The organism is Streptomyces ureilyticus, assembly GCF_011045025.1.
Lineage (GTDB): Bacteria > Actinomycetota > Actinomycetes > Streptomycetales > Streptomycetaceae > Streptomyces > Streptomyces ureilyticus.
Genome location: NZ_JAAKZX010000005.1, coordinates 1 through 115,343, shown reverse-complemented (window position 1 = coordinate 115,343; position 115,343 = coordinate 1). Strand labels below are relative to the sequence as shown.

90 protein-coding genes and 3 pseudogenes (1 of these 93 running past the window's edge) are annotated in these 115,343 nt (G+C 70.0%); 41 read left to right on the top strand and 52 right to left on the bottom strand.

Features of this window, described 5'->3' with window-relative positions:
- A protein-coding gene (locus G6048_RS02900) for a methyltransferase domain-containing protein (RefSeq protein WP_328825656.1) crosses the window boundary here: on the top strand, positions 1 to 603 show its 3' portion. Its footprint begins 249 nt before the window's first position; only the last 603 of its 852 coding nucleotides appear in the window; its start codon lies beyond the left edge, outside the window; its stop codon occupies positions 601 to 603.
- A 144-nt stretch (positions 604 to 747) separates the two neighbouring features.
- Here the strand turns inward: G6048_RS02900 and G6048_RS02895 are convergent, their stop codons facing one another.
- From G6048_RS02895 to G6048_RS02875, 5 genes are all read right to left on the bottom strand, one after another.
- Complete coding sequence (locus G6048_RS02895) at positions 748 to 1,605, bottom strand: MerR family transcriptional regulator (protein WP_165337803.1); 858 nt, start codon at positions 1,603 to 1,605, stop codon at positions 748 to 750.
- 262 nt (positions 1,606 to 1,867) lie between these two features.
- Positions 1,868 to 2,668 (bottom strand): ABC transporter permease, encoded by an 801-nt coding sequence (locus G6048_RS02890; protein WP_165337802.1) that lies wholly within the window; start codon positions 2,666 to 2,668, stop codon positions 1,868 to 1,870.
- Complete coding sequence (locus tag G6048_RS02885) at positions 2,665 to 3,480, bottom strand: ABC transporter ATP-binding protein (RefSeq protein ID WP_165337801.1); 816 nt, start codon at positions 3,478 to 3,480, stop codon at positions 2,665 to 2,667. The genes G6048_RS02890 and G6048_RS02885 overlap by 4 nt, the downstream gene beginning before the upstream one ends.
- Positions 3,473 to 4,306: an ABC transporter permease gene (locus tag G6048_RS02880; RefSeq protein WP_165337800.1), complete on the bottom strand. Its 834-nt coding sequence runs from the start codon at positions 4,304 to 4,306 to the stop codon at positions 3,473 to 3,475. The genes G6048_RS02885 and G6048_RS02880 overlap by 8 nt, the downstream gene beginning before the upstream one ends.
- Positions 4,303 to 5,349 (bottom strand): ABC transporter substrate-binding protein, encoded by a 1,047-nt coding sequence (locus tag G6048_RS02875; protein WP_206341087.1) that lies wholly within the window; start codon positions 5,347 to 5,349, stop codon positions 4,303 to 4,305. Before G6048_RS02875 ends, G6048_RS02880 begins: the two co-directional genes overlap by 4 nt.
- Before the next feature lie 193 nt (positions 5,350 to 5,542).
- Here G6048_RS02875 and G6048_RS02870 point away from each other — a divergent pair, with 193 nt between their 5' ends.
- Both G6048_RS02870 and G6048_RS02865 read left to right on the top strand, forming a co-directional pair.
- Positions 5,543 to 6,601, top strand: a complete 1,059-nt coding sequence (locus G6048_RS02870; RefSeq protein WP_328825655.1) for a LacI family DNA-binding transcriptional regulator — start codon at positions 5,543 to 5,545, stop codon at positions 6,599 to 6,601.
- Between the two features lie 56 nt (positions 6,602 to 6,657).
- Entirely contained in the window at positions 6,658 to 7,713 is a 1,056-nt protein-coding gene (locus tag G6048_RS02865; protein ID WP_165337798.1) for an amidohydrolase family protein, read from the top strand.
- Between the two features lie 81 nt (positions 7,714 to 7,794).
- On the opposite strand, the gene G6048_RS02860 is transcribed toward G6048_RS02865, so the two are convergent.
- The 3 genes from G6048_RS02860 to G6048_RS02850 form a co-directional block, all read right to left on the bottom strand.
- Positions 7,795 to 8,940: an RNA polymerase sigma factor gene (locus G6048_RS02860; RefSeq protein ID WP_165337817.1), complete on the bottom strand. Its 1,146-nt coding sequence runs from the start codon at positions 8,938 to 8,940 to the stop codon at positions 7,795 to 7,797.
- A gap of 14 nt (positions 8,941 to 8,954) precedes the next feature.
- Complete coding sequence (locus G6048_RS02855) at positions 8,955 to 9,368, bottom strand: YciI family protein (RefSeq protein WP_165337797.1); 414 nt, start codon at positions 9,366 to 9,368, stop codon at positions 8,955 to 8,957.
- A 177-nt stretch (positions 9,369 to 9,545) separates the two neighbouring features.
- Positions 9,546 to 10,811 (bottom strand): MFS transporter, encoded by a 1,266-nt coding sequence (locus tag G6048_RS02850; RefSeq protein ID WP_165337796.1) that lies wholly within the window; start codon positions 10,809 to 10,811, stop codon positions 9,546 to 9,548.
- A gap of 133 nt (positions 10,812 to 10,944) precedes the next feature.
- Here G6048_RS02850 and G6048_RS02845 point away from each other — a divergent pair, with 133 nt between their 5' ends.
- Positions 10,945 to 11,922, top strand: coding sequence for a GlxA family transcriptional regulator (locus G6048_RS02845; protein ID WP_328825654.1), 978 nt, complete (start codon positions 10,945 to 10,947; stop codon positions 11,920 to 11,922).
- Between the two features lie 76 nt (positions 11,923 to 11,998).
- Here the strand turns inward: G6048_RS02845 and G6048_RS02840 are convergent, their stop codons facing one another.
- From G6048_RS02840 to G6048_RS02810, 7 genes are all read right to left on the bottom strand, one after another.
- Complete coding sequence (locus G6048_RS02840) at positions 11,999 to 12,520, bottom strand: NUDIX domain-containing protein (protein ID WP_206341086.1); 522 nt, start codon at positions 12,518 to 12,520, stop codon at positions 11,999 to 12,001.
- A gap of 120 nt (positions 12,521 to 12,640) precedes the next feature.
- Positions 12,641 to 13,078 carry a VOC family protein gene (locus tag G6048_RS02835; protein ID WP_165337794.1) on the bottom strand — a complete coding sequence of 146 codons (438 nt, stop codon included), beginning with the start codon at positions 13,076 to 13,078 and terminating at the stop codon, positions 12,641 to 12,643.
- 167 nt (positions 13,079 to 13,245) lie between these two features.
- Positions 13,246 to 13,470, bottom strand: coding sequence for a translation initiation factor IF-1 (gene infA, locus G6048_RS02830; RefSeq protein ID WP_093909198.1), 225 nt, complete (start codon positions 13,468 to 13,470; stop codon positions 13,246 to 13,248).
- Positions 13,467 to 14,258, bottom strand: a complete 792-nt coding sequence (locus tag G6048_RS02825; protein WP_165337793.1) for a GNAT family N-acetyltransferase — start codon at positions 14,256 to 14,258, stop codon at positions 13,467 to 13,469. The genes infA and G6048_RS02825 overlap by 4 nt, the downstream gene beginning before the upstream one ends.
- Before the next feature lie 539 nt (positions 14,259 to 14,797).
- Positions 14,798 to 16,021 carry a sensor histidine kinase gene (locus G6048_RS02820; RefSeq protein ID WP_235989430.1) on the bottom strand — a complete coding sequence of 408 codons (1,224 nt, stop codon included), beginning with the start codon at positions 16,019 to 16,021 and terminating at the stop codon, positions 14,798 to 14,800.
- A 299-nt stretch (positions 16,022 to 16,320) separates the two neighbouring features.
- On the bottom strand, positions 16,321 to 17,736 hold the full coding sequence (locus G6048_RS02815) for an FG-GAP repeat domain-containing protein (RefSeq protein ID WP_165337792.1): 1,416 nt from the start codon (positions 17,734 to 17,736) through the stop codon (positions 16,321 to 16,323).
- A 237-nt stretch (positions 17,737 to 17,973) separates the two neighbouring features.
- Positions 17,974 to 18,234, bottom strand: a complete 261-nt coding sequence (locus G6048_RS02810) for a hypothetical protein (protein ID WP_165337791.1) — start codon at positions 18,232 to 18,234, stop codon at positions 17,974 to 17,976.
- 163 nt (positions 18,235 to 18,397) lie between these two features.
- On the opposite strand from G6048_RS02810, the pseudogene G6048_RS02805 reads away from it, so the two are divergent.
- The 3 genes and pseudogenes from G6048_RS02805 to G6048_RS02795 form a co-directional block, all read left to right on the top strand.
- Positions 18,398 to 18,813, top strand: a pseudogene (locus G6048_RS02805) (3-hydroxyacyl-CoA dehydrogenase family protein); the annotation flags it as partial.
- A gap of 376 nt (positions 18,814 to 19,189) precedes the next feature.
- Positions 19,190 to 20,128: a hypothetical protein gene (locus tag G6048_RS02800; RefSeq protein WP_165337790.1), complete on the top strand. Its 939-nt coding sequence runs from the start codon at positions 19,190 to 19,192 to the stop codon at positions 20,126 to 20,128.
- Positions 20,129 to 20,293: 165 nt separating this feature from the next.
- Entirely contained in the window at positions 20,294 to 20,725 is a 432-nt protein-coding gene (locus tag G6048_RS02795; protein ID WP_328825657.1) for a transposase family protein, read from the top strand.
- A 25-nt stretch (positions 20,726 to 20,750) separates the two neighbouring features.
- On the opposite strand, the gene G6048_RS51280 is transcribed toward G6048_RS02795, so the two are convergent.
- Positions 20,751 to 21,092: a hypothetical protein gene (locus G6048_RS51280; RefSeq protein ID WP_328825653.1), complete on the bottom strand. Its 342-nt coding sequence runs from the start codon at positions 21,090 to 21,092 to the stop codon at positions 20,751 to 20,753.
- 13 nt (positions 21,093 to 21,105) lie between these two features.
- Between G6048_RS51280 and G6048_RS51275 the strand changes: the two genes are divergently transcribed.
- Positions 21,106 to 21,369, top strand: coding sequence for a substrate-binding domain-containing protein (locus tag G6048_RS51275; RefSeq protein WP_328825652.1), 264 nt, complete (start codon positions 21,106 to 21,108; stop codon positions 21,367 to 21,369).
- Between the two features lie 121 nt (positions 21,370 to 21,490).
- Here G6048_RS51275 and G6048_RS02780 read toward each other — a convergent pair whose 3' ends face one another.
- The gene (locus tag G6048_RS02780) at positions 21,491 to 23,041 is read right to left on the bottom strand and encodes a dolichyl-phosphate-mannose--protein mannosyltransferase (RefSeq protein ID WP_235989433.1); all 1,551 of its coding nucleotides are present in this window, start codon (positions 23,039 to 23,041) and stop codon (positions 21,491 to 21,493) included.
- A 298-nt stretch (positions 23,042 to 23,339) separates the two neighbouring features.
- On the opposite strand from G6048_RS02780, the gene G6048_RS02775 reads away from it, so the two are divergent.
- Positions 23,340 to 23,597 (top strand): hypothetical protein, encoded by a 258-nt coding sequence (locus G6048_RS02775; RefSeq protein WP_165337786.1) that lies wholly within the window; start codon positions 23,340 to 23,342, stop codon positions 23,595 to 23,597.
- A 232-nt stretch (positions 23,598 to 23,829) separates the two neighbouring features.
- On the opposite strand, the gene G6048_RS02770 is transcribed toward G6048_RS02775, so the two are convergent.
- From G6048_RS02770 to G6048_RS02750, 5 genes are all read right to left on the bottom strand, one after another.
- Positions 23,830 to 24,336, bottom strand: a complete 507-nt coding sequence (locus G6048_RS02770; protein WP_165337785.1) for a SigE family RNA polymerase sigma factor — start codon at positions 24,334 to 24,336, stop codon at positions 23,830 to 23,832.
- A gap of 533 nt (positions 24,337 to 24,869) precedes the next feature.
- Positions 24,870 to 25,736: a sugar phosphate isomerase/epimerase family protein gene (locus G6048_RS02765; protein WP_165337784.1), complete on the bottom strand. Its 867-nt coding sequence runs from the start codon at positions 25,734 to 25,736 to the stop codon at positions 24,870 to 24,872.
- Positions 25,733 to 26,755, bottom strand: a complete 1,023-nt coding sequence (locus G6048_RS02760; RefSeq protein ID WP_165337783.1) for a Gfo/Idh/MocA family protein — start codon at positions 26,753 to 26,755, stop codon at positions 25,733 to 25,735. Before G6048_RS02760 ends, G6048_RS02765 begins: the two co-directional genes overlap by 4 nt.
- Positions 26,756 to 26,817: 62 nt before the next feature.
- Positions 26,818 to 28,251: a sugar porter family MFS transporter gene (locus G6048_RS02755; RefSeq protein ID WP_165337782.1), complete on the bottom strand. Its 1,434-nt coding sequence runs from the start codon at positions 28,249 to 28,251 to the stop codon at positions 26,818 to 26,820.
- A 9-nt stretch (positions 28,252 to 28,260) separates the two neighbouring features.
- On the bottom strand, positions 28,261 to 29,214 hold the full coding sequence (locus G6048_RS02750) for a TIM barrel protein (RefSeq protein ID WP_165337781.1): 954 nt from the start codon (positions 29,212 to 29,214) through the stop codon (positions 28,261 to 28,263).
- Between the two features lie 222 nt (positions 29,215 to 29,436).
- Between G6048_RS02750 and G6048_RS02745 the strand changes: the two genes are divergently transcribed.
- The gene (locus G6048_RS02745; RefSeq protein ID WP_165337813.1) at positions 29,437 to 30,438 is read left to right on the top strand and encodes a LacI family DNA-binding transcriptional regulator; all 1,002 of its coding nucleotides are present in this window, start codon (positions 29,437 to 29,439) and stop codon (positions 30,436 to 30,438) included.
- Between the two features lie 101 nt (positions 30,439 to 30,539).
- On the opposite strand, the gene G6048_RS02740 is transcribed toward G6048_RS02745, so the two are convergent.
- Positions 30,540 to 31,544, bottom strand: coding sequence for a sugar ABC transporter substrate-binding protein (locus G6048_RS02740; protein ID WP_165337780.1), 1,005 nt, complete (start codon positions 31,542 to 31,544; stop codon positions 30,540 to 30,542).
- Between the two features lie 454 nt (positions 31,545 to 31,998).
- On the opposite strand from G6048_RS02740, the gene G6048_RS02735 reads away from it, so the two are divergent.
- Positions 31,999 to 32,412: a DUF6069 family protein gene (locus G6048_RS02735; RefSeq protein ID WP_165337779.1), complete on the top strand. Its 414-nt coding sequence runs from the start codon at positions 31,999 to 32,001 to the stop codon at positions 32,410 to 32,412.
- 116 nt (positions 32,413 to 32,528) lie between these two features.
- Here G6048_RS02735 and G6048_RS02730 read toward each other — a convergent pair whose 3' ends face one another.
- The 7 genes from G6048_RS02730 to G6048_RS02700 all read right to left on the bottom strand — a co-directional run bounded on the left by G6048_RS02730 (position 32,529) and on the right by G6048_RS02700 (position 39,646).
- Positions 32,529 to 33,281, bottom strand: coding sequence for an SDR family oxidoreductase (locus tag G6048_RS02730; RefSeq protein ID WP_165337778.1), 753 nt, complete (start codon positions 33,279 to 33,281; stop codon positions 32,529 to 32,531).
- Positions 33,278 to 34,249, bottom strand: a complete 972-nt coding sequence (locus tag G6048_RS02725) for a fumarylacetoacetate hydrolase family protein (protein ID WP_165337777.1) — start codon at positions 34,247 to 34,249, stop codon at positions 33,278 to 33,280. The genes G6048_RS02730 and G6048_RS02725 overlap by 4 nt, the downstream gene beginning before the upstream one ends.
- A gap of 106 nt (positions 34,250 to 34,355) precedes the next feature.
- Positions 34,356 to 35,294 carry a VOC family protein gene (locus G6048_RS02720; protein ID WP_165337776.1) on the bottom strand — a complete coding sequence of 313 codons (939 nt, stop codon included), beginning with the start codon at positions 35,292 to 35,294 and terminating at the stop codon, positions 34,356 to 34,358.
- Positions 35,295 to 35,306: 12 nt separating this feature from the next.
- Entirely contained in the window at positions 35,307 to 36,332 is a 1,026-nt protein-coding gene (locus G6048_RS02715; RefSeq protein ID WP_165337775.1) for an amidohydrolase family protein, read from the bottom strand.
- Positions 36,329 to 37,492, bottom strand: coding sequence for an FAD-dependent oxidoreductase (locus G6048_RS02710; RefSeq protein WP_165337774.1), 1,164 nt, complete (start codon positions 37,490 to 37,492; stop codon positions 36,329 to 36,331). The genes G6048_RS02715 and G6048_RS02710 overlap by 4 nt, the downstream gene beginning before the upstream one ends.
- A gap of 205 nt (positions 37,493 to 37,697) precedes the next feature.
- The gene (locus G6048_RS02705) at positions 37,698 to 38,669 is read right to left on the bottom strand and encodes a cyclase family protein (protein ID WP_165337773.1); all 972 of its coding nucleotides are present in this window, start codon (positions 38,667 to 38,669) and stop codon (positions 37,698 to 37,700) included.
- Positions 38,666 to 39,646 (bottom strand): fumarylacetoacetate hydrolase family protein, encoded by a 981-nt coding sequence (locus G6048_RS02700; RefSeq protein ID WP_206341083.1) that lies wholly within the window; start codon positions 39,644 to 39,646, stop codon positions 38,666 to 38,668. Before G6048_RS02700 ends, G6048_RS02705 begins: the two co-directional genes overlap by 4 nt.
- A gap of 122 nt (positions 39,647 to 39,768) precedes the next feature.
- Here G6048_RS02700 and G6048_RS02695 point away from each other — a divergent pair, with 122 nt between their 5' ends.
- Positions 39,769 to 40,734, top strand: coding sequence for a LysR family transcriptional regulator (locus tag G6048_RS02695; protein WP_328825651.1), 966 nt, complete (start codon positions 39,769 to 39,771; stop codon positions 40,732 to 40,734).
- Between the two features lie 144 nt (positions 40,735 to 40,878).
- Here the strand turns inward: G6048_RS02695 and G6048_RS02690 are convergent, their stop codons facing one another.
- The 3 genes from G6048_RS02690 to G6048_RS02680 form a co-directional block, all read right to left on the bottom strand.
- Positions 40,879 to 42,144, bottom strand: coding sequence for an MFS transporter (locus G6048_RS02690; protein ID WP_165337770.1), 1,266 nt, complete (start codon positions 42,142 to 42,144; stop codon positions 40,879 to 40,881).
- A gap of 226 nt (positions 42,145 to 42,370) precedes the next feature.
- Positions 42,371 to 43,516, bottom strand: a complete 1,146-nt coding sequence (locus tag G6048_RS02685; protein ID WP_165337769.1) for a Glu/Leu/Phe/Val family dehydrogenase — start codon at positions 43,514 to 43,516, stop codon at positions 42,371 to 42,373.
- Positions 43,517 to 43,547: 31 nt separating this feature from the next.
- A complete protein-coding gene (locus tag G6048_RS02680; RefSeq protein WP_165337768.1) occupies positions 43,548 to 46,451 on the bottom strand; it encodes an FAD-binding and (Fe-S)-binding domain-containing protein in 2,904 nt (967 codons plus the stop codon).
- Positions 46,452 to 46,636: 185 nt separating this feature from the next.
- On the opposite strand from G6048_RS02680, the gene G6048_RS02675 reads away from it, so the two are divergent.
- Positions 46,637 to 47,572: a LysR family transcriptional regulator gene (locus G6048_RS02675; protein WP_165337767.1), complete on the top strand. Its 936-nt coding sequence runs from the start codon at positions 46,637 to 46,639 to the stop codon at positions 47,570 to 47,572.
- A 91-nt stretch (positions 47,573 to 47,663) separates the two neighbouring features.
- On the opposite strand, the gene G6048_RS02670 is transcribed toward G6048_RS02675, so the two are convergent.
- Positions 47,664 to 48,584, bottom strand: coding sequence for a LysR family transcriptional regulator (locus G6048_RS02670; protein WP_165337766.1), 921 nt, complete (start codon positions 48,582 to 48,584; stop codon positions 47,664 to 47,666).
- Between the two features lie 187 nt (positions 48,585 to 48,771).
- On the opposite strand from G6048_RS02670, the gene G6048_RS02665 reads away from it, so the two are divergent.
- The 6 genes from G6048_RS02665 to G6048_RS02640 all read left to right on the top strand — a co-directional run bounded on the left by G6048_RS02665 (position 48,772) and on the right by G6048_RS02640 (position 55,673).
- On the top strand, positions 48,772 to 49,944 hold the full coding sequence (locus G6048_RS02665) for an NAD(P)/FAD-dependent oxidoreductase (RefSeq protein ID WP_165337765.1): 1,173 nt from the start codon (positions 48,772 to 48,774) through the stop codon (positions 49,942 to 49,944).
- A 61-nt stretch (positions 49,945 to 50,005) separates the two neighbouring features.
- Positions 50,006 to 51,397 (top strand): 2-oxoadipate dioxygenase/decarboxylase, encoded by a 1,392-nt coding sequence (gene hglS / locus G6048_RS02660; RefSeq protein WP_165337812.1) that lies wholly within the window; start codon positions 50,006 to 50,008, stop codon positions 51,395 to 51,397.
- 11 nt (positions 51,398 to 51,408) lie between these two features.
- Positions 51,409 to 52,938, top strand: coding sequence for an L-piperidine-6-carboxylate dehydrogenase (gene amaB / locus G6048_RS02655; protein ID WP_165337764.1), 1,530 nt, complete (start codon positions 51,409 to 51,411; stop codon positions 52,936 to 52,938).
- A 135-nt stretch (positions 52,939 to 53,073) separates the two neighbouring features.
- Positions 53,074 to 53,751: an NUDIX domain-containing protein gene (locus G6048_RS02650; protein WP_165337763.1), complete on the top strand. Its 678-nt coding sequence runs from the start codon at positions 53,074 to 53,076 to the stop codon at positions 53,749 to 53,751.
- A gap of 69 nt (positions 53,752 to 53,820) precedes the next feature.
- Positions 53,821 to 54,804, top strand: coding sequence for an aldo/keto reductase (locus tag G6048_RS02645; protein WP_165337762.1), 984 nt, complete (start codon positions 53,821 to 53,823; stop codon positions 54,802 to 54,804).
- Positions 54,805 to 54,863: 59 nt separating this feature from the next.
- Positions 54,864 to 55,673, top strand: a complete 810-nt coding sequence (locus G6048_RS02640; RefSeq protein WP_165337761.1) for a DUF427 domain-containing protein — start codon at positions 54,864 to 54,866, stop codon at positions 55,671 to 55,673.
- A 24-nt stretch (positions 55,674 to 55,697) separates the two neighbouring features.
- Here the strand turns inward: G6048_RS02640 and G6048_RS02635 are convergent, their stop codons facing one another.
- The gene (locus G6048_RS02635; RefSeq protein WP_165337760.1) at positions 55,698 to 56,444 is read right to left on the bottom strand and encodes a TetR/AcrR family transcriptional regulator; all 747 of its coding nucleotides are present in this window, start codon (positions 56,442 to 56,444) and stop codon (positions 55,698 to 55,700) included.
- A 198-nt stretch (positions 56,445 to 56,642) separates the two neighbouring features.
- Between G6048_RS02635 and G6048_RS02630 the strand changes: the two genes are divergently transcribed.
- Genes G6048_RS02630 through G6048_RS02605 form a run of 6 tightly spaced genes read left to right on the top strand, consistent with a single transcriptional unit; the run spans position 56,643 to position 65,688 of the window.
- Positions 56,643 to 58,568, top strand: a complete 1,926-nt coding sequence (locus G6048_RS02630; RefSeq protein ID WP_165337759.1) for a DegT/DnrJ/EryC1/StrS family aminotransferase — start codon at positions 56,643 to 56,645, stop codon at positions 58,566 to 58,568.
- Positions 58,568 to 59,593 (top strand): LCP family protein, encoded by a 1,026-nt coding sequence (locus tag G6048_RS02625; protein WP_165337758.1) that lies wholly within the window; start codon positions 58,568 to 58,570, stop codon positions 59,591 to 59,593. The genes G6048_RS02630 and G6048_RS02625 overlap by 1 nt, the downstream gene beginning before the upstream one ends.
- Before the next feature lie 8 nt (positions 59,594 to 59,601).
- On the top strand, positions 59,602 to 62,430 hold the full coding sequence (locus G6048_RS49160; RefSeq protein ID WP_165337757.1) for a polysaccharide biosynthesis C-terminal domain-containing protein: 2,829 nt from the start codon (positions 59,602 to 59,604) through the stop codon (positions 62,428 to 62,430).
- Positions 62,427 to 63,449 carry a glycosyltransferase family 2 protein gene (locus G6048_RS02615; RefSeq protein WP_165337756.1) on the top strand — a complete coding sequence of 341 codons (1,023 nt, stop codon included), beginning with the start codon at positions 62,427 to 62,429 and terminating at the stop codon, positions 63,447 to 63,449. The genes G6048_RS49160 and G6048_RS02615 overlap by 4 nt, the downstream gene beginning before the upstream one ends.
- Positions 63,446 to 64,441: an NAD-dependent epimerase/dehydratase family protein gene (locus tag G6048_RS02610; RefSeq protein ID WP_165337755.1), complete on the top strand. Its 996-nt coding sequence runs from the start codon at positions 63,446 to 63,448 to the stop codon at positions 64,439 to 64,441. Before G6048_RS02615 ends, G6048_RS02610 begins: the two co-directional genes overlap by 4 nt.
- Positions 64,438 to 65,688 carry a nucleotide sugar dehydrogenase gene (locus G6048_RS02605; RefSeq protein ID WP_165337754.1) on the top strand — a complete coding sequence of 417 codons (1,251 nt, stop codon included), beginning with the start codon at positions 64,438 to 64,440 and terminating at the stop codon, positions 65,686 to 65,688. Before G6048_RS02610 ends, G6048_RS02605 begins: the two co-directional genes overlap by 4 nt.
- 78 nt (positions 65,689 to 65,766) lie before the next feature.
- Here G6048_RS02605 and G6048_RS02600 read toward each other — a convergent pair whose 3' ends face one another.
- Genes G6048_RS02600 through G6048_RS02590 form a run of 3 tightly spaced genes read right to left on the bottom strand, consistent with a single transcriptional unit; the run spans position 65,767 to position 69,372 of the window.
- Positions 65,767 to 66,579, bottom strand: a complete 813-nt coding sequence (locus G6048_RS02600) for a 2OG-Fe(II) oxygenase (RefSeq protein WP_165337753.1) — start codon at positions 66,577 to 66,579, stop codon at positions 65,767 to 65,769.
- Complete coding sequence (locus tag G6048_RS02595; RefSeq protein ID WP_165337752.1) at positions 66,572 to 67,939, bottom strand: O-antigen ligase family protein; 1,368 nt, start codon at positions 67,937 to 67,939, stop codon at positions 66,572 to 66,574. Before G6048_RS02595 ends, G6048_RS02600 begins: the two co-directional genes overlap by 8 nt.
- A gap of 17 nt (positions 67,940 to 67,956) precedes the next feature.
- Complete coding sequence (locus G6048_RS02590; protein WP_165337751.1) at positions 67,957 to 69,372, bottom strand: polysaccharide biosynthesis tyrosine autokinase; 1,416 nt, start codon at positions 69,370 to 69,372, stop codon at positions 67,957 to 67,959.
- A 112-nt stretch (positions 69,373 to 69,484) separates the two neighbouring features.
- Here G6048_RS02590 and G6048_RS02585 point away from each other — a divergent pair, with 112 nt between their 5' ends.
- From G6048_RS02585 to G6048_RS02575, 3 genes are read left to right on the top strand one after another with little or no spacing between them, the layout of a single operon-like run.
- Positions 69,485 to 70,549, top strand: coding sequence for a glycosyltransferase family 4 protein (locus G6048_RS02585; RefSeq protein ID WP_165337750.1), 1,065 nt, complete (start codon positions 69,485 to 69,487; stop codon positions 70,547 to 70,549).
- Entirely contained in the window at positions 70,546 to 71,289 is a 744-nt protein-coding gene (locus G6048_RS02580) for a sugar transferase (RefSeq protein WP_165337749.1), read from the top strand. The genes G6048_RS02585 and G6048_RS02580 overlap by 4 nt, the downstream gene beginning before the upstream one ends.
- 5 nt (positions 71,290 to 71,294) lie before the next feature.
- Positions 71,295 to 72,242, top strand: a complete 948-nt coding sequence (locus G6048_RS02575; RefSeq protein ID WP_165337748.1) for an NAD-dependent epimerase/dehydratase family protein — start codon at positions 71,295 to 71,297, stop codon at positions 72,240 to 72,242.
- Positions 72,243 to 72,295: 53 nt separating this feature from the next.
- Here the strand turns inward: G6048_RS02575 and G6048_RS02570 are convergent, their stop codons facing one another.
- Complete coding sequence (locus G6048_RS02570) at positions 72,296 to 73,336, bottom strand: hypothetical protein (RefSeq protein WP_165337747.1); 1,041 nt, start codon at positions 73,334 to 73,336, stop codon at positions 72,296 to 72,298.
- A gap of 281 nt (positions 73,337 to 73,617) precedes the next feature.
- A complete protein-coding gene (locus G6048_RS02565; protein WP_165337746.1) occupies positions 73,618 to 74,577 on the bottom strand; it encodes a class I SAM-dependent methyltransferase in 960 nt (319 codons plus the stop codon).
- A 102-nt stretch (positions 74,578 to 74,679) separates the two neighbouring features.
- Here G6048_RS02565 and G6048_RS02560 point away from each other — a divergent pair, with 102 nt between their 5' ends.
- The 6 genes from G6048_RS02560 to rfbD are packed head-to-tail and all read left to right on the top strand — an operon-like array spanning position 74,680 to position 81,337.
- Positions 74,680 to 75,999, top strand: coding sequence for a glycosyltransferase family 4 protein (locus tag G6048_RS02560; RefSeq protein WP_165337745.1), 1,320 nt, complete (start codon positions 74,680 to 74,682; stop codon positions 75,997 to 75,999).
- Positions 76,000 to 76,030: 31 nt separating this feature from the next.
- Positions 76,031 to 77,356: a UDP-glucose dehydrogenase family protein gene (locus G6048_RS02555; protein WP_165337744.1), complete on the top strand. Its 1,326-nt coding sequence runs from the start codon at positions 76,031 to 76,033 to the stop codon at positions 77,354 to 77,356.
- Positions 77,357 to 77,372: 16 nt separating this feature from the next.
- Complete coding sequence (locus tag G6048_RS02550; RefSeq protein ID WP_165337743.1) at positions 77,373 to 78,350, top strand: UDP-glucuronic acid decarboxylase family protein; 978 nt, start codon at positions 77,373 to 77,375, stop codon at positions 78,348 to 78,350.
- Positions 78,351 to 78,375: 25 nt separating this feature from the next.
- Positions 78,376 to 79,443, top strand: coding sequence for a glucose-1-phosphate thymidylyltransferase (locus G6048_RS02545; protein WP_165337742.1), 1,068 nt, complete (start codon positions 78,376 to 78,378; stop codon positions 79,441 to 79,443).
- The gene (gene rfbB / locus G6048_RS02540) at positions 79,440 to 80,435 is read left to right on the top strand and encodes a dTDP-glucose 4,6-dehydratase (protein ID WP_206341081.1); all 996 of its coding nucleotides are present in this window, start codon (positions 79,440 to 79,442) and stop codon (positions 80,433 to 80,435) included. The genes G6048_RS02545 and rfbB overlap by 4 nt, the downstream gene beginning before the upstream one ends.
- Positions 80,432 to 81,337 (top strand): dTDP-4-dehydrorhamnose reductase, encoded by a 906-nt coding sequence (gene rfbD / locus G6048_RS02535; protein ID WP_165337741.1) that lies wholly within the window; start codon positions 80,432 to 80,434, stop codon positions 81,335 to 81,337. The genes rfbB and rfbD overlap by 4 nt, the downstream gene beginning before the upstream one ends.
- Here rfbD and rfbC read toward each other — a convergent pair.
- A complete protein-coding gene (gene rfbC, locus G6048_RS02530; protein ID WP_165337740.1) occupies positions 81,265 to 81,888 on the bottom strand; it encodes a dTDP-4-dehydrorhamnose 3,5-epimerase in 624 nt (207 codons plus the stop codon). The genes rfbD and rfbC overlap by 73 nt on opposite strands.
- A gap of 85 nt (positions 81,889 to 81,973) precedes the next feature.
- Positions 81,974 to 83,167 (bottom strand): non-hydrolyzing UDP-N-acetylglucosamine 2-epimerase, encoded by a 1,194-nt coding sequence (wecB, locus tag G6048_RS02525; RefSeq protein ID WP_165337739.1) that lies wholly within the window; start codon positions 83,165 to 83,167, stop codon positions 81,974 to 81,976.
- 511 nt (positions 83,168 to 83,678) lie between these two features.
- On the opposite strand from wecB, the gene G6048_RS02520 reads away from it, so the two are divergent.
- The gene (locus tag G6048_RS02520; protein ID WP_165337738.1) at positions 83,679 to 88,109 is read left to right on the top strand and encodes an aminotransferase class I/II-fold pyridoxal phosphate-dependent enzyme; all 4,431 of its coding nucleotides are present in this window, start codon (positions 83,679 to 83,681) and stop codon (positions 88,107 to 88,109) included.
- Positions 88,100 to 88,879 carry a class I SAM-dependent methyltransferase gene (locus tag G6048_RS02515; RefSeq protein ID WP_165337737.1) on the top strand — a complete coding sequence of 260 codons (780 nt, stop codon included), beginning with the start codon at positions 88,100 to 88,102 and terminating at the stop codon, positions 88,877 to 88,879. Before G6048_RS02520 ends, G6048_RS02515 begins: the two co-directional genes overlap by 10 nt.
- 1 nt (position 88,880) lies before the next feature.
- Here G6048_RS02515 and G6048_RS52195 read toward each other — a convergent pair.
- The 4 genes and pseudogenes from G6048_RS52195 to G6048_RS02500 all read right to left on the bottom strand — a co-directional run.
- Positions 88,881 to 89,035: pseudogene (locus G6048_RS52195) on the bottom strand (IS701 family transposase); the annotation flags it as partial.
- Positions 89,036 to 89,045: 10 nt separating this feature from the next.
- Entirely contained in the window at positions 89,046 to 89,849 is an 804-nt protein-coding gene (locus G6048_RS02510; protein WP_206341080.1) for a leucyl/phenylalanyl-tRNA--protein transferase, read from the bottom strand.
- On the bottom strand, positions 89,840 to 93,118 hold the full coding sequence (locus tag G6048_RS02505) for an amino acid adenylation domain-containing protein (RefSeq protein WP_165337736.1): 3,279 nt from the start codon (positions 93,116 to 93,118) through the stop codon (positions 89,840 to 89,842). The genes G6048_RS02510 and G6048_RS02505 overlap by 10 nt, the downstream gene beginning before the upstream one ends.
- A gap of 71 nt (positions 93,119 to 93,189) precedes the next feature.
- A complete protein-coding gene (locus G6048_RS02500) occupies positions 93,190 to 96,447 on the bottom strand; it encodes an EAL domain-containing protein (RefSeq protein ID WP_165337735.1) in 3,258 nt (1,085 codons plus the stop codon).
- 309 nt (positions 96,448 to 96,756) lie between these two features.
- Between G6048_RS02500 and G6048_RS02495 the strand changes: the two genes are divergently transcribed.
- Positions 96,757 to 97,947, top strand: coding sequence for an MFS transporter (locus G6048_RS02495; RefSeq protein ID WP_165337734.1), 1,191 nt, complete (start codon positions 96,757 to 96,759; stop codon positions 97,945 to 97,947).
- A 128-nt stretch (positions 97,948 to 98,075) separates the two neighbouring features.
- Here G6048_RS02495 and G6048_RS02490 read toward each other — a convergent pair whose 3' ends face one another.
- Positions 98,076 to 99,161, bottom strand: coding sequence for a glycosyltransferase (locus G6048_RS02490; RefSeq protein ID WP_165337733.1), 1,086 nt, complete (start codon positions 99,159 to 99,161; stop codon positions 98,076 to 98,078).
- A 441-nt stretch (positions 99,162 to 99,602) separates the two neighbouring features.
- On the opposite strand from G6048_RS02490, the gene G6048_RS02485 reads away from it, so the two are divergent.
- A complete protein-coding gene (locus G6048_RS02485; protein ID WP_165337732.1) occupies positions 99,603 to 101,405 on the top strand; it encodes a glycoside hydrolase family 15 protein in 1,803 nt (600 codons plus the stop codon).
- Positions 101,406 to 101,429: 24 nt separating this feature from the next.
- Here the strand turns inward: G6048_RS02485 and G6048_RS02480 are convergent, their stop codons facing one another.
- Entirely contained in the window at positions 101,430 to 102,209 is a 780-nt protein-coding gene (locus G6048_RS02480; RefSeq protein ID WP_165337731.1) for an NAD(P)H-dependent oxidoreductase, read from the bottom strand.
- Positions 102,210 to 102,346: 137 nt separating this feature from the next.
- Here G6048_RS02480 and G6048_RS02475 point away from each other — a divergent pair, with 137 nt between their 5' ends.
- Positions 102,347 to 103,195: a helix-turn-helix transcriptional regulator gene (locus tag G6048_RS02475; protein ID WP_165337730.1), complete on the top strand. Its 849-nt coding sequence runs from the start codon at positions 102,347 to 102,349 to the stop codon at positions 103,193 to 103,195.
- Position 103,196: 1 nt separating this feature from the next.
- On the opposite strand, the gene G6048_RS49155 is transcribed toward G6048_RS02475, so the two are convergent.
- The 3 genes from G6048_RS49155 to G6048_RS02460 all read right to left on the bottom strand — a co-directional run bounded on the left by G6048_RS49155 (position 103,197) and on the right by G6048_RS02460 (position 113,399).
- Positions 103,197 to 103,565, bottom strand: coding sequence for a hypothetical protein (locus tag G6048_RS49155; RefSeq protein WP_235989429.1), 369 nt, complete (start codon positions 103,563 to 103,565; stop codon positions 103,197 to 103,199).
- Between the two features lie 79 nt (positions 103,566 to 103,644).
- The gene (locus tag G6048_RS02465; RefSeq protein ID WP_165337729.1) at positions 103,645 to 105,159 is read right to left on the bottom strand and encodes a tryptophan 7-halogenase; all 1,515 of its coding nucleotides are present in this window, start codon (positions 105,157 to 105,159) and stop codon (positions 103,645 to 103,647) included.
- A gap of 26 nt (positions 105,160 to 105,185) precedes the next feature.
- Positions 105,186 to 113,399 carry a type I polyketide synthase gene (locus tag G6048_RS02460; protein WP_165337728.1) on the bottom strand — a complete coding sequence of 2,738 codons (8,214 nt, stop codon included), beginning with the start codon at positions 113,397 to 113,399 and terminating at the stop codon, positions 105,186 to 105,188.
- 117 nt (positions 113,400 to 113,516) lie between these two features.
- On the opposite strand from G6048_RS02460, the gene G6048_RS02455 reads away from it, so the two are divergent.
- Together G6048_RS02455 and G6048_RS02450 are read left to right on the top strand one after the other, a co-directional pair.
- Positions 113,517 to 113,975, top strand: a complete 459-nt coding sequence (locus G6048_RS02455; RefSeq protein WP_165337727.1) for an RrF2 family transcriptional regulator — start codon at positions 113,517 to 113,519, stop codon at positions 113,973 to 113,975.
- A gap of 33 nt (positions 113,976 to 114,008) precedes the next feature.
- Positions 114,009 to 114,284, top strand: a pseudogene (locus tag G6048_RS02450) (glycosyl hydrolase family 65 protein); the annotation flags it as partial.
- A 253-nt stretch (positions 114,285 to 114,537) separates the two neighbouring features.
- Here G6048_RS02450 and G6048_RS02445 read toward each other — a convergent pair.
- Positions 114,538 to 115,317, bottom strand: a complete 780-nt coding sequence (locus tag G6048_RS02445; protein ID WP_165337725.1) for a pyrimidine reductase family protein — start codon at positions 115,315 to 115,317, stop codon at positions 114,538 to 114,540.
- Between the last annotated feature and the right edge of the window lie 26 nt (positions 115,318 to 115,343).

Below are 115,343 nucleotides of genomic sequence, written 5' to 3'. Positions count from 1 at the left end.
GTCGGGGCCCGCCTGGCGGCCGACGCCGTGTCTGAGCGGGCCACGGTTGTGGACGTGGGGTGCGGCACGGGCTACTACCTGGCCGGCGTACTCGACCAGTTGCCCGGCGCCCGTGGTCTGGGCCTGGACACATCGGTACGCGCGCTGCGCTCGGCAGCCCGAGCCCATGAACGAGCCGCTGCGGTGGCCTGGGACGTCTTCCGTCCCTTCCCGCTGGCCGACGGGGTGGCCGATGTCGTGCTGGACGTGTTCGCCCCGCGCAACCCGGCCGAGTTCCACCGGGTGCTGCGCCCGACCGGACGGTTGATCGTGATCCGTCCCACCGGGCTGCACCTGGCCGAGCTGCGCGGCAGGTTGCCTGCGATGGTCACGATCGACCCGGCCAAGGAACAGCGCCTGCACCGGACGCTGGGCCCTTTCTTCGAGGCCGCCGTCACCGAACAGGTGGAATACCCCGCGACCCTGACCAGGCTGGATGCCCTGGACCTGGTAGCGATGACGCCGAGTGCACACCACGTGAGCCGTGCAGACCTGAACGATGACGGCCTCCTGCCCGATCAGGTCACCGTCTCCGTGCTGGCCACCGCCTACCAGCCTCGGTGACCACGAGCGGGCGCAGGCGCCTGCCGACCGACGAGCAGCGAGCCTCCGACAACCTGAAAATCGCTGGTCGTGGGTGCGGCCGGGCCGGGTCGGCCTACCCGGTGCGGCGCTGGTTGTCGGGCTCGCCGCGAGCGCCGATGCCAGTCAGCAGGTCCGTGGGGTGTCGCCTTCCTGATCGGCCGAGTGAAGCAGTTCGATGACACGTTCCTCGTACCGGACGCGGGCCGGGGAGAAGTCGTACGGCATCTTGCCGATGGCCTCCATCGCGCTCATCCTCGCCTCGCCTTCCTCCTCGCCGGCGTGCTCGTCCTCCTGGTCCAGGAGGCCGTCGAGGGCCTCGTCCAGGCCGGATCTGTCGATGGCGGCTCCCAAGGCGGTCTCGTGAGCACACCGCTGGGCAGCCAGGTCTTCGATGCGGGGGTCGTCGGGGGACATGGTGTCGTCCAAGGCCGCCTCGGCCTCGGCCAGGCGGTCTTCCTCGGCCCGCAGCTCGGGGTGGGTGGCCAGGACGATGAACCGGTTGGCCTGGACGGCGGCGCCCAGGGAGCCGAAGATACGCTCCGTGACCAGAAGGGTATCGAGATCGGCCGGACGCAGGGCCTCGGGCATCAGATCATGCAGGCGGCCACTGACCAGCGGTGAGAGCAGGCCCAGGGGGCTGCCCACCTCGCGGAGGCGGTGCACGGCGGCCCGCTGGGCTTCGATGGCGGCCGCCTTGGAGACGAGGGACTCCTCCAGCCGGGCCAGGGACTGTTCGATGCCGGTGGCGCCCTCAAAGCCGGCCCGGATCTCGTCCAGGGAGATACCCGCATCAGCCATCTTGCGGATCCACAGCAGGCGGATCATGTCGTCGTATCCGTAGTGGCGGCGATCGTCGCTGCCGCGTTCCGGTTCGGCGAGGAGCCCGATGGCGTGGTAGTGGCGGATGGCGCGGGGTGTGGTCCCGGCGAACGCGGCGGCATCGCCGATCTTGACCCGGCGGGGAATCGCAGGAAGGGGCATGCGCGGGAACCTCTCAATCTCGTGCTCGCCGCCTACTCGACCACATGCCGCTACGGCACATGCAAACCCCGCTGCCGTAGGCGCGCTTCGTGCTCCCGCACCATCAAGCGTCGTACGGATGGCGAGCGGGCCGGGCGCCGGACTGGACGAGACGCCCCTCCCGCTGGCCGAGCGCATGTACAGGCACCAGGCCGACCGCTCCTGACCCGGACATCCGGACCGATTCTCCGGAGGTTGCCGCTTCGTCTGGTCTGCGGCGCTGTCACTCCCGCGCAGTCCGCGGGAGCCAGCCGTTGACGCGGCGGTCGGCCCATTGGACGAGGCCGACCGCGGCGAGGGCCACCAGGACGACGGCGAGCAGTACGGCCAGGACGGTCTCGCTGTCGAAGCGGCCGCCTGCCTGGGTGAGGACCCGGCCGAGGCCGACGACGGCGATGAACATCTCGCCGTTGATCATTCCAGTGACCGCGCGGCCGACGCCGAGCCGGATGCCGGCCATGGCCAGCGGCAGGGCGGCGGGGACGACGACCTTGAGCAGGAGTTGCCGCTCGCTCGCCCCGTACAGGTGGGCCATCTCGGTGAGGTGCTCGGGGACCGCTCGTACGGCGGAAGCGGTGCTGATCACGATGATGAAGAGCGAGTACATGACCACGACGGCCACGATGGAAGCCCTGCCCGGGCCGAACAGCGAGAAGAAGACCGGGGCGAACACCAGGGACGGAGCCGTCAGCAGTGCGTACATATAGACGCCGAGCGCGGCGTCCACCGGGCGGTAACGACCCATCAGCACGCCGAGTGTCAGCCCCAGGACCAGGGAGATCGCGAACCCGAGGACGAGGTTGGTGAGGCTGGAGGCCAGGCTGCTGAGGATCAGCCCGTCCACCGTCATCTCCCACAGCCGGGCGACGACGGCGCCGGCCGGCGGGAGGAAGGCGGCGTCGGCGGACCGCGCGACCACCTCCCAGACCATCGCCCCGGCCAGCAGCCCGACCAGCGGCGGAGGCACCGCGACGCGCGCATTCCTTCGTATGCTCGTGCGGGCCGCGGGGGCCGTGGCGGTCATCCGGTCACCTCCTGGGCGGCCGCGGCGCGGGCTGCTGTGCGGTGGTCGGGGTGCATGGTGCGCAGACTCTGCCAGAGCCGCGAGGTGATCGCGGTGAACTCGGGCGACTGCTCCAGGCCCCCGACATCGGCGGAGCGGGGCCGTGGGATGCCGATGGGGACGATCTCGGCGATCCGGCCGGGGCGCGGGCTCATGAGGACCACCCGGTCCCCGAGAAGTACGGCCTCCTCCATGCTGTGGGTGATGAAGACGACCGTCAGCCGCCGGCGTTCCCAGATGGACAGCAACTCCTCCTGGAGGATGCGCCGGGTCTGCTCGTCGAGAGCTCCGAACGGCTCGTCCATCAGCAGGACGTTCGGCTCCACGGCCAGCGCTCGGGCCAGACCGACGCGCTGCTGCATGCCGCCGGACAGTTCGCCGGGCAGCCGCGACTCGAAGCCGCCGAGTCCGATCAGTTCGATCAGCTCGCGGGCCTTAGCATGGCGGGCCGCGCGGCTCTCCCCCCGGAGTTCGAGACCGAAGGCGACGTTGTCCAGCACCGTGGCCCAGGGCAGCAGCGCGAAGTTCTGGAAGACCATGGCCCGGTCGGGACCTGGGCGGCGTACGGGCTCTCCGTCGACGACGATGTCGCCCTCGTCCCAGTCGATGAGTCCGGCGATCGCGCGCAACAGGGTGGTCTTGCCGCATCCGCTCGGGCCCAGGACGGTGAGGAACTCGTTGTCCCCGACCGTGAGGTTGACGTCCTTGAGGGCATGGACCTCGCTGCCCTCCCGCCCGGTGAAGGTCTTGGTGACGCCTCGGATCTCAATCACGTGTGCTCCTTGAGGAGTTCCTGGGGGCCGCCCACGGAGTGGCTTTGCGCTCGACCCAGCGGGCGGCGGCGATCAGCGCGAGGGCCTCGGCGAGAATGATGACGATGGTGGCGTACAGCTTGGGCGCCTCGAAGAGGGCGCGGTACTCGAGGATGAGGCCGCCGAACCCGACCGACACCATGAGCAGTTCGACGATGACCATGCCGGTGACGGCACGGCCGAGTGCGAGCCGGACGCCGGTCATGATGGCGGGCAGGGCGCCGGGTATGAGGATGCGCCGCCAGATCTGAGCTTCCGACGCCCCGTAGGTGCGGCTCATTTCGATGAGCGAGGCGTCGATCTGTCGTATGCCGGCACGGGCGTTGACGATCACCATGACGACCGAGAAGAGAGTCACCAGGATCACCCGCGACAGCAGCCCGAATCCCACCGACATCACGAGGAGTGGGATGACGGCGGCCATCGGCGTCACGAGCAGAATGCTGAGGTAGATGTCGGTGTAGCGCTCGACGGTGCGGAAGCGCCCCAGCAGCAGGCCGGCCGGTACGCCGAGTACGACGGACGCGAGGAAGCCGAGGACCAGCGCCTGGTTGCTCAGCCAGAGCGCCTTCCACAACTCGGCCTCGCCGAGCAGTTCGACGGTCGCCACCGCCGTGTCGGAGAAGGGCGGCAGCAGGATGCCGCCCCAGTACCGCCCGTACACCTCCCAGGCGGTCGCGAACACGGCGAAGGTGAGGAGTTGGTAGAGGAGGGTGCCGTGAACTGCCTTACGCAGCAGGCTGGTTGCGGGGCGGCGCGTCGCAGCGGAGACACCGGAAGCGGTCATGAGCCTTCTCCCCGTTCCTGTGCGGCCGGTTCCTGCGCGACCGGTTCCTGTGCGGCCGCCGCGCGGTCGATGAAGCTGAGATCCGCCACGTCCTCGGCCGGCATGCGCTTGACGATTCCCGCGTCCGAGAAGAAGTCGACCGTCCGCTGGACGCTCCGCGGAGTCAGCCCCGCGGCATTGAACAGCCCGGCCTCCACGTACCGCCGACTGGTGACCTTCGCCGTCGCGTCGTCATAGGCGTCCGGCAGGTACTTCTTCAGCAGGGACACGAGGTAGCCGGGGTCCGCGTTGATCTTCCGGTGTTCGGCCACGAGCGCGTCGATGAACGCCTGGCTGGGCTTGCGGTGTTCGCCGAGATAGTCCTCGTTCGCGTACACGGTCTGCGGGTGCAGCCCGGGAAAGACCTCCTTGAAGTCCACCAGCCGGTGCAGTCCCTTGCCTCCGCCGGCCCGTTCCAGGGTGACGGCGTCGGTCACTTCGAGGGCGGTCGCGTCGATCTGGCCGGACAGCAGGGCCTGCGCGCGGGCGTCGGAGCCGCCGATGGTCAGGTATTCGGGTTCGGAGCCGGCACGGCAGTCCTCGCTGACCCACTGCCGGACCATCGCCGTCGCGACGGAGCCCTCGCTGAAGATCCCGAAGGGGCGGCCGTCCAAGTGGTCGCAGCTGTCGCGGTTCTGGGCGCCATAGACCGCCCATTGGTTGCCGATGGCATCGGCGACGATCCGGATCGGCGCACCCTTGGACATCGCGATCAGCGCCGGGCTCGTCGCCTCCGCCGAGAACTGGTAGTCGCCGCGGACGAGGCCCTCGATGGCGAGTTCCGGCTCGGCGGCCTCCTCCACCTTGACATCGAATCCCTGCTCACGGACCGCGTCGACGGCCGCGAGCAAGGGAACCGCGGCGATGTCCGGCTCGATCAGCGCCACCGTGAAGGAGTTGTCGCTGCCGCCGCCGGAACATCCGGCCAGCAGCAGGGTGGCGGAAACGATGACGCCTAACGCCCTCAGGCGTTTCAGGCGGCGCCGGGAAGCAGGCGTTTTCACTGAGCGACTCGACAAGGGGTCGCTCCTCTCTGCGAGATGCCGCCGAGGCCTTGTGTTGTCGCCGGGACGGCGTGCGATACTGGTTATGCAATCGATTGCGCTTACGTGTGCACAATCATGTGTGGGCCAGAACGAACCCGTCAACCCCGCGCCAAGAGAATCCGCCCGCCGACGACGAGAGAGGCAGCAACCGGTGACCGCATCAGAGGGCAAGGCATCCGGCCGCGCGCAAGGCGCCAAACGCCGCCCGACCATGGCCGATGTGGCGCGCGAGGCGGGCGTGAACGCCTCGACGGTTTCCCGCGCCATGGACGAGCGGCACCCCTTCTCACGCAGCGCCACGGCCGCCCGGATCAAGGAGGTCGCGCAGCGTATCGGGTACTCGCCCAATCCCGCGGCGGCCAGCCTGCGCCGACAGAGCACCCGCACGATCGGCGTGGTCGTCTCACGGCTCTCGGACGGGGTGATGGCGATCCTGTACGAGGAGATCGCCGAAGCCTGCCGGGACCACGGGCTGCATGCCCTCGTCGCGATCACCCACGACGAACCGGCAGCCGAAGCGGTCCAGGGAAGGCTGCTCCTTGACCGGATGGTGGACGGGCTGGTGCTCGCCACGGCCCGGCTGGACTCGGAGAGCGACCTCGTGCGCGAACTGGCCGCGCGGGACATCCCGTACGCCCTGGCGCTGCGGACCGACGGCCGCGGCCCGGCCTCTGTCGGCGACGACAAGCTGGGCGGGTATCTGGCCGCTCGTCACCTGATCGACCTGGGACACCGGCGGATCGCCTTGATCGCCGGCCCGCCCTACGCCTCCAACCCCGTTGGCAGGATGGAGGGTTACCGCACAGCCCTGCGGGAGGCGGGGATCGCGGTGGACGAACGCCTCGTCCGGCCCTCGGAGTTCTCCATGGAGAGCGGCGAACAGGTCGCGACCGAGCTGCTGTCCGCCATGCCCGCCGGGGAGCGCCCGACGGCCGTGATGACCGTGAACGACAACACCGCGGTCGGTGTGATGGCGGCCGCCAGACGGCTCGGGATCAGCATTCCGGGCGAGCTCTCGCTCGTCGGCTACAACGACACCCCGCTCGCCGCGCGCCTGCCGATTCCGTTGACCAGTGTCCGCGTGCCGCTGCGCGAGATCGGACGTGGCGCGGTCGACATCCTGCTGCGGTCCATCGAGGGCAAGCCCACGGCCTCCGCTGTCTACGCGCCCACCCTCATCCCACGCGAGTCGTCGACGTCCGCTCCATGAACGCCCGGCCGCCATCCACTACTTGGAGAGGAACAGCGTTGCTCGAGACACCCGAAATGTCAGAGGCTCTTGAGAAAATCGACGCCTTCTGCCATGTGCTTCCCCGCGACTACGCCGAGCGCCTGTTCGCGCTCGACGGCGTCCCCGCCGTGGCCAACCTGCGTAAGCGCATCATGAACATCCCCGCGCTGGTCGACCTGGACGTACGCTTCCGGCAGGTGGACGAGTTCGCCGGCTACCGCCAGATCATCAACCTGGCGGCCCCGCCCGTGGAGGACTTCGGCAGTCCGGCGCTGTCCGCCGAGTACGCGCGCATCGGCAACGACGGCCTGGCCTCGCTCGTCGACAAGCACCCAGACCGCTTCGTCGGCTTCTGCGCGGCGGTAGCGCTCAACGACGTCGACGCCGCCGTCACGGAACTCGACCGTGCCGTCGGTGAGTTGGGGGCGATCGGCGTCCAGATATACACGCACGTCAACGGTCACCCCTTGGACGAGCAGCGCTTCGAACCATTCTGGGAACGCGCCGCCGAACTCGACCTCCTCGTCCAGGTCCACCCCTGCCGCAACTCCTCCTGGCCCGACTACCCCGCCGAGGAACGCTCCCGGTACGAGATCTGGTGGACCTTCGGCTGGGAGTACGACCTGTCCGCTTTCATGGCCCGCATCGTCTTCGGCGGCGTACTCGAACGCCATCCCGACCTCAAGCTCCTCATCCACCACGGCGGCAGCATGATCCCGCACTTCTCCGGCCGCGTCGGCCCCGGCTGGGACCAGCTCGGCTCCCGCACCCCCGACCACCAGCGCGAGGACGTCACCGGCTATCCGCTCTCCAAGCGCCCGCTGGACTACTTCAAGATGTTCTACGCCGACACCGCGCTCTTCGGCGCCCCGCACGCCCTGCGCTGCGCCCTGGAGTTCTTCGGCCCGGACCGTGTGCTGTTCGGCTCCGACTCGCCGTACGACCCCGAGAAGGGCCCCGGGTACATCCGCTCGGGGATCGCCGACCTGGCGGCCATGGACCTCACCGAAGCGGAGCGCGCCGCTGTCTTCTCCGGCAACGTACGCAGACTGACCGGATCCAGGCTTCCTGCACCGGCCGCCACCCGGTGAGCTGCCGTCGCACAGCGCCGCCCACACCCGGAACCAGCACGTCGACTGGCCCCGCCGACTGGAGAAGATCCGGCGCGAACTTCAGCCGCGTAGGCGGGCGTTGAGTCGCGCGGCGTGGCGTGTCAGGTGGGCGGCTTCGGCGAGGTTGGTTGCCTTGTGGGCCGCCTCGGCGTACAGACGGGCCGCCGTGGTCAGGTCGCCGTCGCGTTCGTGGAGGTAGGCCGCTACCGCGGTGTGGCGGGGCAGGGAGTCGTCCAGCGTTGCGAGGGCGGCCAGGCCGGCGCGCGGGCCGTCCGCTTCCCCTACGGCGACCGCGCGGTTGAGGCGGACGACCGGGTTGTCGGTCAGCCGTGCGAGCTCGTCGTACCACTCGACGATCTGGACCCAGTCGGTTTCCTCGGCGGTGGGCGCGTCCGCGTGGAGGGCGGCGATGGCGGCCTGGGCCTGGAACTCGCCCAGCCGGTCGCGGGCGAGGGCCGCCTGAAGGATCTCGACTCCCTCGGCGATCAGCTTGGTGTCCCACTGGCCGCGGTCCTGTTCGGCGAGCGGTACGAGGCTGCCGTCGGGCGCGGTCCGGGCGGCGCGCCGGGCGTGGTGGATCAGCATGAGGGCGAGCAGCCCGGCCACCTCCGGGTGGTCGATCGCGGCGGCGAGCTGCCGGGTGAGCCGGATGGCCTCGGCGGCGAGGTCGACATCGCCGGAGTAGCCCTCGTTGAAGACCAGGTAGAGGACGCGCAGCACGGTGGCGACGTCGCCGGGCTGGTCGAACCGTATGCCGGCCACGGTGCGCTTGGCCCGGCTGATGCGCTGCGCCATGGTCGCTTCGGGTACGAGGTAGGCCTCGGCGATCTGGCGGGTCGTGAGCCCGCCGACGGCGCGCAGCGTGAGCGCGACGGCGGAAGAGGGCGTCAGTGAGGGGTGGGCGCAGAGGAAGTAGAGCTGGAGGGTGTCGTCCAGGGTGGGCGCGGTGCCGGGCGTCGGTTCCTCCTCTACGAGGTCCTCACGCCGGCGGCGGGCGGTGTCCGCCCGCCTCGCGTCGAGGAACTTGCGCCAGGCCACCGTGACCAGCCAGCCCTTCGCGTCCCGCGGGGGGTCGGCCGGCCACACGCGCACCGCCTCGACAAGCGCGTCCTGCACGGCGTCCTCGGCCGCCGCGAAGTCGGCTCCGCGGCGGACGAGGATGGCGAGCACACTCGGGGTGAGGCTCCTCAGCAGGGCCTCGTCCATCTCAGTGGTCACTCTCAGTGGCACTCCGTGATGGTGGGCGACGCGCTCAGGAACGGGCGCAGCTCCAGCCACTCGTGGATCGGCTTCCCGCCCGCCCCGGGAGCGGCCGACAGCTCCCCGGCCAGCTCGACGGCACGCTCGTAGCTGTCGACGTCGATCACCATCCAGCCGGCGATCAGGTCCTTGGTCTCCGCGAACGGGCCGTCGGTGACCGGCGGGCGCCCCTCACCGTCGTACCGGACCCACGTCCCCTCGGGGGCGAGCGCCTGACCGTCGACGAACTCGCCGGTCTTCTCCAGCCGGGCCGCGAAGTCGTTCATGTACTGCACGTGGGCCGAGATCTCCTCGGGTGTCCACTGCTCCATGGGCACGTCGTTGACCGCCGCCGGAGCGCCTTTGTAGTGCTTGAGCAGCAGGTACTTGGCCATGATGATTCTCCTCGATGCTGTTGCGACCCATTGTGGTCGCGTTCACAGCAGGGACGGAGCCGGTCACGCGTTCTCGACATCGCCGGCCAAGTTTTTTTCGGCTCTTGTAGCGGAGCCTGGGTGAGAGCCCTGACCGGGGCCAAGGACGCAGGACGTGGTTCAGGAGACCTGGCCGCGCTACGAGGCCACCACTCGCTTCCCCCGCCCGGGCCGAGAACCGTTCCGGGACTGGTCCGTACCGGAACTCGGGCCAGGCCGTGAGCCGGGGCGTACGAGGAGTGTGGTGGCCGCCACCGCGGCCGTGACCAGGAAGGCAGAGCGCAGTCCGTGGCTGTCCGCGAGGGCGCCGAGTGTGGCGGGGCCGGTGATGGTGCCCAGACCCACGAAGAGGATGGTCGCGGTGAAGCCGGTGGAGGGCTGCTCGGGGAAGGTGTAGTAGCTCCAGACCGCGAGCAGCGCCGAACCTGCCATGAAGCACGGCCCGTACAGCACCGCGGAGGCGGCCACGGCGGGGAGCGAGCCCGGGGCGAGGCCGAGCAGGGCGACGGCGACGGCGAGGCCGGTGAACAGCCAGACGTGCGTGCGGCGCAGACCGTAGCGGGTGATGGCATGACCGGTCAGCGCACCCGCCGTACCGGCCAGCCCCATCAGAGTCCAGAACACCGGCGCGGTGGCCGAGCCGGAGCCGGTCGCGCCGGCGATCGCCTCGATGGCGTACGCCCAGTACACGGCGCCCACCAGCCCGTACGACACGGCCGTGAGGTAGAGGGGGATGGCGCGGCGGCGCAGGAACCAGCCCCGGCCAGGCCCGGATCGGGCTCGGCCGCCCTCGCTCCGCTCGCGTGCGCCATACGACGCCGCGCGGTGCGGACCGCCGGGCAGCACCAGCGCGTTGTACACCGTGGCAGCCAGCGCCGCCACGGCGAAGACCAACCACGCGTGCCGCCAGTGGGAGTGACGGAGGAACAGGGCGAGCGGTCCCGCGACGACGACGCCGAAGGCGGTACCGGTGGCGATCACCGCCATGACGCGCTCGCGACGGCTGCGCGGGATCACGCGGTCCACCACGTCGGAGTACGGGGCCCAGACCCAGCCGGAACTCATGCCCGCCAGCACCAAGCCCGTCGTGAGGACGGCTGGATCGCGGGCGACCGTGACCAGGCCCATGCCCACGGTCGCGCAGACCCCGCCCGTGATCACCATGGAGCGCGGGCCGAACCGCGCGACCAGCGTGCCGACCAGGAGCAGGGCCACCACGAAGCCGACGTAGCTCGCGCTGCCGATCAGACCGACCGTCCCGACGGACAGGTTGAACTCCCGGCGGAACTCGGGGAGATAGAGGCCGTAGCCGTAGCGAGCGAAGCCGAATGTCACGCCGATGGCACTGAGTCCGGCGAGACCGACGTGCCACTCAGGGCGACGCATGATGCGTGTCATAGTCATGCTTCAAGCCTGTGACCTGGGACGACACTAAACCAGTGGCGGAAACGTCAGGAAGCACTAGATTTACGTCATGGGCAAGGACACGCACGCCGTGAGCACTGGAAGGTCCGCCAAGAACTCAGGCAGGAGTGAAGTGCCCCAAGCGCCGATACGCGTCGTGGTCACGCTTCTGGAAGAGACCTCCCTGTTCGAACTCTCGGTGCCCTGCGCCGTGTTCGCCGAGGGCTACGAGCTGACGCTGTGCAGCACCACGCCGGGCGGCATCCAGCGGGCGCCCGGCGGGCTGCACCTGACCGCCGAGCGAGGCGTGGACGCGATGCGGGAGGCCGACCTCGTCGTCGTACCGGCGTGCGTGATGGACAGCGCGTACGAGCCGCCCGAGGAACTGCTCGACGAGCTGCGCGGCGCGCACGCCAGAGGGGCCCGGGTGGCATCGCTGTGTTCCGGTGCGTTCGTGCTCGCCGCAGCCGGACTGCTGGACGGACGCGAGGCCGCCACACACTGGATGTACGCGGACGAACTGCGCCGCCGCCACCCCCGCGTACGCGTCAACGAGCGGGCCCTGTACGTCGACGACGGCTCCATCCTCACCAGTGCGGGCACCGCGGCCGCCATCGATCTGTGCCTGCACATCGTGCGCCACGACTACGGTTCGGCGGCGGCGGCCGAGGTCGGCCGCCGTATGGTGGTCGCCCCGCACCGGGAGGGCGACCAGTCGCAGTACGCACCGGCCCGCGCGCCCCGCGTGCGGACATCGGAGCAGGGACTCGCCCCGGTCCTGGACTGGGCCCTGGACCGACTCCAACAGCCGCTGTCCGTCGGAGAGTTGGCCTCACGCGCCGGGATGAGCACCCGTACCTTCGAGCGGTACTTCGCGCGTGAGGTCGGTACCACTCCGCTGCGCTGGCTTAACCAGCAGCGGCTGGCGCGCGCTCGCGAGCTGCTGGAGACCACCGACCTCCCGGTGGACACCGTCGCCCAACGCAGCGGCCTGGGCAGCGGCGACGGCCTCCGCCAGCACTTCCACCGCGCGCTCGGCACCACTCCGGCCGCCTATCGCCGCGCCTTCCGCATGCCGCGCGGCTCGGCGACCTCCACTCGGCCGACGTAGGTGTGCGTGCGGGCGTACGCCGTGCAGCCCAGGCTGGACCCAGCCGGACGCCCGTACTGCCTCTGGAAGCTCCAAGTCACCGGGCGGAGACGTCGCGAAGCCATCGCGCATGCTGACGGATGCGCGGTGGATCCTGCGGGAAGCAGCCGTCCCAGTCCTCGTCCAGGGACGTCCACGCCGCCGGCTGTCCGTCCTCTGCGGCCAAGGGCGTTCCAGCATCCACGATCGCGGCATACGACAGCCCAAGAGTTGGCGGCCATTCCGGATGGTAGGAGCGAACTGTCGCCGCGGCAGGTGCCGGCAGCAGCTCCGTGTCAATGCCGGTCTCTTCGAAGAGCTCGCGGCGTGCGCCCTCCCGAGGTGTTTCACCCTGCTCAACCTGCCCGCCGGGCGGAACCCACCCCCTCCACCGGTGATGAACCAGCAGCACCCGCTCGAGCTTCTCATCGAAGACCCACACCTCTGTGGCAAGAGGCCCCACAAGCCCGTGGCGGGGCGCGGTCAGCCACTGGCCGGCGCCATCGAACTCCACTCTCGCCAGCCGGACATCGACGGCTGCCGCCTCCACCACTTGTTGCTCGAACGAGTTCCGAATCATCGGGACAACATAGAGCGACGCACTGACATCGGGATCGCGACGAACTGCCGTGGAAGGCCCCTGACCAGCCACGAAGTCATCGTCGAGAGCATCGCCGCGACCACTTGACCCGATCAGCCGTCAGTTCTTCTTCAGCTCCTCGGCGAGCATCACAAGGATGCCGCTGGGACCGCGGACGTACGTGAGCTTGTAGATGTCCTCATAGGTCGCCACACCGCGAAGCGGACGGCATCCGTGCTTTGCTGCTGCCTCAAGGGCTTTGTCGATGTCATCGACTGAGAAGGCGACGCGATGCATGCCAATCTCGTTGGGAAGAGTGGGCTTCGACTCGATCGCTTCGGGGTGGATGTACTCGAAGAGCTCAAGGCGACCCTGGCCGTCTGGCGTCTGGAGCATCGCGATGTTGGCGTGATTGCCGTCCAGGCCGACGGCGGTGTCGGTCCACTCACCACTGACAGTGTCACGGCCGAGGACCGTGAGGCCGAGGTCGGTGAAAAAGGAGATCGCTGCCTCGAGGTCGCGAACGGCGATGCCGACGTTCTCAAGTTTGATGGCCATGCGTTGCATGCTATCGAGCCGAGCCGGGTCGATCGGGTGCGTCCGGCCGGCTGGAGCGGTGGCCGCCGCGGCCGTGTGAGCCATCGTCGGGACCCCGGTCACGGAAAGGCCGGAAAAGCCGTGACCGGGGCCCCAGGATCAGCTACCGCGGAAGGTGCTGACCGCCGCTAGTTCCGGTACCGGAACACGATCCGGCCGCGCGTCAGGTCGTACGGCGGGAGCTCCACCAGCACCCGGTCTTCCAGCACGATCTTGATGTAGTTCTTGCGGATCTTCCCGCTGATGTGCGCGAGCACCTGGTGGCCGTTCTCGAGCTCCACGGTGAACATGGCGCTGCGCAGGCACTCGACGACCTTGCCCTCGACTTCGATGACGTTCTTGTTCTTCGTCATCGCACCAGCTCCAGGTTGCTGCTCATCGGCCGGGCGCCGATGCCCTCGAACAGCGCCGAGGCCGCTTGGTTGGTCTCGTGGACTTCGGTCCAGGCCGCGGCGGACCCGGAGCGGTGCAGTGTTCCCAGCGCGTGGGCCAGCAGCGCCCGCGCGATGCCGCGGCGCTGGTGGCCGGCCCGGACCGCGACCAGCCCGATGCGCGGCCGCTTCACTCTCACCACCCGGATCAGACCCAGGTAGCGGTCCGGCGCCGCGGCCACCGCGTACGTCGACGGGTCGACGATGGTGTCGCCTTCAGGGCGGGGTATGACCTCCGCGGGCATCGACTGCCACCCGACGGTCGCCTCGACTTCGTCACGGATCGCGCGGTCCACCGACCGCAGCAGACTCTCGTCCGCCTGACCGGCGGGCACGATCGTCACGCCCGAAGGCGGCAGGACTGCGTCGAGCCCTGTGACCTGCGGGTCGGTCGGCACGGCGTACTCCCACTCGCGGCGCCGGACCGTGAACCCCGCCCGCCGCCAGCGCCCCGTCAGCTCGACGTCGGCTTCGTCGACCACCGTGTACATCGGTGTCGGCAATTGTGCCAGCATCGCCTCGGCGAGCCGGTCGAAGGGGGCGTCGTGCCAGGCGTCGATGCTGACGAACAAGCGTCCGTCGGGCCGGTGCTGCGCATGCCCGCGGCCGACCACCAGGTCGTCATCCAGTGCGTGCCATTGCCTGTCCGCGACGCGCGTGATCATCACCGCGTTCTCGCTCAGGCCAGATGGGAAAGGCTTCGTGTTCATCGGCGTCTCCTCCCAGGAGTGCCTAGATCTCAGGCGCTCCTGGCGACACCGAACGTCAGCCGCCGGACCGTGACGGGTTGAGGGAGCACCCACGGGTAACTGTGTTCACGGTGCTCACCTCCCTACGACGACTTCACGGTCCAACGCGAAAGTAGCAGTGGGGCGCCGCCTCGCTCCATTCCTTTTCTACGAGCTCGTAACGCGATCATGATCCGGTCTTCTCGAGGCGTCTCCAGCAGAGGAGGCTGCAAGCCAACGAGAGGAAGGAGTCGTGGAGTTCGACGCGTCGTTCCCCGCGGACCGCGAGGCACTTCACCCTGGCAACTGACCGCAGCTCTATGGGGGTTCTTCCACCTCCGCGGCTCCTGCACGGCCAGGCACCAGCAGAAACATCCCTCCTGACCAACCGTCACTGACACGCTCCCTGACGCAAAGCCGCCAGATCGCAGTCAGGTACCGGTGCAGAAGGCATCCCCTTCCGGTCCAGCGAGAACGCTCTGGTGGCCACGCGTTGCACGCGAGCCGCGAGCCTCTGGCGGTCATTGAAGAGGGGCGTCGCCCCTGACCGTCTGGATCGCCTCGTCCGCGGGGGTCCGCGGGAGAGTGATGGTGACGACGGCGCCGCCCTTGGGCGGGTTGTGCCAGCTCAGGCGGGCCCCGATCACTCCGGCCTGTCCGGTGGCGATGGCCAGGCCCAGGCCGAGGCCGCCGTTGCCGCCGGTGCGGAACCGCTGAGGGCCGTGGGCGATCAGTTCGGGCGGGAAGCCGGGGCCGTGGTCGCGGACCCGTAGTTCGGGGCCGTCGACCTCCACCACCACCGGCTCCGCGCCGTGCCGCAGCGCGTTGGTGACCAGGTTGGTGAGGACACGATCGAGGCGACGCGGGTCGGTCTCCCGCACGGTGTCGTGGATGACCTCCACTGCCACCGCCGCCTGCGGCCGGTCGGCCTGCACGCCCGCGACCACGCGCCGGGCGAGCGCGGCGAGTTCGACCTCCCGCGGCTCGGCACGCTCGCCCCCGTTGTCGATACGGGCCACCTCCAGGACGTCCTCCATCAGATCCCGCAGCCGTACGGCGCGTTCGCGGACCATCTCGGTCGGCCGGTCGTCCCCCGGGAGCAGACTCGACGCGGTCAGCAGTCCTGCGATCGGGGTGCGCAGCTCGTGCGCGATGTTCGCCGTCACGGCGCGTTCGGTCTCGATCCGGGCGGCGAGGGCCTGCGCCATCGCATTGACGGCTGCGGAGAGCTGGGCGATCTCGTCCCGCCCGCGCTGGGGCAGTCGGGCGTCCAGCTCCCCGTCCTTGATCCGGTCGGCCTGGCGGGTGGACCGCCGGAGCCGGCGGGCCATCGAGGCCGCGAGTCCCAAGCCCACGATGCTCGCGCCGAGCGCGCCGACGACGGCAGCGCTCCGGGTGGCGTGTTCCAGGTCCTCGAAAAGGGTCTGGGGAAAATGGCGGCGGAAGGCCAGCAGTTGGCCGTCTTCACCGGGGCCCGCGGCCCAGACGGTGGTTCCCGACGCGTCCGCTTCCAGATAGGTGACCGACCTGGCTCCTCCGGGTCCAACGGCGCGCCGAAGGTCCTCCGGCACCTTCACCGGGTCGACTTCGAGACCGGCCGTGACCCGGCCCTCGGAGACCCGGTAGTGCCGTGCGGCCTCCTGGTACTCGGCGAGGACGCTGTCACGGCGGTCGCCCTGGACGATCCCGGGAACGAACGTGCCGGTCAGCGTTGCCGACACCGCGGCCGTCGCGGCGATCGTCATCCCGATCTTGAAACGCAGGCCGATCCTCAGGCCCCGTAAACGTGTGCCCACACGCATACCCCCACGTGCCCTCCGCATCGGCATCAGCTTGAACCGCTCGCAGGACCGTACGAGGCCCGCGGAGCGAGCCCAACGCAGACGGCGCAGACGGCGCAGGCCGGCACGGCAGTAGGAAACTCCATGCGCTTCACCCTCACACCCCGCGCCATTCCGACTCCAGCGGGACGGAACGACCGTTGCCCAATTGTCGATCAACGGAACGCGGCGAGCCCGGCCGACCGGGCGCGAGCAGTTGCCCGTCAGCCCCGGCCGAGGTCCTTGATCTTGATGAAGCGGCGGTCCGTCGTCGATGGGCCGTCCTGCGTTCCGCGCAGAATCCAATAACCGCCGTCCCTGAGCGGCTTGGAGACGCCGACCGTCCCGATCAGCAGCTCATCGCGCCCGTCGGTGTCGAGGTCGGCGATGTGCAGGTCCCAGCCAAAGTGGTCGTCGTACCCCCCTGGGAGGCGGTCGAGGCCGATCGCGGATCGGTCGATCGTGATGTCGCGGGATGTACGGGATGCGCTGAGGCCGTTCTTGCCACCGAGCAGCACCGCCACCCCGGAGGCCTTGCCCAGGGAATAGGCCGCGATGTCGTCGCGACCGTCGCCGTTGCTGTCGCCGACTGCGACGGCGACCCCCATCCGCAGCCCGAGCCCGCCGGAGCCGGGCCTGCCCTGGCCCGGTCCCTTGTCGCTGCCGTAGACGGCGACGGGCTCATCGTCGTCGTGCCGGGCGAGGATGTCGTCGCGGCCGTCGCCGTCGAAGTCCCCGGCGGCGACAGGGGTGGCGCCGCCGGTGATGCCGGGTACGTCTCCGGCGGGCTTCAGCCCCTTGGCCGTACCCCGGTAGAACGCGGCGTCGAGGACGTCGTCCGGCATGTCCTCCTCGAAGCGCACGTCCTCCTCGTCGTACTCGGCCTTGGTCACCAGATCGTCCTGGCCGTCGCCGTCGAAGTCACCGACGACGGTGTCGGCTATGGACGCCCAGCCACCGTGGCCCACGTCGAGGGTCGAGGTGGTGCGGGGCGCGCCGCCGTCGCGGTTCAGCGGGCCGTGCAGGACGGTGGCGTGCTGCGGCTTCATGTCGTACCCGTCGCCCGGCTCGGCGAGGGTCAGCAGGTCGAGGGCGCCGTCGCCGTCGAAGTCCCCTGCGGCAGTGGCCGGCAGGACGTTGGCGGGCAGCTTGGTGGCGCCCGCGGGGCCGTCGGGGCCGCCCCAGATGACGTGCTGCTCGGACGTCATCTTCTCGCCGCGCAACACCGCATTGTGCACAACGACATCGGCGTGGCCGTCGTCGTCCAAGTCCCCGGTGAACTGCGTCGATTGGTCGTCGGCGAACGGAAATGGGGTGAGCGCGGGATCGGGCTTGACGTAGCGGCCCGTGAGGCGGGCGGCCGAGCCCGGCTTCGTACCGCCGGGTGCAGCGAAGACAACAAATCGGTTGTTATGCCACCCGCCCCCGGCCTTCGGCTCCATGTCCCAGTTGTTGACGGCCAAGTCGGCGTACCCGTCGCCGTTGAAGTCGTCCCGCTGGGCCCGGTCACCGTCCCGTTCGACGGGGGACGGGGACGGTGGCGCGGACGTGTCGTTGCCGCCCGAACAGCCCGTGAGTAGCAGGGCGGCCACGCCGAGAATGGCCGGGATGGTGGCAGGACGGTGGGGAGGTGGATACATGCGGTAAAAGCCTGCACGGCGCGACTTACGGGCCGGTAACGGCCGTGTCCTGATCGCGGCTCAATCGAGATGAGCGTTCAGTTGGCACGTCGCGCCAGGTGTAGCGCTCAGTCAGATGTTGCGGGCCCGCCAGCTTGCTCTACAACTTGCCTTACGAGTTGCCCTATTAGCGTGCTGTCCCGTCTCGCGGGAGCGCCCAAGATCCCCAGCAGGTCCCGCGTTCCCATTGAGATCGTTTCATCTTGAACTCGCAGGTCGCGGTACTGGTGTGAGCCCGTGATGCGCGCCGCCGATGTCGGCCAGACGCTGGTCGTGGCGCAGGACGGCCAGCACGACGATCGCCTGCGTGCCCGGAGCGGCCTTGCGCCAGCGCGTGCCCAGCTGCTTGCCGCGCCGGCGTATCAGTCCGCCGACGAGATCGATGGTCCGCTTCGACACAGGAAGCCGGACCTGGTAGACAACACCGGGAGAGCCTTCGGCGGGCGGCTGTTTCTTCACACGAACGCCAACTCCCGCTGGGACCCCGTGTTACGGCCGAAACCGGCCGCTCTGCCCAATTGGCGATCAACGCGGCAGGTACCGTCCCGAGCCCGTCCGGGCCAGCTGGCCCCGGTCGGACAGCTTGCGCAACTGGCCATGGACCGGCTCGACCTTTGCCGGGATCGTGCCGTCTCTCCTGACGGACCCTCAAACTCGGTCCGGAGCCGAGGACTTCGTCACTCAGGTCCTGGGCAAGCAGGTGATCCACTCGCAGGACCGGGCCGGCTTCGTGGTGAACGCCCTGCTGGTGCCCTACCTGCTCTCCGCTGTCAGGATGCTGGAGTCCGGCTTCGCCTCCGCGGAGGACATCCTCACCGGCATGGTCCTCGGCTGCGCCACCCCATGGGTCCCTTGAGCCTGGCCGACCTGATCGGCCTCGACACGCTCACAGCGATCGCCGAAGCGATGTACGCCGAGTTCAAGGATCCGCTGCACGCCGCGCCGCCCCTGCTACTGCGCATGGTGGAAGCCGGGCTGCTGGGCCGTAAGTCGGGGCGCGGCTTCCACGATTACGCGCCCGTCCTCACCGCTCCCTGAGGACAGAGCTCCTCCGGCAAGGCTCCGAAAGGGCGACCGAACCCGGGATATTTGACTCTGTTGGCGGCGCTCCCAGTTCATGAGACTGCTCCCAGAAAGCACACCTCGGGTCCAACGGCCCCATACGAGGGGGCATTTCGGATGGCCACAGCCAGATCCCGCCCCTGAATGCCAAGGACCTCTCCAGGTGACACGAGTCAACGCGGCTGTCCGCATCGCGGAGCCGGAGCCGGGAGCCGGATCCGTCCGCTCCCCTCATGCCTGGGGCAGCCGCACCCTCATCGTCACATTCCGCCCCGGCCAGACATATACGAGCCATCAACGTCCTTCCCCCCCAAACTCCACGGCACCACACGGTGCCCCGTAAGGAAGCCGAATGAGCACACTTGCAGCCTCCCCTGCCCAGCCGGTCCCATCGCACCGCCGACGACGCAACCGAACCCTCCTGCTGGTCACCATCGGCATCACCGCGTTGGCGGTCCTCGCTTACGTGCTGATCAGGCCCGACTCCGCGAAGGCCGCCGGAGAGGACCTGGAGTACGTCGTGAACGCAGACGGCACGAGCGTCGCCTTCTTCGACCAACTCAACGACTTCGAGGTCCAGATGGACCTCACCGCCCTCAAGCAGGAGACCGGCACAGCGGAAAGGGCCGACGTCGAAGCGGCGTTCGCCGAAGCCAACAAGGTGTCCCAGGAGGTCACCGGCTGGAACCTGGAGAAGGACATCCCGAAGATGAAGACGGAGGCCAAGCGGTTCCGCGACGAGATCGCCGGCGCGGACTTCGGGAACGTTCCCGAAGAAAACAGGCTCAAGGACATGACCGTCGCGCTGTTCGAGAACAGCAAGAGCAACCTCGGGGCGGAGTGCCGCGACCGCTGCCTTGCCTCCCCGATCGGCACCGTGGTGGCCCGAACCGTGTTCCTGGGCGGCGTCGCGACAATCGGCGCCCTCACCCTGTCGGCTACCGGCGTCGTCGGACTCCCCGCCGCCGGGATCATGGTGGGCATCGTTATGGGCGTCAACCTGATGATCCTGGCCACGGAGCTCTTCGACCGCCAGCGGGCCAACGCCGATGCCGCCCAGCAGGCCGCGGTGCGACAGCAGGCCAACCACGCCCTGGTCCAGATGATGACCCTCGGCCGGACCGCCGTGGAGCAGGCCGTCGAGCAGGCCGGCGGCGACCGCAACCGAGTCAACGTCCAGGCAGAGCGCACCGCGAGGTCTGCGTTTGCCCGCCAGAACGGCGGTGACCCCCAGCCCGAACCCGACCAGGCGTTCATCGACCAGATGGACATGATCCTCGACCAGGTCTGACAGGCCCGCGGACCACTGGAGTCCCGCCTCCGTGCCGGCGACCGGCACGGAGGCGGGGCCCTGTCCATTCATGAGTAAACGGGCACACACCCGTCGTCGAGCGGGCTACAGCCTCCCGCCCCGCGGAACCGTCCACCGCATCATCCAGGAGCTCCGCACTCCGAAATACGGGCACATTCGGTCATGAACTGCATGACGACGAACCTGGCCAGTAGGGACAATCCCCTTGTCTGGATCTCCTCCGCCCGTCCTGGCCGGGCCGGCGAGGTCACCGCCGCCCGCCACGACCACATCACCGGGCATCTGCGCGAGGCCGGCCTCGGCTCCCTGGCCGACCTTGGCTTCGTCGGCCTCGACGACGACCCCGACGATACTCCGGTCATCATCACCGGCCGCAAGGCGACCCGCTCCCACCGCCTCACCGACGCCGAGAAGGAGGCGAACTGGCTGGTCAGCCGCGAACGCGCCGCCGTCGAGCACGGCTTCGCGAACCTGAAGACCTGGCGCATCCTGACCAAGGTCCGCATGAACGCCCATCACGCCACCACGCTGCTGCGGGCCCTGCTCGTCCCGGTGAACTGCGAAGTCCAGCGGTGACAGACGATCGTCCAATGCCTCGAAGTTAGGGGCTTGAGGTTGCCGTCAAGGCCTCCGGGAGGGTGATCTTGTAGGTGCTGGGGGCGGTGCGGGTCAAGCGGCCGGCGCGGGTCCAGTAACCGAGTTGTGTGTTCAGGCTGTTGAAGGGTTTCCGGCCGGTGATGCCGAGTGCGTGAGCGATCTCCTTGGCCTGCCAGGTGCGGTGGGCGGCGGCGGCCATGATCTGCGAGACCTGTGTCCAGCGGTCCTGTTTCCCTGGTGCTCGTGTCCGGGGCGGTGCGAGGGTCGGTGGCTGGACGGACAGGGTGAGGGCGGTGATCGGGGTGCTGGCGAGGGGTCGGCCGTCGTGGTTCCTGAGCCTGCGCACCGTCCAGATCGAGGTGCCCGAACGGATCTCCGTCCTCGGCTTCGACGACCAACTGATGGCCGAGTGGCTCGACCTGTCCACCGTGGCCCAGTCCCCCTCCGACATGGGCCGTATCGCCGCTGAACTGGCCCTGGAACTCATCAACGACTCCGACGCGGACCTCAGCCGGCACATCGTCCTGCCCACACACCTGATCCCACGAGGAACCACGGCCCCGCCGCCCGCCCCTCCGGGCGAACGGGAGGGCAACAGTCCTGCCGAAGGCCGAAACGCCTGAGCTTCGCAGCAGGCCCGAGGAACTCAAGGCGGCTTCGATCCGGCGAGGCGCGGCCGCGGGCCTGTCGTACGTTCCGGGTGAGCCACGGTGCGACACCGGTGGGAGAACGTGAGGACGGAGTTCAGATCCAGGTGTCGAGCCACATTCGGGTGTGCCAGCTGGGATACGGAATCGTCAGGCCCGTGTAGATCGGGAAGAAGTAGATGAAGTTCCAGGCGATGAGCAGGACAAGCGCGCCTGCGGTCACCGCACCTTGTGTGCGGCGCTTGTGAGTTACTCCCGGCGGCCCCAGCAGGGCCCCCAGCATCATCGTCACGGCCAGGCACAGGTACGGCACGAAGACGACGGCGTAGAAGGAGAAGATCGTTCGGTCCTGGTACAGGAACCAGGGAAGATAACCCGCGCCCACGGCACACAGAACGGCACCGGCGCGCCAGTCTCGGCGCAGCGCCCACCGGAAGAGCAGATACACGAGGGCGGAGCAGGCCGACCACCACAGCAACGGCGTGCCCAGGGCGAGGATCGTCTGCGAGCAGTCGGCCGTCGTGCGGCAACCGTCTTCCCCGGGTTTCGGCGACTCGTAGTGGAACAGCACGGGACGGCCGAGGACCAGCCAACTCCAGGGATCTGACTCGTACTTGTGCGGAGTGTGCAGTCCCACGTTGAACTGGTAGACGCTGTACTCGTAGTGCCACAGGCTGCGGAGTGGTGCCGGGATCCATGACCAGGTGCCGCCGCGGCCGTCCGCCCAGTGCCGCCCGTAGCCGTCGTCGGACAGGAACCAGCCGGTCCACGTCGTCAGATACGTCACTACAGCGACCGGAACGAGGGACAGTACCGACCAGCCGAGGTCCTCGCGCAGCACCGCACGATACGGGTGGCGTGCCCCTGCGATACGGCGGGCGCCGACGTCCCACAGCAGGGTCAGGATGATGAAGAAGGCCAGGAAATACAGGCCGTTCCATTTGGTGGAGGCCGCCAGTCCCAGGAAGAAGCCGGCTGTGAGGCGCCATGGACGCGCTCCCGTCCCGGTGCGGTCGCCGGTGTCCCGGTCCGGACGTACGTGACCGTCCTCAGCCACCGGTAAGGCTGCCGCGAGCCGGGCCCGCGCCCGGTCCCGGTCGATGAGCAGGCATCCGAACGCCGCCAGGACGAAGAACATGACGACGAGGTCGAGCAGGGCGGTGCGGCTCATCACGTAGTGCAGGCCGTCTACCGCCATCAGCGTGCCGGCCAGGCAGCCCAGCACCGTCGACCGGAACAGGCGGCGGCCTGTCCGGCACAGCATCAGCACCGACAGCGTGCCCAGGACCGCCGTCATGAAGCGCCAGCCGAACGGGTTGAGGCCGAACATCCACTCGCCGACGGCGATCCCCCACTTGCCCGTCGGCGGGTGCGCGATGAAGGACCCGGTGTCGGCGAGCGGGATCACCTGGGGGTCGGCCAGGATCTGCGGGTCGGCGATCTTGCGGTCCGGCCAGGTGCCCTCGTAGCCGAGCCGCAGCAGGGCCCAGGCGTCCTTGGCGTAGTAGGTCTCGTCGAAGACGAAGTCGTGCGGGCTGCCCAGACGCCAAAAGCGCGGCAGCCCGGCAAGGAGCGCCACCAGCAGCGGCCCGCCCCACCCCGACCAGCGCGCCAGCCGGCCCGCCGCTGCCGGGGACAGACCGAGCATGCGCCACAGCCGTGACCCGGGCTCGGGAAACGGCACTCCCAGGCGGTCGCGCACGGACGTACACGGCCGCTCGACGTACCCGAAGCGGCGCAGGCGCCGCTCCCAGGAGGTCGGCCGGCAATCCGCCGCCTTCCGCGGCACGTCGGCAAACGCGGGCGCGTTCTCACGGATCACGTGGCCAGCTTTCAACTCGTCGAGCGCGGGCGGGGGATCAGCTGCCCGGCGGTCGGTGGTCGTCACGCCGGCTCAGAAAGCCCCGCCCATCGGGACCGTGTACATCTGGCCGAGGCGCTACCTGGTGGTTGAGGTTCGTGTCGGCATCGGGACCGGCTCGGAGGTTGGGGGGCGGTACGGCATCGGCGCCGGCCTGGTAGTTGACGTGCAGGTCGGCATCGGCACCCCCTTGGCCGTGGAGGCGGGGCGGGCCGTCGACGGCATCGGCACCGGCCCGGTGGCTGACGTGCAGGTCGGCGTCGGCACCCCCTTGGCGGTGGAGGCCGGGTGGGCCGTCGACGACGTCGGGACCGACTCGGCAGAGGTGACGGGGCGGGGCTGAGGGGCGGCAGGCCCGCCCTGCGCGAAAGAGCTCGGCAGGATCACCAGTCCGACTCCAAGTCCGGCAACGGTCAGCACGGATCCGGTGGCCATCCAGGCCGCGCGGGCCCGCCGTCGGGCACGAACGCCGGCCTGCAGCCGGTATCGGTGCCGCTCCTCATAGGGCGCGTCCTCTTGGCTGTCACGCATCATCCGCGCCAGCTCCTGCTCGAAGTGATCCATGGCTCCCTTCTTCACTCCACCGGCTCGACAGCCTCAGCCAGAAGCTGCCGCAACCGTGCAACGCCGCGTGCCGTCAGCGAACGGGCGGTACCCACCGGACACCCCAGCACCTCCGCTACGTGCCGCTCGGGCAGGTCCTGGTAGTAGCGCAGCACCACCGCGGCCCGCTGCCGCGCCGGCAACAACGCCAGCACGGCCTCCAGCCGAGTCCGTTCATCCACGGCGGCGGTCTCATCCCCCACCTCGGGCGGATCGGGCAACTGGTCCACGGGGTGCTCGCCCCACCAGCGACGCCGAGCCGAGCGAGCCGCAGCACGGGCCAGGACCTTGCGCACATATGCCTCAGGCGCCTGCTCGCCCACCTTCGGCCAGGCAAACCACAGCTTGACCAGCGCCTCCTGCAGCAGATCCTCGGCCCGGTGCCGGTCTCCACCGGTGAGCAGCCGCGCCAGATGAAGCAACACCGACCACCGAGCCGCCACGAACCGGTCGAACTCATCGGCCCGCAACTGCCCCATCAGCGTTGTCCCTTACCCCCGCACGCCCCTACACCTTCAATAAAGGCACTGACCTCCGCCCCGCTATGCACCCCCGGCATGTGGTCTGGCTCACACATGCCCACTCTGCCGGTTCCCACGACGCGACTTGCCCGCTCACCCTCCCCCTGCGCGGCCGTCGGAGCCTGACTGGCACCGGCTCAGACGCCGGTCTGCCCCGCCTCGCCACGCCTGCCTTCACGCCCGTACGACTTCTCCCTCACCGCGGGCGACGCGGACGGCTGCCGTGCCACCGACCTCGTCGCCAGGCCCCACGGGGACGGCGAGCAGGAAGTAGAACGGTCTGGCAGCGACGAGGGTTGCAGCCCTTCCCTTTCGTGCACCTTCTGTCCACTCCGCAGCTCCCCTGCAGCGGATGCCGCGAGGTGTGGTCTCTGCCATGAGCGGCCTCGTCGAGGACTGCCTCCCGAGCGCTCTGCATACCGCGGTTTACGAGGTACGCAGAGCGCTCCACCGGAAGGTGGGAAGGCGACGCTCTGTCCGCCGGGCCCGTCTCAGCCCGCCAGCTCCTTCGTGATGCGGTCCAGCATGAACGCCGAGGAATCGCGGGCCCGTTCCTCCCAGGCGAAGACACACGACGTGGCGACTCCGTCGAAGTTCAGTTCGCGCAGGGTGCCGAAGAAGGTGTCCCAGTCGACCTCCCCCTGGCCGATGTCCAGGTGCTGGTGGATACGGGCCGGGGTGCCGGGCGGGTTGAGGATGTAGCGCAGGCCGCTGGAGCCCTTGTGGTTGAAGGAGTCCGCGATGTGTACGTGCTGCAGTTTGTCGCCCGCGTAACGCATCATCGCCGCGATGTCGGCGGTCGGATCCGCCCCCGAGAGGTGGAAGGTGTGCGGGGCGCAGTAAAGGTAGTTCACCCAGGGCTTGTTGATCGCGCGGACCAGGTTGACCGCGGGGGTGTTCTCCTCGCAGAAGTCGTCCGGGTGGGCCTCCAGGTTCAGAGCGATGCCTTCGCGCTCGAACACCGGCAGCAGTTCGTCCAGCGAGCGCCAGAAGGCGGACTCGCTCTCGGCGGCGCGCTCCGGGCGGCCGTTGAACTCCGAGTTCATCAGCGGACATTCGAGGTCCGCGGTGATCTCGATCATCCGCTTCCAGTAGCGTACGGCGGTCTGCCGCTCGGTCTCGTCGGGCGAGGACCATTTGTAGAGCGGCAGTACCGAGGACAACTGGACGCCGTGCGTGCGCAGGGACTTCTTGAAGGAGGCGACGCGCTCGTCGTCCGCCCGCGGGTGCAGGAAGAACGGCATGAAGTCGTCGCGCGGGGACAACTCGATGTACTCATAGCCGAGTTCGGCAACCGTGCGCACCATGTCGTCGATCGACAGATGGCGGAACATATAGGGGTCGAGCGCGATTTTCACGCGGCACCTCCGTAGAACGCGGGGCGGGGCTTCATGTCGGCGGAGACGACGGTGCCGTCGGACTCCAGGGAGCGGACGGCGGCGTCGGTGATGACGGTGGCGGCGTAGCCGTCCCAGGCGGACGGGCCGGTGGGCTCGGCACCCGCCGCGACCGAGGCGATCCACTCGCGGAACTCGGTGTCGAAGGCCTCGGCGAAGCGGTCCTTCCAGTCCTGCATGACGGCTGTGGCGTGCCCGGCCGCCGCGGCGCGGACGCCCACGGCGGCCGGGTCGGGCAGCCGGACCAGTCCGTCCTCGCCGACGACCTCGCACTGGATGTCGTAGCCGTACTGGCAGTTGACGAAGACCTCGAGGTCGATACGCACCCCGTGCACCGTCTCGAAGATCATCATCTGCGGGTCCTTGAGGTGCGCGAACCGCTTGCTCGTGGCGCGCGGAGTGACCACCTGGGCGGAGACGATCTCGTCGTCGAGCAGCCAGCGCAGTACGTCGATCTCGTGGACGGCGGTGTCCTGTGCCGCCATCGCGGAGTGGTACGCGTCGGGCACCGTCGGGTTGCGGTGGGCGCAGTGCACCATCAGCGGGGCGCCGAGGGAGCCGGCCGCGAGGACCTCCTTCATCTGGCGGTAGCCGGGGTCGAAGCGGCGCATGAAGCCGACCTGGACCAGGCGGCTGCCGTGGGCGCGCTCGGCCTCGACGATGCGCAGACAGTCCTCGGCGGTCGTCGCGAGGGGCTTCTCGCAGAACACGGGCTTGCCGGCCGCGATCGCGTTCAGCACGTGCTCGGCGTGCGTAGGGCCCCAGGAGGTGACGAGGACGGCGTCCACGTCGGGGGAGTTGATCAGCTCGGCGCCGTCCGGCAGCGCGGCGGCGCCGACGGTGGCGGCGACCTCGGCGGCGCGGGCGGCGTCGAGGTCGGTCACCGCGGTGACGGTGGCCCCGGTGACCGCCTCGGTGAGGCGCCGGATGTGGTCCTGGCCGATCATTCCGGTGCCGATGACACCTACACGTACGGTCATGGCCGTATCCCTTCGAAGGGTTTACGGGGCCGGGGTGCAGGACCGGCCCACGGGGGAGGAGGTCAGGAGTAGCGGGCCTTGAGCTCCGCTTCCAGCGTCTCGAGCGTGCGGCCCTTTGTCTCGGGGACGTAGAGCTTCACGAAAGCCAGCGAGAACAGGCCCGCCAGCACGAAGAGGAAGAAGGTGTTGGAGATCCCGATCCCGTCGACCAGCGAAGGGAAGACCAGGCCGATCACGAAGTTGGTCAGCCACAGCACCACGGCCGCGACCCCCATCCCGAAGCCGCGCATCCGCATTGGGAAGATCTCCGACAGCATCAGCCAGGTGACCGGAGAGATCGCGCCCTGCTGGAAGGCCAGGAAGGTGACGGTCATGGCGAGCACGGCGTACGCGCGGCCGTCACCGGAGGGCAGCGCCAGGGAGAAGACGCCGATCAGCAACAGCGCCGCGGTCGTGCCCATCTGACCCGCCATCAGCATCGGGCGGCGCGCCACCCGGCCCAGCAGCCAGATGCCGACGAAGGTCGCCAGGACCGAGATCACACCGTTGGCGATGTTCGCGGTGAGCGCGCTGTCGGCGGTGAAGCCGGCGTCGGTGAGGATCTGCGTGCCGTAATACATGATCGTGTTCACGCCGGTGATCTGCTGCACGATGGCGATGCCGAAGCCGACGAACATCAGCTTGCGCACCCAGGGCGTGCTCTTCATGTCCTGCCAGCCGCCGAGCTTCTCCTGCTCGTCCTTCACGGCGAGCGCGGAAACCTCCGCCAGCTCGGCCTCGGCCCGCTGCTGGGACCGGACCTGCTTGAGCACGTCCAGGGCCTCGTTGAAGCGGCTCTGGGAGGCCAGCCAGCGCGGGCTCTCGGGCATTACCAGCATGCCGAACCACAGCACGACGGCGGGGATGGTCGCGATGACCAGCATCCAGCGCCAGACGCCGCCGGACTCGCCGCCCACCCGGGCGATGATCGCGTTGGAGGTGAAGGCGAGCAACTGCCCGCTGACGATCATGAGTTCGTTACGGGTGACCAGGGCGCCGCGCCGCTCGGCGGGCGAGACCTCCGCGAGGTAGACCGGTACGGTCACCGAGGCGCCGCCGACCGCGAGGCCGAGGACGAAGCGGGCCACGACCATGATCGCTGTGTTCGGGGCGAGGGTGCAGCCGAGCGCGCCGATGAAGAACAGCACGGCGAGGGTGAGGATGGTGCGGCGCCGGCCGCGCCCGTCCGACAGGCGGCCGCCGGTGACGGCGCCGAGCGCGGCACCGAGGAGCAGCGAGCTGGTGACCATGCCCTCGGTGAACGGGGTCAGGCCGAGGTCCTCGGTCATGTACGGCAGGGCGCCGTTGATGACTCCGGTGTCGTAACCGAAGAGCAGTCCGCCGAAGGTGGCGATGAGCGTGATGACCCGCAGCCGCCGCTTGACGGTGGGCGGGGCGTCGTCCGGGACGGCGGTGGCGGGAGCGGGGGTCTGGGTGGTGTCCTTACTGACGTCCATGGTCACCCCTTACTTGGCGTCGCGGGCGGGGCGACGGGTACCCGCCAGTCCGCAGCCGGCCAGGTACGCCCGCGTACTCACCGCGATGGGCAGCGGCACCTCGGGAGCGCACGGGTACAGGTCTTGCTCGACGATCACGAACAACTCGGCGTCCAGCTCGGCGAGTTCGGCGACCACGTCGTCCGGCTTCGGCACCCCGGCCGGAGGCGACACGCACACCCCGCGTTTGACGGCCTCGCCAAACGAGAGGTTCTCGGCGGCCACTTGGGCGAGGATCTCCGGGTCCATCTGCTTGATGTGGACGTAGCCGACCCGCTCCCCGAACCGGCGGATCAGGTCGAGGTTGTCCCCGCCGCCGTAGGCCACGTGCCCGGTGTCCAGGCAGAGGTTGGTGTAGCGGGAGTCGGACTCGTTCAGCAGCCGCTCGATCTCCGGCTGCGTCTGGATGTGGCTGTCCGCGTGCGGGTGGATGACCAGGCGTACGTCGTACTCGTTGAGGAGCAGCTTCCCGAGCCGGTCGGCGGCCCGGCCGAAGCCCGCCCACAGCTCGGCGGTCAGCTCGGGCGACTCGGTGAAGCCGCCGGTCTTCTCGTCCCGGTACATCGGCGGGATGAAGACGAGGTGGTGGGCACCCGTGGCGGCGGTCAGCGCGGCCACCTGCCGGACATGGGCGAGCATGTCGTCCCAGGCCTCAGGGCGGTGCAGCGCGCCGAAGGCGGTGCCGCCGGAGACCTTCAGGCCGCGTACGGCCAGCTCCTCGGCCAGTACGGCTGGTTCGGTGGGGAGATAGCCGTACGGGCCCAGCTCCAGCCACTCGTAACCGGCCGCGGCCAGCTCGTCGAGGAAGCGCGTGTACGGGACCTGGCGCTCGTCCTCGGGAAACCAGACGCCCCAGGAATCGGGGGCCGAGCCGAGACACAGGTTGCCCACCACGGTGCGGAGGGGGGACGGCGTCGTTGCCATAGTGCACGTCCTTCGAAGAGGGGACGGGTGGGTGCTCCGGGAGTTGCCAGCAGGAAGACTCGACTGACGCGCTCTACTAGCGCGCGCTAGTGCGAGTACGATGACCCCTGTCCAAATGTCATGTCAATAGCTTGTTGCTGGGAGATTTCACGGCTGCCCGTAAGGTGGGCGCGTCGAAGGGTGGGTCAACAGGTGAGTGCGTCGGGCAAGCAGCGGCCCACGATGGTGGACGTCGCCGAGAAGGCGGGCGTGTCCAGGGCGCTCGTCTCGATCATCTTCCGCGACCAGCCGGGGGCGAGCCAGGAGACGCGCGAGCGCGTACTGCGCGTCGCCGACGAGATCGGCTACCGCCCCGACAACGCGGCGCGGCTGCTGGCCCGTGGCCGCAGCCGCACACTCGGCGTGATGTTCACCGTCCACCAGACCTTCCAGGCCGACCTCGTCGAGGGCATCTATCCCGAGGCCGAGCGGCTCGGTTACGAGGTGCTGCTCTCCGCCACCAGCCAGGGCAGGAGCGAGGTGAAAGCCGTCGAGGCCCTGCTCAGCCATCGCTGCGAGGCGGTGATCCTGCTGGGCCCGGACATGGAAGCCGCGGACCTCGACGCCCTCGGCCACCGTACGGTCGCCGTGTCGGTCGGCCGCCGGGTGCCCCAGACCCGCGTCGACAGCGTGCACACCGCCGAGGGCAAGGGCGTACGGCAGGCCATGGATCACCTCGTCGAACTGGGGCACCGCCGGATCGTGCACATCGACGGCGGCCGTGGCCCCGGCTCGGCCGAGCGGCGCCGCGCCTACCGCGCCGCGATGCGCCGCCACGGCCTGCAGCCCGAGCTGCGGGTGATCCCCGGTGACCACACCGAGGAGTCCGGCATCGAGACCGGCCGCCTGCTGCTGGCGGAACGCGATCGCGGACTGCCGCTGCCCACGGCGGTCCTCGCCGGAAACGACCGGTGCGCGATGGGCCTGTTGATGGCTCTGACGCGAGCCGGTGTCGAGGTCCCCGGTGACCTGTCCGTCGTCGGCTACGACGACAGCCACCTGTCCCATCTGATGCCGATCGGGCTGACCACCGTTCGCCAGGACTCGCTCCTTATGGCCGAGTACGCGGTCCGGTTCGCCGTGGAACGCCTGGAGGACGGGGAGTTGGAGCCGCGCGAGGCGGTCCTGGACCCGAAATTGGTGGTGCGGGGAACGAGCGGGCCGGCCCCGGAGGGGCCGGCCTGAAAGCTCGGTGAGGGTCGAGGGCTGCGACCGGGTTGTCCTTAGCGTGTGCCCTTTAGCGAGGGTGTTTTAGCGTGTGCCCTTTTCGGCTTGGCGTGGGCCTTTTAGCGTGTGCCCCTTTCGGCGAACTTGGCGACGGCGTCGACGTTCTCCTCGGTGACGAAGGCCGGGCCGGTCAGGACCGGTGCGGTGCCGCCGCCGCTGAAGTTTCCGTTGTTCTTGTAGAGCCAGAGGCCGTCCACGGCGAGGTAACCCTGCAGGTAGGGCTGCTGGTCGACGGCGAACTGAACGTTGCCCTCCTTGACCGCGTTCACCAGGTCCTTGTTGAGGTCGAAGGTGGCGACCTTGGCCTTGCTGCCCGCGTCGGCCACGGACTGGACGGCGGTCAGCGCGAACGGGGCGCCGAGCGTGACGACCTCGTCGATGGACGAATTCTGCTTGAGCTTGGCGGTGATCGTCGACTTGACGGACGGCATGTCGGCGCCGTTGACGTAGAGGGTCTCAGTCTTGCCCTCGAACGCCTTCTTCAAGCCCGCGCAGCGTGCTTCCAGGGCGACATGGCCCTGTTCCTGGACCACACAGACCGCGTTCTTCGCACCGATCTCGTTGAGGCGCTCGCCGAAGGCCTGGCCTGCGATGTTCTCGTCCTGCCCGAAGTACTCGAGCATGCCGAGCTCTTTCCAGTTGTCCAGGCCGGAGTTGAAGCCGACCACCGGGATGCCCGCCTTCTCCGCCTTGGCCACCACATCCTTCATGGCGTCCGGCTTGGCCGCGGTGAGCGCGATGCCGTCGACCTTCTGGTCGATCGCGTTCTGCACCAGGTTGGCCTGGTCGGCGGCGTTGGGGCTGCTGGAGTAGACGAGCTTGACATTGTCCTTGGCGGCGGCGGCCTGGGCGCCCTTGCGGATGAGGTCCCAGAAGGTGTCGCCGGGGGCGGCGTGGGTGATCATGGCCACGGTCATCTTCGGGGTGCTCGCCTTGCCCGCCGCGGCCTCCGCGCCGCCTTCCTCCGACTCCTTGCCACCGGAGTTGCTGGAGCAGCCGGCGGCGAGCAGGGTGCCGATGAGGACGGTGGCGGCGAGAGCCGCGGTTCGGTGGTGTCTGTGCATGTCCCTTGCACCTCACTGTGCGGTCGGGGAGTGGATACGGGAATCGGGGAGTGGAGGAGTGGATACGGGAAGCAGAGGCCTGCCTCGACGCGCTTCAGGAACCCCGGATCGAAGTGCTTCAGGGGCTCCAGAGCGCAGCACGCCCGGCCCAGGACGCGGGTGTGTCGTGGGAGAGGGCTCGAGCGGCGGCGGAACCGTTGTCGGTTGTCCGTGGCGGTCTCATGGGTGCGACCACCTCGCCTTTCGTCACTAGAGCGCAACATTAGCGCGCTCTAGTGCTTGGTAACTATGGGGCCGACCCCTGGTGCTGTCAACAGGTTTGTCCGGATGTCCCGACAGAGGTCGGTAGGAGGAATTTCCCGGTGGTCTTGAAGTTTCAACCACCTTCCGGGAGGCTTTGGTTTGAAATTGAAACACCCTCTCGGAGCTCTTCCCGTCCCTCCCTGGAGTTGCCTTGTCCGTTACCTCTGAAGTAGCCGCCGTCCGCCGTGGACCGCTCGTCGTGGCCGGAGGTGTGCTCGCCGCCATCGTCGTGGCCTCGCTGGCCGACGCGGTGCTTGCTCTCCTCGCCCTGGCCGTGGGTGCGCCCGACGACTTCCAGCCGCTGATGCCGGGCTCGTACATCTTCCTGACAACGGTCGGGGTGGTGGCCGGAGCCATCGGCTGGGCCATCATCCGCAAGGTGTCGAAGGCCCCCGAAGCGCTGATGCGATGGCTGGTGCCAACCGTCGTCGCGATCTCCTTCGTGCCCGACTTCCTGCTCTTCGGTGAAGGCGGAGTGGCCGGCGTCGTGGCGCTGCTGCTGATGCACGTCGTGGTGGCGGTGGTCGCGGTGTTCGCCTACCGCAAGGTGATGCCCCTGTCGTAGAGCACTGTCGAAGAGCACGCGCAAGGCGTCGGGCGGGCAGGAGCTGCGGCCACCTACCCGCCCAACTCGTCCATTACTTACGCGACTTGCACGTGTCTGCCGTACGTTGCTGCTGTTCAGCTGCCCTGACGCAGGGCGTCCGAGATCGACTTGGCGGCGCCATGCGCGGTGAGGCCGCCGTCGACAGGGATCTCGGCGCCGGTGATGAACGCCGAGTCGTCGGAGAGGAGGAAGGTGACGAGCGGGGTGATGTCGTCGACGGTTCCGGTGCGGCCGAGCGGCGTCTCGCGCAGGTTCGCCTCGCGGAACGCGGGTGGGGCGGAGGCCGTCATCGCGGTCTCGATGAAGCCCGGGTGGATGGTGTTCACGCGGATGCCGCGCGGCCCCAGTTCCATGGCGGCGGTCTTCGACAGGCCGCGCAGCGCCCACTTGCTGGAGGTGTACGCGACCGGGTAGTGGGCGGTCAGCGCCGCCGTCGAACCGACGTTCACGATCGACGCGCCCGCGCCCATCAGCGGCACCAGGTGCTGGATGCCGAGGAGCGGGCCGGTGACGTTGACCGCGTGGACGCGGGCCATGTCCTCGGGCCGTACCTCGTCGATCCGGGCCCTCCACGTGACGCCCGCGTTGTTGACCAGGCCGTGCACCTGCCCGTACGACTCCTTGAGCTCGGCGGCGAGATCGGCCCAGTCCTGCTCGCTGGTGACGTCGAGGCGGCGGCAGCCGGGTGCCTCGGTCGCGTCGGTGGCGATCACCCGGGCGCCCTCGAGGGCCAGTGCCTCCGCCTCCGCGGCACCCTGGCCGCCGGCCGCACCGGTGACGACCACGACCTTGCCGAGCAGCCGCAGGGAACGGACGTCGGACGTCACGGTCGCTCCCGGGGACGGCGCCGGGCGACCGGAACGGGCAGCGGCTCCGGGCCCGTCACCACGGTGTTGGAGACGCAGCCGAGGCCCTCGACGGTCAGCGTGACCGTATCGCCCGGCTTCAGCGGCGGCGGGTCCTGCCTGCCGCGTACGCCCCACAGCTCGGCGAGGCAACCGCCGTTGCCGCAGGTGCCCGAGCCGAGCACGTCGCCCGGGCGGACGACCGTGCCCCGCGAGGCGTACGCGACCATCCCCTCAAAGGTCCAGCTCATGTTGGACAGCAGGTCCTTGCCGACCACCTCGCCGTTGACCTCGGCCGTCAGCGCCAGCCGCAGGAAACCGTCCGCGTCGCGGTACTTCTCCAACTCGTCGGCGGTGACCAGGTACGGGCCCAGGGTGGTGGCCGTGTCCTTGCCCTTGCACGGGCCGAGGCCGACCTGCATCTCGCGGTACTGCAGGTCGCGAGCCGACCAGTCGTTGAAGACCGTGTAGCCGATGATGTGGTCGCGGGCCTGCTCGGGAGAAAGATCCCGCCCCTCCCGGCCGATGACGGCGGCGACCTCCAGCTCGAAGTCGAGGACTTCGCTGCCCGGCGGCACCGGGACGTCGTCGTGGGCGCCGATGACGGCGTACGGGTTGGTGAAGTAGAACGTCGGGGCGTCGTACCAGGCTTCGGGCACCCCGGCGACGCCGTCCACGGACCGCCGTACGCCTTCGACGTGCTCTTCGAAGGTGACGAAGTCCCGCACGGTGGGCGGCTGTAGCGGTGGCAGCAGCCGCACCTCGGACACATGAGGGCCCGGCGGGACGTCGAGCGTGGCGGCGCCGGCGCGCAGCAGCGCGTCGAGTCCGTCGCCGGAGCGGATCAGCTCCGTGAGCGAGCGCGTCCCGGGAACCGGGTGGAGGGTGCCGTCCTCCTCCACGACGGCGACCCGGCGCTGGTGTCGATGTTCATAGGTGGCGAAACGCATGCACGGCTCCAGGCTCCGACGGTTTTCGAAAGCGGTGGAAAGCGGGGACGCGGTGAGAGAGTCAGGCGGTTGACAGGGCCACCGCGCCCCCGGGCTCCGAGGGGGATCAGACCGGCGGGGCGACGAAGCAGCCGCGGTCGACGTCGTTGAAGGACTCCTTGGCGATCAGTTCGTTCATGGGGTTGGCGGTGCCCCACTGGTCGGTCACCTCGGGCTGGGAGAAGTCGTAGACGTGGGGGTGCCAGGTGTCCTCGTCCAGCAGCTCCAGCTCCGTCGTGTACTCGACGGTGTTGCCGTGCGGGTCGAGGAAGTAGGTGAAGGTGTTGTCGCCCGCCAAGTGCCGGCCAGGGCCCCAGATCTTCTTGAACCCGGCCCGGATCACGCGGCCGGAGCCGCGCATGTACTCGTCCAGGCCGCGCATCTCGAACGAGACGTGGTGCAGGGAGGTGTGCGGGCCCTTGGCGATGGCCATGGAGTGGTGCTGGTTGCTGATCCGCATGAAGTGCATGACGTCACCGACGTACGGCGAGCTCAGTGTGTCGGAGTGGCGGAAGCCGAGGTGACGCTCGTACCACTCACGGGTCTTGTCGAGGTCCGGCGAGTTGAGGACGACGTGCGACAGCTTGACCGGGATGGCCTCCTTCTCCTCGATCTTGCGGTGCTGCCGTACGTCCACATCGGTGGACACTTCGATGGGGCGGCCGTCGATGTCGAAGAAGCGGAAGCCGTAGCCGCCTCCAGGCGTGTCGATCTTGCCCGGCTGGGAGATCAACTGCACGCCACCCGCGAGGAGTTGCTCGGCGAGGGTGTCCACGTCCTCTGGGGAGCCGGCGCCGTACGAGACCAGGTCGAGGCGCTTCTCGTCAGCCTTGCGCAGCCGTACGACGTACTGTTCGGGGCTGCCCTCGGCGGCGAGGAAGGAGATCCCGGAGTCCTCGGCGACCTTGGTCAGGCCCCAGACGCCGGCGTAGAAGTCGAGCTGCTTGTCGTAGTCGGGCACGGCGAGGTCGACGTGCCGGAGATGGGTGAGCAGGCGGTTGCTCATGGGGGTTCCTCCTCAGGCGAGGTTGAGCAGGGCGGCGGCGTTTGTGCCGCGGATGGCGTGGAAGTCGGCGTCGGGTAGGTCCGCGGCGCGCAGCGCGCCCAGCGGGTCCTCGGTGCCCATGTCGAAGGGGAAGTCGGAGCCGAGCAGGACCCGGTCCGGGCCTGCGGCGCGTATCAACTCCCGCAGTACGTACGGGTCGTGGACGAGGGAGTCGAAGTACAGCCGCTTCAGATAGCTGCTCGGCGGGTGGGCGCAGTCCCGGGCGTCGGGGCGGGCCCGCCAGGCGTGGTCGGAGCGGCCGATGTGGGTGGGGAGGTAGCCGCCGCCGTGCGCCGCGATCAGCTTCAGGCCCGGATGGCGGTCCAGGACGCCGGAGAAGATCAGGTGGGAGAGGGCGACGGCGTTCTCGGTGGGCTGGCCGACCGTGTTGGACAGGTACCACTGGTCAAGGCGCTCGTCGAGCGTGCAGCCGAACGGGTGCAGGAAGACCAGGGCGCCGGTCTCCTCCGCGCGGGTCCAGAAGGGCGCGAGCCGCGGGTCGGAGAGTTCCACTGCCCGTGTCCCGCCCGGCCCCGGCGCGTGCGAGGAGATCTCCACGCCCTTCAGTCCCTCGTCCAGGGCGTGGTCGAGCAAAGCGCTCGCGAGGTGGGGGTGCTGGAGCGGGATCAGCCCGAGGCCGTGCAGCCGGTCGGGGGCCTTGGCGCAGTGCGCGGCGGTGCCCTCGTTGGCCAGCCGGCATACCCGCTCGGCCAGTTGGGGCTCGGCCCAGTAGTGGTAGTGGGACGGAGAGGGGCTCACCAGCTGCATGTCCACGCCGGCCGCGTCCATGGCCGCCAGGCGCGCGGCCACGTCCGTCAGTCTCGGCACGCGCGCGCCCACCATGGGACCGTTCACGGCGAGGGCCGCCGGCCCGTTGCGGCGGGCGTCGAGAGCGCGGGCCGCGGCGAGGCCGTTGTGACTGACGACAGTCTCCTCGACCTCCGGGAGCAGCAGGTGGGCGTGGACGTCGATCGTCGGAGTCGACGGGGGCCGGGTCACGGGAGTTCCTTCAGCGCGCTCAGGGTGCGGCCGATCAGCCCGGGTACGTCCGCGTCGCGCACGCCGTCGAGCAGCCACTGGGCGAGTTGGACGGAGGCGTCGACGACCATGCGTACACGGGGCAGCCGTCTGGCGTGGTAGTCGGTGAGGAGCTTCTCGTCCCAGGAGTCCCGGCCGGTCAGCAGGTCGGCGAGGACCTGGGCGTCCTCCAGGGCCATCGCGGCGCCCTGGGCGAAGGTGGGCGGGCAGGCGTGGGCGGCGTCCCCGATGAGCACGACCCGGCCGCGGTGCCACGGGCCCTCCACCAGATGCCGGTCGAACCACGTGTAGTTGACGGCCTTCGGGTCGGTGAACGCGGCGCGGAGCTCTTCCCACACGCCGCCGTAGCCCTCGCTGAGCGCCCGCATCTCGTCGGCGTACGCGTCCGGGTCCAGCGAGGCCCGGTCGCGGGCCGGTTCGACGAGGTACGTGTAGACCGTGTCCTCGCTGGTCGGGCAGTACCCGGCGATGAAGCAGCGGCCGCCGTAGATCATCTCGGTGCGGCGGACACCGGCCGGGCGGGGTGCGGGGGCACGCCAGATGCCCATGCCGTTGGGCTGGGGTTCGTCGGTGATGCCGATCATGGAGCGGGTGGCGGAGTGCAGCCCGTCGGCGCCGACCACCAGGTCGTACCGCCGGCGCGTGCCGTCCGAGAAGGTCACGTCCACGCCCTCGCCGTCCTGCTGGAAGGCGGTGGCCGTGGTGCCCAGGCGGACGTCGACGCCCGAGGCGCGCACCTGGTCGATGAGGAGCTGCTGGAGTCTGGGGCGCTGCATGCCGATGTGGGCGGGCAGGTCGTCGCCGCCGGTGCGGAGTTCGTCGTGGGCGTGCAGCACGGTGCCGTCGGGGGCGAGGACCGCGAGGCCGTCGGCGGCGTAACCGTCCTTCTCGATCCCTTGGAGGACTCCGACCTCGCGCAGCACGCGCAGTGCGTTGCCCTGAAGGGTGATTCCGGAGCCGGCGGCGGCCTTCCAGTCGGGGCTCGCCTCGACGAGGTCGACGGCGATCCCGGCCCGGCGCAGCAGGACGGTCAGGGCGTTTCCGGAGGTGCCTCCGCCGATGACCAGGACGATGGGGGCGCCCCCAGCCGGAGGCTGGGGGAAGGTGAAGCTGTCAGCCATGTCGGGGATACCTCCCGGGGTTGGGCCGCGCGGCTTCGGGCGGCCGGGGGTGGGGCTGTCGCCCGCCGAGCGCTCCGCTGAGAGTGCGGTACGAAAGCTGCGGGCTGTCTGTGGCTGGTCGCGCAGTCCCGGCGCCCCTTCGGGGCGCCGGGTACAGCGCCGGACCTCGGCGGTCCGCTCGATGCGGGCCCGGCGACTGCGCGGGCTACTTGACGGCCATGGGATTGACCGGGGAGCCGACGGCGCCGGTGATGGGCAGGGGAGCGGCGGTGAGCCAGAACTCGTACACGCCGTCGTCGGCGCAGTCCGCGGCGAGGGCGTCGAGGTCCCACATCTCGCCGATCAGCAGGCCCATGTTGGGGATGACGACCTGGTGCAGCGGCTGGAAGGCGTTGTCGAACTCGTTCGGCCGTACCTCGAACCCCCACGTGTCGGTGGCGATCGCGGCGATCTCGGTACGGTGCAGCCAGCCGGCGGTGGTGAACGACAGGCCGGGCGCGGGGCCGCCCGCGTAGTCGCCCCAGCCCTCCCGCCGGGCGCGGGCGAGGCGCCCGGTGCGGACGAGCACGATGTCGCCGCGGCCGACGCTCACGCCGTGGGCCTCGGCGGTCGCGGTCAGGTGATCCGCAGTGATCGCGAAACCGTCGGGCAGCTCCGGTTCACCGTCGTCGTCGCCGATGGCCCGGGCCACATCCAGCAGGACGCCGCGACCGGCCACGTACGGGGCCATGTGCTCGATCCCGGTGACCAGGTCGCCGGCGGAGGTGACGACCTTCTCGGCGTCGCGTCCGTTCCACGCCTTGCCGTGGTCGAAGATGTGCCCGAGCCCGTCCCACTGGGTGGAGCACTGCAGCGGCATCGCGATCACGTCGTCCGCGCCGCCGATACCGTGCGGGAAGCCCTGATTGCCGAGGACGGCGTCGGTGCCGGTGTCGAGCATGGTGTGCACCGGGTTGGTCCGCCGGCGCCAGCCCTTCTGCGGGCCGTTCATGTCGAACCGCTGCGACAGCGAGAAGCTCACGCCCCGGCGCACCAGCGCCGCGCCTTCGCGCCGCTTGGCCTCGTCGAGGAAGTTCAGCGTGCCGAGCACGTCGTCCTCACCCCAACGCCCCCAGTTCGAGCACGCCTTGGCGGCCTCGGCGATCGCGCCCTCCGGGTCGTGGCGGTCCAGGCTCACGACTTCTCCTCCACACAGCGGGTGCGCTGCACACCCAGACCGGTGATCGAACCCTCCATGACGTCGCCGTCGCGCAGCAGCCGCCCCCAGTGGATGCCATTGCCGGCCGGGGACCCCGTCAACACCAGGTCGCCGGGCAGGAGTTGGGCCGACTGCGAGATGTACGACACCAGCCGCGCGACGCCGAAGAGCATGTCCTTGGTGGACTCGTCCTGCATGGTCTCGCCGTTCAGCTTCAGCGTGACCCGCAGGTCACCCGGGTCGGCGATGGACTCTGCGGGCACGATCCAGGGCCCGAGCGGGGTGAAGCCCGGGGCGTTCTTGCAGCGCAGCCAGTCGGTGCCGATGGCGGGCATGTCCCGGCGGAAGACGGTGGCGCGGTCGGTGAGGTCATTGGCGATCGTGTAGCCGGCGACGTACTCCAGGGCCTCCTCGACGGAGACCCGGTAGGCGGGCCTGGCGATGACGGCCGCCAACTCCAGCTCCCAGTCCGGCTTCTTCGCCCAGGAGGGGAGGACGACATCGTCGTACGGACCGGCGACGGTGCTGGGCAGGCCGATGAACACGTACGGCAGGTCCTCGGCGGCCCGCCGGTCCATGATCGCGGCGATCTCGGCGCGGGCCTCCTCGACGGTGCGCGGGTCGTCGGGGGAGCGGTGGGCGACCTCGAGGTCGATCACGTGCTGGCGGTAGTTGGCGCCGGACTGGAAGATCTGGCGGGGCTCCAGCGGGGCGTGCACACGCAGGCCGTCCAGCGGCCGCCAGTCGAGCGTGTCGTCGTCCGCCAGGGAGTGCAGGACGGGGAGGGTCTCCTCCCACCGTTCCAGTACGGCTCGCAGTCCGGAAGGTGCCCAGTCCAGGGCTCCGCCCAGATCGAGTACCCGTTCCCTGGCCAGGAGACCGGGGAACGGCACTCCGTCTGCAGCGGAGAACGTGCCGAGCGCGAACGGGCCGGCAGGTTGCGCGAGCATTGCCATCAAATTTCCTCCCTGCTGGGTTGCGGTCTACTGTGACCCCCATCGGCCAATCGCGGAAATCAATCCTGTGGATGTGCTCAATCCACGCCGTGGATGGCTCTCAGTCGCATAGGCGGTGCCCGGTGAACCTGTCCCGACTCGACCTCAACCTGGTCCTCGCCCTGCGCGCGCTGCTGGAGGAGCGCAACGTCACCCGGGCCGGCGAGCGCGTCGGACTGAGCCAGCCCGCGATGAGCGCGGCGCTGTCCCGGCTGCGCCGCCACTTCGACGACGAACTGCTCGCCCGCACGGGCAACAGCTACGAGCTGACACCGCTCGGTGTGGCCCTGCGGGACCGCAGCGCCACCGCGTGCGACCTGCTGGAGCGCGTCTTCTCCAGCCAGGCCGACTTCGAACCGGCCGTGGAGACCCGGGAGTTCACCCTGCTCGCCGCCGACTACGGCGCGGCCGTGTTCGGCGCCGCGCTCGCCCGTGCCCTGCACCAGGAGGCACCCAGTATCCGGCTCACCTTCCAGCACCCGGCACCCTCCGTCGAGGAGAACACCGCCGCCCTGCTGAGCACGGTCGACGGACTGCTGATGCCGCACGGCGTCATCGACGGCTTCCCCTACGTCGACCTCCACCAGGACCGCTGGCTGTGCATGGTCGCCGACGACCACCCCGAGATCGGCGGCGAACTCACCCTCGACCACCTTGCCCGCCTGCCCTGGGCCGTCTACCAGCGCCCCTACGACGCCCCGGCCGCCCGCCAGCTCAGCATGCTCGGCATCAGCCCCCGGGTGGAGGTGTCCGTGCAGACCTTCCAGCTGCTGCCCCACATGGTCGAAGGCACCCGCCGTATCGCGATGATCCAGGAGCGCCTGGCCCGTAAGGCGGTCCGCTCCGCCGCCGTACGGGTCCTGCCCTGCCCCTTCGAAGCCGTACCGGTGCAGGAGGCGATGTGGTGGCACCCGGTGCACACCCAGGACGCGGCCCACATCTGGCTGCGGCAGAAGGCGACGGAGGTGGGCGCGACGCTGAAGGGCCACGGCCCCGACGATGGCGTGTCCGTCGTACAGGGTGCGGGGCGGGCGCCGGGCCTGCTCTGATCCCGGCCCGGAAACCCGCCAGGTGTTCGGCACATGTGGGCCTCGCCGCCGCCCGGTGCGTCCGGTACGACGGCGAGGCCGACATGCGATGCGGGACGGGGGCCGGGGCATCGTCGTCGGGCCCGGCCCGCCGGCTCCGCGGCCTCAGGCCGGCTGCTTCGGCAGCGGCCGGGGATGCGCGGCGCCCGCGCGGCGCAGGGCACCCCACAGCCCCGCCGCGACCACCGCGGCAGCCACACCGAGCAGGCCCACCGCCCCCGCGAGACCGCCGACCGCAGGCTCCAGGGCGAGCAGCACCAGCGGACAGACGAACGCACCGCCGAAGAAGGCCGACGTCCACAGCCCCGTACCGCGGCCGCGGTCCTCGAACGCCAGGCGGGACATGGCGCTGGTGAGGAGGGCGGGCAGCAGCATGCCCGTGCCCAGACAGTTGACCACCGCCCCGACGACCAGCAGGGGGGCGCTGTCGGCGAGGAACATCACCCCGAAACCGGCGCCACAGACCGCGAAGACCGCGGGCAGCGTCACGTCCGGGGAGCGCTTCAGCCGGGCGAACACGAGCGCTCCGGCCACGGTGGCGGCACTCGCGATCGCCGTGGCCAGACCGATGACGCCGGGGTCCTCCACACCGAGGTCGTCGAGCAGGTACGCCATCTCCACCGGGACCGTGTAAAAGACCATCGCTCCGAAGAAGGTGAGGGCGCAGATCCCCGCCAGCGGCCGCCAGGGGAACGGACGACCGGTCATGACCACGGCCGGGGCCTCGTGGGTGGCCGCGCGGGCCGCCGGGTTGGGCAGAGCGGCGACCATCAGCGGGGCGATCACCAGGCTCACGGCGTAGATCCAGAAGGGCACGCGCCAGCCCGCCGCGCCGACGGCGCCGCCGACCACGAAGAAGGCGGTGGCCGACGCGGAGGTGCACACGGCCTGCAGCGCCAGGTACTTCACCCGCTGCCGGCCGCTGTAGTAGTCGCCGATCAGTGTGGTGCAGCAGGTCATGATGGCGGCCTCGGCGACACCGACCAGGGCGCGGCTGGCGATGATCGCGCCCAGCGAGTCCAGCCAGAGCGGCGCCGTTCCGAACACGGCGTACAGGACGGTCGCCACGATCAGCAGGCGCTTGCGGCCGAGCCGGTCCACGATCACCCCGGCGAACGGGGCCAGCAGTGCCAGCGACAGCGCCGGAACGGTCAAGGCGAGGGGCACCAACGCCTTCGCCCCCGGCGTCGAGGCGAAGTGCTCCTGCATCCTCGGCAGCACCGGGGCGATCAGCACCGCCCCCAGGACCGGCAGACAGCTGCCCGCCATCAGCAAGATCAGGCGCAGCAGATGAGCCGGGCCCGAGGTGGCGACGGGTGACGGAGCGGTGTCGTCCACCGCGGCGGGGGACGGTGGCACGGGAGCGGGCATGGCGACTCCAGGGGACTGTGTACGGGAGCGATCATGCCCTCACGGGCGCCGACGACGACGCACGGCATGCCGCGGAACACCGGGGAAGGCCACACACCGGGCGCTGATCCGGACAGCGGTGTGCGGGTGGCACGACTATGGGCCGTACGTCACCCCGCCGCCATCCTCCGCACGATCCGAATCCCGTATCCGCGTCATCCACGCCATCGATAGGCGACGAACCGGCTCACGAACGAAGCCGCCCCTTGCTCCGCATAGCGGCCCGGACGCGCTCCTCCGCCAGCCCACGCCCCGCGATGTGCGGAGTGGTCGCGCGCCGCCCGGCTTCTTCGAGGACGGTGACGGCGTTGGCGCGCAGGCGCTTGGAGATCGTCTCGAAGATGGTGGGGGTCTCGGGCCGGAACCCGGAGTAGCGGGCGTCCATGGCGAAGGCGGCGGCCACGACGCCGCCGGCGTTGGCGACGAAGTCGGGCAGGACGGCGATCCCGCGTTCGGCGAGGACGGCCTGGGCCTGCGGTGAAGTGGGGAGGTTGGCGCCCTCCACCACCAGCTTGGCCTTGATCTGGTGGGCGGCCTTCTCGTCGATGACGTCCTGGAGAGCGGCCGGTACGAGGATGTCGCAGTCGACGGTGAGTTCCTGGCCGGGCGGGATGACGACGCCCTGGGTGTGGCGGGTGACGAAGTCGTCGCCGTACGCGTCGTGGGCCGCCCGTAGCGCGGGAACGTCAAGGCCGGTGGGCTCGTGGAGGGCTCCCCGCGCGGTCGACACGGCGACGACGCTGGCGCCGAGCTCGGCGAACCGTACGGCTGCGGCGCGGCCCACCGCTCCGAAGCCCTGGAGCGCCACGCGGGCGCCGCTCAGCGGCAGTTGGAGATGCTGGGCGGCGGCGTCCGCGGCTTCGGCGACTCCGAATCCGGTGACACCGAGCTGGTCGTAGGCGACTCCGCCGAGGTGGTCCGGGGTGCCGACCGCCGCGCCGCGGTCGCCGAGTTCGTCCTGGACGATGGCCGCGTCGTCCTCGGTCAGGCCCATGTCGAGGCCCATGACGTACTCGCGGGGCACCTCGTTGGCGAGCGCGCGGGCGAAGGCGCGCAGGATCGCCTCCTTGTCGGGGGAGGCCGGGTCCGCGACGATGCCGGCCTTGGCGCCGCCGTAGAACAGGTCGACTCCGGCCCACTTCCACGTCATGACACGGGCCAGCCGGGCGATCTCCTCCACGGAGACGTTCGGGCTCATCCGCGTGCCGCCCTTGCCGACACCGCGGGCGGTGTTGTCGATGACCAGCACGCCCTTCATTCCGGTACGGCGATGGGAGACGACGACGATCTTCTCGGGGCCCCAGTCGTCGACGAGGGAGAGTGCGTCAGTCACGGTGCGGGTTCCTTGTCTGGAGAGAAGCGACCTAACGCTGCGCGCGCAGGGCGCGTGCGATCAGCTCGGCGAGATGCGTACCGCTGCGTTCCGTCTGCTGGGCGATCTGCGTCCGGCAGCTGAAGCCGTCCGCCAGGACGACGGTGTCCGGGCCGGCCGCCCGTACCGCCGGCAGCAGAACCTGCTCACCGGCCGCCACGGAGACGTCGTAATGGCCGCGCTCGAAGCCGAAGTTGCCCGCCAGCCCGCAACAGCCGGAGTTCAGCACGGTGTTGTCGACGCCCATGGCTTCCAGCAGTGCGCTGTCGGCGCTGAAGCCGCTGGTGGCGTGCTGGTGGCAGTGGGTCTGGCTGATGGAGGCGGCGTCGATCCGTGGCGGCTGCCAGCCCTCGGTGTGGTGGAGGAGGAGTTCGGCGAGGGTGAGGGTGCGGGTGGACCGGGCGAGGGCCTGCGCGTCGGGGGCGCCGTGGAGGAGTTCGGGCAGGTCGGTTCTGAGCGCCGCGGTACAGCTCGGCTCCAGGCCCACGACCGGCACGCCTTCGCGGGTCGCCGGGGCGAGCGCGGTGGCGGTGCGGCGGGCGATACGGCGGGCCATGCCCAGTTGGCCGGTGGTGATCCAGGTCAGCCCGCAGCACTGGGTGCCGTCCGGGACCTGGACCCGGTATCCGGCGTGTTCCAGAACCGCCACGCCGGCCATGAGGACTTCGGGCGTGAAGTGGTTGTTGAAGGAGTCCACCCAGAGCATGACCGGGCCGCGGTCTCCGTCGCCTTCGGGAGCACGCGTACGGAACCAGCTCAGAAAGGTCCGATCGGCGAAGCGCGGCACCTCGCGTTCGGCGGCGATACCGCCCAGCCGCTTGATGACCGGTGCGAGGCGGGACGCGGTGAGCCCGTTGACGACCCGGGGCATACGAGCGGCCAGGCGGGACAGCAGCGGCAGCCAGCCCATGGAGTAGTGGGACGCGGGCCGCAGGCGTCGTCGGTAGTGGTGGTGCAGGAACTCGGACTTGTACGTGGCCATGTCGACCTCCACCGGGCAGTCGACGCTGCATCCCTTGCACGACAGGCACAGGTCGAGCGCGTCGCGCACCTCGGCGGACCGCCAGCCGTCCGTGATGACCTCGCCCTGGGTCATCTCGTACAGCAGGCGGGCCCGGCCCCGGGTGGAGTCCTTCTCGTCGCGGGTGACGCGGTAGCTGGGGCACATGACATCGCCGCGCGGGGTGGCGCTGCGGCACTTTCCGACGCCGACGCAGCGACGGGTGGCCTTGGCGAAGTCGCCGTCGTCGGCGGGGAAGGGGAAGACGGTGGTCAGGGGGAGAGGGGTGCGGTGCGGGCTGACCCGGAGGTTGTCGTCGAGGGGCAGGGGGGCGACGATCATTCCGGGGTTGAGGCCGTTGTCGGGATCCCAGACGCCCTTGAACTGCTCGAACAGGGTGATGACTTCGGGTCCGTACATCAACGGCAGCAGCTCGGAGCGCGCCTGGCCGTCACCGTGTTCGCCCGAGAGGGAGCCGCCGTGGGCGGCGACGAGTTCGGCGGCGTCGGTGACGAAGGCGCGGAAGACGGCGGTGCCGTGCTCGGTGGTGAAGTCGAAGTCGATGCGCACGTGCAGGCAGCCCTCACCGAAGTGCCCGTAGACGGCGCCCTGGAGGTCGTGGCGGTCGAGTAGGTCGATGAACTGCCGTAGGTAGGAGCCGAGTTGGGCGGGTGGCACGGCGGCGTCCTCCCAGCCAGGCCAGGCTTCTGCCCCGTCGGGGGTACGCGTGGCCAGACCGGCTCCGTCTTCCCGGATCCGCCACAGTTGCCGGGCGCGTACGGGACCGGTGACGACCTCGTGGCCGGTGAACCCGGCGGCCCGGGCGGCGGCTGCGGTGAACTCCTGGGCCAGCTTGGGGAGTTCGTCCTCCTGCCCGCCGAACTCGGCGAACAGCCACGCCTGCGCGCGCGGCAAGGTGTCGATCGTCCTACGGGTCTCGGCGCGGGTGACGATGTCGGTCAGCGCCTGGTCGAGCCCTTCCAGCGCCAGCAGTTGGTGCTCGAGGAGGGCGGGTACCGCGTCGGCCGCGGCGCAGGCGTCCTGGTAGCCGAGTACGACAAGTGCCCGTTTCGGAGGGGGAGTTACGAGGAGGACTGTGGCCGAGAGGACGACCGCGAGGGTGCCTTCGCTGCCGACCAGGGCGCGGGCGAGGTTGAACCGCCGCTCCGGCAGCAGGTGTTCGAGTGCGTAACCCGAGACCTGCCGGGGGAACCGGCCCAACTCGGTGCGCAGGGTTGCCATGTTGCGCTCGGCCAGCCGGTGCAGGGCCGCGATGAGCCGGCCGCGTTCGCCCCCGGCGGCGATGGCTTCGTCGATCTCCGCCTGCGTCATCTCGCCGAGTCGCAGCACCGTCCCGCGGTAGGTGACCACTTCGAGTTCGAGTACGTTCTCCGCGGTGCGTCCCCAGGCGACCGAGTGCGAGCCGCACGCGTTGTTGCCGATCATGCCGCCGAGCGTGCAGCGGCTGTGCGTCGAGGGATCCGCGCCGAAGAGCAGACCGTGTTCGCCGGCGGCCCGTTGCAGCTCGTCCAGGACGATGCCGGGCTGCACGGTCGCCGTACGCGCGATGGGATCCAGCGCGAGCAGACGGTTGAAGTAACGCGAGAAGTCCAGAACCACACCGGAACCGACGGCCTGCCCCGAGGTGCTGGTGCCCGCACCGCGCGAGGTGATCGGCACGCCGAGGCGGCGGCACACGGCGAGCGCGTTGAGCACATGCCGGCGCTCGCGGGGGAAGACCACGGCCAGCGGAATCCGGCGGTAGTTGGAGGCGTCGGCCGAGTACTGCGCCCGGCGCCCGGCATCACCCTGCACCTCCCCGCAGTCGCCCTCGGCGAGCGCCTCGGTCACGGCCGCCGCGTCGAGACGCCCCGGGCCCTGCACTGTCGCCGTCACTGCGGTGGCTCCCTCATGCTCAGGTTGGTTCATCCTCAGATGGTCACGCTCGACCGCGCCCCCGTCACGATCTGCGTACACCTGCCCACCCCGCAAGACCCAGCAGCGCGAGAGTAATGACGGTGCAGGACAAGCGTTGCTTACGCTGGCCCCGGCAGTCGTCCTTGATGCCGACGGGAGGAATCTTGCTCAAGCCACAGCATCTGCTCACCTTGCGGGCCGTCGTACGCACCGGCTCCTTCGTCATCGCGGCCCGCGACCTCGGCTACACCGCCTCCGCGATCTCGCAGCAGATCTCAGCCCTGGAGAAGGAGACAGGCCTCGTCCTCTTCGAGCGGGAGGCGCACGGCATCCGGGCCACCGCGGCCGCACACCGGCTGGTCGACCTCAGCGTCCCCGTGCTGGCCGCCATGGACGACCTCGGCCACCAGGTGCACGAGCTCGCCACCGGCGCCACGGGCAGACTGAGGCTGGGCAGCTTCCCCACCGCCGGCGTCAGGCTCGTACCGGCGGCCCTGTCGGCCCTGACCGCGACTCACCCGCGAGCCCAGATCCAGCTCGAGGAGGGCGAGCCGGACGAACTCGTCGACGCGCTCAACGACGGCGATCTCGATGTGGCGCTCGTGTACGAGTACGGCCTCAGCCCCCGTCAGTGGCCGGGCGGAATGGCCCGCCATCACCTCGTACGCGAGGATCTCGTCCTGCTCAGGCCCCGTGGCAGCGGCCTGAGTTCACGCCTGGCCGGGCTATCGCGTACTCGCTGGATCACCAGTAGGGAGGGAACGGCCGGTGCCCTCTCGCTCACCCGGCTGTGTGCGGCGGCCGGTTTCGAGGCCGTGGTCGCCTTTCGCAGCAACAACTACGACGTCGTACGGGAGTTGGTCTCCGCCGGCCTCGGAGTGGCGATCGTGCCGGGCCTCGGCCACTCGCCCGGTGACCCGCCCGGCGACGCGGTGGAGGCGACCCGTCTCGCCCAGCGCTCGGCCTTCCGCCGCGTGCTGGCCCTGCACCGCAGCGAGAACAGCAACCCGCTGCTCGGCACGATGATCCACTCGCTGCGCGGGGCAGTACCGGTGGGGGAGCCGTACGTACATCCGGCGCAGGACGAACAGACGGCGTAGGGCTCACGGCGGGCCCGGCCGGCCCGGTGTCCGTGGCTTGGCCGGGCCCCGCCGCAGTGCGGCCTGCTTACGCCGTGACCGGCACCGCTGCTTACGCCTCAACCGCTCCGGACGGCAGCCGATCCGCCGAGGCTCGCAGCACATCGACCAGGGCGGCCACCGTCGGCCGGTGCTCGGCGAAGGACCGGAACACCACCACGATGTGACGCTCCATCACCTCCTCCAGCTCCAGCACATCGATACGGGACGGACGCAGCCGCAGCATCAGATCCGTCACCACATTCACCCCGACACCGGCCTCGACCAGGGCGAGAGTGGCGGCCGTGTCCGTCACCTCGTGCAGCACCTGCGGTTCGAAACCGGCCCGGCGGCAGGCGGTGAGCACGGCCCGGCCGTAGTAGCTGCCGACCGACGGCAGGATCCATCCCCGTTCCCTGGTGTCGGCGAGGGAGATCCTCCGCCGCCCCGGCATGGCCTCGGCGGGAACCGCGAGCGAGAAGCGCTCCCGGGACAGCTCCGTCACCCGCAGGGACGGATCGCGCGGGATGGGCACGTCCGGGTAGTCCAGGCCCAGCGCCAGGTCCACCGCTCCGCCGGCGACGGCGTCGTACACCTCGTCCACGTCCATGTCCCGGCTGCGCACGGTCACGCCCGGATGTCTCGCGCGTATCTGCTGCAGGGCGGGCGGCAGGATCTCGGCGGCGGCCGTCGCGAAGAGCCCGATCCGCAGTGTCCCGGAGACCTCGTTGCGGGTGCGTTCCAGCGCTTCGACGGCCTCGGCCTCCGTGGTGAGGATGCGTTCGGCGTGCAGGGCCAACGTCGCCCCGGCGTCGGTGAGTTCGACGCGGCGTCCCACCCGCCGCAGCAATTGCATGCCGGTGGCCTTCTCCAGCGCGGCGATCTGCTGCGAGACCCCGCCGGGGGTGTAGCCCAGGGCCTCGGCAACCGCGGTGATGGTGCCGCGCCTGGTCAGTTCCACCAGCGAACGCAGCTGTGCACTCGTCCAGTCCATTCAGGGATCGTAAAAGATCAGAAGCATTAACCGTTGATAGACGTCAACGGTTGGGTTGCTGCACGATGACGCACAGCACAGATGGCAGAAAGCCGCTCGGCACCCCCGTATTGACGACCCCGACGCCCGCGGGACGGACAACCCGTCCAGGTTCCGCAGGGCGGCTCATGGATGGGAGCGTGGCCCGTTGTCCTCCTCCGCTTTCCGCACCGTTCCGACCTCCGCCGATGTGGTGATCATCGGGGGCGGCGTGATGGGTGCGAGCATCGCGTTCCACCTCGCCGAGGCCGGCGTGCGCGACATCGTCGTCGTCGAACGCGACGACCTCGGCCGCGGTAGCTCGGGCAAGCCGATCGGCGGCATCCGCGCCCAGTTCTCCGACCCCCTCAACATCGAACTGGGCAACCGCAGCCTGCGCGCCTATCAGGAATTCCCCCACCGCCCGGGCGCCGACATCAAGCTCGACACCGTCGGCTACCTCTTCCTCCTCACCAGCGAACAGCAGGCCGCCGCCTTCGAGACCAGCGTCGCCATCCAGAACGGCCTGGGCGTGCCGAGCCGCATGATCGGCCCCGAGGAAGCGCAGAAGCTGTGCCCCTACGTCAGCACTGACGGCCTCGTGGTCGCCGCGTACTCGCCCGCCGACGGGCACTGCCGCCCCGGCCTGGTCGTCAACGGATACGCGCAGGCCGCCGCCCGCGCCGGCGTCACCATCGCCACGCACACCGCGGTCACCGGCCTCGACACGGCCGGGGACCAGGTCGTCGGCGTACGTACCAGCCAGGGCCGCATCGCCTGCGGCACCGTCGTCTGCGCGGCAGGAGCCTGGTCGGGGCGGATCGGCGCCATGGCCGGCGTCCATCTCCCGGTCCGGCCCGTACGGCGGCAGTTGGCGTTCACCGAACCGCTCACGCCGCCCGCGCCCCGTATCCCGTTCACCATCGACTTCTCGTCCTCGGCCTACTTCCACAACAGCGACGACGGCCTGCTGTTCGGCCTGGCCGACCCCGGCGAGAAGGACGGCTTCGACACCACCTGGACCCCGGAATGGCTTGAGCTGTTCCGCACTGTCGCCCGCGAACGGGCCCCCGCACTGGCCGACATGAGAACCGTCGACGGCTGGGCAGGCCTGTACGAGATCACACCCGACCACAACGCACTGATCGGCCGCTCCGGTGAACTGTCCAACTTCCTTTACGTAGCCGGGTTTTCGGGCCACGGATTCCTCCAGGCGCCCGCTGTCGGCGAGGTCGTACGCGACCTGTACCTGGAGCGCGAGCCGTTCACCGACATCTCCCCGCTCAGCGCCGACCGGTTCCGCCACGGCGCCGAGATCCGCCCCGAAGCGCACGTGGTGTGAACCCCGAGTGGTGTGAATCCGGAGCGGTGTGAATTCCGATCGAAAGGCCCGGACCATGTCAATGATCAGTCAGTGGCAGCTGCGAGCCGCATTCGCGGCGCGACTGTCGCAGATGTACGGCCAGGAGGTTCCCGCCTACACCACGCTCGTGGACGTCTCCCGCGAGGTCAACGAGGACGTCCTGCGCGAGCAGGGGGCCGACGCTGAACGCCTGGGCTCCATCAGTCGCGTGACCGCCGAACGGCACGGCGCCATCAGGGTCGGAACACCACTGGAACTCCAACAAGTGGCCCGCATCTTCGGCGCTTTGGGCATGCACCCCGTCGGCTTCTACGATCTGCGCGAGGCCGCCGCCAGCGCCGTACCCGTCATCTCCACCGCCTTCCGCCCGGTCGACGGCGAGGAGTTGGCACGTAACCCCTTCCGGGTGTTCACCTCCATGCTCACCCCGGCCGACCCCCGCTTCTTCGACGCCGACCTGCGCTCACGTCTGGAAGCCTTCCTCGCCCGCCGCGAACTGTTCCCGCCCGAGCTGCTCACCCTGGCCGACCGCGCGGCGGCCGAGCGCGAACTGCCCGAGGACGACGCCGAGCGACTCCTCCAACTAGCCGTGCAAGCCTTCGAGTTGTCGCCGGAGCCGGTCGACAAGGCGTGGTACGAGACCCTGGAGCGGATCTCGGCCGTCGCCGCCGACATCGGCGGCGTACGCAGCACCCACATCAACCACCTCACCCCGCGCGTCCTCGACATCGACGACCTCTACCGCCGTATGACGGACCGCGGCATCGAGATGATCGACACCATCCAGGGCCCGCCGGCCTGGAAGGGCCCCGACGTCCTGCTGCGCCAGACCTCCTTCCGCGCCCTCGCCGAACCCCGCGCGATGCGCGCCCCCGACGGCACCGTCACCAGCGGCGCCCTCCGCGTCCGCTTCGGCGAGGTAGAGGCCCGCGGCATCGCCCTCACCCGCGAGGGCCGCGCCCTCTACGACGAACTCCTCGCCCAGATCGACGAACAGGCGTCCGCGAAGCCGGGCGAAGCGCGCAGCGACATCGCCCGCGCGCTGTGGGAACGCCACATGCCCGGCACCGAACAGGAGCTCGCCGCCGATGAGTTGGCCTACTTCACCTACCAGCTCGCCGACGACCGCCCTCGGGACGGCAGCAAGCCGCCTGCAGGCATCAGCGAGTTGGTGCGGCAGGGCTGGGCGCACGCCGAACCCATCGTCTACGAGGACTTCCTGCCCCGCTCCGCCGCCGGCATCTTCCAGTCCAACCTGAGCGGCGAGGGCACCCGCAACAACGACCAAGAGGGCACCGCCTACGACGCGGCTTGGCTCTCCGGCGCCATCGAACGCGACGTACTGGACCCGTACGCCCTGTACGCCCAGCAGCAGAACGCCTCCCTGGCGCAGGTCAGCGAGCAGCTAGGCCTCACCCCCTCTTCCCTCTGAACAGGAGCGTCATGACCAGCACCACCCTGCCCACCACGGACGACCTGCGCGCCCGCGCCCGTACGGCCCTGGACCACATCGGGGCCGCCGTCCCCGAGGGCAGCGACTTCCAGGCGCGTACGCCCATCACCGGCGAGAACCTCTTCGGCCTGACGGCCGCCACCGACGCCGACACCGAAGCGGCGATCGCGGCAAGCCGTACGGCCTTCCTGACCTGGCGCACCACGCCGGCGCCGCGCCGCGGTGAACTCGTCCGCCGCCTTGGCGAGTTGCTGCGCGCGCACAAGAGCGACCTGGCCGACCTCGTCACCATCGAAGCGGGCAAGATCCGCTCCGAAGCACTCGGCGAGATCCAGGAAATGATCGACATCTGCGACTTCGCGGTCGGCCTGTCCCGCCAGCTGTACGGCCGCACGATCGCCTCCGAACGCCCCGGCCACCGCCTCGCCGAGACCTGGCACCCTCTCGGCGTCGTCGGCGTCATCTCCGCCTTCAACTTCCCCGCCGCCGTGTGGTCCTGGAACACCGCGGTCGCCCTGGTCTGCGGCGACACCGTGATCTGGAAGCCCTCGGAACTCACCCCGCTGATCTCCCTGGCCTGCGACAGGCTGCTGGACCGGGCCGCTGAGGAGGTCGGCGCCCCCCGCGACGTACACCGTCTGCTGCTCGGCGACCGCACCGTCGGCGAGAAGCTCGTGGACGACGCCCGGGTCGCGCTCGTCAGCGCCACCGGCTCCACCCGCATGGGCCGCGAGGTCGGTCCCCGGGTCGCGGCCCGTTTCGGCCGCAGTCTGCTGGAACTCGGCGGCAACAACGCCACGATCGTCGCCCCGTCCGCCGACCTGGACCTCGCCATCCAGGGCATAGTCTTCGCCGCGGCGGGCACGGCCGGCCAGCGCTGCACGACGCTGCGGCGCCTGATCGTCCACCGGGACATCGCCGACGCTGTCGTCGAGCGTCTGACCGCCGCGTACCGGAAGCTCCCGATCGGCGACCCGTTCGACGAGACGACGCTGGTCGGCCCGCTCATCACGACGGCGGCGCTTGACGCCATGAACGATGCCCTGGCGCGTGTCCAGGCCCAGGGCGGCAAGATCCTGGCGGGCGGCAACCGGCGTCTGACCGAGGCGGCGCCATCAGCCGCGTACACAGAGCCGGCTCTCGTCCGTGTCGACGAACAGACCGACGTCGTACGGGAGGAGACGTTCGCCCCGATCCTGTACGTGCTGACGTACGACACGCTCGACGAGGCGATCGCGCTGCACAACGACGTTCCCCAAGGGCTGTCGTCCAGCATCTTCACGCGGGATCAGCAGGAGGCGGAGATCTTCCTGTCCGCGGCCGGGTCCGACTGCGGGATCGCGAACGTCAATATCGGCACCTCGGGAGCGGAGATCGGGGGCGCCTTCGGGGGCGAGAAGGACACTGGCGGGGGGCGCGAGTCGGGGTCCGATGCGTGGAAGGCGTACATGCGGTCGGCGACGAACACGATCAACTACTCCACTGAGCTGGCGCTTGCGCAGGGGGTTAGCTTTCTCTGACGGGGCCGGGGACTGTGTGTTGGCGAGTCGCCGGTGGGCGGGGACGCCCTCCCACCCACCGGCGGCAGGAGAAGTGATAAAAGCAGGCATGAGCAACTTGCATGTCCTTCGTCCCCGCCGCCGGAACCGTGCCCGATGACCGCCGGCATAGACACCCCGGACCGCCGCGGCCGCACTGAACTCGACCAGACCGGCCGCGACCTCACCGGCAACCCCCGGGTCAAGGTCCGAGACGTGAAACTCCTGTCCAGCCACTGGTACGTCGAACGCACCACAACCTTCGACTTCCAGCACGCCGACGGCACCTGGACCACCCAGGAACGCGAAACGCACGACCGCGGCAACGGCGCCACGATGCTCCTGTACGACGCCGAACGCGAAACCGTCCTGCTCACCCGCCAGTTCCGCTTCCCGGTCTACGTCAACGGCCACCCCGACGGCATGCTGATCGAAACCCCGGGCGGCTTGCTCGACGACGAGGACGAACACCCGGAACTGGCCGTACGCCGCGAGGTCGTGGAGGAGACCGGCCACACCATCGGCGAGATCCAACACGTATTCGACGTCTACATGAGCCCCGGCTCGGTCACCGAACGCGTCAGCTTCTACGCCGCTGCCTACGACCCCTCGACCCACACGCACGAAGGCGGCGGCCTGGACGAGGAGGGTGAGGACATCGAAATCCTCGAACTACCCTTCCGCCGGGCCCTGGAGATGATCCGAACCGGCGAGATCGCCGACGCGAAGACCATCATGCTGCTGCAGTGGGCGGCGCTGGAGGGACCGTTCGCCGACCGGCCCGAAAGCCCTTGACTTGAAGTGCGCTTCAAGCTGAAGACTCCCGTTTGAGCCGGACCCACCGGCCGAACGGGAGGAACCACCGTGAAGTACCGCACGATCGGCACCGACCCGGCCACCCGCCGTGAGGTGAGCGTGTTCGCGCTCGGCGCGATGCTCTTCGGCTCGCGGACGGACGAGAAGACCTCCTTCGCCCTCCTCGACCGCTATGTCGAGGCCGGCGGCACCTTCATCGACACGTCCGACAACTACGCCTTCTGGGAGGACGGCGGCCAGGGCGGCCAGAGCGAGGAACTGCTCGGCCGCTGGCGGCGCAGCCGCGGCATCGGCGACGAGATCGTCATCGCCACCAAGCTCGGCGCCCGCCCGCTCGCTCCCGGCACCAGCTACGTCGACAACCCGGAGGGCCTGTCGGCGAAGGTGATCCGCGAGTCCGCCGAGCGCAGCCGCGAGCGTCTCGGCGTGGCGAAGCTGGACCTGCTGTACGCCCACATCGACGATCCGACTGTGCCCCAGCAGGAGACCGTCGACGGCTTCGCGGCCCTTGTCGCAGAGGGCACGGTCGGCCTCCTCGGCGTAAGCAACCAGGCCACCTGGCGCGTGGACCGCGCCCGCACCCTGGCCACCGCGGCAGGGCTCCCCGGCTACGAGGTGCTCCAGTACGAGCACAGCTACCTGCGGCCCCGGACCGACCTACCCAGCGGCCTCTTCCCTGACGGCAGCCTCGGCGCGGTTGGCCCCGACATGCTCGGCTACCTGCAGGCCGAGCCCCACCTGACCCTGGTCGCCTACTCACCCCTGCTGAAGGGCGCCTACGTCCGCCCGGACAGGCTCCAGCCGGACTACGACCACCCGGGCACCCCCGCCCGGTTCACTGCCCTGCAAGAAGTCGCCCGCGAGACCGGCGCGACCGTCAACCAGGTGGTCCTCGCCTGGCTGCTGGGCGGTGAGCTTCCGGTTATCCCGCTCGTCGGGGCCTCGTCGGTGGTGCAACTGGAGGAGAACCTGGCCGCCGTCGATCTGGAACTGACACCGGAGCAGCGGGCCCGGCTGGACGCGGCATACTGAATCGGCCGCCATCAGCCACTCGACCGGCCGCCCGCGAGCCCTGGGGAGAAAGAGGGGTCATGACCGCGCACCCCGGCGCACGGTCCATTCGCGCCACCCCGGAAGGCCTCCTGTGGGAACCCAGTGAACGCTGGGTGCGCGGCCAAAAGGGCGACGTCACCGTCGTCGACAGCCGCCACCCGGTCCTCGTCTGGGAGCCCGACTTCCCCGTGCCGCTCTACGCCTTCCCGCGCGAGGAGGTCCGCACGGACCTCCTCCGCCCGGCCGAGAATCCGCCCAGGGGCCGGCACACCGGATCGCGGATCTTCTACGACCTGGTGATCGCCGGCGAGCTGCTGGAGAACGCGGCCTGGACGTTCCCCGCAGACGATCTGGCCGGCCATATCGCCTTCGAGTGGTTCCGGCGCACCGGCTGGGGGCTCGACCACTGGTACGAGGAGGAGGAAGAGATCTTCATCCACCCCCGCGACCCGCACAAACGCGTCGACGCCCTGCCCAGCAGTCGCCATGTCCGTGTCGAGATCGGCGGCACGCTGGTCGCCGACACCCACCGCCCGGTGCTGCTTTTCGAGACCAGCCTGCCGACCCGCTACTACATCCCCCGCGAGGACGTCCGCCTCGACCTGTTCGAAGCCACCGCTCACAGCACCGGATGCCCCTACAAGGGCACGGCCCGGTACTGGTCCTGGCGGGGCGAGGGGAACGTGCCGTCCAACATCGTCTGGAGCTACCAGGAGCCGCTGCCCGCCGTGGCCCTGATCAAGGACCGGCTCGCCTTCTTCAACGAAGCGGTCGACATCACGATGGACGGCGAACCCCTGGACCGCCCCGTCACTCCCTTCAGCGAGATGCTGCGACGGCACACCTGACGGTCCGGTTCCGCCTGTTCCCGCCTACTCCCGAGCGAACCGGTCGAGCAGGGCGTCCAACCCGGCCGCCAGGCCTTCGGGCCCGCTCTGCTCGGCGAGTGAGGCGGCGGTCTCCCGTAGCGTCGGCAGTTCCTGCGCCGACAGGCGGTGCAGCCCGAGACGGAAACCGGGGTCGGGTTCGTCGGGGTTGTCCACCATGGGCTGCAGCTCCACGGACACGTAACCCAGCAGCCAGGCGGTGAAGGCGCGGAAGACGGCGGAGGCGGTGGCCGCGTCGAACCCGGCCTCCATCAGCAGGGCGAGCACACGCTCGTGATCCGCGAGGACGGCCGCCGGTCGCCGCGCGAGCGGAACAGCCAGCATGCGCGTGGCGAGCAGCGGAACCGCCTGGGGATGGGCGAGGCAGACGTCGTACATCGTCCGTGCGACGCGATGGAGTCTGGTGCGCCAGGCAGGCGCCTGAGCGGTTCTGGAAGACTCGGGCTCGGCGGCCAGCCGTTCCTCCAGTTCGAGGTACAGGGCCTCGACCAGACCGTCCAGCAGGGCGTCCTTGCTCGCCGCGTACCGGTAGAGCGCCATCGCCTCCACGCCGAGTTCGGCGCCGAGGCGGCGCATGCTCAACGTCGAGAGCCCTTCGCGGTCGACCAGTTCCAGGGCGGCGGCCAGCACGCGTTCCCGGCTCAGCCGACCGTAGTGGCCGCGGTCGCTGGCGCGACGCGCCGGACCGCCTCCCGAGTTCCTCTGCCGTGCTGCGGCCGGCTCTTTGGCCATGTGTTGCCTCCAGAGGGTCAGGCCGAGTGGCGGTCGTACTCCTGTTGACTCTACGCACTGACCGGGGCAATCTGTACGTATACGTCGTAAATATACGTCGGATATGCCGACGCATAGCAGGCACCACCTCGTTCCCGAGGGGACTTCCCGAGGTCCCGACGGGACTTCCCGAGGAAAGCCGGCACAGGGGAGTGCCTCATGACAGTTCACAAGCTGCGGCCCCGGCAGCGACCGGCCGACCGCGGCCGACTCCCGGCCTCCGACAGCGCCTCGCGCGTCGAAGCACGCACACCGGAACCCGTGGGTGAGGGCGTGCCCTTCGCCGTCACCCGGATAAGTCCGGAGGCCCGCCGGGCGGCAGATCGGGTGCTCGCCTCGGGATGGGTGACCACCGGACCCGAGACGGAACGCTTCGAGCATGACTTCGCGGAGCACGTCTCGGCCTCCCACGCGGTAGCGGTCAGCTCCTGCACGGCGGGCCTCGAACTGGCGCTGCGGGCGCTGCGGCTGCCCGCCGGGGGCAGGGTCCTGGTCCCAGCCGTGACCTTCTGCGGCGCGGCCCATGCCGTGCTGCACGCCGGTCTGCGGCCCGTGCTCGTCGACGTCGACCCGCGCACCGGGATGCCGACGCCGGCCACGGTGGCGCGCGCGGCCCGGGCGTCCGGCTGCCCGCACGCGATGATGGTCATGCACTACGCCGGGTCGCCGGCCCCGCTCGCAGAGCTGGCCGAAGCCGCGCACCTGCCCCTGACGCACGTGATCGAGGACGCCGCGCACGCCGTGGGCACGACGGTGGGCGACCAGCCGGTGGGCAGCTTGTCGCGGGCCACGTGCTTCAGCTTCTACGCCACCAAGAACCTGCCCATCGGCGAGGGCGGCATGGTCACCACCGACGACGCCGAACTCGCCGGACTGATCCGGCGCGGCCGACTGCACGGCATGTCCGCCGACGCCTGGCGGCGCCTGCCCGGAGGCAGCTGGCGGTACACCGTCGAGGAGGCCGGTCTCAAGGCCAACATGACCGACGTGCAGGCCGCCGTCGGGCGGGCTCAGCTCCGGCACCTCGAGGACTGGCAGCGGCGGCGGCAGGCCCTGGCCGAGCGGTACGAGGCGGCGCTTGGGACCGTGCCCGGACTAGCCCGACTGGAGCCCGCCGCTGCTGGGGTGCACGCCCGTCACCTCTGCGTGGTGCGTGTGCTCCGGGAGTACGGAACGGACCGTGACGAACTGATCGAGCGGCTGGCGGAGCGCGGTATCGGCACCTCGGTCCACTTCATTCCGCTGCACCACATGCCGTACTTTCAGCGGGCCGCGCTCATACCGGCAGGTGGCCTGCCGGGTGCGGACACGCTCTTCCCGCAACTGCTGTCCTTGCCTCTGTACCCGCACCTCAGGGAGCGGGCCCTCGACCGCGTCTGCGGGGAACTGGCCCGACTCGGTGCACGGCGTCCCGCTCCTCGGACGCGACGGCGAACCGGGCTGCGCATGCCTGCCACCGGCGGCGCCGCGCCCGGGCAGGCGCTCGCACGTGACCCGGCGCCCACCCCGCAAGCCGGGCTCGACGTCGTGGGCGTCCCGCACGACGATCCGGCCCAGCGCCGGGACGGCGTCAATGGGGCCCTGCCCGCATTCGGCCGGCTCGTCGGCACGTGGGCGGACGTGTCCGCATTCGGCCTGCTCGTCGGCAGCCGGGCGGACGTGTCCGCGCACCGGGTCGAGGCGGTGGTCGTGGCCGGCCCCGGCCCCGTTGCGGACTGCTTCCGGCGGATGGCGCGCGCCGCGGAGGCCGAGGGCGCAGGCTCGCGGCACCAGCCGTCGTTCATCGCCGCGCTCCTCCGCGACATGCGGTCTGGCGCCATGCGTTCCATGGACGCGCGCGCCCTCCGCCGGCTTCAGCTCGAGCTCCACGGTGAGGCCCCGCACACCGACGACGGGGTGATCTCGGACGGCACCGTGCTCCCCATGACCGTCGAGGAGGCCATCGACCTGCTTCTGGAGATGGAACGCAACGACACGGCTGACGTCCGCCGAGTCCTTGCCGAACTCCTCGCGGGGTTCCCGACGTTCCCGCTGGCTCGCCAGATGCACGCCCGCCTGGCTGATCCACACCTGGACGACTTCTGATGTCCACGCGCCACGAGTGGCCGCACTGGACGCCGAGAAAGAACGTCCGGCCCCGTCACCGTCTGCGCAACCGCCTGCTGGCCGGTCTCGTGGTCGTCCTGCTCGCCGTGCTCGGGCTGGGGGGCGGCGGCCTGTGGTGGGCAACCGACCACTACGGCGACCAGGTCACCCGGATACCCCACGCCTTCCCGGACGGCCCGCGGCCCGAGCCCAGTGAGGGGACCACCTTCCTGCTGGCGGGTGTCGACAGCCGCTCCCAGAAGCCGACCACCGGAGACGACGCCGAGGCCCCTGTGTGGAAGGTCGGCGCCCAGCGCAGCGACACACTGATGCTGGTGCACCTCGCCCCCGGCGAGGACGCGGCGTACACCGTGTCGATACCGCGGGACAGCTGGGTGCCCATCCCGGGCCACGGACAGGCGAAGGTCAACGCCGCGTTCTCCCGGGGCGGCCCCGCTCTCCTCGTCCAGACGGTCGAACGGCTCACCGATGTGCGGGTCGATCATTTCGCCGTCATCGACTGGCACGGCTTCATGGGGCTCACCGACGCGGTCGGCGGCGTGCCGATCACTGTGCGGGAGAACTCCTACGACTCCGAGCAGCAAAAGCACTTCACGGCGGGCACCCACACGATGAACGGCGAGGAGGCGCTCGCCTACGTCCGGCAGCGCCACGGTCTGCCCGGCGCCGAGTTGGACCGGATCAAGCGGCAGCAGCAGTTCATGCGGAGCCTGGTCGGCGAGATGCGCGAAGACGTGGGCCTCACCGACCCGCTGGGGGTCGCCCGGATGCTCGACGCCCTCACCGACACCGTGAGCGTGGACGACCACATGTCCAACGCCGACCTGCGCAACCTCGTCGTCGGCCTGCGCAACCTGAACGCCGCGGACGCCTCCTTCACCACCGCGCCGATCGTCCGGTCGGAGATGATCGACGGCCAGTACGCCCTGATCCTCGACCGAAGCGCGCTGCGGACTCTGTGCCGGCGCATGGCGACAGAACAGTCCGCCGACAACGGGAAGTGAGGCAGGAAGTGCGCCCCAGCCACCACGTGCCGCGGCTTCCCGACCCGGACGCCACGCCGCACCGAGCAGGGCACGCCGATCCGGCTGCCCCGCACGGCACCACGTCCGCCACTCCAGCACGGGGTCTCTTCTCGGGCATGGGCTTCAGCGCGCTGGCGCAGGTGGCGCCCCTGCTCACCAACCTGGCGCTGACGCCCTACCTGATCCGCCACCTGGGACTCGAGCGATTCGGCGTGTGGTCACTGATCCTGGTCTTCCTGGCCACCCTCGCGGTGCTGGACGGCGGCGTGGGAGCCTCCCTGGCACGTTTCTACGCCTACCACGGCGCCCGCGGCGACCGCGACGGCACCGGCCGGCTGGTCGTCGGGTCGCTGACAGTCTTCTTCGGGATGGGCGCGCTCGTCACCGTGCTCAGCGTGCTGTTCGCCCCCGTCGTGGTGGCCGCGCTCGACATTCCGCCGCATCTCGCGGGAGAAGGAGAGCAGTTGCTGCTGGCCCTCGGCCCGCTGCTCACCCTGGCCCTGGCCGCCAACTCCGCCATCGCGCTGCTGCAGGCGAATGCCCGCTTCGCCTCGCTCGCGGGCGTCAGCGGCGGATCGTGTCTGGTGTATGCCGTGGCCGTGGTCACGGTGATCGACAGTGGGCCTGACCTTCCGCTGCTCGTCCTGCTCACCACGGGCCGGTACCTGCTCGTCACGGTCGGCGGCCTCGCGGCCGGGGCACGGCACATCCGCATCCGCCGCCCCCTGCTGCCCGTGCCGGCCGAGCGCCGCGAGTTCGTCGGCTACGCGTCCCGTATGCAGTTGTCGGGATTCACCGTCTTCCTCAACGGAGAGGTCGACGCCGTGCTGATCGCCGCGCTGCTGCCAGTGCGCTACGTGGGCGTCTTCGCCGCCGGCTACCAGGCCGCGATCGCTCTGCGCAGCGTGCCGCTGTACGCCTTCCCGCCGATCCTGACCAGGATGACCCATGTCTACGCCGAGCGTGAACTCCCCGGCGCGGTAAGGGAGTTCCACGCGCTGCAGTTCCGCTGGCTGCCGGCCGTGCTGACGTACGGGGCCGTGACGACGGCGGCGGCGGGCCTGGCGGTCCAGGTGTGGCTGGGCCCCGAGCTGGCGCTCAGCGGAGCGGTGGCCGCCGTCCTGCTGGCCGGATACGCCGTACAGGTGGCCCTCACCGGGATGCGCACCTGCTTCGTCCGGGCCATCGGGCGCCCGGGGCTCGAGACGCGCTACTCCTGGTGCGCGACAGCGGTGAACCTCGCGCTCACGGTGCCGCTGACCATAGCGTTCGGGGTCGTCGGCGTCGTCCTGGCCACCTCCGTCGGGCTCATGGCGGGCGCCCTGTACTTCGTCGTTCTGTGCCGGAGACTGGCCGACCTGCGCGAACAGCACCTGCCGAAGCGGTGGGTGCCGGCCACCGCGCTGGCTGTGATCACGGCCGTCCTCGGCGACTTCCTGGTACTGCGGCTGGGGTGGCACGGCGCGCTGCCGCTGCTGCTGGCCGGACTCCCTGTGCTCGCCGGTCTTGCCCTGGCATGGCCGTTCATCGGCCGCGAACTCGTCCAAGGCCCCCGCACCCCGGCGGAGCCCACGCCGACGAAGGAAGGAGACATCATGACCGGACGGACCTCGCCGGGGCGTGGCGACGGGCCGCCTCGACGCGTCCTGATCGTGGCTCAGCTCGACGGGTACGCCAACAGCGCCAGACCCCTGGGCATCGAGCGGTTTCTGCGGGAGCACGGCTACGAGGTGCACCTGGTGGACACCCTCTGCCTCGCGCGGGCGTCGTCCGACCGCGGCTCGCTCGGGCGGATGCTCCCGGGATCCGCGCGCCCGGCCAAGCTCGCGCTGTACGCGAACGAGGTCGCCTCCAAGGTGCTCACCCGGCGGTGGGGCTTCGGACGGCGCCACCTCTCGTACTACGTGCTTCTGACGGACCACCGGCTGCGCCGTCGCATCCTCCGGAGCGAACTGGCCCTGGACGACTTCGATCTCGTCATCTGCGTAACGCCCTACGACGCGGGCGTACTGACGACCCCCACGTCCGCCGCCACCTTCTACGACTGCCCGACCCCCTGGGCCGACGAGGTACTCCACGAGGGCCGGCTTACTGCGCGGCAGCACAGAAAGTTCCGCGGCTGGGAGAGGGATTTCCTGGAAGAGATGGAGTACTTGTCGTTCACCTGGGAGACCTACGGCCGGTACGCGCAGGCGAGGTACGGCATCAGCGGCGACAACTTCCGCCAGCTCAACTGGGGTTGCACACCGTCTGCCGAGCGGGCACGGTTCGCCCGTCCACCTCGTGTGGCCTACCTCGGTTCGCTCAGCGGTCAGTTCATCAACCTCCCGCTGCTGTCCCGGCTGAGCCGGCTGTATCCGTACATCGATGTGTACGGCGGGCCACCCCCGGATCCTTCCCTGGGCCTCAACTACTGCGGCTACGCCTCCCCCGAGCTGCTGCGCGACTACCAGTTCGGGCTGATCACCTGCACCCGGGACGCACTCCGCGAAGAGGGCTTCTCGGCCAAGCACATGCAGTACCTCGAGTACGGGCTGCCCGTCCTCGTCCCGGCCTGGCGGCGTCACCTCGACCTGCTGCGCGGATCGGTGCCCTACACCGAGGAGGACTTCGCCACCCGCATCGGCGCCCTGAGCGATGAGGCACAGTGGCAGTCGGTCAGCGACGAGGCGTACGAGCAGGCCCGGAGGCTGGACTGGAACCGGACGCTGGAGCCGCTGCGGCGGCTGCTGGACGGTCCGCTCGCGCAACCCGAACCGACAACCCGGCCGGAACAGCGATACGCCCCCTCCGGCGGGACAGGACGTGTGCCATGATCCCGCTCGTCGATGTCGTGATCGTCAACTGGAACGCCGGAGTCCACCTCCACAACTGCCTGCGCTCCCTCGCCCGGGCCGACCAGTCGCGGCTGCGGGTCGGCGAGGTCGTGGTCGTCGACAACGCCTCGAGCGACGGCTCCGCCCGCGACCTTCAGGCACCCGGGCTGGCCCTGCGGGTGGTGCGCAACTCCGACAACCGCGGCTTCGCTTCGGCCTGCAACCAGGGCGCCGCGCTGTGCCGTTCCGACTTCGTCCTCTTCCTGAACCCGGACACCGAGCTGTACCCCGACACCTTGCGGATCACCGGCGAGTTCCTCAGCACACCGGGCGCGCAGCGCTTCGGGATCGTCGGAGCGCGCATGGTGGACGAGCAGGGGAGCCCGCGGATCTCCGCCTCACGGTTTCCCAGTCCCCGCATGTACATCGGCGGGATGACGGGACTCGACCGGCTGGCGCCCGGCCTCTTCCCGCCGCACCACCTGCGGCCGCAGCATCTGCCCAGCTCCGGCCCGGTCGACCAGGTCATCGGCGCGTTCTTCCTGGTGCGCCGCCCTCTGTTCAACGAACTGAACGGTTTCGACGAGGGCTACTTCCTCTACCTGGAGGAAGTCGACTTCGCCCTGCGGGCCCGCCGACTGGGCTGGCCCTCGTATCACCTCGCGGACGCACGGGTCTATCACGCCGAGGCGATCAGTTCGGCCCAACTGGGGCCGTGGCGACACTATCTGCTGCTGTGCAGCCGCACCCGTTACATGCTGCGGCACTGGCCGCGGCCCCAGGCGTGGTTGCTGACCGGCCTGTCCCTGTCCGTGGAGCCGGCCGCGCGGCTGGTGGCAGCGGCGCTGCGCGGACAAGCCCTGAACATGCGGGCCACACTCGCCGTCCAGCGGGCATTCCTGCGGTGGCTGCGGCACGGCCGCCCGACGGGCCCGCCCCCGGACTCGTGCATATCGACACGGCAGGTTGCCGAGCCGCGACATGTCCGTCCGGCACTTACGAGGAGGAGGCCGGCATGAGGGCGCTCATCACCGGCGGTGCGGGTTTCATCGGCTCGCATCTGGTCGAACATCTGCTGGCCCTGGGCCACGACGTGGTCGTACTCGACGACTTCAGCACCGGCTCGGCGGCGAATCTCGCGCGGACCGCCGATGTCGTGACCATGGTGCGCGGTTCGATCCTCGACGAGGCCGCCGTGGCCGAGGCGACGGACGGCTGTGACACGGTCTTCCACCTGGCCGCCGCGGTCGGCGTGCACACCATCGTGAACCGGCCGCTGGAGTCGCTGCGCAAGAACCTGCTGGGCACCGAGACGGTTCTGGAGGTGGCCCGGCGTCAGGGGGCGCGGCTGCTGCTCGTCTCGTCGTCCGAGGTGTACGGCAAGAACTCCAAGGACCGTCTCGACGAGTACGACGATCGCGTGCTCGGCTCGCCGCTCAAGAGTCGCTGGTCGTACGCCGCCGCCAAGGGCCTCGACGAACTGATGGCGTACTGCTATTGGCGCGAGTACGGCATGCGTGCGGTGATCGTGCGGCCGTTCAACATCGTCGGCCCTCGGCAGTCCGGTCACTTCGGCATGGTCCTGCCGACCCTCGTCGGGCAGGCGCTGGCCGGCCGGCCGCTCACCGTCCACGGTGACGGTACCCAGCGCAGGTGCTTCTGCGCGGTCTGCGACATCGTCCCGGCGCTGGTCGCGCTGGTGACGGACAGACGCGCGTACGGCCGTGCCTTCAACCTCGGCGGCACCGAGGAGGTGTCCGTGCGGGAGCTGGCCGACCGAGTCCTGTGGGTCACCGGGTCGCACAGCCCCGTCGTTCACGTTCCGTACGAGCGGGCTTATGACCAGGGGTTCGAGGACATGGCACGCCGGATGCCCGACACGACCAGGGTCCGGCAGCTGATCGGGTTCCGGGCGCGGACGAGCCTCGACGAGGTGATCGCTGCCGTGGCCGCCGACCAGCGCGAACGCGCCCGGGAAACCGCTGGCGCCGGAATAGAGGAGTCCCGATGAGAGACCTCGCCGTGATCGGGCTCGGCTATGCCGGGCTGCCGCTGGCCCGCGAGGCAGCCGCGGCCGGAATGTGCGTGGCAGGGTACGACGTCAGCCCTCGTGTGGTGGCGGGCCTCAACGCGTGCCGATCACATGTCGACGACGTGTCCGACGGGGACGTACGGGCCATGCTCAACGCCGGTTTCACCGCCACCCTTGATCCGGCCGTGCTGGGCACCGCGCACGAGGTGGTGATCTGCGTGCCGACGCCGCTCCACACCGACGGCAGTCCGGACCTCACGTCGGTCCGTCGCGCCACCGAGACGCTCGCCCCGTATGTCCGCCGCGGCACCCTGGTGGTGCTGGAGTCGACGACCTACCCGGGCACCACGGACGACGTCGTGCGCCCTGTGCTGGAGCGGGGGTCGGGGCTGGCCGCCGGGACCGACTTCCATCTGGCGTTCGCGCCGGAGCGTATCGACCCGGGCAACAGGGATTTCGGCTTGCGCAACACACCGAAGGTCGTGGGCGGGCTCATGCCGTGCTGTGCCCAGGCCGGCGCCGCGTTCTACGGCAAGGTCTGTGACACGGTGGTGATGGCCAAGGGCACGCGTGAGGCGGAGATGGCCAAGCTGCTGGAGAACACCTACCGCAATGTCAACATCGCGCTGGTCAACGAGCTCGCGATGGTCGCCCGCGAACTGGGCGTCGACCTGTGGGACGCGATCGCGTGTGCGGCCACGAAGCCGTTCGGCTTCCAGCCCTTCCACCCGGGGCCGGGCGTCGGGGGGCACTGCATCCCGGTGGACCCGAACTACCTCATTCACCAGGCCCATGCGGCAGGCAGCGCGGTTCGTCTGGTCGAACTCGCACAGGAGATCAACCGCGGTATGCCCGAGTACGTCGTGCGGCGCGCGGCAGAGGTGCTCGGTGCCGGCACATCGCTGAGAGGTCTCTCCGTCCTCCTGGCCGGGGTGACGTACAAGGAGAACGTCTCCGACCTGCGGGAGACCCCGGCGCGACCGATCGTGCGGCGGCTGCGGGCCGAGTCGGCGAACGTGAGCTATCACGACCCGTACGTCGCCGCGTTCACCGTGGACGACGTGCCGGTGGACCGGGCGGCGGACGTCGTACGGGCCGCCGCCGCGGCGGATCTCACCATCCTGCTCCAGCCGCACACGGCATATGACCTGGACGCCATCGTGGCCGCCGCGCCACGCCTGCTGGACGCCAGGGGCTGCACCCATAGCCCCGCCGAACTGCTGTAGTCGCCGAACAGCTGTAGGCCGGTTGGCCCGGGCCCGGGCCAACCGGCCTACAGCTGTTCGGCGACCTGCGGGCAGACTTCAGAGGGCCTGCGCCCGGCGCCGGACGTTCCGCGCGGCGTCCAGCAGAACGGGTGGTGTCACGCGCTCAACGGTCCTGCGTGTGCGCCCCTGACGTTCGCCCGGCCGCCGCTGGTACAGGGTGCTGTGTTCGGAGCTGAGTTCCTCCGCCGGGCGGCCGTTGGTGTAGTAGTAGAGCGCGAGCGAGCGACGGGTCCGGTCCGGCGGGCAGGCCAGCGGCTCGGGATGGCCGTGGTAGGCGAAGTCCGTGGTGGCGAAGACGACGAAGCGGTTGAAGACGGGAAGGACTTCCGTGACCGCGCGGGTCATCTGCCGGTCCCACAGCTCCAGGGCACCCCCGTACGACTCCTGCCAGTCCTTGTTCAGGTAGACGATGGCGTTCAGCCTGCGGTCGAGCCGCAGTTTCTGATGCCAGTTGAAGTCCGCGTGCACTTTGAGGAATCCGCCCTGCTCGATCTGGTGCAGGCCCCCGCCCTCGAAGTAGGGATCCGGTACGAGACCGTCGATTCCGGTCAGACGATCGAGGAAGCCCAGGAACGCCGCCGAGTTGAACTGCGCCAGCAGATGGCGGGTGAACTCCCCGAACAGCGAGTCTCCTTCACTGGCCAGCTTCTTCGAGGTGGACCTGTCGAACCTCGTCCAGGGGCCGTCACCGGGCTGGGGGAACTCCGTCACGACCTGCTCCAGGACCCACTCGGGCAGGAAGTCGTCGAAGACGGCATGGGGGAAGGGCTCGGCGCTGCGGAAGCGATCGCGAGATGTGCCGGCGAGTTGCGACAGATGCTCGTCCGAGAAGTAGTAGGGCTCAAACATCGCTCATCATCCTTGGTTTCCAGTGGTGTTGCACGGATGTTTCGGCCTGGGCCCGCGCCGCGACCGGCAGGAGTGTGGCCGCGACGAGCGCGAAGGTCATCGAATTGCTGATGGCGAAGGACCAGGGGCGCTCCAGCAGGGAGGCGAAGAGCACGGGGAGCAGGACGCAGGCCGCGGCCGGGAATCCGCGGGCGCCGCCCCGGAACAGCAGATACGCCAACAGAACGGCGAACAGGAGCAGTCCGACGACTCCGCCTGCGTACAACATGTCGATCCATTGGTTGTGCAACGACGGCGAGACGGCTGCGGGAATCTCGCCACTGTTGTACTTGGCGGACCATGCCTTGCCGCCGTAGCCGAGAAGCGGAGAGCGGGTCCACTCGTCCTTGGCCAGGTCCCAGATGGCGGTACGCAGGCCGAGATCGCTGGAGTGCGTCGGGCGGAGCGGCAGGGCGAGGCCGACCGCGGTCACCCCGGCGAGGACCGTCCCGGCCAGCAGGAAGCGGCCGGGGGCAACGCCCGTGTTCGGTGTCGGGTCCCGCTGGTCGGCAAGCCTCGGCCGCAGCAACCCCAGCAGGGCGACCGCCGCCACGGCGGTCACGCTCGCCAGGAAGCTGCCGGTGGCGACCGCCACCAAGACGAGGTAGAACACCAGGGGCACGCGCGCCCAGCCGCGCAGGCCCAGCCACACGAAGGGGATGCTCGCCGCTACCAGCAGGCTGAAGATGTTCTCGTTGGGGAAGACGCCCGCGTAGAGAATTCCCAGTTCGCCGCACGGGTTGTCGCTGCGGCAGGGGCGTACGACGGTGGCGGGCTCGACGAACGACTCGATGCCGCCCAGCACGCTGTACACCATGACGACGGCGGCACCGCCGAGCAACGCGGAGCGTCCGGGCCGTGCCACGGATGCCGCCAACAGGACCGCCAGCAGCGTGAGTTGTCGCGGTGTCCACAGTGGCTGTCCGTGCAGGGCGTCGGACGCGGCGAGGGCCAGGACGATCACGGTCGTGATAAAAGGCGCCACGTTGATGCGGGCGCGGGCGACCAGCAGCCGGCCGCCGATGAACAGCACGCAGACCAGGAGAATCAGACCGTTCACGATGACGCCGAGCCGGTTCACCCAGTCCGGGAACCCGACCACGGTGTCCCCGAGGGGATCCAGCTGCTCCACCCGGCCGGTGACGATCGTGTACGCGGTGGCGGGCAGGTTGGCCAGGACTCCGATCAGCAGGACCATGGTTGAGGTGAGGTCCCAGTCGCCGAACACGCGGGCCCTGCGAAGGGCGATCGCCCAGGGGATCAGGGACAGGAGTGTCAGTATCCCGATGATCAGTACCGTGGTGGACTGCTGTTGCGTCATCGTCGGTCCCCGGGTGCCTACCGGCTCCGGCCGGCCGAGGTGCGGATGCCGTCGGGCATGGTCGTCGTCCGGTCCTCGGGCGCCGGAGCACCGTCCCGCTGTGCCCCTTCGTGGCGCCGGTGCGGGCCGTCGTGCCGGTCGGGCTGCGCAGCGGTGACGACGGCGCCGAGGACGCGCGCACCGACCGAGGCCAGGCCCTCGAGCGCACGGCGTACCTGGCCGTAGCGGGACTTGCCGACCTGGACCACGAGCACCACCGCCTCCGCCTCGGCGGCGAGGATCGCCGCGTCTGCGAACGGCAGCAGGGGTGGGCTGTCCATCACCACGAAATCCGCGTCCGCCTCGAGCGTGCGCAGCAACTGCCTCAGGTACCGGGAGGACAGCAGTGTGGTCGGGTCGGGCTGGGGAGTGCCTCCCGGCAGTACCCGGAGATGTCCGGCCTCCCAGGTCTGGAGGGCATCGGCGAGTGCCACCTCACCGGTGACGACGTCGGCCAGGCCAGGGGCGTCGCGAAGGCCGAGCGTTGTGGCCAGACCCGGCCGGCGCAGGTCTGCCTCGACGAGTACGACGCGTCGGCCGGTGCGGGCGACGTTGGCCGCCAGATCGATGGCGGTGTCGGTCCTGGCTTCACCGTTCACGGCGCTGGTGACGAGCAGTGAGCTCGGCGTGCCGTCGTGCGGGAGGCGAAGGCGGATCCGCAGCTGGCTGAGCGCCTCGTCGCGCTGGGTGCCCCGGCCCCGGTCGCCTGTGCTCGCCCTGCGTCCTGCGGGCTTGGGGAGGACGCCCAGCGTCGTGAAGTCCAGGCGCCTGCGGAGGTCGCCAGCCGAGCGGACCCTGGTGTCGAGCGAGTTGCGCAGAACGGCGCCCGTGATGCCGATGACGATTCCGGCGAGCAGACCGATCGCTCCGTTCAGCACCGGGCGCGGACTGGTCGGTGTCGTCGGCGGTTCGGGATTGCCGACCACGCTTGCCTTGACCAGGTGCGGCGCGTCGGCCGAGCCCTTCTCGATGGTGTCGATGTACCTCGTGAACTGGGCGGCGGTCTCGTCGGCGATCGTCTGTGCGCGCGCGGGGGACCGGTCCTCCACCCCGATGTCGACCAGGGTGGTGTCGAGCGGCGCCTGCGCACTGATCTTGTTCGCGAGCTGCTCGGGCGTCGTGCGCAGATCGAGTTCGCCGATGACGCCGCGGAGCACTACGGGACTGGTCGCGATCTGCGTATAGGACTTGACCCGCTGTTGGGTGAACAGGCCACCCGCATACGCGTCGGCGCTGTTCTTGTCGTTCGTGGCGATGAACAGCTGCGCCTTCGCCGTATAGGTGCGCGGCGTCAGGGCGGTCACGGCTGCCGCTGTGAACAGTCCCAGCAGGATGCACACCACGACGAACCGCCAGCGCCGGCGCAGTACATCGACGTATTCACGGAGATCCATGGGAGCTCCTCTGCGTCTTGGGGCGGGCCGCTTGACCTCGCCCGCTCAAGGAGGCATATTCTGGTTTACGACGTAAATGTACGTTATCAGCTTATATTGCAGGGTGGAAGTCATGGACGGTCGCCTCGGGCACTGCGCGATCACCCCCTATGGACGGGGAGCCGGCAGCTCGCGCGTCCGTGTCTTCGAGTGGCTGGACCGCGTCGACCCAGACTTCACCGTCAGCAGCTACGCGTCGTTCGCCGATGCCGCCCCGTCCCGGCTGGCACGGCACCCGGTGGCCGTGGCGCTGGCGGAACGGAGGCTGTACCACCTGGCAGTCGCGCGCCCGCACCGGCTGCTGCTGCACCGGGAGGCGTCCCCGCTCAGCCGCGGCTGGTGGGAACGCAGGCTGCTCGCCTCCGCGGACTTCGGCGTGTACGACTTCGACGACGCCCTGCAGTGGGACTGGGGTGCCGGTGGTGCGGTGCGCAGGCTCGCGCCGAAGGCCGGCAAGGCGCGTACCGCGATTCGGTACGCCGCCCGCGTCATCGCGGGCAACGACGTCCTCGGGAACTGGGCCGCGCAACGCCACCGCGACGTCGTGGTGATCCCCAGCTGCGTCGAGCCGGAGGATTACACACCGAAGACCACCTATGCGCTGCACGACCCGCCGCGCCTCGGCTGGATCGGCTCGCGGCACAACGAGGACTGCCTGCTGCTGGTGGCCGAGGCGCTGGAAGAGATCCATCGGCGCAGCGGCGCCCGCCTGACGCTCATCGGCACCACGACACGTTCGCTCGGGCGCCTCGAGGCTTTCATCGACCGGGTCGACTGGAGCCCGCACCACGAGCGCACCCTGCTCGCGGACATCGACATCGGCCTCATGCCCCTGCCGTCGACCGCCTACAGCATGGGCAAGTGCGGCTACAAGCTGCTGCAGTACGGGGCCGCGGGGCTGCCCGCCATGGCCACGCCGATCGGCGTGAACGCCGAGATCCTCGCTCGGCTCGGAATGCTCGCCGCCCGCGACGAACGCGAGTGGACCGAGGCGATCCAGGGCCTGCTGGGGGCGTCGGACACCGCCCGGGAGCGGCTGGGTTGTGAAGCGCGGGACGTCGTGCGCCGCCACTACTCGTACGACGCCTGGCTTCCCCAGTGGAGCGCGGCACTGGAACTCGGGGGAATGCCGTCATGACCGCCGCCCGCGAACCCCTGCCCACCGGCGTCCGTGGCCGAGCGGCTGCTGCGCCGATCGCTCCCGTCGCTCTCCCGTGGACGCTCCGGGCCCTGGACCTCGTCGTCGCCGTGACGCTGCTCGTCCTCCTGTCACCCCTGATGCTGTTCCTGGCCCTCCAGATCCGTTTCACGAGCGGCAGCCCGGTGCTCTTCCGGCAGCAGCGGACAGGAGAAGGGACTCGCACGTTCACCCTCTACAAGTTCCGTACCATGCGGCACGGTGCGACCGGTCCCGGGCTCACCAGCGGCTGCGACCCCCGTGTGACCGCCACGGGGCGGCTGTTCCGGCGCTTCCACCTGGACGAGCTGCCGCAACTGGCCAACGTGCTGCGCGGTGACATGACGTTGGTGGGTCCGCGCCCGGAACCGGCTGACGTGGCCCGCCGTTTCCCGCCCGAGTACCGATGGATGCTCCAGCACCGTCCGGGTCTCACCGGACCGTGCCAGCTGCGTTCGCGTGAGCACGCTGAGCTCCTCAACGACCAGCCGGATCCCGAGGAGTACTACCTCGCGGTCATGGTTCCGCTGCGTGCCGAGCTGAACGCGGAGCTTCTTTCCCACAACTCCTTGACCACCGTGCTGCGTTACCTCGCCCGGACGCTGTGGTACGTGCTGTCCGCCACATGGGACAGGAGTGGTTCCGGTACGCGCTCCGACCGGCCGGGAAAGGCCGGCACACGGTGCACAGAGGAAGGTTGATGCTCATGCGCGCGGTCGTGACCGGGGCAGCCGGATTCATCGGCGCCCATCTGTGCGAGCACCTGTTGTCCCGCGGCGACGAGGTGATCGGCCTCGACGCCATGACGGACTTCTACGCCCCCGCACGCAAGCGGGCGAATCTCGGTCCGCTGCTGGGCCGGGACGGATTCGCCTTCCGGTGGGCCGACCTGCTGGAGGTTCCCCTGGAGCCGCTCTTCGGGGAGGCTGACGCCGTCTACCACCTCGCGGGCCAGCCCGGCGTCCGCGGATCCTGGGGCCCGGAGTTCGGCGTGTACGTGGAACGCAACGTCCTGTCGACCCAGCGCGTGCTGGAGGCGGCCCGCGCCACGGGCCTGCGCCGCCTCCTCTACGCCTCCAGTTCGTCGGTGTACGGAGACGCCGAGGCGTACCCGACCAGGGAGACCGTGCGCCCCAGCCCCGTCTCCCCGTACGGCGTGACGAAGCTTGCCGCGGAGCACCTGTGCGAGGCCTATCGTGCCGCCCTCGGTGTCCCCGTCGTCTCGCTGCGGCTGTTCAGCGTCTACGGGCCGGGGCAGCGACCCGACATGGCGTTCTCACGGCTGGTCGCGACAGCGTTCGGTGCGCGTCCGTTCCTGCTCTATGGGGACGGGGAGCAGAGCCGCGACTTCACCTTCGTCACGGATGTGGTGACCGCCATGCGCGAGGTGGTGCTCTCCTCGTGGAACGGTGTCGCCAACGTGGGTGGCGGCTGCGAGGTGACGATGAACGAGGCCATCGCCCTTTTCCGCCTGCTCGGCGCCCCGGTGCGGGTGATCCGCGTGCCGCGTCAGCCGGGTGACGCCCGCCGTACCGCGGCCGACATCACCCGCGCGCGTGAGGCGTTCGGCTACCGGCCGGCAACGGGCCTGAGAGACGGTCTCGCTGCGATGGTGACGGCCGCACGCACCGGCCGCCCGGTGCCGGCCGTCTGACCACCGGGGAGGACCTTCCGGCCGGCGGCCGTTCGGTGGTCATCCCTGTTCGGCTATGCGGAGTGCGGATCGTCATTCGTGATCTGCGTGGTCACTCCGACGTACGTGTTGCCGGACGAAGTACCGAGAGAGCCCTTGTAGTTGTAAATGGCCCACTGCATGCCGTTGAAGGTGTTGTCGTACACATTCGCGCCGATGTAGTGGTTGATGCCGACGCCGAACCTGTTCGAATTCCCGATGTCGTGGATGTCGTTCCGGTAGACGTTCAGGTTCCTCGCGGCGTTGAACGGACCGCCACTGACGCCGATGATCACGACACCGTTCGTGAGTCTGGTTCCGCTGATGTCGTTGTCGTGGATATTGATGTTGTTGGCTGCGGCGTTCTGGAAGCCGCTGTACACGATGCCCGGCAATGTACCTGTACCGGCCGTGGAACCACCGACGATCGTGTTATGGTGAACGAATACGTCGGACAGGGTCTCACTGGATGAGTTGGGTTCAAGGTCGATGGGCCCGGGCATTCCGGAACGCGAACACCTGACAAATGTGTTGGCATGCACTTCGATCCGCGTACCGGTGATGATGGAAACGCCGTTCCGGTTGAAATAGTCGGACGTGAACGTGTTGTTCGGCCCGACAGTGCAGTTCCTGGCGGAACTGCCGATGTTCACATAGACGCCGTCGCCAATGATATTGCTGAACTGGCAGTTCTTGACAACCACGTCGCTGAAGTTCCCGTGGATCCTCACGCAGTGGCGGAACTGGGACCAGGTGAGTCCCTGGTTCGCCGCGCGCCCGTCGAACCTGAGGTTGTCGATCGTGACACCCGAGCCAATCACCTTCAGGATCTCGTCGCTTTGGCTGGTCGACGCGGTGGATTTGTCGGGGAAGCGAAGGGTCGAACCGTTGCCCTGGACGTAGCAGTTGGCCGGAATCGACAGCGAAGTGACCGTATACGTCCGGCCTGCCGGGAAGACAAGACGTTTGCCGACGGCGGCGTTGGCCGCCAACTGAGGCGTGGCGTAATCCGTCACGAGGACGTCACCGCCGCTGCTGGAACGGTGTCCTGCTGCAGCCAGCAGAGGGATTGACATCAGCGCCACTATCGATCTGCGGGAAATGTGGCTGAAGCCGGATGGTATGTTCACCCGTGATCTCTGTGCTCGGTACAAAACGAAAGACTCCGTGTGCAAGGAACAATTTCAGCGGTCGGCGGCCGCTCGAGTGGCGCACTCTACCCCAAATTTACTCCATTGCCAGACTTGACATCGGAGCCTGTCCCTGGATCGATCTTTGATTCGAGCCGCGCGGTGCCGAGCCGCTGATTCCTCGGTTGGTCCGTTTACGGCGTATGTTTTATGGCGTGCGCACGTCCTCAGCGGGTCTGTGCCCCGCCGTAATAGGCCACGATCTCCGCGGCCGGCATCTCGCTCTCACGTCGGCGTCCCAGAAAGTAGTAGGCAGTGGCATCGTCCATCGCGTACTGCGCGGGCACGAGGCGGTCGAGGGCCCGCAGCCAGCACAGCAGCAGGCGCGCCACGCGGCCCGCGAAGGCGGAGCGGGTCAGGCCCCGCACCAAGTGGTCGACACTCCAGAGCAGTTGGGTTCCGGGGCCCGCGACGGGGCCGGCCGCAAGTTCGTCGAATCGTCGGAAGAGATAGCGGTGGCCGCTCGCGGTGAACCGCGTGAAGTCGTTGGGCCCGGCGTGTACTTGCTGCAGGAACGGGGTCTCCGCGTAGACGAGGCCGTCGTTCTTGAGGACCCGGTGGACCTCGGCGACGACCAGGGCCGGATCGAGCACGTGCTCCAATACGGCCTGCACCAGCACCCCGTCCACGCTCGCCGTGGGCAGCGGGATGTGATGGGCGTCCGCGATGAACTGGGTCACCGGGCTGCCGACGAGGTCGAAGCCGATGACCTGGACCCGCGGATCGCGGTAGACCACCTCCACGCCGTTGCCCACCGTCCCGCCGCCGACCACGAGCAGCGTGGGGGCGGAACCGGGAAGAGCGTGCACCAGCGCGTCGATGTTGCGGGCCGCCACCCGGTTCGCCGGCTTCCAGAGGCGGCGAACCGGGCGGGGCAGCCGGGAGATGCGGCCGAGGGGATTGTGCCGGGTGTGTCCGGCGCCGTCCGCGAAGTCCTCCCGGTGGAGCACGCTGCGCTCGAAGTCGACGAGGACCGGCCACTTGCCGATCACCGGGAAGCCGGCCGACGCGTGTTGGGGGCACTCGGGCGACGTGCAGGAGAAGACGCCGTGCGCCGCGTGCAGGGGTGACCGGCAGTGCGGGCACACCAGCAGCCGCTCGATGCGTTCCAGTCCGATCAGGGCCATTGCGCTCCTCCGTCCGTCGAGCCGTCGGCTTGACCCGGCTTCACATGAGAGGGAACATCTACGTATACGACGTAAATATACACATTCGAAGGGAGTGGCGGAATGTCGACCCGGGCTCTCGCGGCGATCACCTCTCCAATGGGCACCATCCCCGACTGGCCCGCACCGCCACCATGCACGTCGTCGGCCGACCGGCTGCCGCCGCAGCCGGTACTGCCGCGCGTCAAGGTGCTCCATGTGATCACCCGTATGCAGGGCGGTGCCGGCGGCAACACCCTGCTGTCGGCCATGGGGATGGACCCGGACCGGTACGAGATGTGGATCGCGGGCGGGCCGGGCGGTGAACTGTGGGACCGGGCCCGGGCCGCGGGGGTGCGTACGGTCGAGATCCCGGAGTTCCGCCACGTTCTCACTCCTGCGGACGTTCTCGTGCTCTGGCGGCTGATCCGGCTGGTCCGCCGCGAACGCTTCACCGTCATGCACACTCACTCCGCGAAGGGCGGCTTCCTCGGCCGGCTGGCCGCACGGCTGTGCCGCACGCCCGTGGTGGTGCACACCTTCCACGGCCTGAGCTTCCACGACCTCATGCCCGCGACCCGGCGCAGGATCTACCACGGGCTCGAACGGGTGACGAGGCGCCTCGCCCACCGCTACCTCGCCGTCGCGCCGCGCGTGGCGCGCCAGGTCGTGGAGGAGCGGCTGGCTCCCCCGGGCAGCGTCCACGTCGTGCCGTCGGCGGTGGAGCTGGCCCGCATTCCCGACGGGTTCGAACCGGCTGCACGGCGTTCGCTCGGTGTTCCGCCCGCAGTGGCGCTCATCGGCACCGTCGGGCGGATAGACACCCAGAAGGCGCCACTGGACTTCGTCCGGATGGCCGCCGCCGTCAAGGGCGTGTTCCCCGACACCGCATTCGTCATGATCGGCGACGGGCCACTGGCCGGGGACGTCCGGCGGCTGGCCACTGAACTGGGCGTCGAAATACGGCTCACCGGTTACCGCCCCGACGCCGCCGCACTCGTAGCCGGACTGGACGTCTTCGTCATCACGTCCCTGTACGAGGGACTCGGCCGCGCCCTCACGGAGGCGCTCGCGGCGGCCCGGCCGGTCGTCGCGACGGCCGTCAACGGAGTCCCCGACCTGGTGGAGCACGGTGCCACGGGCCTGCTCGTGGAACCTGACGACCGGGACGATCTCGTCCGCGCGGTCGGCTGGCTGCTCGAACACCCCCGGGAAGCCGCCGAGATGGGGCAGCAGGGACGAGACCGGGTACGCGCGGGTTTCGCACCAGAGGACATGTGCGCCCGCCTCGACGCCTGCTACCGCGAGCTGCTGGGCGTGCCGAGGACCCGGCCGACCCATACCGCTCCCACCGCCCACCGGCGCCTGACGCCCGCGGACCCCGTGGGTACCGGCACGGGCTGACCTGGACGCCCCCTACCACCCGGAGAACGCCATGCGCCTCACAGTCATCGGCACCGGATACGTCGGAGCAGTCCACGCCGCTTGCATGGCGGAGATCGGGCACGAGGTCCTCGGCGTGGACATCGACGCGGAGCGGATCGCCGCGCTCGCCGCCGGGCGGCCCCCGTTCTTCGAGCCGGGACTCGGCGCAATGCTCAAGCGGACCGTGGGCAGCGGGCGGCTGCGCTTCACCACGTCCATGGCCGAGGCCGCTCGCTTCGCCGCAACCCACTTCGTGTGCGTCGGCACCCCGCAGCGGCCCGGCTCCGGCGCCGCCGACCTGCGGCATGTCGAGTCCGCCGTGGACGGGCTGGCGTCCCACATACCGGGCAGCGGGCACGCCAGCGTCCTCGTGGCCGGCAAGTCCACCGTGCCGGTCGGTACGGCGGACCGGCTCGCCCGGCGACTGCGCGCCACCGCACCCGACGCCGACGTCGCCTGGAACCCGGAGTTCCTGCGCGAAGGGCGCGCGATCCAGGACACCCTGCGGCCGGAGCGCATAGTCGCGGGAGTCCGCACGGCGCACGCCGAGGCGCGACTGCGCGAGCTGTACGCGTCGCTGCTCGCGGCCGGCATGCCGTTCATCGCCACCGACACCGCCACCGCCGAACTGGTCAAGCTGGCATCGAACTCCTTCCTCGCCACGAAGATCTCCTTCATCAACGCCATGGCCGAGATCTGCGACGCCACCGGTGCCGACATCCTCACCCTCGCGGAGGCCGTGGGCGCGGACTCCCGGATCGGGCCCCGCTTCCTTGCCCCCGGCCTGGGCTTCGGCGGCAGCTGTCTGCCCAAGGACATCCGGGCCTTCGCCGCCCGCGCGGAGGAGCTGGGCCGCGGGGAGTCGGTGACCTTCCTCCGGGAGGTCGACGCGATCAACACCCGGCAGCGGCGGCGTACCGTCGACCTCGCCGAACGGCTGGTCGGCGGGTCCTTCACCGACCGCGGTGTCGCAGTCCTCGGCGCCGCCTTCAAACCCCGCAGCGATGACGTCCGTGACTCGCCGGCGCTCGCGGTCGCCGAGGAGGTACGGCGCCGGGGCGCCCAAGTCCGCGTCCACGACCCGGAGGCGATCGACAACGCCCGGGCGGCGTACCCGGCACTGCAGTTCGCCCTGGATGCGGCCAAGGCGTGCGAGCAGGCCGACGTGGTGCTGCACCTCACCGAGTGGCCCCAGTACCGGGAGCTCGACCCGGCCGCCCTGGCCACCGTGGTGCGCACCCCGGCCATCGTGGACGCACGCCACACCCTGGACACGGTGGCCTGGCGCGCGGCGGGCTGGACCCTGTGCGCACCCGGCCGTCCGCGGCTCGGCTGACCGGCAGGAGGATGCCATGCGTGTTGTGATCGCCGGCGGGAGCGGATTTCTGGGATCGCACCTGTGCGAGGCCATGCTTGCCAGGGGCGACACCGTATGGTGCCTGGACGACTTCTCCTCGGGCCGCGCCGCGAACATCGCCCACCTGTTGCACCTGCCGAAATTCACCTGCACACCGTGCGACGTCACGACTCGCGTCCGGGTCTTCGGGCACGTCGACGCCGTCGTCCACCTCGCGAGCCCCGCCTCGCCGGAGGACTACCAGCGCCGGCCCCTGCAGACACTGGCCACCGGCAGCCGGGGTACCGAGAACCTGCTGGAGCTGGCGGTCCGGCACGGAGCGCGCTTCGTCCTGGCGTCCACCAGCGAGGTGTACGGCGACCCCCAGGTGCACCCGCAGGACGAGGACTACTGGGGACACGTCAACCCCATCGGCCCGCGCAGCGTCTACGACGAGGCCAAGCGCTACGCCGAGGCCCTCACGATGGCCTACCGGCGCAGCCGGGGCACCGACGTCGGCATCGTGCGGATTTTCAACACGTACGGGCCCCGCATGCGGGCGCACGACGGCCGGGTGGTCTCCACCTTCATCCGGCAGGCTCTCGCCGGTGCGGCCCTCACCGTCCACGGCGACGGCAGTCAGACGCGCAGCTACTGCTACGTCGACGACCTGGTCCGCGGCCTGACCGCGATGATCGACTCACCGTGCACGGGCCCGTTCAACCTCGGCAACCCCACGGAGCGCAAGGTGCGGGAACTCGCGGAACTGGTGCTGCTGGTCACCGGATCGCGCAGCCCCGTGCGCTTGCTGCCGCTGCCCGTCGACGACCCGACCCGCCGACGCCCCGTCATCACCCGTGCTCGGGAGGACCTCAGCTGGCACCCGCTGGTGCCGCTGGAGGAAGGGCTGCGCCGCACCGTCGAGTGGTTCGCGGAGCAGCCGGAGACCCGTGTACGACCACCGCAACGATCCGCGGCCGGGCGGCCGATCTGACGACGGACGGAAGACGGAGACTGAGATGAAAGCACTCGTCCTGTGCGGCGGCGCCGGCACCCGGCTCCGTCCCATCACCCACACCTCGGCCAAGCAACTGGTCCCGGTGGCCAACAAACCCGTGCTGTTCTACGGTCTGGAGGCGATCGCCGCCGCCGGAGTCCGGCAGACCGGCATCATCGTCGGCGACACGGAACCGGAGATCCGGGCGGCCGTCGGCGACGGCTCACGCTTCGGCCTCGACGTGACCTACGTGCCCCAGGAGGCGCCGCTCGGCCTCGCCCACGCCGTGCTGATCGCCCGGGACTTCCTCGGCGACGACGACTTCGTGATGTACCTCGGCGACAACTTCATCGTCGGCGGCATCTCCGGCGTCGTCGACGACTTCCGGCGAGAGCGGCCCGACGCCCGGATCTTGCTGACCCACGTGTCCGAACCGACCGCCTTCGGCATCGCCGAACTGGACGAGGCGGGGAGGGTGGTGGGCCTCGAGGAGAAACCGCAGCACCCGAAGAGCGACCTGGCGCTGGTCGGTGTCTACCTCTTCTCCTCCGTCGTGCACGAGGCCGTACGGGCCATACGGCCGTCCCGGCGCGGCGAGTTGGAGATCACCGACGCCCTCCAGTGGCTGCTCGACCAGGATCGCGACGTGCGCGCCACGACGATCTCGGGCTACTGGAAGGACACCGGGAACGTCACCGACATGCTGGAGGTGAACCGTTCCGTCCTGGAGACGCTCGAACCGCGCATCGACGGCAGCGTCGACGGGATGAGCGAGATCATCGGGCGGGTCAGGATCGACGACGGAGCCAAGGTGTTCGGCAGCCGGATCGTGGGGCCGGCCGTCGTCGGGGCGGGCACGGTCATCGCCGACTCCTACGTCGGGCCGTTCACCTCGATCGGCGAGGACTGCCGGATCGAGGAGAGCGAGATCGAGTACTCGATCGTGCTGGGGCAGGCGTCCATCGTCGGCATGAGCCGGATCGAGGTCTCGCTGATCGGCCACCACGTCGAAGCGACGCCCGCGCCCCGTACCCCCGCCGTGCACCGGCTGGTGCTCGGCGACCACAGCAAGGTGCAGATCCCATCATGATCACGACACGTATCCTGGTCACCGGCGGAGCCGGGTTCATCGGCTCGCACTACGTCCGTACGCTGCTGGGCCCGGCCGGCCCGCCGGACGTGGCGATCACGGTGCTCGACAAGCTCACCTACGCCGGCAACCCCGCCAATCTGTACGAGGTACACGACGCGGACCGTTTTTGCTTCGTGCGCGGCGACATCTGCGACGCGCAGCTCGTCGGCAAGCTGGTCTCCCGGCACGATCAGGTGGTGCACTTCGCCGCCGAGTCGCACGTCGACCGGTCCATCCTCGGCTCGGAGGCCTTCGTCCGCACGAATATGGCGGGCACTCAGACCCTGTTGGACGCGGCCCTGCGGCACCGGCTGCGGACCTTCGTGCACATCTCGACCGACGAGGTCTACGGGTCGATCAGATCCGGGTCCTGGCCGGAGACCGACCCGCTGCGGCCCAACTCGCCCTACGCTGCCTCCAAGGCCGGCGCGGACCTGATGGCGCTGGCCCACCACCGCACCCACGGCCTGGACGTCCGGGTGACCCGGTGCTCCAACAACTACGGACCCCACCAGTTCCCCGAGAAGGTCATCCCCTTGTTCATCACCCGCCTGCTGGACGGGAGACAGGTACCGCTCTACGGCGACGGCCTGAACGTCCGCGACTGGATCCACGTCGACGACCACGTCCGGGGCATCGAACTCGTCCGGACCGGCGGCCGCCCCGGCGAGGTCTACAACATCGGCGGCGGCAACGAACTGTCCAACCGGGAACTGACCGGCCTGCTCCTGCGTGAGTGCGGCGCCGACTGGGACATGGTCACGTTCGTCGAGGACCGCAAGGGCCACGATCGCCGCTACTCGGTCGACTTCACGAAGGTTCGTGCGGAGCTCGGTTACGCACCGCGGAAGGAACTGGCCACGGGTCTCGCGGAGACCGTCGACTGGTATCGGACGCACCGCTTCTGGTGGGAGCCGCTGTGCCGACAGGGCGAAAGGCTGGCGTCATGACCTGCGAGTGGTTCGTCACTGGAGCGGACGGCATGCTGGGCCGGGAACTCGTCTCCCGCCTGAAGGCCCGCAAGGTGGACACCGTCGCCGTCGGCCATCGCCGGCTGGACATCATCGACGGCGACGCGGTGCGCGCGGCCCTGAAACAGTACCGACCCGCGGTCGTGGCGAACTGCGCCGCGTGGACGGACGTGGATGCCGCGGAGTCCCATGAGGCGGAAGCACTCGCGGTGAACGGTCACGGTCCGGCCCGGCTCGCGGAGTCCTGCCGAGCCAACGGCACGGTCCTGCTCCACGTTTCCACTGACTACGTTTTCCCCGGTGACGGAGACACACCCTACAAGGAGACGGACACCCCGGCACCGCGCACCGCCTACGGGCGGACGAAGCTCGCAGGGGAGCGGGCCGTACTGGCGACGCTCCCCGACACCGGCCACGTGGTCCGTACGGCTTGGCTGTATGGGGCGGGCGGGAACAACTTCGTCCGAGCCATGATCAGAACGGAGGCGATCCAGGACGTCCTCCACGTCGTCGACGACCAGCATGGACAGCCCACCTGGACCGGCGACGTCGCCGACCGGCTGCTCCTACTTGGGGACACGGCGCGGGCGGGTACCGCGCCGCCCGGCGTCTACCACGCGACCAATAGCGGCCAGGCGACCTGGAACCGCCTGGCGCGTGAGGTGTTCCGGTTGCTAGGTGCGGACCCGGAGCGAGTGCGCCCTACCTCCAGTGCCGCTCTGCGGCGTCCCGCGGTCCGTCCTGCTTACAGCGTGCTCGGCCACGGCCGCTGGTCGGACGCCGGCCTGCCGACGCTGCGCCATTGGTGCTATGCCCTTGTCGAGGCGTTCCCCGAGCTGCGGGCCGCCGAACGCAGGCGGTGGGCACGGCACGCCGCGTAGTCGGGCAGCAGTCCGCAGCGCCCGGCCTCGACGAGCGTGGGCGCGGCGGCGTCCTTGTCGGACAGCAGCGGGGGCCCGTCGACGGGCCAGTCGATGCCGAGCGACGCGTCAAGCGGGTGGATGCCGTGCTCGCGCTCAGGTGCGTACCCCTCGGAGCAGAGGTAGACGACGGTGCTCTCGGCACTGAGCGCCATGAAGGCGTGACCGAGGCCCTCGGAGAGGAAGACACAGCGGTGACTGTCGTCGTCGAGCCGTATGGCGTCCCACTGTCCGAAGGTGGGGGAGCCGGTACGGATGTCGGCCACGACATCGAGGACGGCACCGCGGACGCATGTCACGTACTTGGCCTGGCCTGGTGGCACGTCGGTGAAGTGGATGCCGCGTATGACACCGCGCTGGGACACGGAGCAGTTGGCCTGGGCGAGCCGCAGATCCGCACCCACGGCCTCATGGAAGGCATCGCCGTCGAACCACTCGCGAAAGGAGCCACGGCGGTCGGCGAACACCTGGGGCTCGTGAGCCCACGCTCCCTCGATTCTCAGTGGCCTCATACCGATCACTTCCACGAGGGGATGAAAAGGAGAAGCGAAGACACGCCCCACCAGGATCCAACGGCCCACCGGGCAGCGCGGACGCTCATGCGGCCGTGACCTCCAGGGCAGAAGCCGGGGCCGGAGTCCTGCCGAAGTCGCCGGCCAGTCGGCCGAGGATCCGGTCGGAGGCGCGACCGTCCCCGAAGGGGCTCGGCGCGTCTGCCATACGCCCGTACAGGTCTGGATCGTTCAGCAGTGAGGTCACCACCGTGTGCACCGAGCGGGGGTCGGTGCCGACAAGCTTGGCGGCGCCCGCCTGGATCACTTCGCGGCATTCGGTCGTGTTCCTCAGCAACAGACTCGGCTTGTCGAAGCTGGGCGCCGCTTCCTGGACTTCGCCGGAGTCGGTGAGTACGAGTTCGCAGGCGGCCAGGGTGGAGGTGAAGTCGAAGTAGTCCAGTGGTTCGGTCAAGGTGATCCGTGGATGGTTCCCCAGGGCGGGAAGGAGGGCGTCGCGGGCGGTGGGGCTCTTGTGAACCGGGACCAGTACCTCGATGTCCCGGCGTTCCGCAAGTCGCAGCAGCGCGGCGGCGATTCCCCGCGTCGTCGCCCCCCGGGTCTCCCGTCGGTGCAGGGTCACCAGTACGCCTCGCCGGTCGCTGCGGAAAGCCGATCGCCCTTCCCCTGCGTGGCGGGTCCACAGGAGATTGTCGATGGCCGTGCTGCCGCTCACCATGACCCGCGAGGCCGGAACGGACTCGGCGGTCAGTGCGGCGGCAGCACGTGGCGTGGGCGCGAAGTGCCACTGTGTCATCGCGGTGACCAGCCGCCGGTTCAGCTCCTCGGAGAAGGCATTGCCTGGGATGCCGCTGCGTAGACCCGCTTCTGCATGGGCCACCGGAATTTGTTCGTAGAAGGCGGCGAGGGTCCCGCACAGCGTGGTGTTCGTGTCTCCCTGCGCCATGACGAGATCTGGCCGCTCATCGCGGATCACCGCACCCAGTCCCTTGATCAGACGGTCGGTGAGTGCGGACGGTTGCCGGCCCTCCCGTATCGCGGCAAGGTCATGGGTCACGGTGAGCCGGAGCCTGCGCAGCATTTGTTCGAGCAGTTCCCGGTGCCGGCCGGTGCTGATCACGACGGGTGAGAACAGCGGCGAGTTCTCCATGGCCCTGATGACCGGTGCCATCTTGATGGCTTCGGGCCTGGTGCCGAGAACGACCGCCACGTGCAGCGCGTGGCCAGGCGCGCCGCCGGATTCTGCGGCCTTCGGATGGGGGGAGCCTGTTGTCAGCATGTGATCACGGCATTAGGGATATGTCGAAAGACCTTGCGTCTGCGCCGTACGTTTACAATGCATACATACACTTTGATACCATTTGGGCACCTCGTCAAGCAGTGGGATCGGGCAGACGCCGGACTCCCCCCGACGTGAGAGTCCTCGTTTGACCGTGCCACGCCATAGGAACAAAGTGGTACATATGGCGCAATGGTTCCGAGGTCGCGACCACCCCTTCCAGCGCATGTGTCATCGCATTCCACGGAGGCGGCGACCGCCGCCCTCCGGCGGACGGCGAACCACAGCCACGACACCCTCGCCGGAGTCGCCCGAAGCACCCACCCCCGATCCGGCCGCAGCGCCCTCGCCGAAGTCGCCCGACGCACACGCGCCGGAGGCGGTCGTAGTACCCGCCCTGAGCCTGGCCAAGGCAACCGGGCCGGAGCCAGCCACATCACGCGCACGGGAGCCGACGTCCCCGACGCGCGCCACGGAGCCCGCGACGGCCAGCCGGCCCCAGCTCCGTCGGATGGCCCTCTACGTCCTGTGCGTCATCCCCCCCACCGTCATCTACCTCACCGTCCCCTCCCGCCACACCACAAGCTGGGCCCTCATCGGCCTCGGCTCAGTAGCCGCAATCCTCGTCGGCGTGCACCGCAACCGCCCCGCCCACCGCTGGCCGTGGCTCCTCCTCGCCGCAGCCAACCTCGCCTTGACCGGCGGTGACACCGCCTACAACATCCTCGAGGCCGCCTTCGACGAGCAGAACCCGTTCCCCTCCCTGGCGGACGTCTTCTATCTCTCCACCTATCCGCTGTTCGCCGCCGGGATCTTCGGGATCATCCACTTCCGCTTCCCGGCCCGCGACCGCGCCGGCCTGCTCGACGCGCTGATCCTCACCTCCGGCCTCGCGCTGCTCTCCTGGGTGCACCTGATCAACCCGATTGCACAAGCCGAGGGCCAGACCTGGCTCCAACGCGCAATCTCGGTGGCGTACCCGCTCGGCGATGTGCTGATCCTGGCCATGCTCGTCGGACTGCTCAGCCTCGGCGGGATCCGAGAACGCTCGGTGCAACTGCTGACTGTCGGGACGATCGGCATCCTCGTGTCCGACGTGCTGTACGGGGTGCTCCAGTTGCGGGGCACCTGGCAGGTCGGTACGCCCATGGACCTGGGCTGGGTGGTCTTCTTCACCGCCTGGGGGCTGGCGGCCCTGCATCCGTCCATGGTGCGGCTGACCGAGCCGATGGCCCAGCCCGGACTTGGCAGCACCAAGGGGCGGCTCGCCGCCCTCGCCGGCGCCTCGCTGATCGCGCCCGCCATGCTGCTGGCCCAGTCCCTGCGCGGGCATGCCCATGATGTCCCGGTCACCGCGGTCTTCTCCGGAGTGATGTTCCTGTTCGTGCTGGCCCGGCTGTGGGGTCTGGTCGACGAACACCGCAAGGCCGTCGCGCGCGAACGGAGTCTGCGCGTGGCGGCGGTGTCGCTGGTCGCGGCCGTCAGTCCCGAGGAGGTGGCCGGCGCAGTCAAGGCGGCGGCAGCCACCCTCTTCGGACACGGCCAGGAGGCCGCCCACGCGGCGGTGCTGCTGGTCTTCGACCGGAACCGGTCCTCACTGCTTCCCGTGGGTTCCCCAGAACCCCGATACACCTGGTCCCTCGACGGCGGCCGTCCCGGGGAGAGCCCTTCGGAGCTGCTGGCCCGGGGCCCCAGTCTCATCGACGTCGGCGATCTCGGCCTCGAGGTCGCCGATGCCCTCGCGCCGTCCTCCGCCGCGCTCCTGTGCCCGTTGCGACTCGAGGTCTCCGGCGCGCAGGAGCCGTTGATCGGCGCGCTGCTCCTGGCGGGCCCCGTGAAGAGGCTCCAGGAGCTGTCGGGCCCTGCGGAGTCGCTGGCCGCGCAGGCCGCGCTGGCGCTGGCCCGGGTCGGGCTCAACGAGGAGATCAACCGCCGCAAGAGCGAGGCGTACTTCCGCACCCTCGTGCACAACACCTCCGACGTCATCCTGATCGTCGACGACGACAACACCGTCCGGTACGCCAGCCCTTCGGCGGCCGACACGTTCGGGCGTGAACTGCACGCGAGCACCCCGCTGGCCCAGCTGGTGGCCCCGCGGGACCACGAGCGCGCCCTGCACACGCTGGGGCGCGCCCGGGCCGGGGAAAGCCAGGACAACGGCCTGGACATCCGCGACGACTGGCAGGTCGTACGAGGCGGGGACGGGCGCCTCGACGTCGAGGTCCGGTGCCGGAACCTGCGTCACGAGCAGACCGTGCACGGGGTCGTCCTCACCCTGCGGGACGTGACCGAGCAACGACAGCTCGAACGCGAACTCGTCCACCGGGCCTTCCACGATTCGCTGACCGGACTGCCCAACCGGGTCCTGCTACTGGAGCGCATCGAACGTGCCCTGCTGCGCGGCCGCCGGGATGCCGGTCTCACCTGCGTGCTCTTCGTCGACCTCGACGACTTCAAGGTCGTCAACGACATGATGGGCCACTCGGTCGGCGACGAACTGCTGGTCGCCGTGGCGCAGCGGCTGACCGCCGCGCTGCGGCTCAGCGACACCGCGGCCCGGCTGGGGGGCGACGAGTTCGCCATCCTCATGGAGGGCGCCAGGGATCCGGCCGACGCCGAGGTGCTTGCCGAACAGATCGTTCGGGCCGTGGGCTGCCCGTTCCGGCTCGTCAGCGGATCCACCAGCGTCTCCGCCTGCGTCGGGGTGGCGATCGCGCACCCCGGCGACGAGGCCGAGGATCTTCTCGGTCACGCCGACCTCGCGCTGTACGCGGCGAAGACCGCGGGAAAGCGGCAGTGGCAGCGCTACCGTCCCGACCTGCACACCGGCATGGCGGAACGCCACGAACTGCGGGCCTCTCTGGCCGGCGCGATCACCAAGCATTCCTTCGCCATGCGCTACCAGCCGATCGTGGAGATCGTCACCGGCAACGTCGTCGGTTTCGAGGCGCTGATCCGCTGGCCGCACAGCAGACGCGGACTGGTGCCGCCGGACCAGTTCATCAACCTGGCCGAGGAGACCGGGCACATCATGCCGCTCGGCGCCTGGGTGCTGGAGCGTGCCGCCGCCGACGTCGCCCGCTGGCAGCAGCTTCGGCCAAGGCCCGAACCCCTCTGTCTCAACGTCAATGTGTCGGCCCGTCAGTTCCGGGACGCCGGATTCGTGGACGAGGTCCGCCACGTCCTCGAGAGCTCGGGTCTGGCCCCGGGCTCGCTGGTCCTGGAACTCACCGAGTCGGTGCTCGTACGGCGCGATGAACAGATCCGCGCCGCCATGGGCACTCTGAAGGAGCTCGGGGTCTCCCTCGCCATCGACGACTTCGGCACCGGTTTCTCCTCGCTCAGCTATTTGCGCGAGTTCCCCATCGACGTACTCAAGGTGGACAAGTCCTTCATCGACGACATCGTCACCGACGGCCAGCAGGTCGCCCTGGTCGAGGGCATCGTGCGCATCGCCGACGTACTCGGTCTCCAGGTGATCGCCGAGGGTATCGAGAACGACGGGCAGCGCGATCTGCTGGGGGCCATGGGCTGCCGCAACGGGCAGGGCTATCTGTTCGCCCGGCCGATGGCGGCGGCCGAGGCACAGCGGTTCCTGATGGTGAACCAGGAACGGCAGTTCACCGGACGGCAGTCCTCGCCCGTGCCGCGCGGCAGCCGCCGCTCTTCCCGGTCCGCAGCCGCGGCCCGTCGGACGCAGCACTGGGAGGAACTCGCGCGGCTGCGCAGAGAGAGCCGGATGTGCGACGCGGTGATCGACGAGGTACGCGGCCGACGCATCCGCAGCGGCGACCACTGGCTGACCGACTTCGCTTCCTGCAACTACCTGGGCTTCGACCTCGACCCCGAGATCATGGACGCCATCGAGCCGTACGTGCGCCGCTGGGGCACCCACCCCAGCTGGTCCCGGCTGATCGGCAACCCCCGCCTGTATCCGCAGATCGAGGCGCGGCTGGCCGATCTGCTGGGCGCCCCCGACGTTCTCCTCCTCCCGACGATCACCCTGATCCACGCGTCGGTGATCCCGGTGCTCGCGGCCGGCCGGAGCGGCGGTGGCCATGTCTTCGTCGAGGCGCGGGCCCACCGCACCATGTACGACGGCTGTCTGGTGGCTCAGGAACAGGGGGCGACGGTACGCCGCTTCCACGCGGACCGCCCCGACGAACTGAGCCGGCTGCTGCGTGCGGCTCCCGTCGGCGCCCCCAGACTGGTCTGCGCCGACGGCGTCAACAGCATGACCGGCAACCTCCCCGATCTCCCCGAGCTGCTCCGCGTCTGCCGCCGCGAGGGCGCACTGCTCTATGTCGACGACGCCCACGGCTTCGGAGTGATCGGGGAGCGCGGCGCCGCCGAAACCTCCCCGTACGGCATGCGCGGCAACTGCGTCGTACGGCACTTCGGTGAGTCGTACGACGACATCGTCCTGGTCGGCGGCTTCTCCAAGGCGTACTCGTCCCTGCTGGCCTTCGTCACCGCGCCGCCCGCCCTCAAGGCGCACCTGAAGGTCGCCGCCGGGCCCTACCTCAACTCCGGACCCTCCCCGACCGCCTCGCTCGCCACCGCGCTCGTGGGTCTTGACGTCAACGAGCGCCGGGGCGACGCCATCCGGGCCGATCTGCACCGCAAGACCGCACGGGTCCTGGACCATGCACGCGGCCTGGGCCTGGCCATGTCGAACATGAACGGACTGCCCATCATCGAGATCCCGCTCGGCGAGGAGGCCGACCTCACGGCCGTCGGTGAGTATCTGTGGGACAACGGCGTCTACGTCACGCTCGCCGCATATCCACTGGTGCCGCGCGACCAGGCCGGCTTCCGGATCCAGATCACAGCGCGGAACACCGATGACGAGATCGACCGCCTCAACGACGTACTGACCTCGGTGGCCGAGCGATTCCCCGTGAAGCGGACCGCTGCGGCAGGGGGGCCGCCATGGCCGTGAGGGCCCACGGACGCGGGAAACCCGGCGCACCCACGCACCGGCGCAACGCGGACGCCGACTGGGACCGCTGGCCCGTGGACGCCTACCTCGACGAGAACTACCGCAGGATCCACCCCTCCGACGCGGCGGTCATCCGGCACCAAGCCGGCCTGTACCGGACGCTGGCGCCGGGAAGCGTCGCCCGCTCCCTGGAGTGCGGTGCCGGACCCAACCTCTACCCCCTCATGCAGGCCGCCGCGGCCAGCCGCCGTATCGACGCCGTGGAGCCCGGAGCGAGCAACATCGCCTATCTCACACGGCAGTTGCGGGACGGCCCGGACCCGCACTGGGCGGCCTTCTACGCCCTGTGCCGGGACCTCGACCCTGCCCTGCCCGCCCGGCTCTCCGACGCCCTGGCCCGGGTACGGGTCGTGCCGGGCAGCGCCCGCACCCTGCCGGACGGGGTCTACGACCTGGCATCGATGAACTTCGTAGCCGAAAGCGTCACCGAGGACCTGGGTGAATTCGCCGCCCTGTGCCGTGCGTTCATCCGCTCCGTCCGCCCGGGCGGACGGCTCGTCGCCGCCTTCATGGAGAACATGCCCAGCTATCGCATCGCCTCCGGGACACGCTGGCCGGCCTGCCCAGTGGGCGCGGACACCGTCCACGACGCCTTCGCCCCGTACACGGAGGACTTGCGGGTCACGCGCGCACGCAAGGACCCCACGCTTCCCGACTACGGGGACACCGGGATGGTGCTGCTGCGCGCCGTACGGCGTGAGGCCGCCTGAACTCCTCGATCGCGCAGCGGTCCCCGGCAGCGCGGACAATCTCCGCCGGCGGAGTGTCGGCGGGCGCGTGCACCAGGTAGGAGGCTCGTTCGCCGCGCCGTCCCCTGCGGGGCGGATCTTCCAGGCATGCTCCGACAGGATCGCCGAGAGGGCGCGACGAACGCTGTCAGCGCGATCCCGTCGGCTGGGCGAGGCGGCGGGCGGGCAAGGTGGCGGTGGGTATCGGGAGGGTGTCGTGCGGGGTGCGGCGGAGGTGCCGTACGTACTGCTCTCGGGGTATGAGAACGCAACCCAGGCCGCGGATGTGCGGGTTGTCCCGCTGCGCGTCCAGCAGCTCGCCGCCGGCCTGTGCGAAGCGCGCCGCGAGGTCGGCCACCGCGACCTTGGAGGCACCGGGACGGTGGAAGAACATCGAGTCCATGCTGAAGACCGATCCGACCTGGATGCCGAAGACGCCGCCGATGAGATCGCCGTCCTCGCCGTCCTCCCACACCTCGACGCTGTGCGCATGACCCAGTTCGTGCAGGCGGACCAGGCTCGCGATCAGCTCGTCGGTGAGCCACAGGGGGACGCGGCCGGCCCGGCATTCGCGGACCACCGCCTCGAACCGCCGGTCCAGACTGGTCGACCACGACAGCCGGTTGCGCAGCCGCCGGGCGAAGCTACGACTGAGGTGGGGGGCCGAGACGGGCAGTACCGGCCTGGGGTCGGGCGACCACCAGGAGACGGCGTAGGGATCGGCCGATTCCTCGCCCACGAGCCGGATACGGCCTTCCTGGACCTGATCGGCGAAGACCACCTCGTTGATGGCGCGGGCGTAATCGTCCGATGCCGGGAACGGATAGACCCCGGCGCGGTACGCCGCCAGGAGGCCGGCGGGCCTGAGGTCGGCGCCGAAGGCGACCGGAGCATCGGGCGCCGCTTCCAGCACGTCCAGCGCCTCCCAGCAAGGGCATCGGCTCACCACCATGCCGCTCCCTGCTCTTCGCTCTTCACCGGCGGGACGTCGTGGGCCTGTTGGAGGAAGTCGATGTGACGGTCCATCATCTCCGCGTCCACCGGCGGAATGTCGATCGCTGCGTCCACCAGCGCCCGTTCCGCGTTGCCGCGGGTGAACTCCGGGAAAACGCCCTGGAAGTACATCTCGCTCACGGTGATGTCGGCGCGGGCGCACCGGTCGACGAAGAGCGGGACGAACGGGGTGATCGCGTCGGTGGGATGCCCGGCCGCGTACGTCACCAGAGCGGTGATCCATTCGGCGTATGGGATTTCCTGGACCGGGTGACCCCGCCGGCGCAGCTGCTCGGCGAGCGAATTCAGCAGCGTGGGACGGGGATTGGTGAGGTGGTAGACCTCGCCGCGAGCGGGATGGCGGGTGGAGATGTGCCCGATGGAGCGGGCGAGGTGGTCGGCCGGCAGGAAGTCCAGCGTCAGCGGGACGTCGGGGCACAGCCCGGTCCGCGCGATGAAGTCGAAGAGGGCGGCCAGCTCGCTGCTGGTGTTCATCACGCCGGTTCCGCTGGGGCCCGTGATGTCCATGAGGCGGTACACGGCGACCGGCAGGCCCGCGGCGGACGCCTTCCGCAGCAGCGCCTCGGCGACCCATTTGGTCTCCACGTATCCCACTGACAGATACTCGGGGAAGCGCAGCGGCGTGTCCTCCGTCACCTCGCGCACCCCGGCCGGCCCGAATCCGGCGAGCACCGCCATGCTTGAGGTGAAGTGGACGGGGACGGCCCGGTCGGCGGCGAGGCGGATGATCTCGTATGTTCCGTCGACGTTGGCCGCGCGCAACTCGTGGTATGGGTAGATGAAGTTGACCTGGCCGCCGAAGTGGTAGACGGCGTCGATGACCGATCCCAGCTCCTCGAACCGGCGAGGAGACAGCCCCAGCCCGGGCTTGCCCAGGTCGCCGACGACCGGCTGGACACGCTCGCTGGACAGATCGCTGAGGACGTACCGCTGGTGGCTCGCGCGGATCCGCTCCATGCCGTGCTGCTCGTCGGAGGCCCTGACCAGGCAGAGGATCCGTCCCGTCGTCCTGCGCAGCAGTTCGTCGATCATGTACGCGCCGCAGAACCCCGTCGCCCCGGTGAGGAGGACGTCGCCGGGGTGCCGGGGATCCGGAGCCGGCGCATCATGGCCCACTGCCGGAACACGCCGGTCGGTTTCGGCGGCGAAGTCGACGCTCCCGCCGTCCGGGTGGGCCAGTGCTCCGGCCCGTGCCTGGCGCACGGACTCGGCGAACGCGGCGAGCGTCGGATACCGCAGCAGTGAACGGGCCAGGTCGCGGATCTGTGTGATGCCGATGCCGAACACGACGCGGGTCCGCGCGAGCATCTCCATGGCCAGCAGCGAGTTGCCGCCGAGTTCGAAGAAGTCGTCGTGCGGACGGACGTAGTCCACATCCAGGATCTGGCCCCACAACTGGGCCATCCCCTGCGGCACCGGATGGTCGTCGGCGCGCGATGTCGGCGCCGCGGTCACGGGTTCCGGCACGGCCTTGCGGTCGAGCTTTCCGCCGGGCGTGACGGGAAGCCGCTCCACCGCGTGGAAGGCTGCCGGGATCATGTAGCCCGGAAGGACCTCGGCGAGTTTCGACCGCAGCCGTGCGCGCAGCACCGCAACGTCGCCGGCCGGCGACAAGGCCGGCGTGAAGTACGCGACGAGTTCCCGGTCGCGGCTTGCACGCGTCCGGGACACCACCATTGCCTGGCCGATCTCCGGCAGGGAGACGAGCGCGGCCTCGACCTCGGCCGGGTCGACCCGGAACCCGCGGATCTTCATCTGGTCGTCGGCCCGGCCAAGGACTTCCAGGTTTCCGTCCGAGCGCCGGCGCCCCAGATCCCCGGTGCGATACATCCGGTCCCCCGGCGCGGAGCTGTGCGGGTCGGGAAGGAACTGCTGTGCGGTCAGGGCGGGTTGCCGCCAGACACCGCGCGCAAGACCCGGGCCGCCGAGGTAGATCTCGCCGCGCTCGCCCGGCGGCACCGGGCGCAGTTCAGCGTCGAGCACGTGGACGCGATTGCCCTCAAAGGGCCTGCCGATCGGGGCGACGGCGGTGTCCGGCGCGGCGAGCACTTCCTCGTTCAGGTCGCAGAGCGTGGAGGTGATGGTGGTCTCGGTGAGCCCGTAGGCGTTGACGAGCCGCGCGCCGGGGATCCGGTGCAGAATGTCGCGGCAGTCCTTCGCGGTGATGATCTCGCCGCCGACGATGACGAGCCTCAGCGATGCGAGGCCCTCGTCGCGGTCCGGGACGGATACGATCCGATGCCAGTAGGCGGGGGTCAGGTCGGCGACGGTGATCCCGTGCTCCGGGAGGCGGTGCAGCAGGTCGGTGGGTGCCCACGTATGTGCTCCCGCGAGTACCAGCGTCGCGCCGCTGATCAGCGTTGCGAAGATCTGCTCCAGCGAGGTGTCGAAGCCGAGCGCGGCGGCGTGCAGCACCCGGTCGCCGGGGGCCAGTTCGTATGCGCGGGCCACCGTGGTGAGGGAGTGGGACAGCGACCGGTGGGTGATCATCACACCCTTGGGAGGTCCGGTGGATCCGGAGGTGTAGATCACGTAGGCGAGGTCGTCCGGCCGGGGGCCGTGTGCCGGCCGCGGTCCCTTCGGCGGCGTCTGCGTGGCCGGTTCCCAGGCGTGGACGATCCGCGCCTCGCATCCGGCGAACATCGGGGCGTGCTCGCGGCTCGAGACGATGAGGTGCGAGCCGGTCTCCCCGATCAGTCCGGCAATCCGTTGCCGCGGAGTCGCCGGGTCGAGGGGCAGGAACGCGCCGCCGGAGCTCAGCACCGCCAACAGCGCGACGACCAGATCGGGCACACGGTCGAGGCACACGGCCACGACGGACTCCGCGCCGACGCCCGACTCCCGCAGCTGATGGGCAAGCCGGTCGGCGCGGCCGGTCAGCTCGGCGTAGCTGAGCCGGCCCTCGTTCGAGAGCACCGCGAGAGCGGACGGCTCACGCCGAGCCTGCTTCCGAACCAGCTCAGGCACGGTGCTCGGCCAGGATTCCGGGCGCCGCCGCTCGGCACGGGCGCTCGCGGGCCGCATGTCGGTCCACAGGCGGTCGACCAGACTCCCGCACCACCCGGCGGACTCAGGTCCGCCGATCCGACGCCACCCGGCAGGAATCCGCCGATCGGTGGGCCAAATCGCGTACTGCTCCTCGTCGTTGCACAGCACGACGCACAGCGCAGTCGACTCCGTCGGCGGGTGCTTGCGTTCCGTCAGCATGGGTCTCCACCTTCGCGCGGAGTCCCGCGGAGCACGACCCGCCGCACCTCGCGGGGAGAGGGGCGCCGCCATCACTGCGTCCCTTCCGCGGGTGTCGCAGGCAATCCGGCCAAGCGGCCCAGCGGCGGCGCGAGGACGAGGTGCTCCGCCTCCTCGGCGCCGACCGGCTCGGCGAAGAGGTACCCCTGGCCGAACCGGCAGCCCATGGAGATCAGCGACTCCTGCTGCCTCACGTCCTCCACTCCTTCGGCGATCACCGTGAGACCGAGTGTGTCCGCGAGATGCGTTATGCCTTCGACCAGGGCGTACTGCTCGGGCGAGCGGCCCAGTTCGTCGACGAACGACTTGTCGATCTTGAGTATCGAGATCGGGAACTCACGTAGATAGCTCAGCGACGAGTAACCCGTTCCGAAGTCGTCAATCGCGATACGGATACCGAGGTCGGTGAGCGAACTCATCTCGGCCAGGATACGTTCGTCGTTGTACATCAGTACACTCTCGGTCAGTTCCAGTACGAGGGACGACGGTTCGATGCCGGAGAGATCCAGAGTGCGCCGGATCACGTTGTAGAACTCCTCGTCCCGGAACTGACGCGGTGACACGTTCACGCTGACGTAAGGGGCGTTGCGGTCGGCCGTCCCGCCGCGCAGCACGGAGTCCTCCCACCGGACCGTCTCGGCCGCTGCCTGGCCGAGCACCCAGGCGCCGAGCGGGACGATCTGACCGCTCTCCTCGGCCAGCGTGATGAACTGCTCCGGCAGCACCATGCCACGAGTTGAGTGGGGCCAGCGAACGAGCGCCTCGAAGCCGGCGATCCGCCCGCTGGTCAGCTCCACGATGGGCTGATACAGCACCATGAACGACGTCTCGATCGACGAACTGTCCAGGCCCGCCTGCAACCTGGCACGCTCGGCCATGCCGCTCTGCAGCTCCGGATGGTAGCGGCGCCACTGGCGCTTTCCCGCCGTCTTCGCCGAGTACAGCGCGAGATCGGCGTGTGTCAGCAGTTCGACGGAGTCGATGCTGTCCTCCGTCGTCGCGACGCCGACACTGGCGTACGTGGTCACCGGCCCCACACTGAGCCGGAACGGCTCGGCGAACACGGTCATCACGTGTTCGGTGAACCGCTCTACGCCCGCCGGCGTGGCGGAGCCCTCCACCAGCAGGGCGAACTCGTCGCCGCCGATGCGTGCGGCGGTGTCGGAGGCACGGACGGTGGTCTGCAGCCGGAGTGACAGCGCGACCAGGAGTTCGTCGCCCACACCGTGGCCGTGTATGTCGTTGACGACCTTGAAGTCGTCCACGTCGATGAAGAGCACGCCGACCACCGTGCCCTCGCGCTGAGCCTGCACGAGGGCGTGGTTGATCCGCTCCTGGAAGAGAACGCGGTTGGCCAGGCCGGTGAGCGAGTCGTGGAACGCCTGGTGGGTGAGTTCGCGTTCGAGCTTGCGCTGTTCGGTCACGTCCCGCAGGGTGAGCACCACCCCGCCTACGGTGGCCTCCTCGCGCAGGTCGCTCCACCTCACCTCGACCTCGATGGTCGCCCGGTCGGTGCGGACCATGCGCCAGTGCTCGCGCCTGGTCTGGTATTCGCGGTTCCGTATCCGGCCGAGCGTCTCGACCACCGCGCGGCTGTCCTGCGTCGGCACCAGATCGACGAGTTGGGCGCCTTCCAGGTTCGGAACGCCCAGCACCTGGTCGGCGGAGGGGCTGGCGTAACGGATCCGGTCGTCGTCGTCGAGGATCAGGATGACGTCGGAGGCGTTCTGCACCAGTGTGCGGAAGTACATCTCGCTGTTGCGCCGGTTGACTTCCTCGGCGAGGGCGACCCTTGCCACGGCAAGTGCCGTCTGCGCGGCGAGAGTCGCCAGCGTGTCGCGGAACACGAGGAGGTTGTGCTCGTCTCCGGCCACGATGAGTGCCCCGATGAGCGGATCGCGAGAGGGGTGATCCTGCGAGGTGAGCGGGCAGACCAGCGCATGGCTGGTGCGGGTCGGCTCTTCGTCCGGGCCTGTGAGGCGGGTGGCAAGATCGGGCCCGACACCGTCGAGGGCCACCAGGCGGTTCTCGCCGGACGCGATCAGTTCCCGTACGGCTGCGGTCACCGGTGCGGACAGCGGCCCGCGTACGTCGCCGTGCGCCCCGTTCACCCAGAGTGTGTTGTCCGGGACGACGGTGAGCAGCGCGGAACGCGGTGGGCCCCGCGGCACCAGCTCTGTCACCGCGGAGTGCACCGCGGCGGTCACGTCCCGCAGATCGCCCGCTCCGCCCAGCGACGACACCGCGTTGCGCAACACCTTCTCCCGGCCGACCGCCCGCCGGTGGGTCGCCACCACGCCCGCCAGACGGTAGAGCACGAGGAGGAAGAGCACGGCGGAGAACACTCCGATGACGCCGACGTTGGAACTCACGCCGCGCACCGCCTCCGTCAGGAGGATGGCCGGCGCGATCAACGACGCCAGGGTGAGCAGGCTCAGACGGCCCGTGCCGGTCTCCGGGCGCCATGCCACCGGCTGGGTCAGCGACCGCATGGTCGGATCGAGCGCGGCGGCCGCCCAGGCACCGTACAGGACGGCCCAGCCGAGATCGACCGCGGTACCCGTGCGCCAGGTCCCGTTCAGTTGAATAAGGCCGTAAGCCACGTCGGCGGTGAGCAGGCCGACAGTGCCCGCCGTGAGCAGCATGAGCGAGCGGCTCTTGCCACCACGGCCGGCGAGCAGGCGCAGCAGCATCGCCAGTACGAGGATGTCGCCGAGCGGATAGGCGATGGAGAACGTCTTCTGCACCCAGGTAAGACCCTCGAGGCGGGCGTACGGATCAATGAGGAACAGCCACGACAGCAGCGCCAGGCCGACTGTCAGCGTCAGCGCGTCGACAAGGCTCGCACGGTCACGCCAACCCGTGCGCCAGTGCACGAAGCCCAGCAGCCCGGCCGCATAGAGCGGATACGCCACGAGATAGAAGCCGTCGGCGATCGACGGGAACGGGACTTCCTCGTTGAGCAACTGGATGAGGATGATCTGGGCGGCCTGGCCCGCGGCGAAGGCGCCGTTTCCCGCGGCGAGCAACAGCCAGGGGAGACGATGCTCGGGACGGTTGAGAAGGACACCCAAGACAATACCGCTGACACCGATCGCTCCAATGGCGACGAAGATCAGCCGCTGTTCCGGAAATATATAGTAAAAGGCCGTCAGCGTGACGATGCATGCGCTGACAGCAGACATTGCGGCCCGGCTTCGCAGTCGCGCGTTCATCCCAATTAACCTCCTGGGAAGGCAACTTGTCGGGCGGACCGAGCTGGGCGAACGGCACCGGGCGACGGCGAACAAGCCCGTAGGATCGGGCTGGCAAAGGAGAATTCTGCGGGGCCCGGACTCGGCCCCGGTCGCCTGTGAAAAGATCATCGCTATACGCGGTCGCCGTTATAAGCGGTCGCCAGTATGCGGGCTCCTTCTCGCCGAGACATCGACGTGTCTTCCATCAAGCTAACTCGGCGCGCCATTTCTCGCATGTGCAAGGCGAGATACCGCGTCGCGTGCGGGATAATGCGCCATGCGTGAAAGTGGAGTGCAAGGAGGACGCAGTAACCGGGCCGGATTCGCCCAGTGACGATCGGCTCCTGACGGAGCGTGGAGTCCATGCTCTCCGATTACCGCCGAATCTTCTCTCCTGCAGGCAGTCTGCTCTTCTCCACCGCAGGCTTCGTTTCACGCCTACCGCAGTCGATGATCGGCGTCGGGATCGTCACCATGCTGTCGCAGCTCGGCAGTGAGTACTGGCTCGCCGGCTCGGTATCCGCCGCGCAGACGCTCGCCGCCGCGGCGATCGGACCGCAGATCTCCCGGCTGGTCGACCGTCACGGCCAGCGCCGGATCGTCCTCCCGGCGACGGCTGTGACGGTCGCCGCCATCTGCGCGCTGCTGCTGTGCGCCCGGTACGCAACCCCGGACTGGACGCTGTACGTCGCGGCGGCGGCAGCGGGCTGCATGCCCAGCATGGGCGCGCTCGTCAGGTCCCGCTGGTCGGAGATCCACCGCGAGTCACCGCGGCTGCTGCACACCGCGTACTCGCTGGAGTCGGTGCTCGACGAAGTGGTCTACGTCCTCGGCCCGATCCTGGCAATCACGCTGTCGACCAGGGGCAGCGCCGAGGCCGGACCGTTGACGGCCGCGATCCTGCTCGCCGTCGGCGTCCTGCTGTTCGCCGCCCAGCGGCGTACGGAACCGCCGGTGCGCCCCGAGCCGCAACGCGCCGGGGGATGGGCGCTACGCATCCCGGGACTCGGCCTGCTGGTGCTGACGGTGACGTCGGTGGGCGCGTCCTTCGGTTCGGTGGAGGTCGTGACCGTGGCGTTCACCGACGCCCACCATGACAAGGCGCTCTCCGGACTGCTGCTGGGCGCTTACGCGTTCGGCTCGGGCCTGGCGGGCGCGGTCTTCGGCGCGATCAGGCCACGGGGGGCGATCACGCGGCGTTTGCTGGTCAGCGTCTGGGCGATGGCGGTAACGGTGGCACCGCTGCTGTTCACGCCGGGTCTCGCGGCACTGGCGGGGATGCTCTTCGTGGCGGGCATGGCCATCGCGCCGATCCTGATCACCACGATGGGGCTGGTGGGCCGCCTGACGCCGGCCTCCCGGCTCACCGAGAGCATCACCTGGATCGTCTCCGGCCTCTCCGTCGGGGTGGCGCTGGGCTACGCCACGTCCGGGTGGGTCGTCGACACGGCCGGGGCGTCGGCGGGCTACCAGGTGTCTTGCGCGGCGGCCCTGCTCGCCGCCTCGACGGTCTCCCTCGCCCTGCCACGGCTGACCCGCGCCGAGGCGCAGTGACCCGAAGCTCACGAGCAGCGGATTCAGTCCCGTGAGCCGGAATCGACGCTCCTACCTCGTGAGGAACGTTCCCACAGGTCAGGAACATTCCGCGACTGCGGCTGCAGTACCAGGCCTCGGCTCCCGGCTCACGCCAGAAGGTTCCGGTACAGCGCCGCGTACCCCGACCTGAACCGTGCCGGACCGAAGCGTTCCTCGACCGTGGCGCGGCCGCGTTCCGCGAGCTTCTCCCACCACCAGGGGCGGTCCAGGAGCTGGAGCAGGAGATGGCCGGCGCGGTGGGGGACGGGGGCGCGCAGGACGGCGTCCTTCAGTGGAGAGAACTGGGGGAGGTCGCTCATGATGACGGGGCGTCCGGTCGCGAGGGCCTTGAGGACGGTGAAGGGGACGTCCGGCCGGCCGCCGAGAGTCTGCGGGAGATGCAGCACGATGTCCGAGACGGCCAGCAGCCCGGGCAGGTCCTCCACGCTGCCGAGCACCTCGCTGGCGTGAAGTCCCTCCTGGGCCGCCCGCGAGCGCAGCGCCTGCTCCAAGCGGCCGACGTGCTGTCCGGGGCGCCCCTGGACGGCGAGGATCAGCTGAAAACGGGCTCCCGCGCGAGCGGCGACCGCCGCCGCGCCGATGGCCTCGTACGCACCGCCGCCCGGGTCGTGATGGCCCGTGGCCAGGACGATCGGCGGATCCCTGACCGACCGGGGCCGCAACTGCCACTCCGCCGGCTCGATCATGGGACCGATGACCGGCACCTTGCCGAAGCCCGCCGCGCCGAGCGCCCGGGCCGTCACCTCGGACAGCGCCACAGTGGGGCCGAGGGGCCGGGACCGCGCGAGCAGAGCCGGGTCCCAGACGCCGGGGACCGTGTGCAGGACCGGCCGCCCGTGGAGCAGCGGGAGCCAGAGGCGGGAGAACGCGGGGAAGCCGGGACTGATGGACAGCACGGCGTGCACAAGATCGGCCCGCCGCGCCAACCGGGCGCCGACCGCCGCCACTTGGAGTCGCTCCGGCAGGCCGGGAGCGCCGTTCCGCGACACCTTCGGCACCGAGCGGCCACGCCAGGCGGCGGCCGGCTCCCGCCCGCGCCGGAACCAGAAGTGGTCCACCTCCGGCATGGCCGGGGCGAGGCTCAGCGCCAGCTCGCCTTCTTCTCCGTCCCCGACGTCGAGAGGGACACTGGTGAGGAGCAGTACGCGGGGTCTGCGGGCGTCAGCTGCCATGGCAGCCCCCCGCGGATGATGTCTCCTGGTCGCCCGCTCCGTCTCCCGCGTCGCTCCCTCGGCGATCGCCGACCGTGCGTGAGGAGGCCGTACGCGCACGCCTGGGCCGCCGAGCTGTCCGGGCCCGGCACGGCGCCGACCGGCGCAGCGGGGTGCGGACGATGCGATCCGAGGCCCGGCGCAGCGGGTGGACAGCGCAGGGAGAACCGGAGCGCCGCGAGCCGGGGGAGACAGGCCGGTCCGTCGCACGCCGTAGCGGGTGCGAGACCACACGTGCCGGAAATCGGCTCGCCCATCGGGACATCGACACGTCCTGCCGAAGGAACTGAATGCCCTGCTACCACAGCCTTAACACTGCACCAGGGCCCCGTCAAACGCACATGTTCCCTTTCAAGCTTTCCCCTCCTGCCCTTCTGCGTCTCGTCTCCTAGAATTCTTGTCATGGCAGGTCGAATCGAGGACTACGCCCTCATCGGAGACCTGGAGACGGCCGCTCTGGTCGGCAGGGACGGGGCGATCGACTGGATGTGCCTGCCGCGATTCGATTCCCCCGCCTGTTTCGCCGCACTGCTCGGCGGCGAGGACAACGGCCGCTGGCGGATCGCCCCGGCCGAAGCTGTCTCGCGACGGTGTGACCGCCGCGCCTACCGGGGTGACACGCTGATCCTGGACACGGTCTGGCAGACGGCGGACGGTGCCGTGCGCGTGACCGACTTCATGCCGCCCCGCCAGGGAGTTCCCCGTCTCGTACGCCTGGTGGAAGGACTCGCGGGCCGCGTCGAGATGCGCGGGGAACTGCGGCTACGGTTCCTCAACGGTCAGGTGGTGCCCTGGACCCGGGGCGTCGACGCGCACACGGTGACCGCGGTCGCCGGACCCGACGCCGTCCTCGTGCGATGCGACGCAATTCCGCAATCCGGCGGCGACGAATCGTGTTTCTCTCTCAGCGATTCCTGTATTCACTCGACGTTCACGCTCTCGGCCGGACAGCGAAGGGCATTCGTCCTCGACTGGAGCCCCTCCCACATGCCGCGGAATCCACGCGGGGACACCACCGAACTCCTCGCCGGAACACAGGAATTCTGGCAGCAGTGGACGGCGAAGTGCACCTATCAAGGCCCTTGGCGCGACGCGGTGCTCCGGTCCCTCATCACACTCAAGGCACTGATTTACGCACCCACCGGAGGAATGGTGGCCGCCGTCACCACCTCACTGCCCGAATGCCTCGGCGGGGAACGCAATTGGGACTACCGCTTCTGCTGGCTCCGTGACTCCACCTTCACGCTGTCCTGCCTCCTTCGCACCGGCTACCGCGACGAAGCCGTCGCCTGGCGGAACTGGCTGGTCCGCGCCGTTGCCGGCCAACCCGACGACCTCCAGCCGACGTACGGGGTGTCAGGCCAGCGGAGGCTACCCGAGAAACCGGCCGGCTGGCTCGACGGATACGAGGGCTCCCGCCCCGTCCGCTTCGGCAACGCGGCCGCCGACCAGCTCCAACTCGACGTCTACGGCGAGGTGCTCAACACCATCTACTCCGCGGTGCGCGCGGGCATACCCATCGACCACCACATGTGGAGCGTCGTCGCCTCGCTCATGGGCCACCTGGAGCGGCACTGGCGGGAACCCGACGTGGGACTGTGGGAAGTACGCGGCCCGCCACGGCACTTCGTGCACTCCCGGATCATGTCCTGGGTCGCCGCGGACCGGGCACTGCGGATGGCGCGGATCGCGGGACTGCGGAGTTCGGCGGAGCGCTGGCGGGGGATGCGCCAGGCCATCCACGACGAGGTGTGCCGCGAGGGCTGGGACGCCGAACAGCACAGCTTCGTGCAGGCGTACGGCTCCCGCGACCTCGACGCGTCCGCCCTGCTGCTGCCCAAGCTCGGCTTCCTGCCTCCCGACGACCCCCGGGTCCACGGCACCCTGTCGGCCGTGGCCCGCACCCTCGGCGACCACGGCTTCCTGCGGCGCTACACCGACGGCGGCCGTGAAGGAGCCTTCCTCGTCTGCTCCTTGTGGTTCGCCGACGCCCTCCGGGCGACCGGCCGCCGCGAGGAGGCGGACGCCGTGTTCGAGCGCGTACTGGACACCCGCAACGACGTCGGGCTCCTCTCGGAGGAGTGGGACCCGGTCGCCCACCGCCAACTCGGCAACACCCCCCAGGCGTTCAGCCACGTCAGCCTCGTCAACACCACCTTCGCCCTGCACGGCACGCGCAGCGAGGCGCGGCGCCGGCCGGTGTAAGGGCTCGGGGTATCGGGCCGGCGGTCAGCCGCGCACGTGCAGCCCGAAACCCGTGCGGCCCGTCGGCTCCAGTCCCTCCTTCAGGTGCAGCGAGGGGATCTCGTAGTCGCCGAAGTTCTGCCGCCGGAACGCGATCGGCTCGGTCGACTCCAGGGTGAGCAGGCGCTGCTCCCATGCCTTGGCGACGTCCGGGTAGTCCTCGACGCTCATCCGGTCGGTGCCGTACAGCACGAACGGAGGCAGCACCTCGATGCCCGGGTAGTAGAGGATGCCGTGGTGGATCGGAAACAGCAGATCGTCGATGGGGCCGTTGATCCCGCGAGCGGCGTAATGCGACTCCGGGCCGCCGGCGGTCACCGACAGCAGGGCCTTCCTGCCCGCGAGGGTGCCTTCGCCGAAGCGCTCGCCGTACTTGGTGTCGCTGTGTTCGCCGACGCCGTACGCGAAGTGGTAGGTGAACACCCGGTCCACCCAGCCTTTGAGGATCGCGGGCATCGTGTACCACCACAGCGGGAACTGGAAGATGATTGTGTCGGCCCACAGCAGCTTCTCCTGCTCGGCGAGGACGTCCGGGGTGAGCGTCCCGGCGTCGAAGGCCCCGCCCGAGTCCAGGGCGACCTTCAGCGGACTTGAGGCGTTGGGGCCGTAGTCCGCGGCGTCCACGACCGCCTTCCAGTTCATCGCGTACAGATCGCTCACCCGTACCTCGTGCCCGGCGGTCTCCAATGTGGACACCGCGAGGTCCTTCAGCGAGCTGTTGAGCGACTTCGGCTCGGGGTGGGCGTAGACGATCAGCGTCTTCATGGGAACTCCTTCGGATCGGTGCCTTCGATCCTGGGCGCCGCGGCGCCCGGCGTTCAGGGGCGCCTCTTCCATCGGACGGGACTTCCTGGTACCGGCAGGACCACCTTCACGGGCACCGCCGAGGCCATACTGGAGGCATGGACGATCTTGCGGGCTTCCTGCGGACCCGGCGTTCCCGGGTCGACCCGGCGGCCGTCGGCATCCCCACCGACAGCCGTCGCCGGGTGGAAGGGCTGCGCCGGGAAGAGGTCGCCCACCTGTCCGGAGTCAGCGTCGACTACTACGTACGCCTGGAACAGGGCCGCGCGACCCAGCCCTCCGAGCAGGTCCTCGACGCGCTCGCCGGCGTCCTCGGCCTCGACGAGACCGAACGCGGGCACCTCTACCGGCTCGCCCGACAGCGCCGCCGCCGCGCGAAGGCGCCGGGCGGGCGCATCCGGCCGGAGCTGCTGCGCGTCCTCGAACTGGTCGCCGACGCACCCGCGCTGATCATGGACCACCGCCTGGACGTACTCGCCGGGAACCGCCTCGCCGGGCTCCTCTACGGTCGGGCGATGCCCGGCCTGAACACCGCCCGGCACATCTTCCTCGAGGAGTCCGAGCGCGGCCTTTACGCGGACTGGAAGAAATGCACCCTCGACGTGGTCGGGCACCTGCGCCTGGCCGCCGGCAAATACCCGGAGGACCCACGCCTGGCCTCGCTCATCGGCGAGCTGGCGATGGGCAGCGAGCGCTTCCGCCGCCTTTGGGCCCGCGCGGACGTGCGCGCCCGCACGCATGGACTCAAGGCGTACCGGCACCCGTTGGTCGGATTGCTGGAACTCCACCAGGAGAACTTCGCGCTACCGGACGGATCGGGCATGGAGCTGCTGGTGCTGTCCGCGGCCCCCGGCAGCCCCGCCGAGGACGGGCTGCGCCTGCTCGCGGGCCTGGGCGCGGACAGCGATGACGCGCATCCCACGCTGAACGCTCAGGTCCACGAGTAACTCAACTCAACGACGCCCAACCACCGTGGCCCAGCCGCTCCTGCTGCCGTACATGCCGCTTCATGACGATTGCGGGGACACCGAGCGCCAGCAGCACCGGGATCGCGGCGGCGATCCCGAACCAGAGGAAGAGCGCGAGATAGCCGTGGGCGGCGTTGTCCACGTCCGCGTCCGCCTTCACCAGGAAGACGATGCTGACCACGAACGCCACCACCATGAGACCCGCGACGGCGATCGCGAGCCAGAGCAGGACGCCGGCCCAACGCCGGTACCCGGCACTGACCTCCTGGTACCGCGGCGGCCCGTACCCGCCGGGCGGACCGGGCAAGGGCCTTGGCGCCGGGCGTTGGGCCGGCCACTGATCAGACATGAGGCCCAGTTCTACGGTGCGCGGCCCCGGAACACCGGCTTCCGCCGCCACAGCACGCACCGCGCCGGAGCGTCGTGGATCACCGTGAGCCCGGATCCGCCCACGCGAGACCGTCCTCCGTCGCGACCAGGCCGCCGGGAGACAGGGGTGCCTCGTCCTCCAGGGGGCCGCCGAAGACGCCCCGTTCCTGCAGGACCGTGCCCTCTTGGAAGACCTGACGGATGTTGGCGGACTCGAAGAGGGGATTGCGCAGGCCGTCGGAGTCCGGGAGACGGCCCACCGCCTGGTCGAGGGCCGAGGAGGCCGCCGTCAGACGGGTGCCCGCCTGGCTGGGCGCGATGAGCGACGCGTCGCCGGACGACAGGCCGCCGACCAGCTCGACGAACGCCTCCAGTTCCGTGGCGCCGACGTTGGTGACCTTGCGTGCCTTCCAGAAGTACGACCGCTCGTCCTCGTGCATGTCGTAGAAGGAGACCAGGAACTCGTAGAACAGGCCGTACTCGTGGCGATAGCGGGCCTCGAACTCGTCGAAGCAGCGGTCCTCGTCCAGAGTTCCGGCGGTCCCGGCGAGGACGCTGTTGATCGACCGTGCCGCGAGCAGGGCGCCATACGTGGCGAGGTGCACACCGGAGGACAGGACCGGGTCGACGAAGCACGCCGCGTCACCGGTCAGCACCATGCCGGGCCTCCACAGCCGGGACTTCCAGTACGACCAGTCCCTGCGCACCCGGACCTGGTCGTACGGTGCCTCGGTCGCCTGCGGGACCCCGTCGACGAAGCCCCGGACTTCGGTGCACGAGTCGATCAGGCGGCGCCACGCGGCCGCCGGGTCCCGCTGGATCGCCGCCGCGTTCTCCCGGCTCACCACCGCTCCCACGCTCGTCAGGTCGTCCCGGAGCGGGATGTACCAGATCCAGCCCTCGTCGAAGGCCGCGCAGAAGATATTGCCGTCGTTCGGTGCCGGCAGGCGCTTGCCGCCGGCGAAGTAGCCGAACACCGCGATGTTCCGGAAGAAGTCGGAGTACGTCCGCTTCCCGCCGACATGCGTGTGGATCCTGCTGCCGTTGCCGGAGGCGTCCACGACGTACCGGGCCCTCGCCTCGCGTGTCCCGCCGTCCGGGCCGGTCCAGCTCACGCCGCGGACCCGCTCCTCGTCGGCGAGCACGGTCGTGACGCGGCAGCCTTCCCGTACGTCCACACCGAGTCGGCGGGCGTTGTCCAGGAGGATCGCGTCGAACCGGGACCGTTCGACCTGGTAGGCGAACGAGGTCGGGTCGGCCAGCCGGGGCGACAGTGCGAAGGAGAACTGCCACGGGTCCCGGTTCCGTCCCCAGCGGAAGGTGCCGCCGCGCTTGAGCTTGAAGCCCGCCCGCGCCACCTCGTCCTCGACGCCCAGGATGCGGCACACGCCGTGCACGGTGGAGGGGAGCAGCGACTCCCCGATCTGGTACCTGGGGAACCTGTGCTGCTCGACGAGGAGTACGCGGTGGCCCCGCATGGCGACGGCCGCCGAAACCGTCGCGCCGGCCGGACCGCCTCCGACGACGATGACGTCGTACTCCTCCGCGGGCTTCCGCTCCGTGTTCCTCTCCATGTTGCTCTCTGTGTGCTTCGAGAGACTCACCGGTTTCCTTTCGCCGTGCTTGAGTTCGCCGTGCGTGAGCTCGTCGTACGTGGGGCGATCCAGGTACGGATGGCCGACGCCGTGGTCCCGGCGTGCTCCCGCATCATCGTCAGGTGGTCGCCGGGCACGTCCACGCAGTCGTGCGGCAGCGGCCAGGACGTCCGCCAGTTCCCGTTCCGCCCGTCCGCAGAGGCCGCCATGGCCGGGGCGGGGTCCATCGCGCGCACCAGGAGCGTGGGGGTGTCGACCGGCTCGGGTTCCCAGCCGAGGAAGATGCGGTTGTAGGCGCCCATCGCGGCCAGTACGCCGTCGTCGTCCGCGGCGAACGAGGGCTGTCCGAGGACCTGGACTGCCGGGGCGGCCAGGGAGACCAGCCACTCCTTGTCGGTGTTGTCCGCGTTGATGTGGTACGTGTCGATCAGGACGAGGCCGGCGGGAGCCATGCCGATGCTCTCCAGGTGGTGGGCCACGGTGTGGGCGACATTGCCGCCCGCGGAACCTCCCACGATCACGAAGGGCCTGTCCCCGACATGCCGCAGCACAGTCTCGGCGTGCGTGCGAGCCAGCGTCGCGTGGTCCTCCGGCACCGCAGCGCCCGCACCGATGCCGGGGTGCGGGAATTCCAGGACGTCCAGATCGCCCTGGAAGTGGCCGTGGAAATGGGGGAGTTCGCCGCCTTCCGTCGGGGGCGAGGGGTGATAGGCGGGGAAGTAGACGATCGTCGGGCGGCCGGAGTCGCCGCTTCCGCCGGCGCGGCGGATCGGAGGTAGCGCGTGATCGCGGCATGCGGCGGCACCATACGTCGGCAGCGCATAGGACGCGGTGACCAGCATGTGCATCGCCGCCACCGCGTGACCGCTCTCGCTGACCTTCCGGAACAGCGAGGAGAGGGTGTGCGTGTGCGGCTCCGGCGTGTGCCGCTCCGGCTCCGGCGCAGGCAGCGAATCGTCCAGCAGGCCGAGGAGATGCCGGGCCAGTCCCTCCGCTGTGGGGTGCTCGAACACCGCGGCGGCGGACAGCCTGAGCCGCAGGGCCATGCTCAGCCGATTGCGGACCTGAACCGCCGTCAGGGAGTCGAAACCCAAGTCGGCGAAGGTTTTCCCGGTCGGCAGTGCGGCGGCGTCGGGGTATCCGAGCACCGCGGCCACGTCATCGCGCAGCAATTCCGCGAGCGCCGCCTGTCGTTCGTCGGCCGGCAGCCCGGCCAGCAGATTCCGCCACGCTCCCGGTTCCAGCACCTGCTGTGCGGAGCCGGTTCCGGGATCGGAACCTCGATGGGATCCGCCAGCCGTCGGCCGGACCGGGCGCCCCAGCCCTCGCAGCAGTGGCGGGAGGCCGTCCCCGGCGGACCGGAGGCTTGTCCGGTCCAGCAGGATCGGGGCCAGTACGGGCTCTCCCGCGCCCAGCGCCGCGTCGAACAGGGCCAGGCCCTGCGCCGGGGAGAGCGCCCGGAACCCGTCGCGGGAGCGGGAGGTCGAGGACTGTCCGCTCTCTGCGAGCTGGGCGGCCATGCCGCCGCCGTGCTCCCACAGGCCCCAGGCCAGGGAGACGGCAGGCAGCCCGAGTGCGGTGCGATGGCGGGCGAGTGCGTCCAGGAAGGAGTTCGCCGCCGCGTAGTTGCCCTGGCCGGCCCGGCCCAGCAGGCCCGACGCCGAGGAGAACAGGACGAACGCCGACAGGTCCAGATCCCGGGTCAGTTCGTGGAGGTTCCAGGCCGCGTCTGCCTTCGGCCGCAGTACCGCCGCCATCCGTTCGGGGGTCAGCGCGGCCAGTACGCCGTCGTCGAGGACGCCCGCGGCGTGCACGACGGCGGTCAGCGGGGGCTCGCAGCTCTTGATCATCTCGGCCAGCGCGGCGCGGTCGGCCGCGTCGCAGGCGACGATTCGGACCTCGGCCCCCAACTCCTCCAGTACGGTGCGCAGTTCCTCGGCTCCGGGGGCCTGCGCGCCGCGACGACCGGTCAGCAGCAGATGCCGTACGCCATGCGCGGTGACCAGGTGCCGGGCCACTTCGCCGCCCAGTGCGCCGGTGCCCCCGGTGATCAGCACGGTGCCGTCCGGACCGAACGCGCCGCCTCCGGTGTCCTGGCCCTCTGTGGCCGCCCCGACCAGTCGTGGAACGGTCATCCGCCCTGCCCGGACGGACAGTTGGGGTTCGCCCGTGGCCACCGCCGCGGGAAGCAGTCGCAGGGATTCGGGCCGGCCGTCCACGTCGACCAGGACGACGCGGCCGGGCAGTTCCGACTGCGCCGTACGCACCAGCCCCCAGACCGCGGCGCCTGCCAGGTCCGGCACGGGCGCGGTGGCGTCCCTCGTCACCACCACCATCCGTGACCCCGCGGTCCGCGGATCGTCCTGCCAGTTCTGCAGGGTCTGAAGCACCCTGCCGGTGAGGTGGTGTACGGCGGACAGCTGATCGGAATCCGTCGCCGGGCCGAGTGCCGTGACGGCCACGACGTCCGGTTCGGATGCCGTGGAGTCTGTGTCCGCGATGTCGGGGAGGAACTCGCCGAGGTCCAGCTCGTCCGGGCCGAGGACCGTCCAGACTCCGTTGTCCGTGTCCGTGTCCGTGTCCGTATCCGTGGGCGGCTCGACGGCGACCCAGTCGGGGCGCAGCAGGGCGCGTCGTACCGCGTCGTCCGCCAAGTGGCCCTGGTCGACGGGCAGTTCGCGAGTGGAGAGTGAATCGATCCGCGCCACCGGGTGGCCTTCCGGGTCGGCCAGCGTCAGCGTGACCGTGTCCGTCCCGGCCTTGGCGACTCGTACGCGCAGCTCCGAGGCTCCGGCTGCGTGCAGACGTACCCCGTTCCACGCGAACGGCACCCGGACCGCACCGGGTTCGGGGTCGGCGAGCAGGACGGTGTGCAGTGCCGCGTCCAGCAGCGCCGGATGCATCCCGAAGCGATGGGCGTCCGCCGTCTGCGGCTCGGGGAGCCGTACCTCCGCGAAGAGTTCCTCGCCGCGCCGCCATATCGCCCGTACGCCCCGGAAGGCCGGTCCGTAGGCGAAACCGTCTTCCGCCAGGGTGTCGTACGCGTCGGAGAGGTCCACTTCGGCGGCGCCCTGCGGCGGCCAGGTCGTCAGCCCGCTCTCCGTCCCCTGGGGCGCTGCCCGGCCCAGCAACCCGGTGACATGCCGGGTCCAGTCGGCCTCCGGTCCTTCTGCCGCGGATTCCTCGGGCCGGGAGTAGATCTCGACCGGGCGGCGGCCGGATTCGTCCGCCGCCCCCACGACGACCTGGACGCGTATCCCCGTCGTGGCGGGCAGAACGAGCGGTGCCAGGACCACGAGTTCGTCCAGCATGTCGCAGCCGACCGCATCGCCCGCCCGGACGGCCATCTCCACGAACACCGTCGCGGGTACGAGGACCGTCCCGGCGATCACATGGTCGGCGAGCCAGGGATGGTGCGCGGTGGAGAGGAGCCCGGAGAGCACGGTCCGGTCGGTGCCCGGTACCGCGAATGCCGGGCCGAGCAGGTGGGCGTCGGCCGTTGTCTCGGGGGTGTGCGGTACGTCCAGCCAGTACCGCTGCCGTTGGAAGGCGTACGTCGGCAGGTCGACCCGTCGCTCCCCGGTGTTCGCGTACACCGTCGGCCAGTTGACCTTCATCCCACGTACGTGCAGCCGGGCCACGGCGGACAGCAACGTCGCCGTTTCCCGCTCACCGCCCCGTGTGGCCGCGACGCACTCTCCGGCGACACCACCGTCCGCGACGGTCAGGCACTCCTCGGCCATCGCCGTGAGCACCGGACCGGGCCCGAGCTCCAGAAAGGCGGAAACCCCCTCGTCGTCCAGGCACCGCACGGCGTCGGCGAACCGCACCGGCAGGCGGGCGTGCCGCACCCAGTACTCGGGGGAGCACAGCTCCTCGGCGTCCGCCTGCCGCCCCGTCACGGCGGAGATCAGCGGGATCCGCGGCGGCCGGAAGGTCAGCCCTTCGGCGACCCGGCGGAACTCGTCGAGCATCGGCTCTATCAAAGGCGAGTGGAAGGCGTGGCTGACGCGCAGGCGTACGGTCCTGTGTCCGCGCGCCTCGAACCCGGCCGCGACGGCGAGTACGGCGTCCTCCGCGCCGGAGATCACCACCGACTCCGGCCCGTTCACGGAGGCGATCGCCACCTGGTCCCCGACGTCCGCCAGCGCGGGCAGGACCTCCTCCTCGGCCACGTGCAGGGCGACCATCGCCCCGCCCTCGGGCAGTGCCTGCATCAGCCGGCCGCGGGCGGCGACGAGCGCCGCGGCGTCGGCCAGGTCCAGGACGCCGGCGACGTGGGCCGCCGCCAATTCCCCCACGGAGTGTCCGGCCAGGAAGTCGGCCCGCACGCCCCATGACTCCAGCAGCCGGAACAGTGCGACCTCAAGGGCGAGCAGAGCGGCCTGAGTGAAGTCCGTACGGTCGAGCAGGGCGGCCTCGGGCGAATCCTGCTCGGCGAACATCGCCGTACGCAGCGGTCGTTCGAGATGCTGGTCCAGCTCCCGGCAGACGTCGTCGAAGGCCGTGGCGAAGACGGGGAACGTCCTATGCAACTCCTGTCCCATACCGGCGCGTTGAGCTCCCTGGCCGGTGAACAGGAATGCCGTCCGGATAGCCGGATTCGCGATGCCGCTCACCGCGCCACCGTCCGTGCCGCCACCGAGTGCCCGCAGCTCTTGAAGCATCCGCGCCCGGTCCCCGGCCGGCACCGTCGCCCGGTGGGTCAATCCCGACCGTGACACGGCCAGCGTGAACCCGACGCCGGCGCAGGACAGTTCGGGCCGGGTCTCCACCGCGGCTGCCAGCCGTCGCGCCTGGGCGCGCAGGGCCGCTTCGTCGGCTCCGGAGACCAGCCAGGGCACCGCACCGCCATACGGCACGTCACTGTCGTGCGGAACTTCACCGTCGTACGGCACGTCACTGCCGTGCGGCACATCACCGTCGTACGGCAGCTCCTTCTCGGAGACCGGTCCGCCTGGTGACGGCGGGGGCTCCTCCAGGATCACGTGCGCGTTGGTCCCGCCGATCCCGAAGGCCGATACCCCGGCGCGGCGCGGCCGGTCCGCCGACGGCCACGGCCACGGCCGGGTCGACGTGAGCAGTTCCACCCGGCCGGAAGACCAGTCCGCATGCGGGGTCGGCGTCTCCACATGCAAGGTGCGGGGCAGCTCACCGTGCCGCATGGCCTGCACCATCTTGATCACGCCGGCGACCCCCGCTGCCGCCTGGGTGTGCCCGAGGTTGGACTTGACCGATCCCAGCCACAGCGGCGGCTGCTCTTCGGTCCGTCCCTGGCCGTACGTGGCCAGCAGCGCCTGTGCTTCGAGGGGGTCACCCAGCGTGGTCCCCGTGCCATGGGCCTCGACCGCGTCCACGTCGCCCGTGCGGAGTCCGGCATCGGCCAGCGCCTGCCTGATCAGCCGCTGCTGTGCCTGCCCGTTGGGCGCCGTCAGTCCGTTGGACGCGCCGTCGGAGTTGACCGCGGAACCGCGGAGCACGGCCAGCACCGGGTGACCGTTGCGCCGGGCGTCGGACAGCCGCTCCAGCAGCACCAGTCCCGCGCCTTCGCCCCAGGCGGTACCGTCCGCCGACGACGAGAACGACTTGCAGCGGCCGTCGGGGGAGAGGCCGCGCTGCCTGCTGAACGCCAGGAACGGCCTCGGCGTCGACATCACGGTGACGCCGCCGGCCAGGGCCAGTGAACACTCACCCGAGCGCAGCGCCCTCGCCGCCCAGTGCAGCGCCACCAGCGAGGAGGAGCACGCGGTGTCGACCGTGATCGCGGGACCACGCAAGCCGTACGCGTACGAGATCCGGCCGGAGGCCACGCTGCCGGCCGAGCCCAGGCCCAGATGCGCCTCCAGTTCGTGGGAGCGGGTGAACCGGGCGGAGTAGTCGCCGTACATCACCCCGACGAACACCCCCGTGTCGCTCTCCTTCAGCGACGCCGGGTCGATTCCGGCCCGCTCCCAGACCTCCCAAGAGGTCTCGAGGAGCAGCCGCTGCTGCGGGTCCATGGCCAGCGCCTCACGGGGCGAGATCCCGAACAGCCCCGCGTCGAACTCCGCGGCCCGGTGCAGGAATCCGCCGCTGCGGGTGTACGTGGTGCCGATCCGGTCGGGATCCGGGTCGTACAGCGCTGCCGGATCCCAGCCCCGATCGGCGGGGAACTCCGAGATCGCGTCCTTGCCTTCCGACACCAACTGCCATAGTTCTTCGGGGGAGTTGACGTCGCCGGGATAGCGGCAGCCCATCGCGACGATCACCACGGGGTCGTCACTGTCCGGTCCGGGATCCTGGAGAGGCGGGGCGTGGCGGCTGGTCTCGGGGGAGAAGAGGGCGTCCCGCAGGAAGCGGGCCACGTCGGCCGGTGTGGGGTGGTCGAAGACCAGCGTCGTCGGCAGGCGCAGTCCGGCCCGTGCGCTCAGGCGGTCGATCAGCGTGAGGGCGCCGATGGACGTCAGCCCGAGATCGGTGAAGGGGCTGTCCGCGTCGTGCCGGTCGTACGGTTCTTGTCCGCAGACCGCGGCCGTCTCGGTGAGTACCGTCTCGCGCAGGGCACGTTCCTGTGCCTCGCGTGAGAGAGGCAGGAGCCGGTCGCGCAGGGATCCGTCGGCCGGGGCAGCCGTCAGGGAAGCGGGGGTGAAGCGGACGTCGGGTGCGGGCCGGGCCAGGCCCGGGACGACCGCGTGACGGGCGATCTTGCCGGACGCGGTGCGCGGGACGGCGGCGATCTCGTGGATCTCGGCGGGAACCTTGTAGTCGGACAGCCGGGCGCGGCAGTCGGCCAGTACCCGCTGATGGTCGATCCCGTCCGGGCCGGGGACGAGGAAGGCGACCGGCACCTCACCGAGGACGTCATGCGGCATGCCCACCACCACGGCGTCGGTCACGCCGGGACAGCGCAGCAGGACCTCTTCGACCTCCGTGGGGTGGATGTTCTCGCCACCGCGGATGATCAGTTCGCTGACCCGGCCGGTGAGGACGAGATGCCCGTGCTCGACGCGGCGGCCGAGGTCCCCGGTGCGGTACCAGCCGTCCTTCAGCGCGGCGGCCGTCGCCTCCGGCTGGTTGTGATACCCGGACATGAGGCCCGGCCCGCGCACCCAGATCTCACCCTCGGCGCCGTCCCTGACATCGTTGCCCGTGCCAGGGTCGACGACCCGCACATCCACGCCCGGGACCGGTGCTCCACAGGAACCCTCGACGCGGGGACCCTCCGGTCGGTTCACGGCGATCATGCCGCAGGTCTCGGTGCTGCCGTACGCGTCGAGCAGCGGCGCCCCCAGCGCCTTCTCGACCGCCCGGCGCAACGACGGGGAACTCGGTGCGCCCGCCACGACGCACGTCCGCAACCCTGTTGGGGATGCCGGGGCCTGTCCGGCCGACGCCACCAGCTGGTGGTATGTCGCGGGCACCCCGGCCAGGACGGTGAAGGGACCGCCGAGCTCCTCCGGCGGTGCGTCGAGTGCTCGCAACAGGCCGCCGGGCGGCAGGAGTTCGTCGGCGATCCTGGCGCTCGCACCGACGGCGGTGACACCCAGGATCGCGAGGGAGTGGCCGAAGCTGTGGAACAGCGGCAGTGGCCAGAGCAGCCGGTCCTCGGGCGAGAGCCCGAAGATCGGCGCGTAGCAGGCCGCCACCGACCACAGGGCGCTGCGCTGCGTGGACACCACCCCCTTGGGGCGGTGGGTGGTGCCGGAGGTGTAGAGCATCCAGGCCGGCTCGTCGAGCCCGAGATCGTCCCGCGGCGCCTGGCCGGGCTCGTCGTCCTCGGCCGCGCTCTGGAAGAGGACCGTGCCGTCGGGGGCGTCCGCGGGGACCGGTCCCGTACCGGTGAGCAGGACGCGCAGTCGGCGGTACGCGGGACCCAGGCGGTGCAACTGCGCGAGGTGAGCGGAGTCGGTGACGACGACGGAAGCGCCGCTGTCCTGGAGGAAATGGGCGAGCTCGGAGTCGGAGCACCGGGGATTGAGCGGGACGCCGATCGCTCCCGCCCGGACAGCGGCGAGGCAACTCTCCACCATCTCCACGCGGTTGCCCAGGCAGAAGGCGACCCGGTCGCCGCGGCCGACGCCCGTCCGGGCGAGGTGCGCGGCCAGCCTGCCGGTGCGCCGTTCCAGCTCGGCGTAGGTGACGCTGCGTAAGGAGTCGGCGAAGGCGACACGTTCCCCCGATTCCTCGGCGTGCGTCTTCAACAACTCCGGCAGCGGCCGGATCAGCTCGTCGTGCCTCATGTTCCTGACTCTCCCGATGCCGCCAATATCCTTGCCTGACAATCATGTTGAGCCTATGCGGCGGACGGCGCGGAGATCGAGAAGGCATCGGGCGCGGCCGTGGCGGATAATCGCGGCATGCGGATCTCGGCGAAGGCGGACTATGCGGTACGGGCGGCGTTGGAGCTGGCGGCGGCAGGTGAGGACACGTCGGTCAAGGCCGAGGCGATCGCCCAGGCGCAGGGCATCCCGCACAAATTCCTGGAGGGCATTCTGGGCGACCTGCGCCGAGGCGGACTCGTGGTCAGCCAGCGAGGCGGCAAAGGCGGCTACCGGCTCGCCCGCCCCGCCGACTCGATCGCCATCGCGGACGTGATCCGGGTCGCGGACGGACCGCTGGTGTCCGTACGGGGCGTGCGCCCGCCCGAGCTCTCCTACTGCGGTCCCGCGGAATCGCTGCTGCCGCTGTGGATCGCGGTACGCGCCAACGTCCGGAAGATCCTCGGCGAGGTCACCCTGGCCGATGTAGCCGCGGCGAAGCTGCCCGACGAGGTCGTGGGTCTTGCCGAGGACCCTGGGGCTTGGACGAATCCCTAGACCGTGTGAGACGTGCAGGTCGCACGGCGCAGGGCCCGAGCAGGAACCCTGGACTTCGTCCAGCGTGGACTGACCAGCCGGGAGACACGGAGCGGTGCACTGTGGCTCGACCTGGTGTCGCTGCCGGAGCTGTCCTCGTACGGCTTCGCCCTGCGCTACCAGGGGCACTGGGGCGTACGGCTGCGCCTGGAGCGAGAGCTACAGATCGAGGTGCCGTCGTCCGACGCCTCACCGATCGACGTACGGCTGCAGGACTGCACGGTGTGCCTGCAGCCCGGGGAAACGGGGCGACTGGTGCTCTCGGAGTGATGGTTGGGTTCGGGTGCCCGACACCATGGCCAGTTGGGTTCCCCACTGACGGCCAAATCGATTACGCAGAGCGAGGATCAACGCGTCCGCTGACCTACGGGCCCTGACTCCTCCGCGGGCAACCCCGGATCCCGTGGAAACACGGGGATTGCGAGATTCAGTGTGCCCAACAGAAGCCAAACGGAACGAAGTGTTCCGACCATTTCCGGCTACGACACCCACCTTCGGATGCAGCGTCCGCTTTAAGGCTCGACTAGGTCCGACGGTATCGGCTGAACAGGAACCCGGCCTCCTCCAAGAGGGACACGAGTTCGAAGCGCTTCGGAACGGCGACCGAGGGCCCACCGGCAATGCGCTGCGCGTCCCCCGCGGTGAGCATCGGGGATATGGTCAGACACAGCTCGTCCAGCACTCCGGCCGCCATGAGCTGACCGAGTAGCCGGGGGCCGCCCTCCGTGAGCAGCCGGGTGTGGCCGAGGCCCGCGAGAGCGCGTACGGCCCGGGCAGGGTCCACGCCCATGCCGTCCCCTGCGATCACCACCTGGACGCCCGCTTTCTCGACCGTGGCGACCCGGTCGGGAGCCGCGGCGGCACCGGTCAGCAGCAGCGTGGGCACCAGCGGCGAGGTGAAGAGCGGCAACGAGAAGTCCAGGTCCAGGCTGGCGCTCACCACAGCAATGGCGGGCGCAGGACCGTGTCCGGCCGCCTCGCGGAGCGTCGCGAAGCCCTCACGCGCGCGTGCCGGACGGTAACCCTCCTGGCGTACCGTTTCCGCGCCCACGAGCACCACGTCTGCGAGCCCCCGCAACGTACCGAAGATCCGCCTGTCGGTGGCACTGGAAATGGGCAGCGAAAGCCCCTCGTGCTGGGCGGCCCCGTCGAGCGTCGACACCATGTTGGCGCGCAGCCAGGGCTCACGGCCGCCGGGGCCGGCCTCGGGGTACGCGTACGCCGAGGCAAGCTCGTCGAGGCTCCACTCGCGGTCACCGGAGCCGGAGCCAACGCCCGCACCACCAGCAGCCCCGTCCCCCATCCCGGGGCTGTCTCTTATACAAATCT

Excerpts from the sequence above, each read along its gene's own strand:
- G6048_RS02895 (WP_165337803.1), bottom strand. The coding sequence starts at position 1,605 with ATGCCCCTTCCTGCGATTCCCCGCCGGGTCAAGATCGGCGATGCCGCC.
- G6048_RS02890 (WP_165337802.1), bottom strand. The coding sequence starts at position 2,668 with ATGACCGCCACGGCCCCCGCGGCCCGCACGAGCATACGAAGGAATGCG.
- G6048_RS02880 (WP_165337800.1), bottom strand. The coding sequence starts at position 4,306 with ATGACCGCTTCCGGTGTCTCCGCTGCGACGCGCCGCCCCGCAACCAGC.
- G6048_RS02865 (WP_165337798.1), top strand. The coding sequence starts at position 6,658 with ATGTCAGAGGCTCTTGAGAAAATCGACGCCTTCTGCCATGTGCTTCCC.
- G6048_RS02860 (WP_165337817.1), bottom strand. The coding sequence starts at position 8,940 with ATGGACGAGGCCCTGCTGAGGAGCCTCACCCCGAGTGTGCTCGCCATC.
- G6048_RS02855 (WP_165337797.1), bottom strand. The coding sequence starts at position 9,368 with ATGGCCAAGTACCTGCTGCTCAAGCACTACAAAGGCGCTCCGGCGGCG.
- G6048_RS02850 (WP_165337796.1), bottom strand. The coding sequence starts at position 10,811 with ATGACTATGACACGCATCATGCGTCGCCCTGAGTGGCACGTCGGTCTC.
- G6048_RS02840 (WP_206341086.1), bottom strand. The coding sequence starts at position 12,520 with ATGATTCGGAACTCGTTCGAGCAACAAGTGGTGGAGGCGGCAGCCGTC.
- G6048_RS02835 (WP_165337794.1), bottom strand. The coding sequence starts at position 13,078 with ATGGCCATCAAACTTGAGAACGTCGGCATCGCCGTTCGCGACCTCGAG.
- infA (WP_093909198.1), bottom strand. The coding sequence starts at position 13,470 with ATGACGAAGAACAAGAACGTCATCGAAGTCGAGGGCAAGGTCGTCGAG.
- G6048_RS02825 (WP_165337793.1), bottom strand. The coding sequence starts at position 14,258 with ATGAACACGAAGCCTTTCCCATCTGGCCTGAGCGAGAACGCGGTGATG.
- G6048_RS02820 (WP_235989430.1), bottom strand. The coding sequence starts at position 16,021 with ATGACGATCGCCGCGACGGCCGCGGTGTCGGCAACGCTGACCGGCACG.
- G6048_RS02815 (WP_165337792.1), bottom strand. The coding sequence starts at position 17,736 with ATGTATCCACCTCCCCACCGTCCTGCCACCATCCCGGCCATTCTCGGC.
- G6048_RS02800 (WP_165337790.1), top strand. The coding sequence starts at position 19,190 with ATGAGCACACTTGCAGCCTCCCCTGCCCAGCCGGTCCCATCGCACCGC.
- G6048_RS02780 (WP_235989433.1), bottom strand. The coding sequence starts at position 23,041 with ATGCTCGGTCTGTCCCCGGCAGCGGCGGGCCGGCTGGCGCGCTGGTCG.
- G6048_RS02770 (WP_165337785.1), bottom strand. The coding sequence starts at position 24,336 with ATGGGGCAGTTGCGGGCCGATGAGTTCGACCGGTTCGTGGCGGCTCGG.
- G6048_RS02760 (WP_165337783.1), bottom strand. The coding sequence starts at position 26,755 with ATGACCGTACGTGTAGGTGTCATCGGCACCGGAATGATCGGCCAGGAC.
- G6048_RS02755 (WP_165337782.1), bottom strand. The coding sequence starts at position 28,251 with ATGGACGTCAGTAAGGACACCACCCAGACCCCCGCTCCCGCCACCGCC.
- G6048_RS02750 (WP_165337781.1), bottom strand. The coding sequence starts at position 29,214 with ATGGCAACGACGCCGTCCCCCCTCCGCACCGTGGTGGGCAACCTGTGT.
- G6048_RS02745 (WP_165337813.1), top strand. The coding sequence starts at position 29,437 with ATGGTGGACGTCGCCGAGAAGGCGGGCGTGTCCAGGGCGCTCGTCTCG.
- G6048_RS02740 (WP_165337780.1), bottom strand. The coding sequence starts at position 31,544 with ATGCACAGACACCACCGAACCGCGGCTCTCGCCGCCACCGTCCTCATC.
- G6048_RS02725 (WP_165337777.1), bottom strand. The coding sequence starts at position 34,249 with ATGCGTTTCGCCACCTATGAACATCGACACCAGCGCCGGGTCGCCGTC.
- G6048_RS02720 (WP_165337776.1), bottom strand. The coding sequence starts at position 35,294 with ATGAGCAACCGCCTGCTCACCCATCTCCGGCACGTCGACCTCGCCGTG.
- G6048_RS02710 (WP_165337774.1), bottom strand. The coding sequence starts at position 37,492 with ATGGCTGACAGCTTCACCTTCCCCCAGCCTCCGGCTGGGGGCGCCCCC.
- G6048_RS02700 (WP_206341083.1), bottom strand. The coding sequence starts at position 39,646 with ATGGCAATGCTCGCGCAACCTGCCGGCCCGTTCGCGCTCGGCACGTTC.
- G6048_RS02690 (WP_165337770.1), bottom strand. The coding sequence starts at position 42,144 with ATGCCCGCTCCCGTGCCACCGTCCCCCGCCGCGGTGGACGACACCGCT.
- G6048_RS02670 (WP_165337766.1), bottom strand. The coding sequence starts at position 48,584 with ATGGACTGGACGAGTGCACAGCTGCGTTCGCTGGTGGAACTGACCAGG.
- hglS (WP_165337812.1), top strand. The coding sequence starts at position 50,006 with ATGATCAGTCAGTGGCAGCTGCGAGCCGCATTCGCGGCGCGACTGTCG.
- amaB (WP_165337764.1), top strand. The coding sequence starts at position 51,409 with ATGACCAGCACCACCCTGCCCACCACGGACGACCTGCGCGCCCGCGCC.
- G6048_RS02650 (WP_165337763.1), top strand. The coding sequence starts at position 53,074 with ATGACCGCCGGCATAGACACCCCGGACCGCCGCGGCCGCACTGAACTC.
- G6048_RS02640 (WP_165337761.1), top strand. The coding sequence starts at position 54,864 with ATGACCGCGCACCCCGGCGCACGGTCCATTCGCGCCACCCCGGAAGGC.
- G6048_RS02635 (WP_165337760.1), bottom strand. The coding sequence starts at position 56,444 with ATGGCCAAAGAGCCGGCCGCAGCACGGCAGAGGAACTCGGGAGGCGGT.
- G6048_RS02630 (WP_165337759.1), top strand. The coding sequence starts at position 56,643 with ATGACAGTTCACAAGCTGCGGCCCCGGCAGCGACCGGCCGACCGCGGC.
- G6048_RS02625 (WP_165337758.1), top strand. The coding sequence starts at position 58,568 with ATGTCCACGCGCCACGAGTGGCCGCACTGGACGCCGAGAAAGAACGTC.
- G6048_RS02615 (WP_165337756.1), top strand. The coding sequence starts at position 62,427 with ATGATCCCGCTCGTCGATGTCGTGATCGTCAACTGGAACGCCGGAGTC.
- G6048_RS02610 (WP_165337755.1), top strand. The coding sequence starts at position 63,446 with ATGAGGGCGCTCATCACCGGCGGTGCGGGTTTCATCGGCTCGCATCTG.
- G6048_RS02605 (WP_165337754.1), top strand. The coding sequence starts at position 64,438 with ATGAGAGACCTCGCCGTGATCGGGCTCGGCTATGCCGGGCTGCCGCTG.
- G6048_RS02600 (WP_165337753.1), bottom strand. The coding sequence starts at position 66,579 with ATGTTTGAGCCCTACTACTTCTCGGACGAGCATCTGTCGCAACTCGCC.
- G6048_RS02595 (WP_165337752.1), bottom strand. The coding sequence starts at position 67,939 with ATGACGCAACAGCAGTCCACCACGGTACTGATCATCGGGATACTGACA.
- G6048_RS02590 (WP_165337751.1), bottom strand. The coding sequence starts at position 69,372 with ATGGATCTCCGTGAATACGTCGATGTACTGCGCCGGCGCTGGCGGTTC.
- G6048_RS02585 (WP_165337750.1), top strand. The coding sequence starts at position 69,485 with ATGGACGGTCGCCTCGGGCACTGCGCGATCACCCCCTATGGACGGGGA.
- G6048_RS02580 (WP_165337749.1), top strand. The coding sequence starts at position 70,546 with ATGACCGCCGCCCGCGAACCCCTGCCCACCGGCGTCCGTGGCCGAGCG.
- G6048_RS02575 (WP_165337748.1), top strand. The coding sequence starts at position 71,295 with ATGCGCGCGGTCGTGACCGGGGCAGCCGGATTCATCGGCGCCCATCTG.
- G6048_RS02570 (WP_165337747.1), bottom strand. The coding sequence starts at position 73,336 with ATGTCAATCCCTCTGCTGGCTGCAGCAGGACACCGTTCCAGCAGCGGC.
- G6048_RS02565 (WP_165337746.1), bottom strand. The coding sequence starts at position 74,577 with ATGGCCCTGATCGGACTGGAACGCATCGAGCGGCTGCTGGTGTGCCCG.
- G6048_RS02560 (WP_165337745.1), top strand. The coding sequence starts at position 74,680 with ATGTCGACCCGGGCTCTCGCGGCGATCACCTCTCCAATGGGCACCATC.
- G6048_RS02555 (WP_165337744.1), top strand. The coding sequence starts at position 76,031 with ATGCGCCTCACAGTCATCGGCACCGGATACGTCGGAGCAGTCCACGCC.
- G6048_RS02550 (WP_165337743.1), top strand. The coding sequence starts at position 77,373 with ATGCGTGTTGTGATCGCCGGCGGGAGCGGATTTCTGGGATCGCACCTG.
- G6048_RS02545 (WP_165337742.1), top strand. The coding sequence starts at position 78,376 with ATGAAAGCACTCGTCCTGTGCGGCGGCGCCGGCACCCGGCTCCGTCCC.
- rfbB (WP_206341081.1), top strand. The coding sequence starts at position 79,440 with ATGATCACGACACGTATCCTGGTCACCGGCGGAGCCGGGTTCATCGGC.
- rfbD (WP_165337741.1), top strand. The coding sequence starts at position 80,432 with ATGACCTGCGAGTGGTTCGTCACTGGAGCGGACGGCATGCTGGGCCGG.
- rfbC (WP_165337740.1), bottom strand. The coding sequence starts at position 81,888 with ATGAGGCCACTGAGAATCGAGGGAGCGTGGGCTCACGAGCCCCAGGTG.
- wecB (WP_165337739.1), bottom strand. The coding sequence starts at position 83,167 with ATGCTGACAACAGGCTCCCCCCATCCGAAGGCCGCAGAATCCGGCGGC.
- G6048_RS02520 (WP_165337738.1), top strand. The coding sequence starts at position 83,679 with ATGGCCCTCTACGTCCTGTGCGTCATCCCCCCCACCGTCATCTACCTC.
- G6048_RS02515 (WP_165337737.1), top strand. The coding sequence starts at position 88,100 with ATGGCCGTGAGGGCCCACGGACGCGGGAAACCCGGCGCACCCACGCAC.
- G6048_RS02510 (WP_206341080.1), bottom strand. The coding sequence starts at position 89,849 with ATGGTGGTGAGCCGATGCCCTTGCTGGGAGGCGCTGGACGTGCTGGAA.
- G6048_RS02505 (WP_165337736.1), bottom strand. The coding sequence starts at position 93,118 with ATGCTGACGGAACGCAAGCACCCGCCGACGGAGTCGACTGCGCTGTGC.
- G6048_RS02495 (WP_165337734.1), top strand. The coding sequence starts at position 96,757 with ATGCTCTCCGATTACCGCCGAATCTTCTCTCCTGCAGGCAGTCTGCTC.
- G6048_RS02490 (WP_165337733.1), bottom strand. The coding sequence starts at position 99,161 with ATGGCAGCTGACGCCCGCAGACCCCGCGTACTGCTCCTCACCAGTGTC.
- G6048_RS02485 (WP_165337732.1), top strand. The coding sequence starts at position 99,603 with ATGGCAGGTCGAATCGAGGACTACGCCCTCATCGGAGACCTGGAGACG.
- G6048_RS02480 (WP_165337731.1), bottom strand. The coding sequence starts at position 102,209 with ATGAAGACGCTGATCGTCTACGCCCACCCCGAGCCGAAGTCGCTCAAC.
- G6048_RS02475 (WP_165337730.1), top strand. The coding sequence starts at position 102,347 with ATGGACGATCTTGCGGGCTTCCTGCGGACCCGGCGTTCCCGGGTCGAC.
- G6048_RS49155 (WP_235989429.1), bottom strand. The coding sequence starts at position 103,565 with ATGTCTGATCAGTGGCCGGCCCAACGCCCGGCGCCAAGGCCCTTGCCC.
- G6048_RS02465 (WP_165337729.1), bottom strand. The coding sequence starts at position 105,159 with ATGGAGAGGAACACGGAGCGGAAGCCCGCGGAGGAGTACGACGTCATC.
- G6048_RS02460 (WP_165337728.1), bottom strand. The coding sequence starts at position 113,399 with ATGAGGCACGACGAGCTGATCCGGCCGCTGCCGGAGTTGTTGAAGACG.
- G6048_RS02455 (WP_165337727.1), top strand. The coding sequence starts at position 113,517 with ATGCGGATCTCGGCGAAGGCGGACTATGCGGTACGGGCGGCGTTGGAG.
- G6048_RS02445 (WP_165337725.1), bottom strand. The coding sequence starts at position 115,317 with ATGGGGGACGGGGCTGCTGGTGGTGCGGGCGTTGGCTCCGGCTCCGGT.